The sequence below is a fragment of the Leptolyngbya sp. GGD genome, from assembly GCF_026735145.1.
GTDB classification, from domain to species: Bacteria; Cyanobacteriota; Cyanobacteriia; order Leptolyngbyales; family Leptolyngbyaceae; genus Leptolyngbya; species Leptolyngbya boryana.
In genome coordinates this window covers 173,015-288,357 of record NZ_JAPQKE010000004.1, presented here as the reverse complement: position 1 = coordinate 288,357, position 115,343 = coordinate 173,015, and the positions used below count along the sequence as shown (strand labels likewise).

Sequence of the window (115,343 nt, the reverse complement as noted above, 5' to 3'; positions counted from 1 at the left end):
GCGGGAAAGATTCCAATAGGCAGTCCCTAAATTGTTTTGCAGCATCGCGTAGTGCATCGGCTCACGCTCTGGAGTGTAATAGCGCAGGGCTTCGTTATATGCCAAGACAGCAGATTGCAGGTTAAACATGGGCATACGATGCTGCGCCAAGTTCCAATACGCGGTTCCTAAATTGTTTTGAGTCGCGGCGTAGCGAGCCGGATCAGTGTCAAAGGGGCGATGTTCAATCGAGGCTTTGTATGCCGCGATCGCATGTTGCAGATTTTCTTCGGGCGATCGCAGACCTGCTAAGTCGCTGTAAACCGAACCGAGATTGTTCTGAATCATCGCATAGGTCTGCGGCTGAATCGCCGGATCAGTGCGATCAATCGCGAATTGATAAGCTTTCAAGGCTTTCTCTAAATTCGTTTCGACAGCACCCTCTCCAGAGCGAGCTTTGATCCAATACAAATTGGCGATGTCATTGAGCAAATCGGGCACTTGCTCAGATTTCATGTCGATCAGTTTCAGGGTTTGCTCATAGGCGCGAATCACGATCGTTAAATCCCCAGAACTGGGACGCACCGGATCGAGGCGATCACGATACCAGTCTCCGAGATCGCGATATAACTGAGCGATCGTCGCAGCTGAAGCCCGTTGTTGATGCAGATCTTCAATCTGCTGCAAGAATTGTAGCGGTTTCGCATTAGGATGATTCGTCTGCAAGATATCGCCAATCGATGCTTGATCCTCAAGATGGATCGTCTGCATGACTGAAGCCAGCACGAAATCTGAAAGTTCATTATCCAGCTTAATTTTGCGATGTCCGTTAGTTGGCGCAGTTGCAGGCGGCGGAATTTGTACCGAATTATCTCCGAACGGATCACCTTCAAACTCAAATAAACCCGTATGCCATTGCCAGAAGTTGGGCACAGTTTGCTGAATCGAGCGACACCAAGGACGCGTCAGCCAAAGAACCAGATTGAAGTCGAGTTTGGGCAGTTGCAGCGCGATCGCAGACAGCGAATCGAGAAATGTTCTTTGAATATGAACAGGCTGGCGCGTTAAGCGATCGATGCCCGTGATTTGATAATTGGGCATCCCCGCTTGGACATGCGCCAGAATATCAGGATTTTCTAAATCGAGGTCTAGACTGACGAGCGAGGTGTCAGGCGTCTCTTGAGCAAGCTCAGCCTGAAGCTGTGTAGCCAATTGACTACGTAAGGCAGCATCATCACAAACGACCATCAGAATTTGACGGCGCAAATTTAGACTTAACGCCATCCGTAGGCGCAGATAGATCTGTTGGTTCAGACTGGGAGCAGCCTGAGAGACGATCTCGTTCACAGGAATATCTTGAGCGAGGGGGTGACGATCAATGACAGACATCAGCATTTCAAGAATCGCTTGTCAAGCGCAGTATAGACGAGATGATATTAAATCTCTTCGTCGAATCTGACCGATGTTCAGGATGAAACTGAGGTTTACGTAAATTTATGGATTGTCCCAAGAAAAATCCTACGAAAAAACCAGGTTACCTACTAAGGTAAGCGACCTGGTTCGTTTAAATCTACTGTAGAGCGAATTTTTGTTTAGGAAACGGCAGCGGCGACAGCAACCAATCCACCAATCAAGACTACGGCAGCGATTCCAAGAAAAATGTAATTGCGTTTCTGATTTTGGGTCGGCGGTTCGGCTTCGTACATTTTCGGCTCGATCGCAAAATTATTCAGCAATCCACTCTCTTCTTTGACATATCGCATGGGTCAATTTCCCCTTAGTGTTTTGTTAACTTTAGCAAAGTTATGGTAAATGCCATATACCTTCAGCAGGAAGATTTAATATTCGTTACGAGAGTTAATTCTGACTGCGCGTCAGCCCATTTTGCGGCTGAAACCAGACAGCGCAATGGTTACAATCATTCAGCGCAGTCGCAACGCCGCTTACGATCGTTCAAGCCATGCCCGCATTTTCCCTGGATTTAATAAGCCATATGGATCGACTTGCTCTTTGAATTGCAGTTGTGCGAGATCCACCATTTTCATCCCGCCATCTTCAATTAAATAGGTGTGCGGATTAAAAATAAATGCGCCTTTCGATTCGTGATCTCGAATGATGTCGTTCAGGCGCTCCTCGGTTGTATAGCGAACCAATTGCAACGAAGCGGGGCGGGCTTTGCCTCCATATCTGAGAAATTCCAGATGAAACATGACTTCATCCCCGTAGTGGTGATACATTTCCTCAAGCAAAGACAAGTTCTTGTCGTCGGGGAAGAGGGTTTGTAGATAAGTAATCGTCGGATCGACGCTGCGCGCATGTAGGGTTGTATGGTTCCAAGTATATTCAGCCAGGGCAATCCCTTTTCCTGCTTCTTGAGCCGGTTTTTGATACGTGATTTCGCCGGAAAATTCTTTGACGAATTCGGCAAGTGGCTCTAAACAAGTCTCAGAAACCATTAACAAAGCAGCGTGTTTTCCGGCAGGAATATAACTTTTCAGTGCAGCAAAGTATTGAGGAATCGGATCGGGACAAATGCAGACCAGCTTTTTGATCATGCCGTCTGCATCACTGAGCGCTTGCCCAAACCGCGCCGCACTCATAAAATCGGGAAAATTGACGATAATTTCTGACCAGGGATAAGCCGGAGCCAAGGGAATTTCTAATTCGGTGATAATCCCATTCGTTCCATAAGCATGAGCGACTTTGTAAACGTCATCGCCGCGTAGTTCAAGAATCCGCGGCTCGTCTTCCATCGTGACTACTCGAACGGCAAGGAGATTGCCACGATCGCGTAATTGCCCATACGTAACTGAGCCAATGCCCCCGCTGCCGCCACCAATGAATCCACCGATCGTCGCAGTTCGATACGTCGAGGGAGCCATGCGAATTTCCCAGCCGATTTCGCGGGTTTGCTTATCTAATGCAGCAAGTTTTGCACCCGCTTCGACACGCACCACGCCAGGTTTCATCCACTTGACTGCCGTCATTTTCGTAATATCGAGGATCACCCCGCCTTCAAGTGGAATGCATTGCCCATAGTTACCCGTTCCGGCTCCCCGCACGGTCAAAGGTACTTTGTGACGCACGCAGGCTTGAGCAATTTTGAGTACTTCCGCTTCATTTACCGGACGAACAACCGCATCGCCAAATTTGTCCTGCAATTGCGGTTGTAAGACAGGGCTAAAGTGGTAGTAATCGTGAGAGAGCTTTGCAACTTGGGTTGCGTCGGTAATAATATCAAGTCCAGCTAAATCGCTGAGAACCGATGCGATCGCATTCGGAGTCGTGGTGGTCATCGCCAAATTCCTGAATTATCTGCTGTTTCGACTATAAAGGGATTTTGCAGGGAAATTCGTATGAGACAATCCATTTTGGAGTTTGGATGACGAGAGATTTGCCAGTAGAGCAGTTCAGCCAAATAGGGTAAAAAAGATTTGGTATACAGAAATCATCTGAAGGCAAAGCTTTGAGAGTTCTATATACGCGAAAGCCTAAGCGTCAGAGAAAAGTAGTTGATTGATTAAATCAGGACTGTTTCGGGACAGTTCAAGGGATGTTCTAGTAGCATTGTTCGTTCTGCGTTATGAGATCAACAGCACTGGTCAAGATTACTATCTACCCTTCGCTTCCTCGCCCATTTTTAGCAACAGAGAGAAGCCGTACAACTTTGAGCAGAACTGTTATCGATCGCGATTTGCCAAGCTCCGATGAATTAGACCCAAATGACTGTCATCGAACCAATGAATCGCCGCTGCATCTCCCTCAATTCAGTCAATCCCAAAGCGATTTGGAAGCAACAGGGCTAGCACTACTTCTACCGCATCGCCCCCATTGTATTTTTCCAAGCTAGCTCTCGACAAAGCACAATCAACGCCCGTTCTTCGGCTCCCTTAAAAAGTTGCTTCTCAATCAGCTCCTCTAAAACCTGATGCGTCAACTGAGTCGAAAACGTGCCCCCACAGTTCAGCAAATGGCTGTAGTAACAAAACTGCGATCGACCTTCTTCATTCAGATGAAAGTGATAAATCTCCTCCCAGGTCATCCTCCGCACTGGCGTATTCACCGGAACCACAACGCGCGGAATTCCTTGAACCCCATACGGTTTACCCGAACGCGTATTCAATTCCCCCACTAAAACCGTCCACAACAACGTTCGGACTTCCTGAACTTGGTCAGGCGTAAACATAGGATCAGGCTCACTCGTCAAGCGAATGCCCGTATTGAGAAATAGCGGATTAAAGAGCTGAGAATTGTAGACGATCCCGACTGCCCAATGGCGATCGTCTTCCAATTTGACAAATGTGCCAAAGCCGTAATCATCGGGAGAAGGCGCATCGATAAAATCCAGGCTATCGTCCACCTGCACCACATAATCGCAGTGTGAATTCGATTTAACAATCTTTCCTAATCGCATGATCGACTCCTCAAGCATTCACAGGCATTTTACCGCTATGCGAGTTTTTGTACTACAAACTTGATTGTTTTTAGCTTTCGCCTCCCCAGTCTCCACATCAGTACGATAAGATAAATTCCTGCTTGTATACGCCACCACAAAACCATCATGAGTACTGGAACACTGTTCGATAAAGTTTGGGACTTACATACGGTCGGAATTTTACCGTCGGGTCAAACTCAGCTTTTTATCGGACTCCATCTCATTCATGAAGTGACCAGTCCTCAAGCATTTTCAATGCTGCGAGAACGCGGTTTATCCGTTTTATTCCCCGATCGCACCGTTGCCACCGTTGATCACATCATCCCAACCGACGACTTAGCGCGCCCCTTCGCCGATTCGATGGCAGAAGAAATGTTGCAGGAGCTTGAAAAAAACACCGCTGCGAATAACATTCGCTTCTATCCGGTCGGTTCTGGCAGGCAGGGAATTGTACATGTGATTGCACCGGAGCAGGGACTTACTCAACCTGGAATGACGATCGCATGTGGAGATAGCCATACTTCGACACATGGAGCATTCGGCGCGATCGCATTTGGGATCGGAACCAGTCAAGTCCGCGACGTGCTAGCTTCTCAAACCTTGGCGTTGTCCAAACTGAAAGTCAGAAAAATCGAAGTCAACGGCAAGCTCAATCCTGGCGTGTTTGCCAAAGATGTCATCTTGCACATCATTCGTAAACTTGGGGTGAAAGGCGGCGTGGGCTACGCTTACGAATTTGCTGGCACCACGTTCGAGCAAATGAGTATGGAAGAACGCATGACCGTTTGCAATATGTCGATCGAAGGAGGCGCACGATGCGGATATGTCAATCCGGATCAAGTTACCTATGACTATCTCAACGGTCGAGATTTCGCACCCAAAGGCGAAGCATGGGATCAAGCGATCGCATGGTGGAATAGTCTCCGTAGCGATGCCGATGCTGTTTTCGATGATGTTGTAGTTTTCGACGCGGCTGACATTGCTCCAACTGTAACTTGGGGTATCACACCGGGGCAGGGAATTGGCATTAGCGATCCCGTTCCTACTCCAGATACGATGCCAGAAGATGAACGAGCGATCGCGCTTGAAGCTTATCAATATATGGACTTGAAGCCGGGTGAACCGCTGCAAGGAACCAAAGTTGATGTCTGCTTTATTGGAAGCTGCACAAACGGGCGCATTTCTGACCTGCGAGAAGCGGCAAAAGTTGCTCAAGGGCGACAAGTTGCAGCAGGCGTAAAGGCTTTTGTTGTGCCGGGATCAGAGCGGGTAAAAGTTCAAGCTGAGAAAGAAGGACTCGATCGTATTTTCGTCGAAGCTGGGTTCGAGTGGCGTGAACCGGGTTGCTCAATGTGTCTCGCAATGAATCCTGACAAATTAGAAGGTCGGCAACTCAGCGCATCTTCTTCCAATCGCAACTTCAAAGGGCGGCAAGGTTCAGCATCGGGTCGTACTTTACTCATGAGTCCCGCAATGGTTGTTGCAGCAGCAGTCACAGGAAAAGTGACCGATGTGCGTGAGTTGATGTAATGGAGCGAGGACGAGGTGCAAACCGAAACGATCGTCAAATGGTCGATTCGGTTGCACAGCAAATAGGAATGAACTCGTCGCAGCGTCGAGAATTTGGCAAATACATTGAGGATGTCAAACGATCTGAGGGTCGAGGAGGTGCAGATAATTTTACTTATGAAGAATTGCTCGAATTAGCTGATGAGTTTCTTGAGCTATGATGAGTCATCCCTCAACACTTTGCCGATGAGTACAATTGAAGTCTCCTTAAGATTGTCAGGGATGTTGCCCCCAGCGGAACATCTCACTCAGACGTTTGGGATTGAGCCAACACGAAGTTTGCGGCAGGGCGATCGTGTTTCTAAACGGAGAGTACAACCCGTCGATCTCTGGCAGTTAGATTTAGCAGCGATTCAAGATGGCGAATCTCTCCAGAATGCTGCAACTCAGTTGAAACAACTTGCACCTGCGATCGCAACACTCGATCGTTCAAGCTGCCGCGCGGAGTTATATATCAGCACGATTCGAGAAGAAGATCAGGGCGGATTTTCACTGCCAACTGAATTGGTGATTGCTGCTGCTGAAGCTCAGTTGTCGATCGAGGTTTCAATTCTAATCATGCTTGATGATTACGTTGAACCAAACTCAGTTCAACCCCAGTCTCAACTAGAAGGAGCATCAAGCAAAAGCTAAGATGCTATTTCAAACCTTAACGATGTCAGGCAATACAATGCAAAGTCAATTCATACCTAGCAATGAGAACCTTTCACATCTGCAAATATGAATTATCAAAAGCAAGTTGCCGATTTTTACAATGCTAGGACTGACTATGATAATGAACTCACTTATAGTCGCGCAGTCCGTTTACTAAGCTACACTCCATTGCATCCTGATTATGCGGTCTTAGATGTTGCGACTGGAACAGGTAACATTGCGATCGCTGCTGCCAAACACGTCAAATCTGTTATCGGAATCGACATTGCCGCAGAACTTCTCAAAATTGCCCAACAGAAAATCACCGCAGAACGCCTTACTAACATTCAATTGCTTGAAATTGATGTCGAAGCTTACCAAGCTGAACCAGAGCAATTTGATGCCATCTACTGTTCGTTTGCGATCGTGCTTTTCCCCAACATCTCCAAACTTTTGCAAAACTGGTATTACTTTCTCAAACCTAATGGCTTCATTGCTTTTAGCTGCTCCTCTGAGAACTCCTACCTTGTAGATACGATCGTAGAATCCTGTGCCGCTCATGGTGTCACCCTGCCAAACCTGCATTACTTGCTTGGAACCCCTGAGCGAATTCAGAACTTACTCGGATCGATCGGCTTTCATTCCATCGAAATCCATCCACACCAGCTTGGAAAATATCTAACAGTCGAACAAGCCCAAAGCCGATGGAGCGGAAAATTCTGGCTGCACATTGATAATCCGCTACCTCAAGTAGACCCAGCAATCCTTGAGCAAATTAAAGCAAGTTACGATCGTGAGATCGCATCACTCGCCACCGATCAAGGTATTTGGCACGAAGAACTGATCTACTACGTGATCGCTAACCGCGCTTGAACTCTCAACTTCAGAGCGTTATGTCAAGACATCAGGTTGCAACACTGGAATTTCGATCACAAACTGTGTCCCCGTTCCAAACGTTGAATCATAGTAAAGCCTACCTCTGTGCCGCTCCGCAATGATTTGATAGCTAATTGAAAGTCCTAACCCGGTTCCTTTTCCAACAGGTTTCGTCGTAAAAAACGGATTAAACAAAGAAGACCGTACACTTTCTGGAACGCCTTGCCCATTGTCCGCAATCATAATTTTGACGAAGTTTTTCTCAGTCACCTCCGTCCGGATGCGAATCGTACTCGGATTCTTCTCAATCTCCTCATAGGTTCGATCGTGATTCACCTCTTCTAACGCATCGATCGCATTACTCAACAGATTCATGACGACCTGATTGAGTTGCCCTGCGTAGCATTCAACCAGTGGCAAATCACCGTATTCCCTAGTAATTTGAATCGCTGGATGCTTTGTCGTAGCTTGTAACCGATGGCGTAAAATCAGCAGCGTATTCTCAATCCCTTCATGCACATCGACTGCTTTGTATTCAGCTTCATCTAATCGGGAGAAGTTGCGAAGCGACAAAACAATTTCCCGAATCCGGTTCGTCCCAACTTGCATCGATTGCAAAAGCTTTGTCAGATCTTCAGTCAGAAACGGCAGATCAATCTCATCTAGCTGATCCTGAATCACAGCAGGGGGATTCGGAAAAGTCTGCTGATAAGTTTCAACCAAAGTGAGCAAGTCTTGCGTAGAAGTTTTGACATAGGAGAGATTACCGTGAATGAAATTCACGGGATTGTTGATCTCATGCGCTACTCCTGCCACCATTTGACCCAGTGCAGACATCTTTTCGCTCTGCACCATATGTAACTGAGCATTTTGTAAGTCTTGCAGAGTCGATTCTAACTTCTCAGTTTTGATCGAAAGTTCTGCCTGAGTTTTCTCGGACATTTCTCTTGCTTCATCAATGGCTAAAACCTGCGGTAAGCTGCTCCAACAGGCGATCGCAACTCCCAAGAACGCCACCACGAGTAGCACCAAAATCAGCAGAGAAGACTGAATGCTTGCTGCTACATTATCTAATGTTGATCTCACCCACCAGCTAATACTCGTCGTCATAGCAATGATGACTAGGAGCGAAATCACCTGAGTTGAGAGGAAATCTGTTTGTTCCGAAAGCAATTTGGGTTGATAGAGCCGAAACCACCATTCAGACTGAAATGGAGCAAACTTAACTTGCTGCATTCCCCAACTGAGCAATCGAACGATGAAAGGAAGCGACAGCCCGAGAAGTAAATCTTGCCAACTCCAAGCCATTCCACCGACAATCAGTGCCGTGACTTCAATGCACAAGAAAAAGAGCGATGCTTTTGCCCAAAGAGACTCTGGACTCTTACGCTGATGCCACATTCCCAGATGGAACGCGATCATCGCAATCAGATAGCCCGTGCCTGTGATCATGATGATTCGATCAACATTTCCCCAGACCAGGCATATCAAGCTAAACAGCAGAGTTAGAGAAAGTGCAGGTGCAAATACTCCTCGCTGCGAAACGACCCCAAAAACTGGAGCAATATAGCGATCGCGTGCCAACTGATAGAGAATTCGAGACGTATTAGAAACAGCAGTCGCAGAACTCAGCAAAGCACCGCTTGCAATTAACATCGTCACCAGCAATGGAGCCGCATCTCCCCAGAAAGGTTGCGCCGAATTCACTAAAACCAGAAAGGTCGAGGTGGCATCAGTAGGACTGAGACGATTGATAATCCAAGAGCCAGCGATGTAGACAAGCGGTAATAAAACAGCAGCACCTGCAATAAAATTCAAGGTCGATCGAGGCCGCTGACTATCTGCGACAAATGAAGATCCCGTTTCAGCCCCATAGACGGCATACACTGCCATGAAATACCATTTCATCCAACCTTCCAGCGAAAAGCTTGCACTTTGCATCGGCACGATCGTTGAGTTGTGCGCGAAGAAGGTTAGCCAACTGAATCCAAACACACAAAAAGCAATGATCAGTCCGATCGCAGGCAGCACAAAAAACGAGTGCAGGATACTCAAAGCTCTCGTTCCGCTGAACGCAAGGATGTAGGGCAGTAACGTAAAGAGAACTCTGAAGAAAGTCGTTGGGATGTGAATTGAGATGGGATCGAGATTTGTCTGAATCAAATCCGTCAAAATCATCGCATTCATCGGAGGAATGGAAACCCATCCAAGCCAGTAACCGATCGCGCTATATTGAGCGATCGCTGGATACGCCTTTAATAATCGAGTCGTATAGTTCGGCGTTCCACCTGAAACATCAGGATAGATTTGCCCCAGATGCCGCACTTGCAGATTTAACATCACTCCTGCAATTGTACTGATGATCCAGACTGAGAGAGCTTGTATCCCAAGCGCTCCATGCATCGCTGGCGCAGTTCCTAACCAAAGCAGCACTCCCCCTAAACTGAATCCCAAAGTTTCAAACGAGGTTAACGTTCTTGGCAGAATCGGAGGCAAGATCGAACCAGGATTCGCTGAAATTGGCTCAAACTTCCACCGAGAAAAAGATTCGGAACTGAATATCATAGAGGGCTTTTAGGCTGCAATCTTTCTCCTCCAAGCATTCCCAACTCAACGCTCATAATCGATGGAAAACTTAACATTTCCTCAGAGAAAACTAAAATCAGTCCCCATCAGGTTGAGCGATTTTGGGTTCTGATCAGGTGCATTGATCTGCATGAAGTCTAGACCCTCAAAACAAAACATCTGGCACCGAATCAACTGCACCAGATGTTGATGAATTAGCGGTTAGCCCTAAGCTTCGACAGCTTCCGCTTTCGGTTCTTCTTGTTTCACGGTCAAATAGCGAATCACTTCGTTACTCAAGCGCATTGCTCGTTCCATTTGAGCAATCGGGCTTCCATCTGACTTAAAATTCATTTGGATATAAACACCTTCGCGCTGTCTTTCAATTTCGTAAGCCAAGCGACGCTTACCCCGATGCTGAGTTTCGATGATCTCCGCACCGTTTTCCTTCAAGATCGATTGATACTTCTCGATCGCTTGATCGACTGCTTCATCCCCGATGTCAGGACGCAAAATATACATCGTTTCGTACAACTGGCTCATGAAATCGACTCCTTATGGTCTAAATGGCTCTTTCGAGTGATCAGCATCGCCCAACAATCAGACAAAAATCGCTTGATTTAGGTTGGGAAACCCCAATAATGAAAGGGCAAGGAATTACAATTCTATACCAGTTTCTGAATGATTCGTCGCGCTCTATTCCCCGGTCTAGCAAAATACGATTAATTTCTTATGGCACAGCGTTATGTCCGCGTTCAAACCCCTGACGACAAAATCTATTACGGCTTACTGCAAATCGATCGCACTGTTCAAGTTTTAGACGCTCCCCCTTGGCATCGAGGACAACTGACAGAGCATCGACTAAATGCCGCTGAATATCGGCTGCTTGCCCCCTGTGCGCCCTCGAAAATTATTGCAGTCGGCAAAAACTACGCCAGTCATGCCGCTGAAATGGGAACCCCTGTGCCCCAAGAGCCGCTTTTATTCCTCAAACCCACCACCACCATCATTCCGTTGGACGCTGAGATTTTGTATCCACCGCAATCTGAGCGAGTCGATTATGAAGGAGAATTAGCGCTAGTGATTGGCGATCGCACAAAAGACTGCACCCCTCAACAAGCCCACAGCAAAATTTGGGGATATACGATCGCAAACGATGTCACTGCCCGAGATCTACAAAAAAAAGATGGGCAGTGGACGCGAGCCAAAGGCTTCGATACGTTCTGCCCCTTAGGTCCTTGGATTGTCAGAGAAATTAATCCCGATGCGCGCATCCAAACTTTTTTGAATGAAGCCCCCGTTCAATCTGATTCGATCGGAAATATGGTGTTTTCACCGGATTTCCTAGTCTCCTACATTAGCCAAGTGATGACCCTACTCCCTGGAGATGTGATTTTAACGGGCACTCCTGAAGGTGTGGGAGCCATGCAGATTGGCAATCGAGTTCGGGTTGAAATCGAAGGCATCGGCTTCTTAGAAAACACGGTTGGCGAACGCTTACCCGTTCGCCAAGCCCAATTACAGGATTAGCGCACCTGCATATAGACGGCATCTGAGATCGTGGGAATTTCTGCATAACGTCCCAATGCAGATTGCACGATCGAATACCCGACTGCCACAATCATCCCTAAAAAGACAGCGTTGAATAGCGTTTGCGTCAACAAGCCCATACCAAAAATAGGGGATAGCGCAAACTGCCAGATAATGCTGACCAAACTCAATAAAATTCCAAACAGAATCGCTTGCATGGTATTGAATCGGATAAAGTGCGGCACATTTTCGTTGCGCACCACCAATAGGAACAGCGCAAAGAACACAATTAACGGAATGAATCCGGTGTAAATCGAGAGGAGTGGAGCCAGCGGCAAGGCAACGATCGCAACCAGTGGACTGAGAAACGAGTCCGTCGCCAGCAAGATCCGCCCAACGAAGCCCACTACATCTAATAAGGGTAAGAGATACACTAGACAAGCAAAAATGCGATCAGACACCGTTGTAGAGCCGCGCCACGTCATAACTCAGTTCTCCTCGTTCGTATTCAGATGAATTGGGATACGCCCAGAATAGCGCACTTCCACCTTATTCAATATTTGCCACCCGAAATCCCATCTGGCACTCAAACTGATCTGGGGTCTTTTCCCCCAGTTTCAAAATTGCCTGCCCGCAACGCAGTTGACCCTGCCGCCATCTGGGTTGTCCACTTTGATCTGCCATTAAGCAGTTCTGGCAAACTTGCTGGGGTGAAAGGAGTTGTTCGCCCGCTAGGATGACTAACATCGCGCCTCCAAAAGAATGATTAAATCACACACTTCATGAATCTTCAGATCGCATTCAAAGCGCTCTACACTTGACCCTTGAGCCTATTTTAGAACAAGCTTTTTGAAAAGTAAGGTAATTCTGATACAGCTTAACTGTCAGATACGATTCACTGCTTTGACATATTTTTCAAACCAAATCGGTTCACTCTTGAATTGCAGTTCGATCGCTTGAATAAAATCGCTGAATTCTGCAATCAAATCTGGATTACGCCAGCCTTTTCTTGTTTCTTCTGCAATGATTCTCAACGCTTCTTCAGGTGAAAATGCTTTTTTATAGGGGCGTTCGCTGGTCAGCGCATCATAAATATCAAGGATTTGAAACACTTGTGCCAAAAAAGGAATGTCATCGCCTTTCAAGGCATCCGGATAGCCAGACCCATCCCAACGTTCATGATGATGCCGGATGATCGGGACAACGCCGCGCATGGTTCGCAGCGGTTGACAGATTTTTTCGCCGATCAGTACATGCTGTTTCATAATCTGAAACTCTTCAGGAGTGAGTCGTCCTGTTTTCAGCAGCACAGCATCGGGGATGCCTACTTTGCCGATATCGTGCAAATATCCACCCCACATCAAGTCGCGAATTTGCGATCGCGTTAATCCCAAAAATTCACCGAATGCTTTTCCCAGCATCACCAGTCTTTCACAGTGATCTCCAGTATTTGGATCGCGACTTTCAACGGTTCTCGCAATTGAGAACAACACTTTTTCCGCGTGATCTAAATCTTCATTCAGGCGTTTCTGATGCACGAGCGATTTGACTCGTGCCGAGAGTTCTAATTGATCAAAGGGTTTGGTCAAGAAGTCGTCGCCCCCGGCTTCGATGCCGCGGAGCCGCGATCGGCGATCGTCTAATGCTGTAATAAAGACGACTGGCGTTAAACGAGTGAGTTCATCTTCTTTGAGGCGACGGCACACTTCATACCCATCCATGCCTGGCATCATCACATCGAGCAAAATCAGGTCAGGATTCGTTTGCTGAAGTTGTGCAAGTGCAGTCGCGCCGCTTTCTGCTTCAATGACATCGTAGCCTTCTACAGAAAGCAAAGCTACAGCGGTCATCCGGCTCGAAGGATGATCGTCTACTACCAAGATGGTGGGTCGCTCCAAGTCTAGGTCATTCACACGGGAAACGCCTAAGTCACTGAACAATAGGAGGCAAAACTAAATTGCCTTTTCCAGTATGGTCACGCAACCGAGGAAATTGATCAGCGCGGGGATGGAGAATCACAATCGCTAGCATTCAGCGTGATGATCGTCACTTCAGGAGGACAGAACAATCGACCTGGAAAGTAAGTTCCTAATCCACGATTGACATAAAGTCGATTCTTGCCAATGTGATGCAGTCCTTTGACCCATTCCCAATGTTTCATAACTCGGTAACAGGCAGCGAGAACTGGAATTCTGTACTTGATTTTCTTGGGAAGGATGCGATAGAGATAGGCGCAAAAGGCTGAAATATTGACAATGCCTGGAATGATGATTTGCCCACCGTGGCTATGTCCTGAAAGTTGCAGATCGACTCGCCATTTTTGTAGGGATTCGGCGCAGTCGGGATTGTGAGCGAGCACAATGCGCGGCAAGTCGGCAGGAAGTTGATCCATGACTTCGCTAGATTGTTTGTAGGCAGGCGACCAAAAGTCTGCGAGTCCAACTAGGGCAAGTTCTGATCCAACCGGATAAACGATTTCATTCCAGAGAATTTGGATATGAATGTTGGCTAGAGCATCAATGATAATTTGCTGACTATCGCGGCGATATAAGTCGTGATTGCCCAAAATGCCATAAATTCCTGATCTGGCTTTTAACTGTTTCAAATGATGGACAAGTTCATAAATCGGCTGCGGATCATCAGTCACAAAGTCGCCTGTGATGACGATGAAATCGGCTGCGGCTTGATTGGTAATCTCGATCGCTTGATTCAGAATTTTTTCAGATAATCGCTCTCCGTCAAAGTGCAGGTCAGAGAGTTGAACGAGTGTTGTCCCATGCAGGTGAGGGGGAAGGTTGTCGATCGTGAAATTTAGGGTTTCGACCTTAAGCGACTGGGTGAATAGGGGCTGCATATCATCTGGCTATAGCGCGCTCCTAGCTTAACAATTCTGAACCGATGTCAGCGGTGAAGCCTTCATGAACGCTTTAAGAAAATTTGGTGAGCAGTCCTAAGAGTTTTCGGCTAGTGGGAGTGAGCAGTTTTCGGCGGTAGGCATCTGCGGCTTTTTTGATCATTTCGGCTTGAGTGGGATAAGGATGAATGACAGTAGATAAGGTGTTGAGTCCGCGTTTCCCGACGATCGCGGTTGTGATTTCGCTGATCATTTCTCCGGCATGACGCGCGACGATCGTGGCTCCAAGAATTTCGTCTGATCCTGTTCGATGCAGTAATTTGATGAAGCCGTTGGTTTCTCCATCGGCAATCGCACGATCGACCTTATCTAAGGTGATTTTAATCAGTTCAGCGTCATCGCTTTCGTAGATCCCGACATGCGCAATTTCGGGATCGGTGTAAGTGACCCAAGGCATGGTCAAACTGCTGAGTTTCGATCGACCAAACCCAAACGGTGAAAACAAAGCGTTTTTAATCACAATTCGTGCTGCTGCATCTGCCGCATGTGTGTATTTCCAATCCATACAGATGTCACCTGCTGCATAGATGCGCGGATTGGTCGTTTGCAGATAGTCGTTGACTTTGACACCTTTGCGATCGTAGTTCACCCCCACCGCTTCCAGATTCAATCCTTCTACATTCGGGGCACGACCTGCACCCACAAGAATTTCATCGACGACAAAGCTCTCGCCGTTTGCATCGATCACTTTCCCTTCAGGAGAAGATCTAACTTGATCAATGTTGCAATTCAAGATCACGCGAATGCCTTCTTCGAGAAAAACTTGCTGAAGCAGTTCGGCAGCGTCAGGATCTTCTCGATCGAGTAACCGAGCATGTTTATGAAATAGCATCACTTCACAGCCTAAGCGCTGAAAGGTCTGTGCCAATTCACAGCCAATTGCACCGCCGCCAATCACAGCCAAGCGACGAGGACGATCGGTTAATGAAAAAACTGTTTCATTCGTCAAATATCCTGCTTCTGCTAATCCTGGAATTTCAGGGTCACGCGCCCGTGCTCCAGTCGCAATCACGGCTTTTTTGAAGTTGAGAACGCGATCTCCCACTTGAATGCGATCGCGATCCAAAAAGCTCGCTTCACCCAGAAAGACATCCACGCCTAATTTCTTAAATCGATCGGCTGAATCATTTTCACTGATGCCTGCTCGCAATTGACGCATTCGTTCCATCACAGCCGGAAAATCGACTTCAATCGTATCCGGAGGAATCACACCAAACGATCGAGCATCTCGCATCTCAGCCACGACTCTCGACGATCGAATCATGCATTTAGACGGAACACAGCCGACATTCAAGCAATCTCCGCCCATTAAATGTTTTTCGATCAGCGCCACTTTCAGTCCGATCCCCAGTCCGGCGGCTCCTGCTGCAACGACTAAACCTGCCGTTCCTGCGCCTAGAACCACCAAATCATAGCGATCGCTCGGTTGCGGATTCACCCAATCCGGCGGATGCACCCGCGAAACCAAGAGTTGATTGTGAACATCATCAGGAGAAATCAGGCTCATGAATCTTCGACCCCGCTATCTTGCAACGCTTTTCGCGCAATTCGTGTCACATAGACTGTTACGACTACTGTAGCGATTAGCCCAACTATCCGAAGTCCCCATTGCGCTAGTTGTGCTTCTGAACTCAAGGGTGCTTTGCCTAAAGTTGCTAGATTGCCCGCAAGCGAGCCGATGTAGACATACATGATGATTCCTGGAATCATGCCGAAACAGCCGAGCGCATAATCTTTTAATGAAACTTGGGTCACACCAAACGCATAATTTAATAACGTGAATGGAAATACGGGAGACAATCGGGTAAGGATAACAATTTTCAATCCTTCTTTTGCAACTGCTTGGTCGATCGCTTTCCACTTCGCATTGGCTTCAATGCGTTGAGATACCCAATCTCTCGCAACATATCGTCCGACTAGAAAAGCTGCGATCGCGCCTAAAGTCGCCCCAATTGCTACATAAAGTGAACCAAGAAAAAGTCCATAGACAAGCCCTGCCCCTAGCGTGAGCAGCGTTCCCGGAATCCAGAGAACAGCAGCGCACATATAGAGCAGGATAAACACGATCGCGCCTGTCGCGCCAAGATTTTGAATCCAAGTCAGGGCATCTTGTAGCATTTACTAAAAAGTAGCATTTACTAAAAAATAGAGTGCTGAAATTAAAGTAACGTGAATCTCGTATCGAGGAGCAGCTTGCATCCGATGTAAGAATTTGTAATAAAAACGCTCATCAAAACGGATTACCTTAACAAATAGCGCAACATGATGATTTCTACGGTCACCATTAAGTTCTTGATTCAAAGCCTTACACAGCAATGGATACAAGCCCTTAAGCTAAAACTTGGGATCATCTGTAAAATGACACGTCAGCAGATCACTTAAATTTACAGTGTTGGGAAGTTTAGAATGAGCAGTAATTTAGCAACAAAACTTCGCGAAGGAACCAAGAAAGCTCACACGATGGCGGAAAACACCGGATTCATCGCGTGCTTTTTGAAAGGAACGGTTGAGAAAGAATCTTATCGCAAGCTCGTTGCAAACTTTTACTTTGTCTATTCGGCAATGGAAGAAGAGATGCGCCGACACAAAGATCATCCGATCTTGTCGAAAATCTACTTCCCAGAGCTTGAACGGAAAGAAACGCTAGAACAGGATCTTGCTTACTATTTCGGTAAGAACTGGCGCGATCAAGTCGCTCCGTCGGATGCCACTCAGTCCTATGTCGCTCGAATTCATCAAGTCGGACAAAGCAATCCTGAGTTGCTGATTGCTCACTCTTACACGCGCTATATTGGCGACTTGTCGGGTGGTCAAATTCTCAAGAAAATCGCTCAGAACGGCATGAATCTCACAGAAGGCGAAGGCACGAGCTTCTATGAGTTCAAACATATCTCTGATGAGAAAGCCTTCAAGAAAGAGTATCGGGCGCGTTTGGATTCGATGGACATTGATGAAGCAACTGCTGATCGAATTGTCGAAGAAGCAAACGATGCGTTTGGCATGAACATGCACATGTTCAAAGAGCTAGAAGGCAACCTGATCAAAGCAATTGGACAAGCATTGTTCAATGCGTTGACCCGCAGACGCGCACGCGGCAGCACAGAGTTGGCAACGGCTGAATAGGCTGAATAATTCGAGTCTTGAGATTAAATTCTCATTTTTTGAATCCTGGAGGCTTGGTGAAGAAACCCATCAAGTTTTCAGGATTCGTTGTTGGAATTGGTATGATTAGCGCGATCGTGAAAGATTCCGCGTGATGCGAGAAGTCGGGATTTTGCAAACATCCAACTTCTGAGAATCTAAGCTTTAGACTAAATGGACTGAATTTATGGCTGCGAAGATTCCGGTTACTGTCATTACTGGCTTTTTAGGAAGTGGAAAGACTACGCTGATTCGTCACCTGTTACAAAATAATCAGGGACGGCGAATTGCTGTGTTGGTGAATGAGTTCGGGGAAATGGGAATCGATGGCGAACTTCTGAAATCTTGCCAGGTTTGCCCCGAAGACGAGACGACTAATGAGACGAGTAATATTGTCGAATTGACGAACGGCTGCCTCTGCTGCACAGTGCAAGAAGAGTTTTTGCCCACGATGTTGGAATTGCTCAAGCGCAGAGACAGTTTAGACTCGATCGTGATTGAAACCTCTGGCTTAGCTTTACCAAAACCGTTGATCAAAGCATTTCGCTGGCATGAGATTCGTAATGCAGCTACAGTCGATGGTGTGATCACCGTTGTCGATTGCGAAGCGGTTTCAACCGGAACGCTTGCGGCGGATTTGCAAGCGGTCGAAGCACAGCGACAAGCCGATCCCAATCTTGACCACGAAACGCCGCTGCAAGAATTGTTTGAAGATCAGCTAGCTTGCGCTGATTTAGTGATTTTAAATAAGACGGATCTCGTAGACCGTGAGGCTCAGGAGAATGTGCGATCGCTCGTCGAGCAGGAGCTTCCAAGAGCTGTCAAAATTGTGGAAAATGGGCGGGCAGGAGAGCTTGATCCAAACTTGCTTCTAGGGTTCAATGCGGCGGTAGAAGATCATTTAGAAGCGCGTCCGAGTCATCACGATACAGAAGAAGAACACGACCATGACGATGAGATTAACTCGACTCATTTAATTTTGGATCAAGCCTTTGATCCGGAACAGTTGCGATCGCGTTTAGAAAAACTCGTCCAGGAGCAGGAGATTTATCGAGTCAAAGGGTTCGTGGCAGTGCCAAATAAACCAATGCGGCTCGTCATGCAGGGGGTGGGTTCCAGGTTTGAGCATTTCTACGATCGACCGTGGCGATCTGATGAACTGAGACAAACTCGACTGGTCTTTATTGGTAAAGATCTCGATTCGACTCAATTAATCTCGAAGCTTGCTTAGACGACCATTTCGCCGCATTCATCGACTAAATAGCACAATGCTCGGAATCTTAGACCGACAAATTGGTCATACAGGGGATTCAATTTGCACATGGGGGGGATATGCGCGATCGTGCGTCCAAACAGCTTGATATCGCGTTCAAACGGGCATTGTGCTGGAATCAGCTTGCAGACGAAGTGAGCAGCTCTACGATCGTGGATTTGAATCGAGTCGAACCAGTTGCGGAGTGGTTGTAGGAAATCGAACTTTTGAGGTGGGCGAGCGATCAAGTTGGAGTCGAAATGGGTTTCAGACATAATTGACCTTCCAGACAAACGAGAGAGAGTAGCCATCAACAGAGAGAAGAAGAGAAGAACTTGTGTTTTCTCACTTACAAGATACACAAGCAGTCTTAGATTTCCGTGAACTTCAGAAGAGAGTTAGTTGAAGTGTTGATGAATTAACTCAGTGAATCAATTCTGCTTATTTCAGCTTCAACATACCCATATCTATGTATGAATCTCTCAACCTATGCATTAGATTTCGATCCGATTTTCTATCTCTTTTCTTTCAAGATATTCTTAATTAAAGCGATCCCCGAAAGCAGCGCACAGCATCCAACAGGGTAGTTTTTTCTTCACCCCCAAGCAAAAGTACTCCTGTTGGTATTCATCCTTAGACATAAACATAGGGCTACAGCATCAACTGTGCAAATTCGTATTTTTTATTACTATCTTCAATTCTCATAATCAATAGATTTTCTTAAGATTAAAATGCTCGAATTCTTATCAATCAATTTGATAGATTGAATACATTTCCTAGGGCTGTCTATGACTTCAACCTTATCTGAGCAAATCCAGCAGTTTTACGATGCGTCCTCTGGCTTATGGGAGCAAGTTTGGGGCGAGCACATGCATCACGGCTATTACGGCGCAGACGGCAAGACCCAAAAGGAGCGCAGACAGGCACAGATTGATCTGATCGAAGAATTACTGAAGTGGGCGGGGATCACAACAGCAGAGAAAATCCTGGATGTCGGATGCGGCATCGGAGGAAGTTCGCTCTATTTGGCTGAAAAATTTGGAGCGGAAGCAACGGGAATCACCCTGAGTCCAGTGCAGGCAAATCGGGCAAAAGAACGATCGAGAGTGGCTCAGATTTCCGCCAATTTTCAAGTCGCTGATGCGCTGAATATGCCCTTCGAGGATAATTCCTTTGATTTAGTGTGGTCGCTGGAAAGCGGCGAACACATGCCGGATAAGCAGAAATTCTTAGCCGAATGCTATCGAGTGCTTAAACCGGGTGGGACGTTTATTATGGCAACTTGGTGTCATCGTCCGACGGATCAAGTGCCACTGACGATCGACGATCGCAAACGGTTGGCTGAGATTTATCGCGTGTATTGCTTGCCGTATGTGATCTCATTGCCGGAATACACCGCGATCGCGCAAGAGATCGGACTGCAAGACATCCAAACCGCAGACTGGTCAACGGCTGTGGCTCCATTTTGGAATGTTGTGATCGATTCCGCTTTTACACCTGGTGCAATTTTTGGCTTGCTTACATCGGGCTGGACAACCATTCAAGCCGCGCTCTCGCTGGGATCAATGCAGCAAGGGTACAAACGCGGATTAATTAAATTTGGCTTGCTTTGCGGCAAGAAAGTTTAGAACCACGGTAGGGTTTAGGGGTCAAGATTCCAGAAAGTTATGAGTCGAACTTCTTACAAATCATCCAACAAGTCATCGAATAAATCATCGAATCTCGTTCAACGCTATGCCCCTTGGCTCTATGCTTTCTGGAAATTCTCGCGCCCTCATACAGTGATTGGAACGTCATTAAGTGTGTTGGGGCTATATCTGATCGTGCTTGCTGGCAATCGCGAATTATTGCTGCATCCGACCTTGTTGATCGCGCCTCTGATTGCCTGTCTGTGTGGCAATGTCTACATTGTGGGGTTGAACCAACTTGAAGATATCGAGATCGATCGCATTAATAAGCCGCATCTTCCCTTAGCTTCGGGCGAATTCTCAGTTCAGCAAGGGCGACTGCTGGTGGTACTGACAGGAATCATCGCGATCGCAGTTGCCGCGTCCCAGAGTCCTTATTTGTTCGGAATGGTTGGGCTGAGTTTAGCGATCGGCACACTCTACTCTTTGCCGCCTGTGCGATTGAAGCGATTTCCGTTTTGGGCATCGCTGTGCATCTTTACGGTCAGAGGCATGATCGTGAATTTGGGATTGTTCTTGCATTTCAATCAGGGCTTTCCCATTCCCGCGAAAGTTTGGGCGTTGACCATCTTTATTTTGGTGTTTACGTTTGCGATCGCAATTTTCAAAGACATGCCAGATACAGAAGGCGATCGACGATACAACATTCGCACATTGACCTTGAGACTGGGACAGCGCCCGGTGTTCAATTTATCGCGGGCAGTTTTGACCGGGTGTTATCTATCGATTGTGGCGATCGCGCCTTTTTTACCGGGTGTCAATGCGCCTTTTTTGATGGTGAGCCATCTGATAGTATTAGCAACCTTGTGGTTTCGCAGCTACAAAATCGATCTACACGACAAAGTAGAAGTCGCTCGCTTTTATCAAGTCATTTGGAAGCTGTTTTTCTTAGAATATTTGATTTTTCCGGCTGCTTGTTTTCTGGGTTAAGCGATGTCAGGCAAAGTTTTTTTAGTGGGATCAGGACCCGGAGATATTGGAAATTTGACGATGCGAGCGTATCAGTTGCTCACTCAGGCTGAAGTTCTCGTTTACGATGCGTTGGTCGATTCGCAGTTTTTAGAATTGGTGGCGGACACCTGTTTGAAGCTGAATGTTGGGAAGCGAGGGGGACAACCTAGCATGAAGCAGGAAGATATCGATCGCTTACTCGTTGAGCACTGTCAACAGGGCAAAAAAGTCGTTCGGCTCAAAAGTGGCGATCCGTTCATCTTTGGACGAACCACTTCGGAAATTCAAACGCTCAAAGCGGCAAATTGTGACTATGAAGTTGTTCCCGGTCTTTCCTCAGCTTTAGCCGCTCCGCTGTTCGCCCATATCCCCTTGACTGATCCGGTCTTAAGCCGTGGATTTACGGTGATTACAGCGCATGAACCTGAGCGATTAAACTGGCAAGTCTTGGCTCAAATTGACACGCTCGTGATCTTAATGGGAGGTAAACATTTACCACGAATTGTCGAAGAGCTACGTCGTCAGGGAAAATCAGAACAGACCCCGATCGCAATTATTCGGTGGGCTGGACATCCTGAACAAGAAATCTGGAGTAGTACACTCGATGAAATCCTGTCGCAGGTGACACCCCAGCGATTATCGCCTTGTGTGATCGTGATTGGGGAAGTCGTTCGACTGCGATCGTTTTTATGAATTTGCCTCTTTTTAACAAAACTATCATCGTCACCCGCGCCGCAGGACAGTCGAGTCAGTTCGCTTACTCGCTGCAAAACTATGGCGCAAGTGTGCTGGAAATGCCGACGATCGAGATTGTGCCTCCGTCGAGTTGGGCGGGATTAGATCAAGCGATCGCGAAAATAAACGAATTCGATTGGCTAATTCTGACCTCGACGAATGCAGTCGATTATTTCTTTGAGCGATTGGGTTCTCAACTTCAGGATGTCCGGGGACTGTCGGGCATTAAGATTGCCGTTGTGGGCGAGAAAACGGCTCAGCGATTGAGACAACGCGGATTACAGCCAGATTTTATCCCGCCAGATTTTGTGGCGGATTCGATGGTGATCAATTTTCCAGTCTCGGTCGAAGGAAAGAAAATTTTGTTTCCGCGCGTTGAGACAGGCGGGCGGGATGTGCTCGTGCGTGCATTTAGCGATCGCGGGGCAATTGTCACAGAAGTTGCCGCCTATCAATCCACTTGTCCGAGAATTCCAGATGCAACTGCGATCGCGGCGATTCAAGCTCACAAAGTTGATATCGTTACCTTCGCGAGTTCTAAAACCGTCAAGCATTTCTGCGAATTGTTGCAAAAAGCGATCGGGGATAATTGGAGCCAACATTTAGAGAAAGTGCGGTTCGCGTCGATCGGTCCACAGACTTCTAAAACTTGTCGAGCCTTGTTAGGGCGCGTTGAGATTGAAGCCGAAGAATTTACCTTGGAAGGGTTAATTCAAGCAGTTGTGCGATCGGCAAGTCTGAAAATGGACACTTAAGCAAAGTTGATATCGGGGTATTGCTCCCTATTCAGCTAGTCCTCTTGCTTTAGCGTGGCGGGCGGTATACACTTCCCCGTCTATTCCTGCTAACCATTCCGTTTCGGTTTGATATGAGTCAATTTGACTCCTGACACGGCTCCATCTGCATTAAAAAGAAGTTCAGCTTTGCAGTAGGAGGCAGTGCGTGTAGTGTCATCAGGACAACTTTGCGAATGGGGTTGGTCAGATGTAGATGAAGTGAAGTCAACTGCTTTACCATCATTCAAGATTGCGAGATAACTGAAAGCGACTTCCTCTGTCACAGGTTGCTGGAACATCATTGTGTATTCTTCTGTCGATTCAGTGTCAATAAATTTCGTCGTCAGGCTGCCGTCTTTGAAAGCATAAACGCGAGTAGAGCAGGGAGCAGCCACCATACTGAGTCCACAATCGCGATTGATTTCTAGCACTTGTTGGAAGAAAGAAGAGCTAAAGTCTTGATAGATAAAGCGATCGTCATGGTTGACCAGACTCTCATCTTGCACAGCGACTTCCGAGACTTGATGGGTCATTTGGCTGAGCGGAAATTCGCAAGCTGTATCCCCACTCACGCAGCGATTCTCACTCTGCCCTTCAGGCGTGAGTGGATAGACCTGATTGACTTCGGGCAGAGGCGCTTTGCGATCGTCAAGAGCAGCTGGACTAGAGAAGTTGCCGTGATATTCGACAGCCGAAGTTTTCGGATCTTGAATTTTCAGAATTGCGGTTCCATCTGCAGCGATCGTCATCGTTCCAACTGTTCTCATTCCATCTGAAACCGTGAAGTTTCGCGTTCTAGTGGCTGAACTGGCTTGCGCCACAGAGACTGGTGCAATCTGTGGCTGTCGAGGTGGAGTCGGTCCAGCTTGTACTTGGGGGACACTGGAGAGCGTCGAATTTTCACATCCAGACGTAACTAGTCCAATCGCTCCTGCTAGTGCAAGGGTCGCAACTCGCAAGGAACCCGTCCCGTAGTTTTTTGAGAACATACGATACAAATCTTGTAGAAGTTTATGACAAAGGCGACCACCCCGATAAAAACACCCTCGATTCTCTACCTTGTAATGTACGCGAGTTTTGTCCTTTTGGCTGCAGTTGATCGAGATAAACCCTATTGGCGCTTAGAAACTTCTTTCAATACGTCAATCCTTTAAGATCTGTTTAAAACAGATCGCTAAGCGTCGATGAATGAAGTCTGACACTTTTGCTCGATCGCGTTCAACACATCTGCTTCTGGCTGAGAAATTCCGCCTGTACTCTCTGCAATCCGACGACATTGAGCTAACAGAGGAGCGGCAAAATCGCAGTTCAGTTGATCCAACAAGCTAGCTAAAGGCTGAGGTGACTTTAAGTGAGCTGCGATCGTCTTCAATGAAGACGGTTCTAACTGCAATTGTTTTAACTCAGGCAAAATATCTTCCCAAGTTTTCTCTGGATAGCTCACTAAAAGCATATGTGCAAGGACTTGATCCACAATTGCTTGCTGAGCGATCGCGACATTGAGATAAGCTTCGCTCTGTTGCTGAATCGTCTTTAAGGTTTCGGTCTTGGGAACTTCAGAAGCCTCTTGGATCTGAGCTTCGTAGAATCGACTTGCGGCATAACCGACGGAATAGAGAATCGTTGCATTTGTACTGGCACCGATCGCGGCTCCAGCAAGGGGAACATTGCGTAAAAACTTCAAGCCTGCCTTCAATGCGTTGCCGCCACCGAGTGCGAGTCCAAAAATCGCTAACACTTCACCTTTTCGGGCTGTATCCCGCAGATTCAATCCGTAGGCAGCAGCAATTTCATAGACTAAAGCAGTTTGTAGTGCTGTTGTTGCCGCGATATCAAGTGCGAGAAATGCCACAGCAAATCCAGGCAAAATGCTGGTCACTAAGCCCGTACCACCTGCTTGAATTGCTTTTTTCACCATCAATCGATGCGAGATTTGGCTCGGTGTTTCGTTCGGAAATTGTTGCTGAAGCTTTTTCACTTCTGCTTCCGCTTTTTCTAGGTTCACTTGACCTGTCAGCCCAAGTAACCACTCCAATCTCAACACTCCTGCAAATCGCCTGACGATCGGATTTCTCAGTAAAGGAATGGTATCGACAAAATCTAAGGCATGTCCTAATCTCGGTAAAAAGCTCCGAATCAAACGCAAAGAGTGCTGCGCGATCGTACTTGGAAGCGCGAGCAAGTTTTTACCAGTTTTTTGAGAAGTGGGTTGTGCCATAAATCTAGATTGCAGAAGTCATTTTTAGTTTCTCCCTCCTGCAAAGCTTTTTCATCCTTCTGCATAGGTAAAATTCATTTCTGATACATCCTTCTGCATAGGTAAAATTCATTTGTGAGATGGCACTAGAGAGCTTTCTGAATCGTGGCTTCTGCAAGCGGAGCCATGATCTGGTATCCAGCGTCATTCGGATGTAACCCATCTTCCGAAAGGTGCGATCGCAAATATCCTCGCTCATCCACCATCGAACTGTAGTAGTCCAGATAAATGAGATGATTTGCCTCACAATATTCAATGATCCACTGATTGAGCATTTGGATCTTGGTAAGAGGTCGAGTGATGGATCGTTCCTCGCTGACCGGAAGAATCGAAGCAAAGATGAGTCGGATCTGATGTGCCTTTGCGAGATCTGCGATCGACATAAAATTATTCTGAATTTGCTCGATCGTCATATGTCCCGTATTGCCTGCAATATCATTAGTTCCAGCAAGAAAAACAACAATCTTGGGATGCAGATTAATCACATCAGGACGAAATCGAACTAGCATTTGAGGAGTCGTTTGCCCGGAAATTCCACGATTGACATAAGACTGATCTGGAAAATACAGCGATAAATCCCACTGATCAGTAATGGAATCGCCAAAGAAAATCACTTCAGCCTGTTTGACATCGCAATTCGCTTGCTCATACCGTTGAAGCTGTGCCCAATCGGTCATGCGCTCTTTGATCAGCGACGTTTCCCAAACACTGAGTTCGATTCCAGATTTGATCTGACGATAGAGTTGTTTAATCTGGTTCATTTCAACCTGCGCGACACATCGATCGATAATGCACCTACAGAAAGGGGATTTTGGCTGCCTTTACTCGAATTAAAAATCACGGAGATGGCATTATCACCTGCATTCAGCCAGACATTCTCAACGGTGACCGTTTGCCATTGATCTAATGCACCTGTTTTTGGGAAAAGTTGTCGATCGACCAAACTTTTTCCATTCACATACAAATATCTCACAGCACTTTCAGGCGAGGCGTACCGAAATTGCAAATCATACCGACCTGAGCAAGCGACTGAAACATTGAACTTTGTTGTATCAGCGCTCAATTTGGGTTGAATGCCTGTCCAAGTTGTTCTCAAGGCAATGGCTGCATTCAAAGCATCGATCGCGCTCGTTTGCCGTTTCGCATCGGCTTGATCAACATTTCCTGCCCAATCGAGTCCAAATTGATCGTTCTGATTGCGATTTGCCCAAATCGACTCTGCATTTCGAGTAATAAATTCTCGATAGCTCAGTTTTGGGCTGACTCGATACAACTCTGCTAGATTCCGCATGAAGATGCCCTTAAATTGCGGTCCATCATTGCCACAATCATTGTTATCTTCGCAGGGTTCGCGTAAAATTCCGTTTCGGGCAAGTTTGACGATCGACGCATCGGCGATCGCTTCTGCCTGTTGCAACAATTCAGGGTCATTTGTCCCCCGATATAAATCGACGAGTCCCCCAATCAAAACTCCCTGATTGTAAGTCCAAGTCGTTTTGCCATTATTTCGACAAGTCTCGTAATCTAAACCATCATTCACCAGATTCTCAGCATTGATCATTCCGCTTTGCTGATACCATTTCCAAATCTTTTGCGACCATTCTAAATATCGTTTGTCTTCCGGTTCACGGAGATTCAATTTTGCTGCAACCGATAGCAATAATCCATTTGTGATTGCATTCTTGTAGTTCAATTCGCGCTTATGCCAGTAAAGCCCGCCCCCACAGACGTTATCCCAACCTTTCGTCATATCCCAAAAGATCAACTTAGCTTGATCTAAATACCGCTTTTCACCTGTGAGATCATAGGCTCTGATCCAAGCAATCGCCCACCAACCATCATCATCTCGAAACCAGGGATTAATAAAATTTGCGTAGCGCGGCTTTTGATAAAACGTATTGAAAATGTTGCCTCGATAGGTGAGTGAATCCGTTAATCTTGAATACTCGATCGTGGCTTCGAGTGCATTCGCCGCATTCCACCAATTTGCCGAGTCCCAAAGCCCCGTCCCGGCGTTGTAAAACATCTGCAATGCAGCCATGCCTGCTGCAATTCCTGGAGAGCATGTCGCTGGTACGATCATATACGGATATCCCTCAAACCCTTACGGTGTCTTATTGTGACGCAAATTTGCATAGTACGATTGAACTTTTGAAAATCTTGCACTACAATGCAGCGAACCAATGTAGGAATCATTGTGAGGACACGTAAATGAACAAAGGTGAATTAGTTGATGCGATCGCTCAAAAGGCGAGTGTCACCAAGAAAGAAGCTGATGCAATTCTCAGCGCAATGGTCGATACCATCCTTGAAACCGTGGCAAGCGGCGACAAAGTAACAATCGTCGGATTTGGCAGTTTTGAAGCGCGGGAACGTCAAGCCCGTGAAGGTCGTAACCCTGCAACAGGTGCTGCGATCCAAATTCCTGCAACTCGCGTTCCTGTGTTTGCCGCAGGTAAAGGCTTCAAAGATAAAGTTGCACCGCAATAATTCAATTCATAAAAATGAGCTGCTAGTTGGCTGTTGCTGCGCTGACTAGCAGCTTTTTTGTGACCAACTCTTGACACATATTATTGATTGGCTTATCTTCTTTATTGAGAAGAGGTTTCAATAAACTGCTCAATTCAGATAAAAAGCCCCTTCTTTTGGGGAAGAGGCTGTGGGGTTCTTGCGTTTATTTTGAGAAAAACTTTTACTCTAAGGAGGCTTAGACCACCCAGAAATCTATCGCTTCAAGCTATCCGGTGCTAGGAAGTGAGCAACATGGAATGCTCGATCTTCTGTTGCCAACAAAATCTTTTCTAGCAAAAAGCGCGTTGCGCGATCGCCGAGGCTTTCTGCTTGAGCAGCCTGACGACGCAGTAGGTCAATAATTGCCTGTTCTGCGACTAGATCGTGCTCCAACATCGATCGACAACTGTAGGCTCCATCCGGTTCTGGTGCAAAACAGCATAACTCAGCCAACTTTGAGAAGCTTGCGACTGGAACGCCGCCCAAGCCTTCGAGGCGCTCCCCAATTTCATGAGCATGGTCTTGCACAGCCTCATAGCTTGTTTCAAAAAACTCATGAAGCGAGTAAAACTCTGCACCTTCGACAACAAAATGATGCTTTTGATACTGCAAATACAGTGCTTGAAAACTTGCGAGCAAAGCATTCAAACCTTCGCAAACTGGCTCGGTTGTTGTGTGATCGAGTAAAACTGGGTTTTCAGCGATTTGACCAAATTGACGTATCAAAACTTGCGTGCTGGACATTTTATTCTCCTAATGATCTAGAGAGCTTAGCTGTAAAAACAAGACAGTTCAGAAACGCTGGAATGATATCTGTACAACCACTTTCTTCTACATAATTGGCGCATTTTCTATGAGAAATCAAGTGAAATTCTGTATGTTTTTATTCATTTCAAATCGCAATTGAGAAAAGATTTTATCTAGAAATTTTTCGTTTCATTCATATCAACTTTCTCCTAGAATGCTGCTGCACAAGTAAGTCATGAAATGCCCTAGCTGTGGCTCAACCCAGATTAATAAAAACGGGCACTGCCGAGGGAAACAGAACTACCGCTGTAAAAGTTGTGGTCGTCAATTTATCGCAGCGCGATCGACCAAAGGATATTCCGACGATGCCAAGCAAATTTGTCTGAAAATGTATCGCGATGGCATCGGATTTAGAGCGATCGAGAGAACAACAGGAGTTAGCCACAACACCATTATTAATTGGGTAAAGCAGATGAATGCTCAAGAGCAATCCGAACCTGATCCCCCGGAGGCTGTATCCTTACAAAACTGTGCAAATTCGGAACTCCAGTCTTCGAGTCTTACTGAGAAAGATTTTTTTACGCAAAATTATGAATTTAAATCCTATTGAGATTAAAGGCGGTCATCGCTGGCAAATTTATCACCGGCTTTGCGAATTGGGGATCGCCTGTACCTGTAATGCTTATGAACCTTTGATTGTCAAAGTCGAGACTCCAATCGCGCTCGTGCAACTATGGAGCGTTGCAAAACACATCACAACGCCCCGTCAGACCCAAATCGCATGGCTCGAAACTTGCTGGAACTGTCGTTAACAATTCCGCAATCGCGTTAAAGCCACTACTAGACTGTCAACCGAAGCGCGAACTGTCGAAGCAGAATAGCCAGAATTCACAATCACACTAAATACAACGGGAGAATAGCCTGGAGGCGTAACGTAACCTGAGAGTGACACCACACCAGAGATTGTTCCAGTTTTGGCAAAAACAATGCCGCGAGCGGGGGTATTTCGGAATCGACTACTTAAGGTTCCGCTCACGCCTGCAACAGCGAGCGATCGCCGAAATACATCTGCATTCGCTCCTTCAGCCATCGCTTGCAACGTTTGCACAAATGCCTCTGCACTGGCGCGATTACGATCGGCAAGTCCTGAACCATCGACCATACTATAGCGATTCGGATTGACTCCCAACTCAGACAGGATCGATCTAACAGCAGTGACTCCACTCGCGGTCGAGTCCGATCCATTGGGGTCTTGCAACCGTCCCAACGTTTTTAAAATCGCTTCTGCATACGCATTATCGCTTTCCTGATTGGTTTCAAAAATCAGGCGTGAGAGCGGGGGGGAAATGACCGATGCGAGTTCTACTTCTCCAGGAGGTGCAGGAGTCCGTTTCACCAGCGTTGAACCTTTGACCTGAATCCCGGCATTGGCTAATCGGTTCCGAAACTCACCGACAAAGTAATTGCCAGGATTGGGGACTGCGCCAGTGTAAATATTATTCTGATTCAACATCAAACTGTTGACAGGCGGTGCATAACCTTGTCCTCGATCTTCTTGATCCCAGTAAGGATTAAAATCAGCCCCTCTAAAAACCGTGTCATCTCCAATCAGTAACCCAACTTGTCGAATCCCTTTTTGGCGAAGTTGCTGCGTCAGCGAGTTTAACTGTGCCGAACTGAAACTTGGATCTCCTTGACCGATGACTCGCAAGGTTGCAAGCTCTGAAGTATTGCTATTGCCGAAAACGGGAGTCCGGAGCTGGTACTGCGCACCCAGCCGAGTCAGAGCAGCAGCGGTTGTGAACAGCTTGTTATTAGAAGCGGGAACAAGCTGAGTGAAAGGATTGCGAGAATAAAGATTTTGCCGTGTGCCTCGTGGAGCTTGAGTTTGAACTAAAACGCTCCAACTGGCTGGAAGCTGATTGACAATACGATCGAGCGTTCCTCCCAATTGCGCTGGACAGATGCCTCCATTGGTGGGAGCGGGTGTTGTGGGTCGAGGCGTGATAGGCAGCGGTGTCGTGCGAGGTGGAATAGGGAGCGGTGTCGCGCGCGGCAGCGGGGTGAGCGGCGGCGGAAATAGCGGTGTTTGGGCGCGGACGGGAGCAAAAAGGCTTTCAGACGCGATCGACAATGCCAGTGTTGCACAAACCAGAGGAGCCAGCTTCATAGGAGCGATTTCCGGGTATGAATATTCATCGGCATTGACTACTGTACCGATGGATTTGTTGCCCAATTTTTGATTGTTTGCAATCCGAAATCGAGCAACAAATCGCTGAATATTATACGCTCATCGCCAGCATTTTCTGAATTGGACGCAATGCTGCAATCCGAGTCGATTCGGGCAGGGTGATCTCTGGCGTTTTATTTTTCATTGCCAAATACAATTTTTCCAAAGTATTCAATCGCATGTGGGGGCATTCATTACACGCGCATTGATTCAAGGGAGGAGCCGGAATAAATTGCTTATCGGGTGCAGCTTTCTGCATTTGGTGGATAATGCCGGGTTCAGTTACCACGATGAAAGATTGTCGATCGCTCTTTTGACAATAGTTCAGCAAGGCTGTGGTCGAGCCGATGTAGTCAGCGTGACGCAGCACCACTTCCTCACATTCTGGATGTGCAATCACTTCTGCATCAGTGTGCTGAATTTTTAACTGCACCATTTTCTTTTCAGAAAACGTTTCATGTACCATACAGCTTCCTTGCCAGAGCACCATGTCCCGCCCCGTTTGCTCGATCACGTATTTTCCAAGATTACGATCGGGTGCGAAAATAATCGGCTGATCAGCGGGAATCTGATTCACAATCTTGACCGCGTTGGCACTGGTGCAGATGATGTCACTCATTGCTTTGATGTCTGCGGTGCAATTTATGTAGGAAATTACCAAATGATCAGGATATTTCGCCTTAAATTTAGCAAACTCATCGGGCGGACAGCTATCTGCTAAGGAACATCCTGCATTCAAATCGGGCAGCAAAACGAGCTTATCTGGATTGAGAATTTTCGCGGTTTCTGCCATGAAGTGAACGCCTGCAAATACGATCACATCCGCATCAGTCTGAGCAGCTTGCTGCGATAAACCTAGCGAATCGCCGAGATAATCAGCGATATCCTGAATATCTGGATCTTGATAGTAATGCGCCAAAATTACCGCATTCAATTCACGTTTGAGATCTGCGATCGCGCTAAATAAGTCGCGGGGCAGAGCAGTTTTAACAGGAGCAGCAGTCGTAAACATGCGCGATCGTCGGTTAGAGAGTTTAGTTAATTATAGTCTAAACTACCAAAAATAAAAGTGTCATTTCGGATTAATTTACCAAGAAGTGGGGAACAAGGAATGAAAACTCCCTACTCCCCACTTCACTAGCCCCTACTTCCCACTCAACCGCCGATAAACCGTCGCCAATGCTGTTTCATCTCCCACATTTCCCGGAAACAGCACGACTGGCAAATTCGGAAACTGAGGATGATCTGAATCAGTTCTGACCATCGAAACGCCTGCTAAAACCTGTCCCAAAAGTCTCGCAGTTCTCAAGGCTAATCCCTTACTCAAGGTGTCATTTGAAGTAATGCCACCTTTACTAATCAAAAATCCAATATCTGCAGGCAAATGCTGCAAAATATCCATCAACAATCCAGAAACCGATTCCCCAAAATTCAACCGAGTTTGGGCATCGTCAAACGTCAACTCTGTCCGACTCGTGTAAACTACAGGCGTGTTTCCAGCATTGTGAATCTCATTAATTTTCTCAACTGCATCATTGAGCAAAGCATCGTGAGCATCATTTGATCCGACTAACTGCTCAACTTGAATCTCAACCCCAACTGTCCCCGGAGCTTCCAACAATTTCTGCAATTGCTCAGTCGTTTTCTTCACATGCGACCCAACAATTACCGCACCTGGCTTTCCTTCCCGCACATACTTCGCCATTTCTGCCTGTGCGATCGGTTGCGCTCCCAAATTCGCGAGCGACGTTAACAAACTCGCTGCACTCCGAAATAAAAATCGTTTCCCTTCAGATGCCACAGCCAATACATCTGACGCAAACTGATCCATATCCCATTGCGTTTCAGAGTCTACAACGCAGCATTGATTATTTTGTAACTTATCTAATCGCGCTTGAATTCCCGATCGAATATCCGCGAGCAAAAATCGCTCAACTTGATCGGCTCGAATTCGCCCGTGGGTCTTCTCTTCAACGTAATCAGGCAAATAGCTATGCTTGTATCCAAAAACGGAATCCTTCGCAAATTCAGTTTCATGAACAGGTGTATCCACTCCATTCACTTTCAAATAATGAATACTATCGCGAGTCGTTCTCCCCCCTTCAAAAAAGGCTGGAACTAAGAAATGAGCATCAAATGGACCAAGTTCCTCTGCGATCGCATCAGTTTCAATCGGATAATGTCCTCGCAACGTCGAATCTGATCGACTCACGACTAGGAAATCCTCAATTCCGGTTTGAGCGATCGCTGTCTTTAAATTGCGACAGACTTCCTGCGTAATCGATTGAGCGGCTTCAGGAGTTAGCGATCGCGTGTTCGTCAAAACAAAAAAAATCGGTGCATCGTCTTGCAAACCGAACCGTAGGGTTTCTACATCCCACTGCATCAGAAGCAAACAACTATGCACCGTCTGAGATCCAGTTGGATCATCATCAAGAACAATAATTTTAGGTTGCATATTCCTGACTCCTGGGCATTTACAACGCTCAATCTATCAGGAAAAGCGCCCTATTCTACTTTTTAATGTCCTTCGCCATCTTGAGGAACATGTCCATGTCTGATCCAGCCGTGCGCCGAGAAGTACTCTCAGCGGTCTTGCTCTCGGCAGGACTGCTTTCAACGATCGGAGCCGCATTCGTTTCAGGCTTGCCATTGACGATGCGATCCATTGCCGAAAGCTCTTGAATAAACTCTTTCTCTTCTGGGCTGTCCACAGTTTTTGGGAAAGTCCGTCTGATTTTCTTCGAGGTCTTCATGTATTCCAAGTTGCCAAACGTTTGCGCTTCATTGGAATCTAAAAAGAAAGCACCGCCTTCTTTCTCAGGACGAACAGCCTTCTCTCGCTTCGGGCGCTCTACAGGTGCGGATGCTTCAGCTTCATTCGATGTTTGTTTTGAAAAGAACCCACGGATAAACCCGGTCATGAGATGTCTTCGCCTCTAACTTTTACATTACTTAAAGTTGATTTTACCAAACTTAATATCTGTTTAGTGTTACAAGCATGGCAATTCTCAATCCATCCACTTGCCTTCGAGAAAAACAAGTGAACTAAATTGTCCGAATGTGAGGATAAGTTGAGAAATTCCCCGAAGGACAGGAAAATTTGGCAGAATTAAGGCAGATAGAGCTTCTTAGGCAGTTCAAGAACTTCAATCCAGCCAGTGCAAATTCGCTGCATTGCACTTTAGGCGAACTTCAATGAGACAAGATTCCTATCGATCGAGGGAGACGTTCTGGAATCCGATTTCATAGTCTTGAAGTTATTGATATAACTCTGCACGAACTCAATTTATAAACCTGCTCTTACGGATTCTGGGAGGATATGGCTATGTTTGCAAAAGTTGGCATCGCTTTAGCTTGTGCGACTGCTCTGTCGATCGCGGCTCCAATCCGAGCAGAAAATCCACAACATGTCCAACGACTGATTCAAACGGGTGCATGTTCCGGGTGTGATCTGACAGGTGCAGATTTAAAAGAACTGCATGCCTTAGGCGCTGATCTCCGAGATGCAGACCTCACAGGCGCAAATCTCACAGGTGCAAATCTCGAAGGCGCAGATCTCACAGGTGCGATTCTCAAAGATACAAATCTGAGCGGGATTAACCTGACGAATGCATCGCTCGATCGTGCAAATTTAACCAATGCCAACTTGTCAAGCGCGCGTCTCTACAATGCAGAAACATTCGGCGCAATCCTGACAGGCATCAACATTCAGAACGCTGAAGTCTACGGCAGTGGCATTGCAGCAGGCGGCGAATACTAATCAGTTCACCAGAGTACCCTAATCAGAACTGAGGATTATTTGAGCCAAATCTTCTCAATTCGCTGCGATTCGGCTCAGTTCAACGCTCCAGATGCTGCTAACCGAGCGAACGTTCTATCCTCCCCAAACGCGATCGAGAACCATCTGTGGGGCAATGTCTGCCATCTTTCCAGTCGGCGACTTGATGCCCAAAACGCGATCGCTCTTTGGCAAAATCTTCGCAGGTTCCGTTTCGCCGAGTAATGCCAAGGTAAACGTCTGAGCCGCGATCGCCGCATACATAGGTGCGCCATCAGTAGTAAGAACTAGACTGGCTCCAGCGGTCATGGCGACCAGTTGCCCCATATTTTCAGGTGCAGAAGTTTTGGTTCCAGGACACAGTTTGATCAATTCAGCGACCAGTGCTGCATTCTCTTCATCTGCGATGAGAACAAGCGGGAGATCCGGCTGCTTTTGCTTGAAATCTGCAATGATTTTTTGCCAATTCTCGATCGGATAAGACTTCAAACGTCCCTTCTTCTGTGTATCCGCACCTGAATACATCAGAACATAACCGCCATCTTGCAGTCCTAGCCGCTTGCGCTCTGCATCTGCCCATTCCAAGTCTTTCGTTGGCACACTGACTGCAAGTTCGCCTAACGGTTTATCAATCTTTAATCCCTTCAAAATGTCGTGATAGACTGCGGCTTCATATTGCTCCGGTCTAAACTCGACTGCCTGAGTCAGAAATCTCTCTGTGGCTGAACTTCTACTAAATCCAATTCGGGTTGGAATGCCGCTGAGCCATAAGAGAAATCCAGTGCCCCAACCTGGGCTAAGAGAAAGCGCGATATCGTATTCGCGATCGCGCAACACCCCGAGCAAATTTCCCCAATCTGCCAAACTATTGCTGCCACTAAAATCGAACAAAATTGTGTCGCTGACTGATTTAGAGACGCGATACGCTGCCTTTGCCCTTGGCTCCACGACCACATCGATTTGGGCATCAGGATAAGTCGCCTTCAAATCATCCAGCGTTGGAAAAAATAGGATTTGATCGCCAATGCCGCCAGGCACTAGGGCAAGAATTCTCATAAGACAGTTATTGTAAGGCTGCATTCCGCCCTTAATTCTACGGGAAGAAATCGTTCAAAGAAAGAACGAAATTCAGCTTAATTGTATTTCTGAGCGAAATCGATTGAATGTGTCTCAGGAAACAGGAACTCAATCATAAAAAAGCCTCTAGAAGAACGAGAGTCTCACTAGAGGCTAAAGGGGATGAGAAGGCTAAATCTTAGCCAACTGCGGTCATCGATAATGCAGCTTCTTTCAAGACAGCCGCTTTATCAGTTTGCTCCCAAGGAAGCTCTAAGTCAGGACGACCAAAGTGACCATAAGCTGCGACATCTTGATAGAAACGACCATCGCGATCGCCCGGTGCAGTCCGTAATCCAAAGGTCTGAATGATTCCGGCAGGACGCAACTCAAAATGAGTCTTCACCAATTCCAGCAAGACTTCTTCGCTGACTTTGCCTGTGCCAAAGGTTTCGATCATGATGCTCACCGGACGAGCAACCCCGATCGCATAACTCAATTGCACTTCACATTTCTCAGCCAAGCCTGCTGCCACAATGTTCTTCGCGGCATAGCGAGCTGCATACGCTGCACTCCGGTCAACCTTTGTGGGGTCTTTTCCAGAGAAAGCACCGCCACCGTGACGAGAATAGCCACCGTAAGTATCGACAATGATTTTCCGTCCGGTTAAACCAGAGTCGCCTTGAGGACCACCAATGACAAATTTCCCAGTCGGGTTGACCAAGAAGCGAGTTTCACTATCAGGTTTGATGTCGATATCTGCAAAACAAGGCTCAACTACCAATGCCCAAAGATCGGTTTTGATGCGCTCTTGGATTGCAGCTTCGTCGGTAACGCCATCGATCTCTGCAGTGTGCTGTGTCGAAACGAGGATCGTGTCAATTCCAACCGGGCGATCGTCTTCGTAAGCGATCGTCACTTGCGTCTTACCATCTGGACGCAGATAAGGGAGTTGACCTGTCTTGCGAACCGCTGCGAGCTTCCGGGAAATCCGGTGCGCTAAGCTAATCGGCAATGGCATCAGTTCGGGAGTTTCGTTGCAGGCAAACCCGAACATAATCCCTTGATCACCAGCCCCGATCGCATCGAGTGCTTCTTGGCTGAGTTCTTCACGGCTTTCTTGAGCGGTATCAACGCCTTGAGCAATGTCAGGAGACTGCTCGTCGAGGGCAATCATCACCGCACAGCTATTTGCACTAAAACCGTTTTCTGCGCCAGTGTAACCAATCTCAGCGATTTTCTTGCGGGCAAGGTCAATGTAGTTGACGTTCGCTTTGGTGGTAATTTCACCAGTGATCAATACAAGTCCAGTATTTACAACTACTTCAGCGGCAACTCGGCTACTTGGATCTTGGCTGAGAATTGCATCTAAAATCGTGTCAGAAATCTGGTCACAAATCTTGTCGGGATGTCCTTCAGTTACGGACTCGGAAGTGAAAAAATAACGACGGGTCAAGGGTGGTTTCCTCTCTCGCTTAAGGGTCTAGTACTTTAGAAGTCAGTACAGTTGCGGAAATTACACCACTTAGTTCTCAAACAACAGCCGAAGCAATTGCTTGGAAGAGCCAAGTGGATCGGAACCGTTCTAATCTACGTGCAAGCATCCTAGCAATATCACGTAAAAAGGTCTATCTTCAAACTACATCTTCATGTAGTCTTTGAAATCCTGCACGATTGTTACTCATATTATGGTCTATTTCTGTTTTTCCGGATCCGTAGAGCGATCCCCAGGAAAATGTTGAATTTTGTCCTGACTACGGAACAGCAACAATTACAACTGTGATATTGTCTCGCCCACCGCGATCTTTTGCTGCATTGATTAAAGCGGTTGCTGCTTTTTCACAAGCTCGAATCGTTTTTAAATGGGTTGCGATGAGCTGGTCTGATAATTCTTCCGTCAGTCCATCACTACAAAGCAGTAAGCGATCGCCGGATTGCACCGAAAGCGATTGAATTTCTACAAATTCCAAGTCTGGGCGACCTAAGCATTGCGCTAAAACATGTCGCATCGGATGAACCCTCGCTTGATCAGGCGTGAGTTCGCCGAGCCGCATCGCTCGTGCAACCCAGGTGTGATCTTCAGTAATTTGATCGAGCTTGGCTCCGCGCAGCCTATAAAGGCGCGAATCTCCAATGTGAGTACAGAGCGGTTCTTCATCTCGGAAAATGACAACAACAGCGGTCGTGCCCATATCCGATCGCTCTGGATGCAACCGCTGATCTTTGAGGATGGCTTGATTCGCTTCTAAAACGGCTTGACGGAGAAGAGTTGCAGAATCGAGGTCAGTCTCCCACTGCTGAGCAAGAAATGCTTGCATCGTCTCGATCGCGATTCGACTGGCTTCTTGCCCACCTGCATGTCCACCCATGCCATCCGCCACGATGAAGAATCGCTCTTCTGGATCGACATAGTAAGCATCTTGGTTAACTGATCGGATTAATCCCGTATCAGTCATCCCGGCAGTGAAAAAGCGTTTCATGAGTTCTCAAGCGCGAGGGTAGAAGACAGTTAAAGCGGCAGTCAATCTGCTGCTCTCATTCAATTATTCACATCTCGCCCTAAATCACACCAAAATTTAAGGCATTCGATCAAATCGATCGAGTTTCATCATTAATCGAATCAGGGCAATGCCGCTAACTACAGCTGCAACCGCAACAATTCCGGCAATCCAATAGAGATGATTGACCAATAAAATTGTGGCAGATACGGTGAAAGCGCTAGCGAGCAAGGTATAGTTTGTGCCCATATTCACACCGCTGATCCGCCGTAAGATGCGATCAGTTTCGGTCGATCGCACCCGGACTCGGATATCACCGCGCTCTAATTTATCGAGAGTATCTTCGATGCGACGAGGTAGCCCAAAAGCAGTCGTGCCAACTTGTGCGGCTTGACGGCTCAACTCGTTTAAGAGTCCACCATCGGGAGAATTTCCATTGGTCATAAGCTGCATTGCAAACGGTTTTGCAACCTCCATAAAGTTAAAGTCTGGATCTAAACCTTTTCCGACCCCTTCTAAGGTTGAGAACGCTCGCATGACAAAGGTAAACGTTGCGGGGAATCGGAAGGGTTGATCGTAAGCGATCTCATACAAGTCGTCGCTAATGGCTCCCACGGATTGTTCTTCAAACGGTTTGTCCATGAAATGATCGAGCATGAACTGCACCGATCTCCGAATGGGTCCCATATCGTCTGCTGGAGAAAGCGCGCCCAGTTCGATGAGAGATTTGACCACGCGATCGCCATCTTTTTGAGCGATTCCAAAGAATGTATCGAGCAATTTCTCGCGCGTGACAGGCTTAATTTGCCCCATCATGCCAAAATCATAGAAAATCAGCCCCCCGTCTGGATTGACTGCAATATTTCCAGGATGAGGATCCGCGTGAAAAAAGCCGTCATTCAGCAATTGGTGGAGATACGCTTTAGCTCCTAATTGCGCCAGTTCTTTGCGATCGAGTCCCGCAGCTTCAAGCGCGTCATAATGGCTGATCTTAATGCCTGGCATATATTCCAGGGTTAGAACTCGCGGAGAGGCATATCGCCAGTAGACTCTAGGGACATGCACCCAATCCTCTCCTCGAAAATTCCGACGAAATGAGTCTGCGTTGCGTCCTTCGTTGAGATAATCGACTTCTTCCCACAGGATCTTGCAGCACTCTTCGTAAATTCCTAACCAATCGCGCCCTTTTCCCCATTCTGGATGGTTTTGAAAATAACGTGTAATTCCTTTGAGAATTTGCAAATCAATTTCAAACAGCTTCCGCAAGCCTGGACGCTGCACTTTGACGACCACTTCTTCACCTGAATGAAGCTGCGCGCGGTGAACTTGTCCCAGACTTGCAGCAGCGAGGGGAATGGGGTCAAAACTCCGATACAGTTCTTCGATCGATTTGCCCAAATCCTGCTGAATAATCGTGGCAACCTGCTCGTAACTAAAAGCAGGCACACGATCCTGAAGTTTAGAAAGCTCCTCGACAAATTCGGCGGCAAACAAGTCTGCACGCGTTGAGAATAACTGCCCAATTTTGATAAACGTTGGACCTAAATCGAGCAGCGTTTCTCGAATCCAGATCGCCAAAGCTTGCCGCCGCGCCGCTTTCTTGGCATCACTAACCCCGCCTCGGTAGCTCCAAGACTTGGTGTAGAGCCATCTTGCTCCCATCAGTTTCAGCACAAATGCCCAGATGTCGATAAAGCGCCGTTGTCGCGAATATTTTTCGCGATTCCAACGGTAGGCTTTGCCGGAATACGAGACTTCTGGGGGTTTGCGACGACGGGGAAGCGACTCAGGAATGCGGTGATCGGCAGAAGACAAGGCTTTTAGCTCAGTAACGTCAGACAGATTAGGGCGATCGCGCTGCTCGGATTGCTCAGGCGTGACTGGCTCTACCGAAGGCGAACTGGAGTCATTTGAAGAAACAGACACGCAATTTCTCAACTAAAACGAAATCTTTAAAGAATTATTGACTAGAACGAGTCCGATACCGCTGAAGTTCAGACCGCAATTCGGCGATTTCTGCTCGCAGATCATCGATCGTTGCTTGCAGATCTCCACCCGTTTGTAAATCCGTGGGAACGATGGTGGTGGTTGTGCTGGCTTGAGTCGCGATCGCTTCTTCGCGCTGTGCCCGTTCCACTACTTCATCGACAAATTGCCGCAGGTTTTCCCGCTGCTCGGCATCAAATTTACCGAGTTCGCTCAAGGCTTCGGTCACGCCTGTTTCGAGACGTTCGTAGACAACTTCCGCGATCGCTCGACCGACAAAGAAAGCATGAACTAATGGAGTACTCATAAACCCTTTACTTTACTAGCGCGCTGCCTGAATTATAGCGTGCGACGTTGAGAGAGCAAGGCGCAACCGATTATTCTCCACGATCAGATCGTGGAAGTGGGGGAGCCGGTTCGATATCACGAGTGCTAGGTTTGACCGGGACAGGTTCGATAGGTGCAGGAGGTGTAACTGGCGGGGTGACAGGTTCGACAGGCAGGGAATCGCTCGGTTCTGGAGCGGTTTCTACGGGTTCTGGAGCAGGTTTGACAGGCGCAGGTTGAATCGGCGCTGGGGAGATCGGGTTGCTCTGCGATCGCGGATAGCGAGGCTGGATGGGTGAAGGATATTCTGGTTCTTTTCGCAGGTTGGGGGATGGGCTAGCGGAACGTTGATCAACTTCAGGATCGATATAGTTTTGAGAAGGGCTAGAAGATTTGGCGCTTCCTGCTGTCTCGGTGAAGATATCAGCGCGGTCGTTGGGGGTTAATGTGCCTTTCCAGTCTTTTTCTGCAAAGGGTTGAACTGGATTCAGAATGCTGCTTCCCGGAGCTTTAGCGGCACTGAGCCGGAGGGTGACTCCAAACCCTAAGCCGATTGCGCCTGCCGTGACGATCGCGAACATTAAGAATTTTGGCAAGCGATTTGGAGCCACAATTGCTGCCTTTACCGGAACGGCAAGCTTTGCTGCACCTGCTCTAGAATTCGCCGCTGAAGAATTCACGGTTGGAGAGTTCACGGTTGAAGAGTTCACTATTGCAGGATGAGTGGGAGGTTCAGGGAGTGAAACTTTGACCGGAGCAGGAGGAACGGTTACATTTGCGGCAGGAATGGGTGGGAGAGCATGACCGCTGGACAGGCTGCCATTTTTGCCATTGGATGATTTGGAGGGGACGGATAGAGGTTGTGCTTGCAACGTGTTTACTGACATTAAAGGCAGCGTTGTATTGGGGAGGAGCCGCAGCCATTCGTCAACGGTCTGGACTTGCCATTGGGGATCATGCGTTAGTCCCCGGAAGATGGCTTGTTTAGTCGCAGGACTCCACGAGTGTTGTTCGAGGGAAAGCGTACCGTTTGTAAACTGTCCTGAGAGGAGATAGTAGAGGGTTGACGCGAGTGAGTACAGATCGATCGCGAATGGATTGTCTCGGCTCCAGTTGCGTTCAGGTGGGGCGAATGGATTGTCTGGCAGTAGGTCTGGAATGGCAACATCGTGAGCCAGTCCGAATCCGACTAAAATACCGAGATTTGTGCCTTGCCGACGCACGATCGCTTCGGGGCGAATATTGCGGTGAACTAATCCGACATGATGCGCAACGCTCAACGCTGAAGCGATTTGCCGCATGTAATGAATGGCTTCAGCTTCCGTTAGGGGTGGCGCGCTGGTCGTGGAAACGCGATCGTGTAAGGTCTGACCCGGAATATAATCCATGACCAGAAACGGCAGGTGATCTTCTTCGAAGAAGTCAAGAATGCGGACTAAGCTCGGATGCTGACAGCGAGCGAGAAGACGAGTTTCTTCGATGAAGCGTGCTTTGAGGTGCGGGAAGCTTTGAGTGACTTGCAGGCTGGGATCGAGGGTTTTGATAACAACGGGTTGTTGCAGCAGAGTTTGAGTCGCGATATAGGTTGCGCCTAAACTTTCACGCCCTAAAAATTGATTTAGCTGATATTTCCCATTCTGAAGGGTTGCACCCATCTGCAATTTCATCCTGACGGCTCCTGCACGCAATCCAAATCATGCTAACCCCTTCGAGTACAATTCCCAACATTCCGGACAGGTCTTTGCGATAGAAAAAATTAAGGCAGCTTTTTTTGTCGTCAGATGGATTCCAATAGAAAGAGAAATCACAATCTGCGATTTCTTCTTCACAAGCGATGATTCAATAACCGCCACTCCCTCCAAAAAATTCATCGCTCTGTTCCAAAGTCAAAGTGAGCACGATCGCTGATCCGAATCGAAAATTCGTGAATGGAATGATTTATCCCGAAGGGCAAAGCGACATCAAAAAATCCCGAACGATCGCACTTAACGATGCATCCGGGATTTTCTAATCAATATCGAGTGAGTTTGCACTCCTCGCCAGCGATTGATGGAGTTCCCTTGAGCCAGGAACGGCAGCTAGAAGACTTTTCTAAGCCTTGTCTTCTGCTAACTTCACCTTAGTTGCAAGACCGAGCACTTCCAGCAAGCGAATTGTCATCCAGGTGATATCAATCTCCCACCATTTCAGACCATGCCGTGCCGAATACTGAAACGCATGATGATTGTTGTGCCAGCCTTCGCCGTACACCAAAAGTGCAACCCACCAGCAATTGGTTGACTGATCGCCCGAATCATACGTCCGATAACCAAACTTGTGCGTTGCGCTATTTACGAGCCAAGTGCAGTGATAAACCAGCACCAAGCGCACAAAAATGCCCCAAGTTACAAAAGACCAACCTCCGATCGCGTAAAGCAACACGCCCAACGCAACCTGCAACAGCGCAAAATAATTCTCTAAAAACTGATAGAACTTATCATCTGCAATGTCTTTCGTGAATTTAGGAATTTCGTTTTCGGCTGGAACGTCGCGCAGCATCCATTCCATGTGACTCCACCAGAAGCCTTTGGTCGAATCGTGGTGATCGTTGGGTTGATCAGAATAAAGATGATGATGACGGTGTAACCCAATCCACCAGATCGGTCCCCCTTGCATTGCGAGGGAGCCAAAGAATACCAGCGTATACTCCAACCATTTAGGAACCTGGAAACTGCGGTGGCTCATCAAGCGATGCCATCCCAGCGTAATTCCGAGTCCTCCGGTCAGCCAATGCAAGAAAATGGCTAATCCAACTGCACTCCAGCTAAAGTTTCCTGGCAAAAAGGCAAACAAAGCGCCGATGTGAATCGCCACCATGAAACCTGTGGTGAGATAGTCTATTTTCAGTTTTTCGGAAGTTGCAATAGTCATGAAAGAGTCTCTAAACGGAACTATGATGCTCAATTTGCGCGACAATGTAAGACCCGGTTTGCCAAAACCCGGATCAGTTCGGGAAAGCGCAATCTCTAACTGTAACTTTTAATCAATTGTAACTTTTAATCAATGAGGCGGACATGAACGGCTCGATCCTGCTAAAAGAAGCGGAACAAGCACTAACTAGAATTTTTTCTGGTATTGACTCTCAGGTCAAGAAAAATTTACAAAGAGTGCTGACCGCCTATCGTGATCATCGGGTGGGCGTTCACCATTTTGCAAGTGTTTCAGGATACGGTCATGATGATTTGGGTCGAGAAGTCCTCGATCGCGTTTTTGCCCAAATCGTCCAAGCCGAAGCGGCGATCGTTCGAGTCCAATTTGTTTCAGGCACACACGCGATCGCGGCGGCACTCTATGGAGTGCTTCGCCCCGGTGATGAAATGCTCTGTGTCGCAGGCGCGCCCTACGACACCTTAGAGGAAGTCATCGGTTTAAGAGGCGAAAATCAAGGCTCACTCAAAGATTTAGGCGTTTCCTATCGACAGTTGGAACTGACTCCGGATGGGTTAATCGATTGGCACGCGCTGCAACAGGCAATTCGACCCGAGACGAAATTAGTGTCGATTCAGCGATCGTGTGGGTATTCCTGGCGGCCCAGTTTGTCGATCGTCGAAATTGAGAAAATTATTGCGATCGTCAAAGAACAAAATCCCAATACGGTCTGCTTCGTCGATAACTGTTATGGCGAATTTGTCGCTGATCAAGAGCCGACCGCTGTTGGAGCCGACTTGATGGCAGGATCGTTGATCAAAAATATGGGCGGCACGATCGTCACAACGGGTGGGTATGTGGCAGGACGAGCCGATTTAGTCGAGATGGCAGCCTGTCGGTTAACGGCTCCAGGAATTGGTAGCTCAGGCGGAGCAACTTTAGAGCAAAATCGCCTGCTCTTCCAGGGATTATTTCTCGCGCCTCAGATGGTTGGGGAAGCGATGAAGGGAAATCACCTCACAGCCTATGTGTTTGACAAATTAGGGTATCCCGTCAATCCGGCTCCTATGGCTCCTCGACGCGATGTGATTCAAGCGATCAAATTAGGTTCACCTGAAAAGATCATTGCCTTTTGTCGTGCGATTCAAAAAAACTCTCCGATCGGGTCTTATCTCGATCCGGTTCCCTCTGGAATGCCGGGATATGAGAGCGAACTCGTCATGGCTGGCGGAACGTTTATCGATGGCAGCACTTCGGAATTTTCTGCCGATGGCCCATTACGCGAACCGTATGTCGTGTTCTGCCAGGGTGGGACGCATTGGACGCATGTGGCGATCGCGCTAGAAGATGCGATCGCTGCCATACAAAAAACCCCCGACCGAAGTCAGGGGTAATTAATCAGGGTGCATCTACCAATTCCCTATACCGAAGGTTCCATGTAAATCAGGACACTTTTTCAGAATTCCCTAAAATTGCCACAGCTACACCGACTAATAAGACGATCGCGCCAAAAATCACCTGTATTCCAGGAAGTTCTCGGAAAAATGCGATCGCCAAAATCGTCGATCCCACTGGCTCTAGCAAAATTATCAACGTGACGATCGTGGGTGGCAGATGCCGCATTGCCCAGTTAAAGCTGGTATGTCCAATCAGTTGCGGAAAGATCGCCAGAAGGAGAATGCAGAGATAGGTGGCACTGGGATAGCCGAGATAAGATGCCCCAAATAAAAAGGGCAAAGGAAACAGCGCGATCGCAGCGACGCTGTAAGCGATCGCAATATAGCTTTTCACGCTCAATCCTTGTCGTTGCGCTTCTGTTCCTAGCAATAAATAGAAACTTGCTGCCCAAGCTCCAACGATCGCCAGTCCATTTCCTAACAGGGGATTGGTTCCTCCTTGGCTTGTACTGTTGAACCCGATTAGCATTCCGCCGATCATGGCGATTGCAATGCCCCAGAATGTCGCTCGACTCGGCTTCTCTTTGAACCAAATCCAACTGGCGATCGCGACCCAAATGGGATTGGTCGTGACTAATGTCGTTGAAGCGGTGATCGACGTAAACGACAAAGACGAAATCCAAGCTGCAAAATGCACCGCTAAGGCAATCCCTGCTCCAATTGCGAATTTCACAGCAGTTGGTGAACTCGGTTGAAACGATCGCCAGGTGGGAATTAGGGTGAAAGCCGCGATCGATAATCGAGATGCTGCTAAAACCAGGCTAAATCCAACTGTGGAAGTTCCAGCAGTGTTTGTTGCCAGTCGAATCAGAATTGCAGCGGTTGAGACGGAGAGAATCCCGATCGCTAAAACAATCGTCAGTTGAGTGTGCAGTCGTTTCGCTTCCTGACGGGTTCGCATTCTAAATCAGTTCCATGCCGGGCAGCCAACAGATTAAAAGGCAGCGTTGCTCAAGCCACGAAAAGGCTAGATTTTAATGAAAGACCTTTCCGAAATCTTTCCAAGCCGAATCGATCGCACGAGACTCGCTGCTTCCAAAATTATGAGGATTGGCGATCGCTGACGTGATCATATTTTAGGCACACTGGGCTTTCGTTAAATTAGCAGCTATGCCAAAGCGGGACTGCGCAGAAATTGCAGCAATTCTCGATTCACAGTCTGAGGAGCTTCCTGTTGAATCCAGTGCCCACAGTGTGGAATCAGCTTGAACTGAAATGGAGCCGAAATCCACTGCTCAATTCCATCCATCAATTTTGGACTGAGAATTGAATCCTCGTCGCCCCACAGTACAAGAGTCGGTACAGAAATCGGATCCGGCGATCGCATCCAATCGATCCAATTCCCCGACAAAAATAATTGCCGATAAGAATTCACAGCCGCCGCCAGTGCTCCTGGTTTTTGCAACGCCGCTTGATATTGCTGAATCTGCTCCTGAGTAAACGCGCCTTTCCGCACCGCTTGCTCCTGGAACATATTGCGCACAAATTCTCTCAGATTTAACTGAATGAGCCATTCCGGCAGATTGGGAACCTGAAACGCCAACACATACCAACTCCGCCGCAACTGATCCAAATTGCTGAGCAAATCTTTGGCAAATCGCTGCGGATGGGGAGCGCTTAATAATGCCAATCGATCGATAAAATTCGGGAACTGCTGAGCCAATCGCCACGCGATCGCGCCACCCCAATCATGCCCAACAATGTGAGCACGCGAGTAGCCCAATCGCTCAATTAAACTCCGAACATCGGTACTCAATGTATCAAGATCGTATCCACTCTTTGGCTTTTCTGAATCGTTGTAGCCTCTAAGATCTGGAACAACCACCTTGAAATGCTTTGCTAAAGCTGGAATTTGGTAGCGCCACGAATACCAAAACTCAGGAAATCCATGCAGCAGAAGGACTAACTCTCCTTCTCCCTGCGTCACGTAGTGCAAGCGAATCGCATTCGCTTCAATGAATTGATGCTGCCAAGCTGAATCAGAAACCATAGTACCCTTACACAACAGCCACAAAGCGCTGTAAAACGATGCACGATGAGGAGCACCAGGTTTTGTGCAAGGATGCGCCTCACTTTCTGTTGAATTATCTCACTGAAAGCGCACCAACAGAAATGAGGGGATCACGACTAGGCAACCGATCCCAGTCTAAATTACGCTTTCTACCGCTGCGGTAGGACGATACTCAGAGGGCTTGATCTGATATTTCACCAGATTCGCTAATTCTTGAAGCTGGCTGATTGCCTCGGCTCCTTCAAGTTTCATCAATTCGCGATCGTCTCTCATTTCCGTCCAGGTAATGCCGTAATCGGACACCAAAAATCGAATCAGATGGTTGTTGCCGAGGCTCACCATAAACGATGCGCTATTCATTTGACCGCCACAGGTATAACAGGAGGCCAGATATCCCCGGTTCTCCAATACGGTTGCCAAAGCCTGGAGATTCATAACCAAGTCTTTGACGAATTGACGGTGCTGTTCTGCAAGTCTTAAGAACACAATTGTCCTCCAATCACCACATATGATTCTAAACCTTTTCTTAATCTTTCACCGCTAATTTTGCTGCTAATATCTCCACCTCACGGAGATCAGCATTCCAGACAATGTTAAATCCGATACTTATACTCAGTCTTTGCCATGTTAACTGACTGAATTGAACCCCAAAGTAGCGAACGCAACAAGTCTAAGAAACGATGCAATTCTTAATCTTTTTTACCAATTGCCTTGGGAGCAAGGTTGAAAGGTGTTGTGTCGCAAAATGTGGAGAAACCGAGCCTTCAGTGCTAATTAACTATGTGCACATTCTAATGACTGAATCAGGAAATGCATGACTCTCAATCGGTAGATTTTGTTTCTACCAAACTCAAGCCTTCAGAATCTCAGTCCTGAAGGCTTGGCAAACCTGATTAAGCTTCTAACAAACTCCGCAGCATCCAAGCGGTTTTTTCATGTACCTGCATTCTTTGTGTTAACAAATCCGCAGTCGGTTCATCATTCGCTTCATCGACTAAAGGAAAGAGCGATCGAGCGGTTCTCACGACGGCTTCTTGACCTTCGACCAACAATTTGATCATGTCATGAGCTTTGGGAACGCCAGGAGTTTCAGCGATCGAGCTTAGCTTAGCATATTCGCTGTAGGTTCCGGGAGCAGGATATCCCAGTGCCCGAATTCGCTCAGCAATCAAATCGACTGCTAACGCCAGTTCGGTATATTGCGTCTCAAACATCAAATGCAAGGTTTGGAACATTGGACCCGTGACGTTCCAATGAAAGTTATGAGTTTTCAAATACAACGTATAGGTATCCGCCAACAATCGCGATAGACCTTCTGCAATCTCTTGACGCTTGGTGTCTTCAATTCCAATCGACACTTGACTTACCATAGTTTTCTCCTGATCTGTCTAACTTAAATTATCTCGCAGCAAACTTGATCTCTAGGCTAAATGTTGCTTAAGAACCGCTCTTGGCGCACGTCGGATGCGACACAAAATTGTTTCATGTCCGAGGCGGCTACAAGCTTCGTAGCGATGACAGCCTGAAAATCCGTAAAATTGTCCGTCTACTTCTAAAACATCGATCGGTTCTTGAAGTCCAATTTCAGCGATCGAGGTCATCAGATCTCTGACTTTCTCTTGGTCATTTTGTCGAAATAAAGGACGGCGAATCTGATGGATGGGGATTTCTTCAATTCTCATAAATGTCTGTCCTCACCTGACCTCTATATCATACTCATAATGACTACGACTTGCAATCTATTGTGTGAAGTTGCTCAAATCTGGACAAGTGTTTCAGCTCATGTAGCTTTTGCATGGATCTCCGGAGCAGAAGAACACGATGACGAAAATTGATGACACACAACTGATCTTGGGAAATCCCACTACAATCGATTACAGATTTTCACCTATGCCACCTCGCGAATCGGAGGCTTGACCCCCTTGGCTCTGACATTCATTTCTCTTAAACCCCTGACCCGGATCGCTCTTGGTTTAACTTGTTTGATTGGGTTTGCTACCCCGGCTGCTGCACAACAGGACGTTGGAATCCAGGTTGGAATTGTGCAACGATTCGGCGATCGCGCCAAAGATACTCTGATGCTCAAAGCGAATCCGGGAGATCGCTTAACGGTTCGATTTGATACGAATGGCAAGCCTGAAACGTTAACGGCTCAGGAGTTGAAGCTGGAGATTGCAACACAGTCTCTGCCTGAACCTGTGACCGATGAGCGCGTTGTGTTTAGTACCCATCGCAGCTTTGAATCTGCTGAAGATCAGGCTCAGGAATGGCGAAAACAAGGGATTGAAGTCGAAATTGCTCAACCGGAACGTTGGCAAGTTTGGGCAAAACGAGAGGTCTATAACACGCCGTTACTCCGGCGGTTGCTGCTGCAAAGCTTGCAAGCCAAAGGCATTCAAACCGCACGGATTGAAAGTCGAACGATGAAAGAAGTGCCTCGCCCAACTTGGGTGATCAATGGGTTTCGATATACCCGAGATGTCCTGGATATCTCATCGGGATCAAATGTGATTCAAGTCGATCGAGAAAAAGATGACAATCCTAACCGTCCCTACGGTGGCGCACTCAGAATTCAACCCAATGCCTATGGCAATTACACCTTAGTGAATTTTGTTGGGATTGAGACTTATCTAAGAGGGGTTGTCCCGCATGAAATTGGAACATGGGCACCGCAACCTGTTCTAGAAGCGCAAGCGGTCTTAGCGCGAACCTATGCTCTGAGAAATATACGGCGATTTGCGATCGACAATTATCAACTCTGTGCCACCACTCAATGCCAGGTTTACCGGGGCTTAGATGGGGCAGCAGCTTCAACCGATAAAGCGATCTCCGCAACGCGCGGGTTGGTGTTGACTTACCAAAATGAACTGGTGGATGCTGTGTACTCGTCAACGAGTGGCGGGGTCACTTCTGGCTTTAACGATATCTGGCACGGCTGGGATCGTCCCTATCTTAGAACAGTCGTAGATTCGGTCAAACCGATGTGGGATATACAAAATCGCACCCTTGCCGATGAGCGCAATTTCCGCGAGTTTCTCAAGCAGAAGAAGGGATTTAACGAAGATGGAACGGATATGTTCCGCTGGCGCTATGAAGTGCCAATGGCGCAATTGAATCAAGAGCTTCGCGAGTACCTTACTGCAATTCGTCACCCCTTGACAAACTTCAAGACGATTCAAAACATCAAAGTTTTAGCGCGATCGAATGGAGGACGCATTCTCAAATCCGCTATTATCACTGATGCAGGCACGATCGAGCTTGAAAAAGATGATATTCAAACGGTATTTGAAGCGCCTGCGAGTACTCTATTTCATGTCGATGCTTGGATGGATAAAAACAGAGTCAAGGGCTTTATCTTTACCGGGGGTGGATTTGGACATGGAGTTGGGATGAGTCAAGTTGGGTCGTACAACTTGGGTCGATTGGGATGGTCGAGCGATCGCATTCTCAGCTTCTATTTCCCTGGAACCCAGTTACAGCCAATCAATAATTCGATCACGATCTGGCGTGATCATTCCACTGAGCAAACCTCTGCTCGTTAGATGCTGAGATCGTGCCAAAACAAAACAGAACTCTCATATCGAGAGTTCTGCTTAAAACACTAGAAATCACTAAGACGGGGAGAACGAACGTGAGAAGCGGAACGTGGCTCCCTGTTTTGCTGAGAACTAGTAGAGATCTTCTTCTTGGTGAGTCAAGATCGTGCAGTCCGATGTGGGGTAAGCCACACAGGTCAACACATAACCTGCTTGAATTTGATCATCATCCAAGAACGACTGATCAGATTGGTCAACAGTTCCAGCAGTGATCTTACCTGCACAGGTTGAGCAAGCACCTGCACGGCAGGAGTAAGGCAAGTCAATGCCTTGCTCTTCAGCCGCATCTAAGATGTACTCATCATCAGGTACTTCGATCGTGGTGTTCAGCCCTTCAGTTTCGTTGATTAATGTGACCTTAAAACTAGGCATTCGGTGATCCTCTCTATTGTAGAAGCGGCAAATTTGCCAAAAATTCCGAGACTTAAGTTTTCCCAATCAATAGTTGAGTAACCAAGTTCGTTCCAATTCTGATACTACGGGAAAACTTGCGAGTTAAACCCGCTATTTGGCGCGATCGCTGAACGTGATTCCTAATAAATCACCATGATTGAATCTACTTATACTTATAGGACGATCAATCGGGCGCAATCGAGAGTTACAATCCTCTACCCCTATATTTTTCCATTGGTTTTCTGCGCTACAAATCTATCCGTAGCATCGATTAATGCACTCAGAATTCCAGCTTCCATCATGGAGTGTCCTGCATCGGGCACAACAATCAATTCCGACTCTGGCAAAGCTTTATGAAGTGCCCATGCCGAAGTCATGGGGCAGACGACATCATACCGCCCTTGCACAATCACTGTGGGAATGTGAGCAATGCGATCGCAGTTCTGCAAAAGCTGATCGTCGGTTTCAAAAAATCCTCGATTGATAAAGTAGTGACACTCAATCCGAGCGAATGCGTCGGCAAATTCATCGTCTGCAAATTTACTCTGCAAACTTGGATCAACAATTAATCGGCTGGTTGTGCCTTCCCAGACTGACCAAGCTTTCGCCGCAGTTGAGCGAATCTCCGCATCTTCGCTGGTCAACCGACGATAGTAAGCCGAAATCATATCGTCTCGTTCTTCGGGCGGGATCGGCTCTAAATAGTGCTCCCAGGCATCAGGAAAAATCCAGCTTGCGCCGTCTTGATAGAACCAAAGAATCTCTTTACGGCGCAGCAGAAAGATCCCACGCAGAATCAGTCCTAAGCAGCGATCGGGATGCGTCTGACTGTAAGCGAGTGAGAGAGTACTGCCCCAACTCCCGCCAAACACAAACCAGCGATCGATATTCAAATGCGATCGCAGTTTCTCGATATCGCTGACCAAATCCCAGGTTGTATTTTCTCTGAGTTCAGCATGAGGCGTACTTTTTCCGGCTCCTCGCTGATCAAACAGGATAATTCTCCACTTCGACGGATCAAAGTACTGGCGGTAGGTCGGAATTGTGCCGCCACCGGGTCCGCCATGCAAAAACACGACTGGCTTTCCATTGGGGTTACCGCTCTGCTCGTAGTAGATCGTATGCAGATCAGAGACAGGGAGCATTCCGGATTGATACGGTGCGATCGCAGGATAAAGTTGGCGCATGGGGTGTTCCTTGGTTCAGCGGGGAGTGGGAAGTGGAAGCATTTTTTCCATCTCTTCTTTTCCATCTCTTCTTTTTTACAAAGTGTGCATTCGCTACTCCCCACTCCCTACTTCCTACTTTTGCAAGCCAATCAACTAAACACCCGATGCTGCAACGACGGCATCTGTCGCCGCACTTGCTCCAATCGACCTGGCGCAATTTCTGCGATCGCGACTCCAGTCATTTCTCCGGCATCTGCTAAGATCACGCCCCACGGGTCAATAATCATGGCATGTCCATGCGATTGTCGCAGAGAATTATGTCGTCCGGTTTGGGCAGGGGCAATCACATAACAGGTATTCTCGATCGCTCTTGCTTGCAACAATACTTGCCAGTGGTCTTTTCCGGTATGCGCCGTAAAGGCTGCCGGAACAAACAGAACTTCTGCGCCAAGCTGAGTCATTTGACGGTAAAGCTCGGGAAATCTCACGTCATAGCAAACAGACAAACCGATATTTCCGAGATCCTTGGAAGGATGAATCGGTGGGACTCTTGTTCCTGCAACGACAGTTGCCGATTCCCGATACGTATTACCATCGGGCAAATTCACGTCAAACAGGTGAACCTTTTCGTAACGGGCAAGTTCTTCTCCATTCGGAGCAACGAGCAACGCCGTATTGTAGACCTTCCCAGGCTCAACAGGGACAGGATAACCGCCACCTAGAATTGTCACTTGGAAACGTTGCGCCATTGTTTTGAGAAACTTTTCGCTTTCAACGGCGATCGCGTCTGCTTGCGCAATTTTTCCTTCTTCATCTCCGAGAAACGAAAAATTCTCAGGCAAGCCGATTAATTCTGCACCTCGTCGAACTGCAATCTCGATCAATTCTTCTGCTTGCGCCAAATTCTTTTGCAGATCGGGCAAGCTGTTCATTTGCACAGCAGCAGCTAAATAAGACTTCATGGGATCAACTCACGGGTTTTGCGCTCAAAATGGCTCTAAATCGTACCGGGCTTTTAAAACAGCTTTAAGTGGGCAATCTCAGGATTTGAAATTGCTCACTTAATACTTTAGACCGCGTTGATCCCGATCGCTGTAAGTTTTCTATGAATCTGATCGCTCTTGAGGATTATGGTGCAAAACAATTTGAACGATTGAAGAAATAATTCCAACGATCGCACCGACCACCAAAAACATCATTAACATTGCCAACGCAGAGAATGGCGAAATCACGAACACTAACAGCAAGGTCATCAATAGCAGCGAAGTTAAAGCCCGACTCATTTCTTTCCCCAACTCAAAAATTGATATCTTCACTCTAAAATTGAGCGCGGATTCTGCCCTCTAACAAAAGCTACATTTCAATTTATCTGCTCATCAGAAGCGTAAGATTCCTTCACAGTCAAGGGTTTGAGTTCAAGTTATGATCGGTTTCTTAAGTAAATGATTTCCCTTGTAACAAACCCGGACTGGATCTGTCATGAATGACTGGCAAAAGGACTTAACTGAGATGTTAGAAACGTTCGTCAATCAAGTGGAAGAATTCTTTTTAGATGTTGCTCAAGATATGACTGAGGCGATGTCTGAATTTGTTGAATTCTCTGAAGAAGTTTCAGTTCAAATCAATACAACCTTTGTCGATGAAGTTGAGGAATATCTCACACACTTAGTCAGTCCGGTTCTGGAAGCTTACTTCGGGATAGGAGGCGCGATCGATGAAGTGACTCAGCCAATTACTCGCACCGTTGAACCGATGCTGACGCAACACTCTGCTTGTGTCGGTTGCCGTCATTTTCACGGTCAGTATTATGGGGAAAGCTTTTTAGTCTGCGGAATGCACCCCTATGGCATGGGAGAAGGCGTTGAAACCTGTCCTGATAAAGAAGCGGTCGATTGGGGATTATTTCGCTTCGATGATCGTGAAGAATGGTAGCGGATGAATGCCCTCGTAGAGGATATCCAGAACTTGAAGAAGAATCTGATCAATAAAAAGGCGGGTTAACTTCCCGCCTTTTTTCGTTCACATTAAACCAGCTTTAGATTGGGATATTCTGCCAGAAGATCGTCTCGGGTGAGAACATCACCATCAGCTTGAGGTGTCCATAATACTTCCAGTGCCAACAATTGATCACTCGAAACACTTCCCAATTGACTCAGCGATCGTCGCAAATCCTCAGCGCTGTTAATTTCTGGAAGCTGCAACTTTCCTTGAGTTCCAACCAGCAGCGTCACGACGATATACTCTCCTGGAGCCTCTGCTAACGCTGAATCCTTGTCTGCCAAGGTGAGTGCACTTGACGAAGCCTGTTTCAACTGGTTATTCACATTCGAGAGCGTCTCAGCACTGAATTTACTCCGTTCCGACAACGCCAACCGATTAAATTCACCACTTGCTGCTTCTAATCGCGTTTGCTTCGCTTCTGTTGTGCCGTAGACCCAGTATTGGGGATTGCGAAGCAGTGCCAGTGAAGCTTCTTGCAAGACTTGCGCCAAGCCTTCCGAAGAACTGGTATCTGCTTTTTCACCAATGCGATCGAGATCTGCTTTGAGTTCCCGCGCTTCGGCTAACAGACCAACTTGCACTTTCGCAACGGAAATCGTCGGTGTGCTGCTATATCCTAATTCGTTATCGTCACCTGCCCGGCGGAAGCTATTGACGAGGAAGCTAGCGATCGAGATAAAAATCAACAGCGTAAACAATCCGCCAAATCCGCCACCGACTCCAAAGAAGGGGAAGTAAACAAACGGAAAGAATCCGCCGCCCCCACCCGGATAATAGCCCCCGCCTCCAGGAGGCGCATAGGTACGACCCGGTGAGGAATACCCACGAGACGGCATTCTGAACGATCCGCCGCCAATCCGTCCGCCGCTCGCTGCCATTGCATTATCTGCTTGGCTAAAAACCAGCGTAAAGACGAGCGCGATCGCAAGCACAGGTCGGATCAACGTTTTAAATAGGTTTGAAAGTTTCATGAGTTTATCCTCATCTCTTACCCGGACAAGGATCTGTCTCAGTCCGGTTGGGTGGCACTCTGCTTTAACATTTCGTTACAGAGTTTTAAGCTAACAGATCTACTGTATCGCGTTCCCGATGGGTTGAGAATGTCCCAAGAGAAGGGTTTCAGGGGAGATAACCGTACTTAAACGCACGCTCTAAAAAAGCGGATCCTATTGGACTCGAACCAATGACCGACCGCTTAGAAGGCGGTTGCTCTATCCACTGAGCTAAGGATCCAAAAAATCAAGTCATTTACCAATATAACGGCGGAAGGCAATTTTAAGACAGCCAAACGACATCAAAATAAATTTTTAACCTTGTACTGTTGACGATCGCAACAAGATTTTATCAAGCAGATGTGAAGTCGAGGCACAAAACGGGGAATTCAAGAAAGTGAACCGATTCGATGCGGTTTGTCCCAAATCCGATCTTATCTTGAGTGTCGATCGACACAATCCCAGGCATAATGACGAACAACGTCAGTGCCCTACCCCCTAGCCCTGAGCCGCTTTATGTTCATTCTGAAACGGCAGGATGTTGAGATCAGCAGCATTCAGCACCCCAAACGCGATCAAAAAGTTCCTATCTTGTCCTACCAAGGGCAAACGTTTCGCCTGATCCAGGTCTTTAGTGCTGGACAGGAAGAAGATGCACGCGCCTTCTGGCGAGACTTAACTGACAACCAAGGAAAAGCCTGCGTTCTCCTTGAAGAACCAGAGCGATACAGTATCTGGGGCAAAGTCCGCCTCGATCAATTGGGCAATGAGCCAAGTGGTCACGACGCTGGGGGAGCGGTTTCAGCGATGTTTACTCAAGCCTGTTTGTTGATGCTCCAAGCGATGTACATCGATATTGAAGATCTCATGGGCACAAAGCAAGCGGCTTCGTTTGAAAAAGATGTCACTCATGTATTTCAGCAGTGGCGATTTCCGCAAACTGAGTCTCCTAGTGCAGTCAAGCAACTTTTGACTGTGAATCCCCTCAACAGTTTGCAGACTCCAACTTGGCAAGAGAATCTCCTCAACGTGTTGCTACAAGAACTGCACCGTCTTGGAAAAGCCTATTTCGGTAAATCATCTTTCTCCAATCGTATTCTAGATGCCCTGCAAGATCTCCCGCAAGGCGAACGCAGCCGATTTATGGAATGGCTGAGTCATTCCCCCACGGGCAAACTCTGGTCTTAACCCCCTTGCACACCGTCCCCTTGTTGAAAATTCCTTATGAGTAGTTCAGCTAGTAAATCTTCCTCGAAAACTCTCTCTGTTCAAGCGATCGTCTTTTCAGAGATCCTCTTAGCAGTCCTTGCCCTGCTGTTTTCCTTACTGTTTAGTGTGCCAGATCCAGGTCAAAGTCGCCCGGATTGGTATTCCTATGGCACTTCAATGTTTGAAGCTGTGGCATTTTTCACAGCGGCGATGTTGTGTTTTAGGAACTGGAACAGCCCTCAAATCGTGAGTGGTCGCCGCGTTTGGTTGGGGATTGGTTTAGGAATGCTGTTTTACGGCATCGGAACGATTCTATTTACCTTCTGGGAGACTTATTTGGGACGAGAGGCAGCGGTTTCTCCTGGAGATTTCTTTTTTGTTCCCACTTATATCTTTTTGTCGTGGGGCATGATTATGGCGTTTGCCGATCGCCGATTGAATTTGGATCTCTGGCAATGGGCAATTGTTGGATTAATTGCAGCAATCAGTATCGCTTTTGCAACTTGGCTGACTCTAGCAACGAATGCAAAATTGCCAACGCAGTCTTTCTTGGGTGAACCTGCAATTGCACAAACGGCTCCGGCACAAACGGCTCCGGCACAAATCGCTCCGGCACAAATCGCTCCTACAAAACCTGCTCCAAGAGCCACGATTGCTCCTGCTCCGAAGCCTTCTCCTGTGGTCAATGCGACTCCGGCTGCTCCGAAACCAACGGCTGCGCCCACTGAATCTAAGCAAGAACAACCCGCAGAAGAGTCTGCTCCAGCTTGGGTTGTCCTGATTGAAACCCAGCTCGAACCGCTCAAACCTTTTCTCGATTACTTCTACGTTTTAGCGGATGTGTTCATTCTGATCATTGCGACAACGTTGCTGCTTGCTTTCTGGGGTGGACGGTTCTCGCAGTCGTGGCGAATGATTGCAGCAGCGGCATTTTCGCTTTATATCGCAGATATGTGGTTTAAGTACGCAACCACTCAACTCGAAAACTATCAGAGTGGAGCGTTAGTCGAAATCTTCTGGACATTTAGCGGCGTGCTCTTTGGAATTGGCGCAGCGCTAGAGTTTGATCTGAGTCGATCGAGGCGGAGTAGCTCCCGGAGAAGAGCTTAGAGCAAAAAAAGGAGAAGCAACTTGCTTCTCCTTTTTTTTTGCCCTACCCTTCGGGGAATACAGATACATAGAATCTTTGTGAGCGAAGTCGCAACCCGATCAATGCCATTGGTTTCCCAATGCAAAATTCGGATTTGCCCGTCCTTCTCGATCGCTTCAGCATAGAATAGATGAGTAATTGCCGCGCCGCAAGTGCGCTAAGTTTCGCATGAGCAGACTGTCTGATTCTGATAAGAGCCATATTATTGAACTGTATCGCCAATCCGGGGAAACGACGCTTACGTTGGCAGAGCGTTACGGAGTCAGCAATACAACGATCAGCCGTATTCTGAAAAGCACGTTGTCGCCTGAGGAGTACGACAGTCTAATTCAGCAAAAACGGTCAGCATCTCGTGGAGGATCGAAACCAGCGACTCCCCCCGATGAGACTCCTGTGCAAGGCAGTTTGCTCGAACCCGAAGAAACGGTCGAGCCAGAACTGATTGAAGAAAAGCCGTCGAAACCGGCTGCGCCTGTTCGTCGCTCGCGTCGTCGCTCTTCCGAGCCTGAAGAAGTAGAATCAACTCCGGTTGCAGCAGAGCCAGAATTAACGGAAGCGAGCACCGTTGAAGCGATTGTCGGTGAAGATCTCACGTCCACCCCAGACGGAATGCTGGATGACGATGATTTAGAAGACGATCTCGATGATCTCGATGGTCTCGATGATGACCTTGATGACGAGGATGACGAGCCAGCAATTTTGCCTTCGATTCAACTGAGTGCGTCAGACTTTATTCGGGTTTTGCCGATCGCAGAAGCTGCCATTCCAAAGACGTGTTATTTGGTGGTCGATCGCTCTGCGGAACTCGTCGCGCGTCCATTGAGCGAATTTGCGGAATTGGGACAAATTCCGAAGGACGAGATCGAAGAAAAAACGCTACCCGTCTTTGATAATCACCGAGTCGCGAAACGATTTTCTAATATTCGGACGCAACGGGTGATCAAAGTGCCGGATAGCCGAGTGCTGCAAAAAACGGCCCCTCACTTGCAAGCGAAGGGAATTACTCGGCTTCTGATTGACGGGCAAGTGTATGCGCTCTAATCTTCGTCACTGGGTGTGAGAGAAAATCCGAGAAGCGGTTGAGCGATCGCACTGCCGATGATCCCAATCATGACGCTGAACGCAATCACTAATCCAAACGGGATTTCGATCGTTTGCAAGGTGAGAAATCTCAAGGTGACAGGGGTTGCGTTTTGAATAGCAATCAGCGCGATCGCGCCAATCCAAACGGCAACAATGCATGCAGTCAGTAAAGTGGCAAAACTTCTCATAAGTTTCAGGAATCAAGGACTGATCGAGTGTAGGAAATATCATCAGCCGCGAACTGATAGAAATTAAATCCTTGTGAGACATTTCCTCTCCGTGGGCAGTTTAGATGCTGCCCACTTTCATTTTAAAAAACAAAACCGCCGATATCGGCGGTTTTTGCAAACTAATTAGCGAAACAAACTACTGACAGAACTATCTTCGTGAATCCGCCAAATCGTCTCACCAATCACATTCGCAACAGAGAGAATGGTTAACTGGGGAAAACGATTTTCTTCTGCGATCGGGATTGTATTCGTCACAATGACTTCTTCGAGCAAGCCGCTCGAGAGCCGCTCGATCGCAGGAGGCGAGAAAACGGCATGAGTTGCACATGCATAAACTTGACGGGCACCTTCTTTCCGAAGAATTTTTGCGCCTTCTAAGATTGTGCCTGCTGTATCAATCATGTCATCGACGAGAACCGCAGTCTTGCCGCGGACATCTCCAATCACATTCATCACTTCTGCGATGTTATGAGCTTGCCGACGCTTATCAATAATTGCGAGTGGTGCATCATTGAGTCGTTTTGCCAACGCCCGTGCTCGTGCAACGCCTCCCACGTCTGGAGAAACAACGACTAGATCTTCAAGCTGCTTACTCGCGATGTAATCAACGAGAGTCGGCGAACCGTAGACATGATCCATTGGGATATCGAAATATCCTTGAATCTGCGCGGCATGTAAATCCATCGCGAGAATTCGGTTTGCACCTGCTTGCGTAATCAAGTTCGCGGCAAGTTTTGCCGTAATTGATTCTCGTCCGGCAGTTTTACGATCGGCTCGAGCATAACCGTAATAGGGTAGAACGGCTGTGATTTGCCGTGCCGACGCGCGCCGACAGGCATCAATCATAATCAGCAGTTCCATCAAGTTGTCATTGACTGGGCGACAGGTCGGCTGAATCAGATAAACATCACATCCTCGGATTGACTCTTGAATCTGGACGTAAAGTTCGCCGTCAGCGAAGCATTTACGCACCATTGGGCTGAGATCCATTCCCAAGTAGCGGGCAATCTCTAGGGATAGCGGAGTGTTAGATGATCCCGCAAGCAGCCGCAGACGATGGTTATCAGGAATCGTAGGCAGAGCAGAGGGAGGAGTCAATGTTGCAGAATGGATCACGTCAAGTCCTCGAACGCATTCAACGCAATAGTATCACTGAGACTTCTAGCTGTTGTCTCAGATTTCGTGGTTCTAAAGTATTCGTAAATGGCAGATGAATTTGCGAAATATTTGTTTAAAACCGAACCACTGATAGCGTACCGACAGTTGCTGCTATCGAACTTCATCCAATTAGGTGAAAAAGTTACCACAAGTAAGAATCGATCCAAATCAGTGAGTCAGTAAAAGGGTATTTATCGCACCTTATTCTGCCAAATTTGTTTGCAATTCGCAATGTGTATTTACGAGGATCGCGATCGCGGACGGGCACCATCATTTTGTGCGGAGTGACATTGTTCTAAATTCACAAATATGCTTCAGCAGTCAACTGCATTCATTTTACGGCGTGGGGAGATGGGTGAGAACCCAAGTTCAGATTGCTGTCTATCTCCCTATTCGATTTCTTGCGGTGAACGACTAGGTTGAAGTAAAGGGACTAAGCTATCCTTAGAGCTTTAGTTATGCAAGGATTAGCCAGTTATGAGCCTAAAAGATCGCATCACCGATGAGATTAAAACCGCGATGAAAGCTCAAGATAAATTGCGCTTGGAGACGTTGCGGAGTATTAAAAAGGTGCTGCTTGAAAAAGAGGTGAGTGTTCGTCCTTCGGGTCAGACGGAGTTGACTGAGGAGCAGGAGATCGAGTCGTTGTCTCAGATTGCAAAACAGCGGCGCGATTCGATCGAGCAATATACAAACGCGAATCGCCCGGATCTTGCTCAGAAAGAAGCGGAGGAGTTGGCGATTATTGAGACATTTCTCCCGGCGCAGATGTCGGATGAGGAAGTTGAAAATGCGATCGCGAAAATTATTGCGGATGTCGGAGCGTCTTCACCGAAAGATATGGGCAAAGTGATGGGTCCAGTAATGCAGCAGTTGAAAGGTAAGGCGGATGGGAAGAAGGTGCAAGCGATCGTGAAGGCAAAGTTGGGCGCGTAGAGGTGGGGAGTGGGGAGTAGGTGAATGATCCAAGATCCAAACAGTTGAGTCGAGATTAAATTCACTCCCACTCCCCACTCCCTACCCCCTACTCCCGCCTTTCTGCCACCGCCACAGGAGCTGTACTCACAGCTTGGGAACTGGAAACCAACTCTTTCTTGCTAAATTTCAACTTGCCTTCGACGAGATCGATCATGATCGTATCTCCTTCGCCGAATGCGTTTTCGAGCAGTTTGGTTGCAATCGGGTTTTGTAATTCGCGTTGAATGGCTCGCTTCAGGGGACGTGCGCCGTAAGTTGGGTCGTATCCAACATCGGCAACATATTTCTGGGCTGCAGCCGAAAGTTCCAACGTAATTTTCTGATCGCTCAACATGCTTTGAATTCGGAGCAATTGCAGTCTGACGATCTCGCCTAATTCTGCTCGGCTCAATGGATGGAACAGGATAGTATCGTCGATCCGATTGAGAAATTCAGGGCGGAAATGTTTCCGGAGAGCCGTCATGACTCGTTTCTGCATTTCCTCGTACTTGGCTTCATCGCCTGCGATATCGAGAATGTGTTCGCTACCAATGTTGCTCGTCATGACGATGACTGCGTTGCGAAAATCGACGGTGCGACCTTGAGAATCGGTAATTCGCCCATCGTCGAGAACTTGCAGCAGAATGTTGAACACATCCGGGTGGGCTTTCTCTACTTCATCCAGCAAGACAACCGAGTAAGGCTTGCGACGAATCGCTTCTGAAAGTTGTCCGCCTTCGTCATAGCCGACATATCCAGGAGGCGCACCGACCAGACGCGAGACGGAATGCTTTTCCATGTATTCCGACATATCGAGGCGCACGATCGCATCGTCAGAGTCAAACAAAAATTGCGCCAATGCCCGCGCGAGTTCTGTTTTACCGACTCCGGTTGGTCCCATGAATAGGAATGATCCAATCGGACGGCTGGGATCTTTCATTCCCGATCGCGCTCGACGAATTGCGGCGGCAACGGCTTCGACTGCATCATGCTGTCCGATCACTCGTTCATGCAGATGCCCTTCCAAGTTGAGAAGTTTTTGCCGTTCAGATTCAAGCAGTCGAGTAATGGGGATGCCTGTCCATCGCGCTACGATTTCAGCAATGTCTGCTTCGGTGACTTGTTCGCGGAGCAGTGTACTTCCTCCGGCTTGGAGTTCGATGAGTTGCGCTTCTTGTTTTTCTCGATCGTGCTGTAAGGCTTCTAGGCGACCGTATTTTAACTGTGCTGCGGTATTGAGATCATAGGCGCGTTCAGCTTGCTCGATTTGTACGCGCAGTTGATCTTCTTCTTGTTTGAGCGATTTAATCGTTTCAAGAATTTGTTTTTCGCTTTGCCATTGCGAATCGAGCGCGTCTTTTTTGGGCTGAAGCTCCGCAATTTCTTGTTCCAGCCGTTCTAAACGGTCTTTAGAATTTCGGCTAAGTCCAGTTAAACCCGTGATTTTGTCTTCGCTCTTGATCGAGAGCTTTTCCATTTCAAGCTGTCTCAAACGACGCTCGATTTGCTCTAGCTCGGTCGGCTTGGAGGTGATTTCCATCCGCAGTTTTGCAGCAGCTTCGTCAACGAGATCGATCGCTTTATCGGGAAGAAAGCGATCGCTAATATATCGGCTCGATAAGGTTGCCGCTGCCACTAACGCTGAATCGGTAATATTGACCCCGTGATGGACTTCGTAGCGCTCCTTTAAGCCGCGCAAGATCGAAATCGTATCTTCGACGGTCGGCTGGTCAATCATCACCTGCTGAAATCGCCGTTCTAGCGCCGCATCTTTCTCGATATATTTGCGATATTCATCTAAAGTGGTTGCTCCAATACAGCGCAACTCGCCTCTTGCTAGCATCGGCTTCAGCAAGTTTCCGGCATCCATATTGCCTTGCCCTGCTGCTCCTGCTCCGACCACGGTATGAAGTTCATCGATGAAGAGAACGATTTGCCCATCGGACTGAATGACTTCTTTCAGGACGGCTCGCAGTCGATCTTCAAATTCGCCTCGATACTTCGCACCAGCAATCAGCGATCCCATGTCGAGCGAGATTAATTTCCGATTTTTAAGCGATTCGGGAACGTCACCATTGATAATTCGTTGGGCAAGACCTTCAGCGATCGCGGTTTTCCCAACGCCTGGTTCTCCGATTAAGACCGGATTATTTTTCGTTCTGCGAGACAGAACTTGCACAACCCGACGAATTTCTTCATCCCGCCCAATCACTGGATCGATTTTTCCGGCTTTGGCGCGCTCGGTCAGATCCATCCCGAATTTCTCTAAAGCGGAATAACGGGATTCAGGGGCTTGATCGGTCACTTTTTGGCTACCACGAACGTCTCGAATTGCCGTATCTAGCCTTGCGGTATCGACATTGAGGCTGCGAAATAGCTTCATGCCGAGGCGAGGATCATCTGCAAAGGATTTGAGGAGATGCTCGATCGAAATAAAATCGTCTTGCATCGCGACACGGGCGGTTTCAGCCCGATCGAGCATGACATCCAGATTACGACCCAGGTAGAGCTGTTCAGAACTCCCGACTTTGGGCTGGCGACGGGCATACTCGTCGATCTGCTGCCACAAGCGGGTTGCTTCCACTCCAACTTTAGTTAAAATTTTTGCTGCTAGCCCATCTTCTTGCTCTAGCAGGCTAATCATTAAATGTTCAACTTCTAAATTCTGGTGTCGATAGCGGCGTACGACATCTTGTGCCTGTACGATCGCTTCCCAGGCTTTATCTGTAAATTTGCTTGGGTCTGTGGGTTGCATGTATTCCGATAGGTCTATTCATCATTCTTCTTGAGCCTTCATTGTAGCGACTTAGGGTCAAGAGTTTGTATTGAGTTGAGCAGTCTCATGGTTGAAGCAGGGTTTGCGGCTTCATGATGATTTTTGCCCGGCAGTAAATTTTTGATTTCCAAAATATTGGCTTGAGCTTTTGCATCAGAGAATTTTGGAAAAAACCTTGCGGCGCTTAATTTATTCCGTTAAAAGCAAAAGGCACGATCGATATCGATCGTGCCTTTTTACTCATTTGAGTGCGAGATTATTCAACGCCTTCGATGCGGTCTTCGACTTCTTGATACAGTTCGCGGAGTCGATCGAGGTTTTCTTCGCTCGTTTCCCAATAGCCGCGACCATTGGCTTCGAGCAAGGTCGTCACCATCTTACGGAACGAGTTGGGATTGAGATCCAACAATCGCTTACACATTTCCTCATCTTTGAAGAACGTGGTGTTGGTATCTTCGTAAACCCAGTTATCTACAGCGTTTGCCGTTGCTGACCAGCCCATTGTATTGACCAATCGCTTCGACAATTCCCGCACGCCTTCATACCCGTGGCTCAACATGCCCTCGTACCATTTCGGATTGAGCATCTTGGTACGAGCATCGAGACGAACAGTTTCAGAAAGCGTCCGAATCTGAGCATTCGCCGTAGTCGTGTCTGCCATGTAGGAAGAAGGCATCTTACCGTCATCGCGTAAGCTCGACACGATCTTGGTCGGATCGGAGTCGTAGTAGTGCGAAACGTCGGTGAGCGAAATCTCAGAAGAATCGAGGTTTTGGAAGGTAACATCGGCAGTCTTCAGCGAGGCGCGGAAAACGGCTTCGTTTTGTTCCATCATGCCGGGATTGTCTGAGGAGAAAGCAAACCCTTTCCGAGAGAGGTACATGTTTTGCAGTTCCTCTTCGTTCTCCCACGTACCATTCTCAACGGCTAAGTTGATATTCGACGAGTAAGAACCAGAAGCATTCGAGAACACACGAGTCGCAGCTTGGCGCAGGTTAATGCCTAACTCATCGGCTTGCTTCATCGCGTGCTTGCGAACAAAGTTCATTTCCAAAGGTTCTTCTGCTTCGGCAGCCATTTTCACAGCTCGATCGAGTAATGCCATTTGGTTAATAAACAAGTCGCGGAATACACCGGAACAGTTGACGACGACATCGATCCGAGGTCTGCCTAACTCTTCTAAAGGAATCAAATCCAGCTTATTAATCCGTCCCAAGGAGTCGGGTAACGGACGAACTCCAACCATCCAGAGAATCTGAGCCAGCGATTCGCCGTATGTTTTGATGTTGTCAGTTCCCCAGAGCACGCAGGCGATCGTTTCTGGGTAAGCTCCGTTATTCTCTGCACATTGCCGGGCAATTAAGCGATCGACGACGATCTTCGCAGATTTCACCGCAGCAGCAGTCGGAATCGATTGTGGATCAAGTGCGTGAATGTTCTTTCCAGTCGGCAATACATCGGGGTTCCGAATCGGATCACCACCGGGGCCTGGCAGAATGTATTCCCCTTCTAGTGCCGTCAGCAATGCACCCAATTCATTGTCTGCAACGACTTGCTTCAAGCAGAATTGCAGGAACTCGATCAGCGGCTTGATCGCTTCTTGATCCACATTCGGATAGCCTGCTTCATGCAGAGCTTCGATCCAAGGTGCTTTCTTGTTGCCTCCAAAGTTAAACAAATTGCCTAACATTGAGGTTTTAGAAACGCGTCCTTCTTGGTCGATCTGAGCATTGACCATTGCTGCGACAGCATTGCGAGTGGCTTGGTTGATGTCATTCAACAGTTGAACATCATTGAGCACGCCCAAATCACTGTTTTGGAAGACTTCGTCAATGTCACGGTTCACGCTATTCGCAATGATCCGAGGCAAGCTCAGCATTTCTTCTTCAGGACGATCGAGACTCGCAATATTCACTAAAGTTGCGATCGCTTCTTCTGCCGTAGGTGGCTTACCAATCACGTGCAATCCGCAAGGTAACAACCGCGATTCGATCTCCATCAGTTTGATGTAGACCTTTCCAACGATCGTATCTCGCTCTTCTTGGCTCAATTCGCTGGCATTGTCAGGAAACGCAATATCTTTATCGAGATTGCAAATCCGAGCTTTATCCATGATCGTATCGACGATCTGAACCCCACGACCGGAGTCTTTCAGGGTTTGATAAGAGCCAACTAATTCGCTCAGTTCTTTCAGCCCTTTGTATAGTCCAGCATTCTCAGCCGGAGGTGTTAAGTAACTGATCGTTTCAGCGTAAGAGCGGCGTTTTGCGATCGTTGCCTCAGATGGATTATTGGCAGCGTAGTAGTAAAGGTTCGGAATGGTGCCGATCAAGCTATCTGGGAAGCATTCATCGGACATCCCAATTTGCTTACCAGGCATAAATTCCAACGATCCATGCGTTCCAAAGTGCAGGACTGCGTCTGCTTTCCAGATTTTCTCTAGATAGGTGTAGTACGCTGCGAATCCGTGGTGTGGACTTGCCGATCGCGAGAACAACAGCCGCATCGGATCACCTTCATATCCGAAAGTCGGCTGAACTCCGATAAAGACATTTCCAAACGATTTCCCATACACCAAAAGATTTTGTCCATCGGTGTTGAGATGTCCAGGAGCTGGTCCCCATGACGGGATTAAGCGCTCATGATAGGGAGTCAATTCCTCGTATTCAGGAACTGACATCTTGTAAGCAATGTTCAGTTCGGGGCTGTTGTACTGGGCGCGAGCATCATGCAGCACTTCTAGCATCAACGCTTCACCTGATTCAGGCAAATCTTGAACGTCATAGCCGTTTTGCTTCAAAGCTTCCATGGCTTTGTAAATCGAGCCAAAGACATCCAGGTAAGCTGCGGTTCCCACGTTACCTTTATCCGGCGGGAAGCTGAAGACTGTAATTGCAACACGCTTATGCAGCTTAGGTTTGCGACGCAGATTTGCCCATTTCAAGGCGCGTTGTGCGATCGCTTCGACTCGATCCTGAAGCGCGATCGCTTTACCCGTTGCACCATCTCGACCCGACACGATGATCGGCTCGATCGCACCATCTAGCTCAGGCAATGCGATTTGTAATGCAACTTGGATCGGGTGCAATCCGAGTTCGCTATCTTGCCACTCTTCGGTTGTTTGGAAGACCAGCGGCAATGCCACCATGTAAGGACGATTCAAGCGACGCAAAGATTCGATCGCTTTGGGATGATCTTGACGAGCGGGGCCACCTACTAGCGCAAATCCAGTCAAAGAGACAACCACGTCAACGATCGCATTCTCAGGATTAATCGGATCATAGAAAAACGCATCAACTGGTTTCGAGAAATCCAAGCCACCCGCAAAGACTGGAATCACCCGTGCGCCCATCGCTTCAAATTCTTGAACCATTGCGACATAGTGAGCGTCATCCCCTGTGACCAGGTGAGTTCTTTGCAACACTAGCCCAACCGTTGGAGCGAGAGGGTCGCGCAGATCTTCGGGAATATCTTTGCGAGAGCTAAACCAGTTGAGATACTCTTTGAGATCCTCGAACATGTGAGGAGCCATCGGATGCCAAATTCCTAGATCCGGATAAACCTGCGGGTCTTGGTATTCGACGTTATGACCGATTTCGCCTTTGAAAACATACTTATCTGCCAACATCAGCAGAAAGTTTTCTAAGTTGTCTGAATTGCCGCCGAGCCAATATTGGAAGCTCAACATAAAGTTGCGAGCATCCTGGGCTTTATCCATCGGCAAGTACTTCAACACTTTGGGCAAAGTATTGAGTAACTTCAGCATCGCGTCTTGGAAGCCTGCGCCGGAATTTTCCTTGCGCTTCTTCATGAAGTTCGCGATCGCGCTTTTTGACTGTCCCAACTGAGCCATTGAGAAGCTACCCAATTTGTTTAGGCGCATCACTTGCGGCATCGACGGGAAGACGACTGCTGCGTCTAAACGATCGCGATGCGGCTCAACGGCAGCAACCACTTTCTCCGCTAAATCTTCGAGGAAAATGAGCGAGGCAATGAAAATGTTTGCTTCTGAAACATCGCGTTGAAAGGCTTCGTAGTTCTCCGGGTTGCGGAGTTCTTCAATCAGATAGCCACTAATTTCAACAGCGACCTTGGGATGATTTGCATTAATTGATCGAACGGCGGCGGAGAGCGCACTTTGATACTGTGGCTCTAACACGACATAGACCACCTTGAGCAATGACCGTCCTGCCAAGTTCTCTGGCGTAATGTGTCGAACGGTGGGCTTGACGTGGGTGAACATGCAGTCAGACTCCTTTTAGCGTGTTCTCTTCTTAAATCGACAAGCGAACGTGAGCGTCCTAATCCAGATCAACCCCAGATTCAGGCAGAGATGTAACGGTTTGTAAAGTTACATGCTCGGCTTTGCGATCGCAAACTGTATTTAATCTACATTTGTGTTTTTACCAGAAAACGTATACATAAAGCGCATTTCGGGACATATATGACACAAATTGATAAGAAATCGGTAATTTTTTGTTACTAACCGTTACAGAGTTATGAGCTAGTGCTCTAGTTTTCTTTACATTTCTTAATTAAGAAATGTAAAGAAGGACCTTTCAAGCTAGGTATAAGGACTTATTAACCCGATAAATTCGCAATGTTTTGTAATATTTAATTTTTCAGATCGGTATTTTTCAAAATCGTCTGCTGCACCCAATTGGGAAGTTTCTGTGCACCAGGCTGACTCAGAACTGCGATCGAGAATCCTGCAACAATCAAGCTGCTTAAAATTGTGATCAAGGGAGAATGTTTGGCAAGCCCTGAATCTCTCATGATTCTTGCAATCGGGCGGCTCTGCTTCCTCAACTGCCGACTACTTGGCTTTAATTTTTTGACGCTGAAGGGATCGCGAACATAATGACCGCTAATACTTACAACAAGGCGCGATCGACAATGCGGACAGGTCAGTAATCCATTCACAGAGTTGACTGAGACAAAGTTGCCTGTACGATGGCAAACCGGGCAAGCATGAGAACCGCGATCAAAGGTATCAGCATTCATTGGCAGCAGAAAACCAGCAAAATGACAACATTCGGAAGGCGCGTTTTTAAAGTCGAGTCAATCCAAGCGAAAAATAGCTTCAAGACTTAAATAGCTAAGAAATAATATTTGTAATAGGTTGAGACTTGATCCTTTGATACCAGTTTACCCGCGATCTTCCGTGCAAAGTGCGATCGTTCAGCAAAATTGCGGAAAAATGAGAGCGATTTTTTTCGCAGTTTCGTCTTCTCGGAAGGGCAAAATTTGCCCTGTGTCGAAATCTTTCGGAATTTCGCAAAATACTTGTCTACTCTGGCTTTGATCAATCACAATGAGAATGAGAAATAAAAATTAATCATTATTGATAACCCCTGCCGTGCCCTCGACTCCGCCGCCCAAAATTCTGCTGCCTGATTCTTCGATCGCTCCTCAATCTCGCTTCAATGGTCTGCTAAATCGCCTTCAACCTCATCCGGATACGATCGTGCTGCTCTTAGCCGTTGTGATCGGTGGTGGGGCGGGGTTAGGCGTATTGATGTTCCGCTATTTGATTGAATTATTTCACCGACTGACGCTAGAAGACCTGATGGGAACGATCGGGCATTTTGGGGCTTGGACATTAGCTTGTGTTCCAACGCTCGGTGGACTTCTAGTTGGGCTGATGCGCTGGCTCACGAAAGAATTTAGTCCAGGAATTTCAGGATTAATTGCGGCGGTGCAAGCGGGCAAGGAAATGTCGCCAACTCGCCCCATTATCAAAACAGTAGCGGCAGCCGTTTCGTTGGGGACTGGAGCATCTCTCGGACCCGAAGGTCCAAGTGTAGAAGTCGGCGCAAATTTTGGGTTGTTAGTGGGGCAGAGTTTGAAAGTATCGCGCGATCGCCAACGATTACTGTTAGGTGCAGGCGCAGCAGCCGGATTAGCAGCCGGATTTAATGCGCCGATCGCTGGCGTATTCTTCGCGCTAGAGGTGGTCTTGGGGACGACGTTTGAAACGTCTGCGGCAAGTATTGTCTTACTTTCGGCGGTCGTTTCAGCGCTGATTGCTCAGATTGGACTTGGAGGACAGCCTGCATTTGCGCTGCCGGCTTATGAAGTTCGCAGTCCGCTAGAATTGCCACTCTATCTAGGGTTAGGGCTATTTGCTTGTGTTGTGTCGATCGCTTACACCACTTCTTTAAAGTGGGCAAGTGATGTCTTTCAGGGCAAAATTCCTGGAACCGTTTGGATGGCAAAAATTCCGCGGGAAGCGCAGCCGATTTTAGGCGGTCTATGCGTCGGATTAGTAGCCCTAAAATTGCCGCAAATCTTAGGGGTAGGCTATGACACCGTTGAAGCGATGCTGCGAGATGTGCAATTCTCGTTACTCCTGCTCATGACATTATTAGTTGTGAAATTGCTCATGACAGCGGTCAGTTTAGGGAGCGGGCTAATCGGGGGGATGTTTGCGCCTGCGATGTTTTTGGGTGCGACATTGGGTGCGGCATATGGCAAAGTTTTGCCTTTCGTCTTCCCTATGTTTGCAGGAAGCATTGCTGCACCACCTGCTTATGCAATGGTCGGGATGGCGGCAGTTTTAGCGGCGAGTGTGAATGCGCCTTTAACTTCGATTTTGTTGCTGTTTGAGATGACCCGCGACTATCGAATTGTCTTACCGTTGATGGCAGCGGTGGGATTGAGCGTCTGGCTTGCGAATCTGTTGAAATCGAATCCCGAACAGCCTTCTAACTTGCAGCAAATCGAAGCAAAAGGTGATCCTGCCCCAACTTCAACGAGCTTACAGAAGCAGGAAATGCTCAGAAATGTTTCTGTTGCAGAGGCAATGCATCCGAACTTTCTACAGGTTGAAGAGTCAATGCCACTTTTAGAGGCAGGTTTGCAATTGATTCAAAATCATTGTCATAGTGCATTAGTGGTTAATCTCGATCGCCAATTGATCGGCATTATCACCTTGCAAGATATCAATCGTGCGATCGCACGTTGGGAAACCGAACTGAATCATTTTGATCAAGCCCTCGATCGCACGATCGCGGATGTGTGTACAACCGACATTCTTTATGCCTATAAAGATGAGCCATTAACCGATGCATTAGATAGAATGGCGACTCGTGGATTGCATCAACTTCCTGTCATCGATCGCGAAAATCCGCATCAAATTCTGGGACTTTTAGAGCAAGAAGGCATCACATTGGCATGTAATTTGGCGCTGACGAGAGTTCGGTTAACGCCTTATCTGTCTTACGCCAAAAAAACAAGTCCAACCGAAGCTGAACTTGCCAATGTAGGCGTATTGAATTAACTCTAGATGAGACTTTATAAAAGTAGAGTCTCATCGGTTTCGGCTGGTCCAAACTCCTGTAAACATCATTAGCATCCCGCCTAGAAAAATCGCGATCGCTAGACCCACCGGAATAGCAGTTTGCCAATCAATGTTTTCCATAGAATTACACGTTGAGTTCTTCTCGATCGAGTTGTTTCAGATGAATATGCTTTCGTCCCAAAGAGATTTCAAATTCATCTCCTGGCTGCAATTCCATTTGTTTTGTATACGCTGCACCAATTAACAAATTACCATTAGACTGCACACTAATTCGGTAACTTGCACTGCGACCTCCTCGTCCATTGGTTGCCTGCTTCCCATCTAATTGAATTCCTTCTGCATCGATTAATGCATTCAGGAATTTCATCATATTCACACGTTCGACTCCATTTTTCGTCACCGTGTAATAGCCGCATTCTTTCGCTTTTTCTTCTTTATTGAGATGGTCGAGTTCCTTCACCTTCTTCAGCAGAGATTCCCCCGTCAGTGGCTCAATCTTTTTCTTCTTAGTCATCAACCCGAAATCCGAATCAGTGGACATCAATTCGATCTGATCAGCGCTCCCAAATCCACTAAATTGAGATTATTTAGTGCCCGGTGAGTTTGCCCAATTCATATTACACTGGCATCGCTGATTTTTGACACAAATTCGTCTCAGATTGCCGACAAAAATGACGTGCGAATTCGCTTAGAATTTGCAACGATTTTCGCCCTTCTTTCTCGTGATCGTAGTCTTTAGAAGTTTGGGAAGGGAAATTTAAAAATAAAAAGGAGCAGACTTACTGCGTTGAGCGAACTACGGCGGCAATCCTGACGGCATCGTCAAACATCGACACCTTAGAGATCAAAAACCTTTTGTCGCTCAAGTTGTAAGCTGCTCTTACCATTCATTCACCTGTGATTCATAAGTTATCAACCTCACTTGTCAACGCTGTGTGTTCGTCATGAAGTTGAAATGACAAAATCAAAGATAGAGAGAGCATCCTGCATGCAGCGATAAAGATATGGCACAGTTGCAACTAAATTGCCGCGCTAACGTCATATTTGATGACTATAGTCGAAGTATCTATCATTTGGATGAAGAGCAATTTGCATCTTTGCTTACGGAAATGATTGAAATTTTTGGAGATGCAACATTAAGGAGAGTACACACCCGATGACAACGCCTCGCAAATCGTTTAAACAGTCTGCTGTCTATTTCATGCTGCCATTGGTCGGAGCGGGGACAGCCCTCGCTGGAAATCGTCTACTCTCCAGCAATGCTGTCAATAATATTGTTTCACCTCCTGCGATCGCGCAAGCGACGAATCGTACCGCTGGACTCGCTGACCCGAATTTTATCGCATCTGCTGTGGAGCGAGTCGGACCTGCGGTGGTGCGGATTAACGCTTCGCGAACCGTGCAATCGCGCGTTCCCGAAGTATTTAACGATCCTTTCTTCCGCCAATTCTTCGGCAATCAAATTCCCAATCAACCTTCGCAACGCGTTGAGCGCGGAACAGGTTCAGGCTTCATCATTAGCGGCGATGGATTGATTTTAACGAATGCTCACGTGGTCAGTGGTGCAGACACCGTGACTGTCACGATGAAAGATGGACGTGAGATCAGTGGAAAAGTGGTGGGTCAAGATTCTCTGACCGATGTTGCTGTGGTGCGAGTTCAGGCGAATAATTTACCGACGGTTCCACTGGGCAACTCGGATGGGTTGAAGCCAGGAGAATGGGCGATTGCAATCGGAAATCCGCTCGGGTTAGATAATACCGTCACGGCTGGCATCATCAGTGCGACCGGGCGATCCAGTGCGGAAGTGCGAGTAGCAGACAAGCGGGTGAGCTTTATTCAAACGGATGCCGCGATTAATCCGGGGAATTCGGGTGGTCCTTTGCTCAACCAACGCGGGGAAGTGATTGGCATGAATACCGCGATCATTGGTGGGGCGCAGGGGTTAGGCTTTGCAATTCCTATCAATACGGCTCAGCGGATCTCGCAGCAGTTGATTTCTAAAGGTCGGGTGGATCACCCCTATTTAGGAATTCAGATGCGGGGATTGACAGCGGACTTGAGAGATCAGATTAACCGCGATCGAGAAGTTGGTTTCCGAGTCCAAGATGATCAAGGCGTGGTCATTTTTCGCGTGATGCCGAATTCTCCGGCTGCAAGAGCGGGCTTGCGGAATGGAGATGTGATCAAGAAAGTAAATGGTCAAACCGTGACAAAAGCGGATCAAGTTCAGCAAGCAGTGGAGAACGCTTCGGTGGGCGGAAATCTTCGGCTTGATGTGAGTCGCGGAGGGAATACGACGACTGTGAGTGTACAGCCTGGGGTGTTCCCGACTCAAACGGCGCAGAATTAATGACAGTTCATCGTTGATGTTGTCTCTACTCGTCAATCCCATGAATTTTGCGGAGTGGCGAGTGGAGAATAGTAACCCTGATTTCAGATCCTCACGCTATCTCCCTATCAGATTGATATTGAACCATAGTGAATTGATACAAAAAGCCGATGGATATATCCATCGGCTTTTTAGTTAATCTTGAAGTCTCAGGCTAATCGCGCTGACCGAGCGCAATTAAGATGTACTGAACCAACTGGAGCAACGCATACAGCGCAGTTGCAACGTAAGTAAATGCTGCTGCATTCAAGACTTTTCGCGCACCTTGATTCTCTTCACCCTGCAAAATGCCGAGTTCATCGATCAAGCGTAAGGCTCGGCTTGACGCATCAAATTCAACGGGCAGAGTAACCAGATGGAACACAATCACAGCCGCAAACAGCGCAATTCCAATTTTGATGAATACGCCACCCAGTGCTCCTAGGAACAAACCACCCATAATCAAGAGTGGTCCAAAATTTGCGCCTAGGTTCACGGCTGGAACTAATGCCGCCCGAACATTCATCGGCACATATCCTTTCACATCTTGTAGAACGTGACCACATTCATGTGCTGCTACCGCTGCTGCAGCTAATGAACTCGAACCGTAAACGACTTCTGAGAGTCGAACCGCTTTTGCACTTGGATCGTAATGATCCGTCAGTTCCCCCGCGACAGGCTCGATGCTCACGTCATAAACGCCCATGCGATCGAGAATCATTTTCGCAACTTCTGCCCCCGTCATTCCCATCCGTGAGGGAATCTCAGAGTATTTGCGGTACGTGTTTTGAACCCGCTGCTGCGCCCAGAATACCAGGATCATGCCGGGAATCAGCAGGAGATAAGACCAATGGAAAAACATGCCGTTTACCTTTTCTTAAATTCTATGCGAGGCTTAATTGACTGCTTTTATCCGCTATGCTATCACCTCTAAATCTAGGATGCCTGGAGCGAAAACCGAACTCGACCCGGTTGAGTTTTAGCTGCGGAATTTTCGATGAATTTGTCACAAATCGCATCCGATGAGAGGGGATCGAGACTCAGAGACTTACGTTAGAATAAAGACAGCACTGAAAGGAAGGAATGGATCGCTCGATGTCAATTTTTATCCCCGCACAAGGTACTGGCAGGAGATAGCAGTACTGATGCGTGAATTGCCCAAAGCACTACAGACTGAAGGGACTTCGCCACAGGTGGATAAATCGATCGCGCTTTCACGTTTACTTCCGCCTCCTGATCGATCGCGTGCAAGAGTTTTATTCTGGCTGAAAGGTCAAGTCCCCGAAACTCGAATTCGACATATCCTGCGGGTCGAACAATTCGCGATCGAGCTTGCTCAACGGCATCATCTCGATCGTGAGAAAGCGGCGCAAGCTGCACTCATGCACGATTTGGCAAAGTTCTTTAAGCCAAAGCGACTGTTGAGTATGGCGATCGCAGAAGGCTTGGAGATCGATCCGATTGAAGAGATGAATCCTCATTTACTTCATGCAGATGCAGGTGCGATCGTGGCACGGGATGAATTCGGTGTAACGGATTCTGAGGTATTAAATGCAATTCGGCATCATACGCTTGGCAGTCCGGAGATGAGTTTACTCGGCTGTGTGGTGTATCTAGCTGATGGGCTAGAACCAGGACGGGGAGCCACACCTGAGTTAGAAGAATTGCGAGACTTGAGTCGGCAGGACTTGATTCAGGCAACTTGGCGAGTGGCAGATGCATCGCTCAGACACTTGATTCAAGCGGGTCACCTGATCCATCCGCGCACGGTACAAACTCGTAATGCCTTTTTACAACGGTTCAAACAAACGGTTGTAAAAGACCCGATCGCTAAAATCCAACTCGTAAAAGGAATTCAAACCTGAATGACAGAACTTTCTAACCAGCAAACTCTTTCGCTCAATACGACGCTAGACGATCGCTCAGATCGAATGGCACAGTTAGTCGCTACGGCAGCTGATGAGCGCAAAGGGAGCGATATTGTGTTGTTGAAAGTCGGCGATGTGTCGGTTCTGGCAGATTATTTTGTCGTCGTGACAGGGTACTCAAAGGTGCAAGTCCGGGCAATTGCTCGATCGATTGAAGACAAACTGGAAGAAGAGATGGGACGGAAGCCCATTCGATCCGAAGGCTTCTCGGATGGGACTTGGATTATTGAGGATTACGGTGATGTGATCGTGCATGTGATGATGCCTCAAGAACGCGAATTCTATGGCTTAGAATCGTTCTGGGGACATGCACCGCGCGTTCCGTTTGGCACCTTGTAAATTGATTTAGAACATAAAGTGAATCGAGAGATTAGAATTCTAATCTCTCGATTTTTTATGAGGTTTGGGGTTCGGCTCAATTTTTAGAGGAGACGAGCTTCAGAACGGTTCAGAATGTCGGAAATTGCGATCGTTGAACCAAGCCGAGACGCAGCGAAATAGCTCGAAATGTACCTTTTACGCAGCAGCAGGCTCAGGCTGCATTTCAACAGGTGCGCCTTCTTCTACCATTTGAGCCATCTTGCCGCCTTTACGAATGTAGTTTTGCACGGCTGCAAACATTGCATTCACTTTGCGAGTCCGCCATTCATCAATTAACGCTTGCGTTTTGGCAATTCCAAAGTCACGTTCCATGACTTCATAAAGATAAGCAGCGTGTCGTGTCTCATCTTCAGCGATACTCAAAACGCCCTTTTTCAAGTTTGTACTCGTCGCATCTTCTGGTAGGGCTTCTGCAAGTCTGAAAAAGTCTTTACTCGCATCCAGTTCAAGAATATAAGTGCTGGCAAGAAAGACTTCCCAAGGAATATTTGCAGGTTTCAACTGTTCTTGAGAGTAGCCTACAAAATAGGCATCAAAAAAGGGACTCCGCTTCGATTCCTCCGGTTTCCTGTCCGTTTGACGATCGCGCAGTTGACTAAAATCGATGACCTTTTTATTGAGCTGCTTTAAGCCATGCGCAAAGATCTGACCATGCCGTTTCTCATCGCTGGCGTGGAGATCGAGCTTTTCTGCAAACCAGGTTTTGCCTTCTGCAAGTGCACGATCGCGCAAAGCCTGCAAAAATGGCACAGAACCCGATTCTGCCATTTGAAAGCCAGCGAGGAGATTCGGACGAGTTTGACGATCGCGAATTCCACTCGACAAAATGTAAGCGCTCGCACCTGAACCGACAATGTGGAGAAATTGCGTCAGAAGATTCATCGCTCTAAAAGGTGAGGACTGCACCCGCTATGGTAACGCGCTGAAGCGGTAGGGAGTAGGAGACAGCTTTGATCTCTATCTCCCGACCTATTTCGCGGCAGCCGCATCCGCTGCTTTTGGATCGGGCTTGACTGCACCTAAGCGAACTTCAGAACAGAACGATGCCAGACTGAAGCCGCCTGCCTGCTTCAAAACACTGTGCCGGAAGCGCACATTTGGGCTTTCAAACCAGATTCGCTCTTTCGAGTAAAGGGTGTCTGATTCGGTAATCAGAGTTAATCCCATCGCGTCTGAGACTTCGTAGTGTCCCACAATCGGGGTCTGCTGGGTAGTTCCCATTTCGCCAAGTAGCTTGCCCGAATTTTGGGTATCGCCTGCGATCGGCACAAGCACAGTCGAGCCAGTTTGCTTCCTCGTTTCGCCATCGAGAAAGCCTTCCCACGTCAGCCGTGCGCCGAGCAATGCAGTAGTTGGGTCAACCTGATACTTTTCACATAGCTGAATCACAGCAGGATCGGATTTGTCGAGTAGGTCGATCTCGATCGTAGATTTTCCGCTCCCTTGCTGAGCGGCAGGATGATGGCTGGTTCGCATCGACGACCATCTGCCTGCACTAAGTTCAAAAAACTCGACAATATCCATAACGATCCTATAGCGGGTTGTGATTCCTCTCCATTGTAAAAGGTTCAGTTACCCGAAAAAATCAGCCGTCGAGAAAGAATTGACGGCTGATCGCGCTCAGATTTGTTCGATCGACGCTTGTAATCCCTGATTTAGGAGGATTTGCAGCAATTCATCTGCTTCTGCTCGATCGCGAAATGCACCGGCTTGCATCACTCTCCGTCCTCTTAAGGCAAACGCATCGGCAACCACCGATCGCACTTGAGTCTGCTCAGACGCTGTACTCGCTTGGACAATGACCCGAAATCGGAATCCAAGACTGGAAGCTTGACTCACTGCACCCGATCCGCCGCGCCAAATTCGGACTGAGGTTCCAGCTGTATTGCCAATTGGTGGGGTCGCTCGTGGAACAGGCAGAATACCGGAAGCAGAAGCGACACGACGGGATTGTTGAACAAGTTGCGGTTTAGGTTGTGCGATTTGGGGTTGAACTTGGGGAATGCGGATTGGAATTCCTTCAGTTGGACGAATTTCAGTTGGGCGAATTTCAGTTGGACGAATCGCAGCGTTGATTCGCAGGGTGGGAAGTGGGCGATTTGAGCGGGCGATCGGTAAAGGAGCACTTCTCGAAGTTGCGGCTGGAACCGGAATCTCGATCGCACCATTATTCCGGGCTTGAGGCAGAGGGCGACTGCGAATGGCGAGCGGAGGCAAAGGTCGAGGCTGCCCAAATCCGGTCGAGGAAGCTACATTCGTCGTCATTTCAGGAGCCGCAATGCCAGAGAAATCAAGCCGCCCGATCGTTTTGGCTGAGACTTGATTACCAAAGGCGGGCACAGTTTGAGTGGTGCGCTGAGTATTAATATCAAATTGCTGATTGTTTAAGAACGTGTTGTTGCCGGGATCAGCAGAATTCCCTAAATTAGGACGGGATTGCGCGATCGACACCATCCCGTCTCGCGCGTTGTTATCGATCACATTGTTGCGAAGAATGGGCTGAGCACTGCCCTGCACCACGACCCCATCTTTGTTCTGTGTAATCCGATTTCCGAGTAGCTTGGGAGCAGAATTCTGAGCAATATTCACTCCGAATCCGGTGCGCTCAAAAATATTGTCTTGAATCTCTGGGCGAGACGTTCCGTAGACGGTGACACCGTTTGCGCCGTTTTGGTAGAAATAATTGTTTTTCAGCACGGGAGCGCTATTGCCCACGATCGAGGCTCCGTCATGGGTATTGCCCGTAAACGTATTCGCGAAAATCACTGGACTGGTCGATTCTGTCCAGAGTCCATAGCCTTGGGGGTTAGGATTCGTCACGGTGACTCCAGCGAGCATTGAGCGATCTGCGCCTAGAATCGTGACATTTTGCCGAGCGAAGGTTCGACTGAGAAAAAAGTCGCCTCCCCGAATCAGCACGTTCTGCCCCCGATTGCGGGGATCGCCTTGTAAGGTGATCGTCGGCTTAAGCTGAATCGGAAACACTTCGCCAGTCGCGATACTGTACGTTCCAGGAGCTAGAAGAATGACAGTATTCGGTGCTGCTCGGTCGAGGGCTACTGTAATCGTTTTGAGCGGAGAATTCGCTTGACCAGAGCTATTGTCGTTGCCGATCGCTGGATTGACGTAAATCACCGATGGAGTGATTTGAGCAACCGAGTCGGGCAGTGGGTTCGCGATCGCAGGTTTTTCTGTAATGGCGAATAAGGCAGATACACTTAATACAGCGAATACGGAGGAATACACAGAGCATCGATTCACGATTGTTCTCCAACACACGGCTTGTTCGGATAACATGACTGATTTTCTCGGATCGGTTACAGAAGGTTCAGTCTACACAGAGAATCTGAGTAAACCTCTGTAAAATCACTGGAACGCTGATCACGCGCGGGTTTCCACGGAAATGATCGGATTGAACTTATTGTCTCTGTAAGTCTACGGTGGTCAAGTAAATTAAAAAATCTTTATGAAGTAGCCTCATCCTCTGCCCCTGATACGATAAGAGATTAATATCTGGGAAATTTGCGCCCTTGCACTTCTTTATGCAGTCAGCCCTCTATCGAATTTTAGATGCGAACCTCGATCGCGCCCGTGAAGGTCTCAGGGTGATCGAAGAATGGTGTCGCTTTGGCTTAAACGATGTTGCATTGACAGAACGGTGCAAATACTGGCGACAAGAACTCGCGCATTGGCATCAAGCAGAATTACGGGCTGCCCGCAATACCCCGGATGATCCGGGTACGGATCTGACTCATCCGAACGAGGCAACCCGAGGCAGCATTGAACAAGTGTTGCAGGTGAATTTTTGCCGCGTAGAAGAAGCGCTGAGAGTCTTAGAAGAATACGGCAAAGTTTATCGTGCTGATATGGCAAGCGCAGTGAAGCAAATGCGCTATCAGGTTTACACCTTAGAAAGTCATTTAATGACGGTTCATCGTCGTCAAGTGCTGGATTCTGCTGCGCTTTATCTCGTCACCTCTCCTTCTGAGAATTTGTTCTCAACGGTTGAAGCTGCATTGAAGGGCGGATTGGGACTGGTGCAGTATCGAGACAAAGAGGCAGATGATGCGACTCGGTTTCAGAATGCTCAGAAGCTGCGTGAGCTTTGCCGAGACTATGGAGCATTGTTTATTGTCAACGATCGTGTAGATTTGGCTCTAGCTGTCGATGCCGATGGCGTGCATTTAGGTCAAGACGATATGCCGTTTGCCTGGGCGCGACAAATGTTGGGTCAGCATAAGCTGATTGGTCGATCGACGCATAGCCCGGAACAACTGAAAGCCGCGATCGCAGAAGGAGCCGATTATGTTGGAGTCGGGCCAGTGTATGAAACGCCAACCAAAGCAGGCAGACCTGCCGCTGGACTTGAGTATGTGAAATATGCGGCGGAACATTGTTCGATTCCTTGGTATGCGATCGGGGGAATTGACACGCAAAATATTCATGAGGTGCTCGGCGCAGGAGCGCAGCGAGTCTCGGTTGTGAGAGCAATTATGCAAGCTGAACAGCCGACCTTTGTAACGCAATTTTTTATCGCGCAATTAGAACAAAAGCGGCGATTTCAACCTCAATCTACTCCTGATCCTTGGGAAGCGTGAATGATTACATTGCAAGTGAATGGCGAGACAAAAACTTGTGCAGCCGCATTGAACATGCCGGAATTTTTGGAGTCTTTAGGTATGAATCCGCGCTTAGTTGCAGTGGAGTACAACGGAGAGATTTTGCATCGGCAGCTTTGGGAAACGACTGAGGTGAAGGATGGCGATCGCTTAGAGATTGTCACGATCGTCGGAGGCGGCTAATGTTGATTAGTGCCACTTCGGATGAATTGCGTTTATGTTGCCTTTACTCGCTGAATTTACTTCGCCAGGAATTGGATTTCAAATTGGGCCGCTTTCGATTCGCTGGTACGGGGTGCTCATCGCATCAGCAGTGCTGATTGGGGTGAATTTGTCTCAATACTTGGCATCGCGACGGCAGGTGAATCCAGAATTACTGAGTGATTTAGCGATTTGGCTAGTGCTTGCTGCGATTCCGAGTGCTCGCTTGTATTACGTGATTTTTCAGTGGCGCGATTATGTCGGGAATCCGGCTTCGATGATTGCGATTTGGCAAGGCGGGATTGCGATTCATGGCGCGATCTTGGGTGGCACAATCGCGGCTTTGATTTTCGCGCGCGTGAAAAAGATTTCGTTTTGGCAATTGGCGGATTTAGTTGCACCGTCACTGATTTTGGGACAAGCGATCGGGCGTTGGGGAAATTTCTTTAATTCGGAAGCCTTTGGTAGTCCGACGGATTTACCTTGGAAGCTATTCATCCCGCTCGATCGCCGTCCGCCGGGATTAGAGAATGTTGCGTACTATCATCCGACCTTTTTGTATGAGTCCCTTTGGAATTTAGGCGTTTTTGCGTTGCTGATGTTCCTGTTTTTCAAAGGGTCTCGGTTAAAGGTTGGAACGCTTTTTTTAACGTATATGGTTGCGTATAGTTCGGGGCGGTTTTGGATTGAGGGACTGCGAACTGATAGCTTGATGTTGGGCTTTTTGAGAATGGCTCAAGTGGTCAGTTTGACAGGAATTGCGATCGGGGCGATTGGATTGTTCTGGCTGTATGGGATGAAGCGATCGCTCCCCGATGTGGTGGATGATCCAAATCCGGATTCGCAACCGACTCGATAATGCTCATAAAAAACCCTAGAGGGCTTGCCTCTAGGGAATTAAGTCAGGGTGCATCTACCATTGCTGTTTCCTCCAGCGAACAAAGCCAATCCGGAAAACTCAATTTGTTGCTCATTCATGTCCCTTACTGAACAAATTCTTGCGAAAACTCCAGGCAATCCATTAGAAGGATTACGTCGGGTCGATGCACTATGGAAGGCTTTGCGTGAAGATGCGATCGCAGTTCCGAACGTGGTACAGACGAGTGCCGACGGGTATAGCCCGACTGAGCGCACTTTAGAAATTGAATACGATGTGCTCATCGCGGGCGGAACGCTTGGAATTTTATTAGGCTCGGCTCTGGTTCTGAAAGGCTGGCGAGTTGCCCTAATCGAACGCGGAATCTTAAAAGGACGCGAGCAAGAATGGAATATTTCGCGTAAAGAATTAGCAGCATTTCTGGAATTGGGATTGTTAAGCGAGACCGAGATAGAAACCGCGATCGCGACTCAATTTAATCCTGTTCGAGTCAGCTTTGCAGAAGGCTCGAATATCTTTGTGCAGGATGTGCTGAATATCGGCGTTGATCCGGTCTACTTGCTAGAAACGTTGAAGCAAGTTTTTCTGCGGCATGGCGGAACTTTATTGGAGAACACGCCTTTTGAGAGCGTAGAAATTTGTGCGAATGGGGTTTGTGTCAATCGATCGCTCAATGCCCGACTGATGCTAGATGCAATGGGGCATTTTTCCCCGATCGTTCAGCAAGCGAGACAGGGACAAAAACCAGATGGAGTTTGCTTAGTTGTTGGGACTTGTGCAAAAGGATTTGAGCAGAATGAATCAGGCGATCTGATTGCGTCTTTTACGCCGATTCAGAAGCAATGTCAGTACTTTTGGGAAGCTTTTCCCGCACGAGATGGCAGAACAACGTATCTATTCACTTATCTAGATGCAAATCGCGATCGCTTTTCTTTAGAAGATTTATTCGAGGACTATCTGAATCTGCTGCCTGACTATCAAAACATTCAGCTTGAACAATTAGAATTTGTGCGCGCGCTATTTGGATTTTTTCCTTGCTATCAGAACAGTCCCTTGCACTTGAAATGGGATCGAATTTTGCCTGTTGGAGATAGTAGTGGAAGTCAGTCTCCTCTAAGTTTTGGCGGATTTGGGGCAATGGTGCGGCATCTGGTGCGCTTAACCAATGGTATCGATGAAGCGCTACGATATGAAATGCTAAATCATTCGGCTCTGTCTTTGCTGCAACCGTATCAGCCTAATTTGTCGGTCACTTGGTTATTTCAACGATCGATGAGTGTCGGAGTGAATCAGAACATTGATCCAGATCAGATCAATCAATTGTTGAACACTGTCTTTGGAGAAATGCAGCGATCGGGAGAGCTAGTTTTGAAGCCCTTTTTACAAGATGTGGTTCAGTTTGTCCCACTTTCTCAAACGTTACTGAAGACCGGAATTCTCCATCCTGGCTTAGTGTTAAAAATCATTCCCCATGTTGGAATTTTCGCTTTGCTAGATTGGATGTTGCACTATTTCAATTTGGCAACTTATACCGTTCTCTATTCGATTTCCCAATCTTTTCACCCCTGGATTGCCAAACTCCCGCCAGCGCAGCACTATACCTGGCATCGACGAGTTGAAGCGTGGCAATTTGGCTCAGGAAAAGATTACGTAACTGATTAAGGATCTTAGTGATGGAATTCTCGTTAGCTCGGCAGCGGTTTTATCAAGAGGTACGTCAAGATGACGAGAAAATTAACCTTGAGAAAGCAGCTTTATACATCGCTCAAGAGGAATATCCAAATTTAGAAATTGAGAAGTATTTAACTGAGATCGATCTCATGGCTGCGGAAGTTCATGCCCGCCTGCCAGAAGAACCCTATCCGCTCAAAATCATTCAGACGATTAATCGATATTTATATGAGGATTTAGGATTTTCAGGTAATTCTGAAGACTACTACGATCCTTGTAATAGCTTCTTAAACGATGTCATCGATCGTCGAACCGGAATCCCGATTTCGCTGGCATTGTTGTATTTAGCGATCGCGGAGCGGATCGAATTTCCGATGGTCGGGATCGGGATGCCAGGGCATTTTCTGATTCGTCCGGCTGTGAATGAGGAGATGGAGATCTTTGTCGATGCGTTCCACAACGGAGAAATTCTATTCCCTCAAGATTGCCAGGAACGATTAAATCAATTGGCAGGACAGCCGGTTGAAATGCGTCCTCAATTTCTAGAAGCAGTCTCCCCTAGGCAATTTCTCGCGCGAATGTTGACGAATTTGAAAGGCATTTATCTCAATCAGGGCAAGATTGAGAAATGTCTGGCGATGATTGAGCGGATTCTAATTCTGTTTCCAGATGCGGCGTATGAATTGCGCGATCGCGGCATCATTTATTTTCAAACGCATCGCTGGATTGAGGCGCGGCAGGATTTAGAGGGTTATCTCGATCAAGTGCCAGCGGCGAACGATCGCGATTTGATTCAGCAATTGCTTGATCAAATTGAGAGCGATTGAAGTCGAGCGAACTGGCAGATGGAGCAGGCTGACCTGCAAACGCCCAAGTTAATTCAATGACTCTGCGACCTGCTTCAATCGCCTCAATTGAGCTTCCATATCCTCCTGTGTCCACTTTGCTGCAAACTGATTAAACCCAAAGCGCACGATCGGATTCGGAATCTCAAACTCAAACTGATTCAACAATCTTGTTCCCTTCGCTTCCGGCTGACACTCCCAGCGATCGCGACCCTTAAAAAATCCCTCAAACTGCCATACAACCAGTCCCGGCTGCCGCTCAACTACCACATTCTTCAGCGTCGGGCGCAACAGCGGTATCTGCACAACAAAACGGCTCTGACTGCCCAAGTCCGTAGACCAAGCTTCGATCGGTTCACAGCGCAGAGCTGGATTTAACCAGCGATGCATCAGATTCAAATCCGTAAAACAACGCTCCACATCCGTTGCGCTCGCCTGAATCAAAATCGACTGCTCAAAAACCTGCGGCACTCCCATTTTTCGCTCCCCCAACAGTCCATGAAATTGATCATGGCAAACGAATTGTGCCTTGAGATTAATTCTTAACTAAACCTAAAAAAATGCTGACCTGCATTATCTCTTTCCAGAGAGGGAAGATCCCCCGATTTCTAGAATGGGATACTCTGCCGTGAGGATGCGAGTCAGCATTCGTAGGATACATACGGACTTATCAATTCAAGCTTATTTGTTCATACAAGGCTTGAAGACTTTATGGAAAATTCAAAAAAGTGTTTCTGAGAGCTTTTCTCCAGTGAGAGATACGAGTAATCTTAGGAGTGCAACTGTAAATTTTTGGATGAAATGATAAGTTGTGCGAGATATTTCAGTAATTTTACGATTGACTTCGCAAGGTTGTTTTGAACGGTCAAGCCACTTACTCTTATCTAAATTTCACAGTTGTAAGCATCATACAAAAGCGCTCAAACAACGCTTTTTTGTAAGCGAAAGGGGTTTATCAAAAGACCATGAATGAAACTTATCAGTTTGGGGGAGCGCAGCTACTCATGGGCGACCAAATCCTAGCTCAACTTCCTCCGCCTGGAGAGGCTCCATATTTAGTAGTCTTTGGGGTCAATATTGGCGATATTCTCGTGAAATGGGGCGGGGCATTAATCATCTTCCTGCTCGGTATTATTATTGCCGCCTTTGTTTCGAGTATTGTTCGTGGACTCTTGAAACGGACGACTCTAGACGATCAGCTTGCAAATTGGATGTCTGGCGGTCGCACTAGAGCCGATTTTAAAGTTGAAAAACTCATTGCATCGATCGTGTTTTGGATTATCACGATCCTGGCATTGGTGGCTGCATTAAATGTGCTCGGTCTGAATACCGTTTCACAACCACTCAACAATTTCCTCAATCAGATTTTTGCGTTTCTGCCTCAGTTAGGTGCGGCTGCACTTTTAGCAGGTGTCGCCTGGGTGGTGGCAACTTTGGCAAAAACGATCGTGGTGCGTACCTCAGAATCATTTGGGCTAGATGAGAAAATCTCTGATCCAGAGGATTCCACTTTAGAAGCCAGTCCTTTTCGGCTCAGCGATACCTTAGGAAATGCAGTTTATTGGTTTGTTTTCCTATTTTTCTTACCGCTGATTTTGGGCGTTTTGAATCTCCAAGGCCCGCTTCAGCCTGTCCAGAACTTGCTGAATGACATCTTAGGCGCGCTTCCCAACATTATTAAGGCGGCTGTCATTGGGGTCGTTGGCTGGTTCTTGGCGCGAACTGTTCGCGGCATTGTCACGAACTTACTGGCAGCAACCGGAACAGATCAAATTGGCGCAAGAATGGGACTCAATCGAGCGCGAGGCGGGCAATCTTTGTCCTGGTTGCTCGGAACGATCGTGTATGTTTTGATCTTGATTCCCACGATCACCGCAGCCTTAGATGCCCTGAGTATTCCGGCAATTTCGGCACCTGCAACTGCAATGCTGAATCAAGTATTGAATGCGTTGCCATTAGTCTTTACAGCGGCGGCAATTTTGGCAGTAGCTTATGTGGTGGGTAAATTCATCAGCGATTTGGCTTCAGGCATTCTCGCCAGTATTGGATTTGATAATCTCTTTTACTGGCTTGGGTTGCAAGCGGCTCCAACGACTCCGACCGTTGCCCCCGATCGCTTTGACACCGAATTTCAAACGGGCGAAACCATGCTTCAGCCCGATCAGCCAACCGGGTTGCGTAGCCCCTCTGAGATTGCAGGGGTAGTGATCTTAGTCGGTATCATGCTGCTAGCGACCGTTGCCGCAGTTGATGTGGTGAATATTCCAGCATTGACCGCGATCTTGTCCGGAATTTTGGTGATTTTCGGACGGATTCTAGCAGGGTTGGCAGTCTTTGCTGTAGGGCTATACCTTGCGAATTTGGCTTATAGCTTGATTACCAGTTCGGGAAGTCGGCAAGCGAAATTATTAGGTCAAACGGCTCGAATTGCGATTATTGGCTTAGTTGCCGCGATGGCGCTTCAGCAAATGGGGATCGCATCGAACATTGTCAATTTGGCGTTTGGACTGCTGCTGGGCGCGATCGCGGTTGCAATTGCGATCGCATTTGGGCTTGGCGGTCGGGATGTTGCAAGCGAGCAACTCCGGGACTGGCTGAGAAGCTTTAAAAATTAAAACTTGAGCCAAAGCGAAATAGAACTGCGTCGGGGATCTAACCCGGCGTTTTTTTTGGGCGATCCCGAGATTTCACGGAGGGATCACATCGGCTTCAGGTGTACAAGAATGGAGTTGATTTCCCGTGCCAAATTCTATGGCTCCTGTCCTGAATTCGCCTCAATCCCCTACCCGTGAAATCGATGCTTCTCAATCGACCGAAGCGCTGATTCAATTGCGTCAAGTGAGTAAAACTTACGCGAATGGCAGTCCAGCGCTGACTGGAATCTCTTTGTCTGTCAACAAAGGTGATTTTTTATTTATTACAGGACCGTCTGGCTCTGGGAAATCGACGCTTCTTAAGTTGCTCTACGGGGCTGAGCGTCCTTCAGACGGGGAAGTTTTAATCGATCGCGAGAATCCTGCCCGCTTAAAAGGCAACAAACTTGCGTTCTTGCGGCGACGCATTGGCGTTGTGTTTCAGGATTACAAATTGATTCCGCGCCGAACCGTGGCAGAGAATATTTCGTTTGTGCTGTGGGCGCAAGGCTATTCGCGAGGTGAAATTCAACGCCGTTTACAGCCTGCTTTGAAGATGGTGGGACTCGTTCACAAAGCCGATTGTTTTCCTGAAGAACTGTCCGGTGGAGAGCAGCAACGGGTAAGCATTGCCCGTGCGATCGTGGGTACACCTCCGATTCTCTTAGCCGATGAGCCAACTGGAAATCTTGACCCGGATAATTCGTGGCAGGTGATTAAAATTTTGAAGAAGCTAAATCAGATTGGCATTACTGTGCTGGTGACGACTCACGATGAAAATCTGATTCGGATGGCAAACCATCCAGTCGTGCAAATCCGTGGTGGCAGATTATATCGAGAGCGTTAAGCCTTTTCTAGCCAATCAAAAATCTGATCTAACTGGTTTAAGGTGACTAAGCCATATTGCCAGAGAATCATCGGCAAGGGTTCGGTGTCGATTTGGCTATGACGTACCGCCAAATCGATCGCTGAATTGGGCAGAGCCAGTTCAGTTTTGAGAAATTCAATTAATTTTGATCGTTTCGCTTCCATCGTGCAGCTACCCATTTATGAAAATCAATTTAACTTATGTAAACAGTTTCTTACAATCCATAGATCATCCTAAAGGTGAGGATTTTTGGAATTGAACAGAGAGAAACCTCTATCCCTGAAATTACGGAGATGTATTGAGAGAGGTAGGGGAGTTGCCCGAAATTACCGACTTTTCAAATCTAATCTTTGTCCAATCTGAGTAAACCAAATAGTTTCAGCAAGATTATTAGAACTTGTTGAAACTTAACCATTGATTTTCTCAGGGACTTTAAGCATGTCATCACCTCAACTGATCATTTGGAGAAAACAAGCTGCTGATCGCTTGCAGCAAGTCTTATTTAGCATGACGAGCCAAGATTTACAGCCGATCGATGCTCATGTGGATACGCTGCTACGCCAGTTGAGTAACCTTCCGGCACGTCCAAGCGATCGTGCGCCTTATCAAGGTAGTTTTCCGAATGAATCGGTCAGTGGGGCACGGGTGAAGACAGTGAACCGCTTAAGACAGTTGATTGTGAATATTAAGGGTGCAGAGTTTCAACCGCAAGATCAAATGGTGGATGCAGCTTTGCGATCGATTCTCAATCTGCCTGCGCGCACGACTCAGAATCCTTATGCTGAGATTTTTCCTGAAACGCCGCTGCCTGCGATTACGCTCAATCATTTATTAAAGATTGCACCGTATGCGGATACTCATCAACTGACTTCGCTCTTTCCTCATTTACTGCTGACGATGGCGGAATATGAGATTTCGACTCCCATGCGGCAGGCACATTTTCTCGCGCAGTTGATTCATGAATCGGGTTCGTTCAATTACTTGGAAGAGATCGATCTCGGTGATTATCTAGAAGGTCGCGAAGATTTGGGGAATGTTCATCCTGGAGATGGTCGTCGGTTCAAAGGGAGAGGGCTGATTCAGATTACGGGTCGTGCCAATTATGAGGCGTGCGGGTTAGCGCTAGGTGTGAATTTGATTGAGACTCCGACTCGCTTAGCTGAGCATGATTTAGCTTGTTTGAGTGCAGGCTGGTTTTGGTCGAAACATGAAATCAACAAGTTTGCTGATCGCGATGATGTGGAGACTGTGACTCGGACGATCAATGGTGGATTGAATGGGTTTGCCGATCGACAATATTATTTGGAAATTGCGAAGAAAGTGTTGAACGTGTAAGGCAAAAGGTCAAATCGGACGGATACCTGAGTCGAAACGCCCGATTTGAGGTCTTTTGTGATCTGAGCGGATGCGATGGCACGATAGAATGTCTGCGTCTCAAGCGCATCCTTATGTTTTTATTTCTCTCCAAACTGCTGCCAATCTTCCTTTATCCGTTGGGTTTGAGTTGCATTCTCCTGTTGATTACGCTGGTTCTACTTTGGAAAAAGCGATCGCGACTTGCCCTCATTCCGGTTACGCTTACCGGATTAATTTTGTTTCTCAGCTCGAATGCCTCGGTCAGCAACGCGATCGTTCAATCCTTAGAATTTCAATACTTGCCGCAACAAATTCCGACGGCTGACGCGATCGTGGTTCTCGGTGGTGCAACTGAATCAGCAATTCCGCCGCGCCCGTGGATTGAACTGAAAGAAGAAAGCGATCGTGTGCTGTACGGCGCAAAACTGTATCGAGATCAAAAAGCTTCTCGAATTATCCTCAGCGGCGGACGCATCGATTGGCGACCGAGTAGTTCGTCTGAAGCAGAAGATATGGCAGTGTTAATGGAAACGATGGGCGTTCCGCGATCGGCAATGCTACTCGAACCGAATTCACTCAACACTAGAGAGAACGCCGTAAATTCATTAGAGATCATGAAAGCGCAAAAGATTCAAAAAATCCTGCTCGTGACTTCTGCCATGCACATGCCCCGCGCCATGATGATTTTCAGAAAACTAGGAATTGATGCGATCGCTGCTCCAACCGATTACATAGCACTCCAGATGGATCAAGCATCTCAATCGAAGATAGAAGCGACCATTCTCGATTTCTTCCCAGATGCAGATCAGATGCGGCGAACAACGCGGGCGCTGAAAGAATATCTGGGGATTTTTGTCTATCGATTGCGGGGATGGGCTTAAAGAGGTGGGGAAATCCACTCCCCACCTCCCTACCCCTTAACCAATGTTCCAAATTGTAAAGACTCGTTGCAACTCTTAATAAAACTGTGGAGAAGCATTGCGGGAAGCTTGGTAGACTAGGAGACGTAAAAAAGTCGTGGAATGCTGATGGTAAAACCGTTTATCAGATCCACGCACCGCACATGAACCACACTGCGCGATCGTAAAACTCATGGTAGATTCTCTTAAAAAACCAGGCTTTGAAGAACTGCGCCCCGGAATCAAAGTTCCAGCGAAAGAAACCATTCTCACGCCGCGCTTCTACACCACCGACTTTGACGAAATGGCGCAGATGGATCTGTCTGTCAATGAGGAAGAATTTGAAGCACTCGTGGCAGAATTGCGCAATGACTACAATCGTCACCACTTCGTGCGCGATCAAGAATTTGAGCAATCCTGGGATCACATTGATGGTGAAACCCGCAAAGTCTTTGTCGAATTCCTAGAGCGCTCTTGCACGGCTGAATTCTCCGGCTTCTTGCTGTACAAAGAACTCTCGCGCAAACTCAAAGACCGCAATCCTCTCCTGGCAGAAGGATTTGAGCTGATGTCCCGTGATGAAGCGCGTCACGCCGGATTTCTGAACAAAGCTTTATCCGACTTCAATCTCTCGCTTGACTTGGGCTTTTTGACCAAGAGCCGCAAGTACACCTTCTTCAAGCCGAAGTTCATCTTCTACGCCACCTACTTGTCTGAGAAGATCGGCTACTGGCGGTACATCACAATCTTCCATCATCTGAATGCTCACCCTGAAGATCGGCTCTATCCGATTTTCAAGTTCTTCGACAACTGGTGTCAGGACGAGAACCGTCATGGTGACTTCTTTGATGCTTTGATGCGGACTCAGCCCCAGTTCTTGAACGATTGGAAAGCGAAACTGTGGTGTCGGTTCTTCTTGCTGTCGGTGTTTGCAACCATGTACTTGAATGATATTCAGCGTACCGACTTCTATGAAGCAATCGGGCTAAATACGCGCGAATTTGAGTACACCGTGATTGAGAAAACCAACGAAACCGCAGGTCGCGTGTTCCCGATTATTCTCAACGTTCAGCATCCGGAGTTCTACCCACGCTTAGAAACTTGCGTGAAGAACAACGAGAACTTAAGAGCGATCGACAGCACGAATGCTCCGAAATTTGTGAAGACCCTGAAGAAATTGCCTTACTACATCTCAAACGGTGTGCAACTTGCGAAGTTGTACTTCATTAAGCCGATTGATATGACGACAACCCACGGTCAAGTTCGCTAGACATCTAAAACCCCTTGGTCAGGAGCGGTTCCATCATGGAGCCGCTTTTTCTATGGAAACCTACCCAGAATTTTCGCTTCAATGTTAGGAGTGAGACATGAGCATTGACGATGAAAGCCTCAATTATTGGGTTGATGATTCTGATCGGATCGCCTGGATTTGCAGCAGAACTTGACCTCGATCCGACCGTGATTCAAAACAGCCCGGTGCTACAGCGTTGGCAAAAACAAGTGCCAAATTTAGCAGACAAAATTCGCAATGATCCGAGTTTTCGGACACGATATCGAGTTGGTTATGCGTCTGAGCTATACATTGGTGTAGAAGATTTGCGACTCGATCGCACAAATTTCACTACCAGCGCGAACTATCGAGCCTCAAATTGGGGAGCCGATCTCCACTACTATGTGCGTCCACTCGGCAGTTATATCAATGTCGCGCCGACAGTTGGATATCGACATTTAGAGACAGCGGAAGGCGCAAATTTAGGAGTCAGAGCGTTATTTGTGCTGTCGCGTGGAGGAGGAGCAGATATCAGTTTGACTCAAAGTTGGGTGGCTCCCTTTAGCGTAGAAGAAACAGGACTCACCACTTTATCGATTGGCTATGCGTTGACGCATAATTTGAGGCTTTCAACAGACATCCAAAAACAGAATTCGCGCGATCGTAAAGAGAGCCGATTTGGAATTGGACTCGAATGGATGCCTTAAGATAAAGAAGTTCTGATTTGAATTGTGCGACTCGTGACTACTACTCCGCTTCCTCCTAATCGCTCTGTTTCGATTGAAAACCGTCCGGACAAACTCGGCAGATTTGGTAAATTCGGCGGCAAGTATGTGCCGGAAACCTTGATGCCCGCCTTGGCAGAACTCGAAGCTGCGTACCAGCAGTACAGTCAAGATCCGCAGTTCCAAGCTGAACTTCAAGGGTTACTCAAAGATTATGTCGGTCGCCCTAGTCCGCTTTATTTTGCAGAACGCTTGACCCAGCATTATGCCCGTCCCGATGGCACAGGCGCACAGATTTATCTCAAGCGCGAAGATTTGAATCACACAGGCGCACATAAGATCAACAACGCGATCGCTCAAGCGCTCCTCGCAAAACGGATGGGCAAACAGCGCATTATTGCTGAAACCGGAGCAGGTCAGCATGGTGTGGCAACGGCAACCGTTTGTGCGCGGTTTGGGTTGAAGTGCATTATTTACATGGGCGTTCACGATATGGAACGTCAATCGCTAAATGTGTTTAGAATGCGCTTGATGGGTGCGGAAGTTTGCCCGGTTGCATCAGGAACAGGAACACTGAAAGATGCAACTTCAGAAGCGATTCGCGACTGGGTGACGAATGTCGAGACGACCCATTACATTTTGGGATCAGTCGCAGGGCCACATCCCTATCCGATGATCGTTCGAGATTTCCATGCGATGATCGGACAAGAAACGCGATCGCAATGCCAAGAAAAATGGGGTGGGCTGCCTGATATTCTCATGGCTTGTGTCGGCGGCGGCTCGAATGCGATGGGACTGTTCCATGAATTTATTCCTGATTTGAGTGTGCGGATGATTGGCATCGAAGCCGCAGGTCATGGTGTCCCGAGCGGCAAACATGCAGCGACCTTAACGGCGGGTAGAGTTGGGGTCTTGCATGGTGCGATGAGCTATTTGCTGCAAGATGAGGATGGTCAGGTGATTGAACCGCATTCGATTAGTGCGGGCTTAGACTATCCGGGTGTTGGTCCTGAGCATAGCTTTTTGATGGAAGCAGGTCGGGCTGAGTACTATGGCGTGACGGATCAGCAAGCATTGGATGCGTTTCAAAGATTGTCGCAGTTAGAAGGAATTATTCCGGCACTGGAAACCTCTCATGCGATCGCATATCTCGAAACCCTTTGTCCTCAGCTTTCGGGCAGTCCTCGGATTGTCATTAACTGCTCGGGACGGGGCGACAAGGATGTTTTGACCGTCTCGAAGATGCTCAATCCTTAGAGCTTTCTGTGCTCGTTATAAATTACCCGAAAGGGTAATATCCGCTCTCCGTAGCGATGCTCTGTAGAGGTGATGTAATCACTACCATCTACAGAGCATCATTATGCAAATGAATCACTCTTCTAGCGCTCCCCAAAAGAGCATCTTTCAAAGCACCACGTTTTGGGGGGCGGTTTTGACTGCGATCGCTGCTATCTCACCCGTAGTTGCTAAAAACATCGAAACCTATCAAAACACTGGAAAAATTGATCCGAATGGTATTTCTCAGATTGTTGTTGTTCTAGCAACTTCTGGAGTAACGATTTTGGGACGAATCAATGCTACTGATGTTGTTTACACTCCGTCTGGATTACCTGGAGCGGATAAGCCCAAGGAATAATAGAGTTGGGGAAATGTTAGAACGGAGTATCATCATCGTCCTCTTCTTCGACCTCTTCTAAGGGTGCAGCGTCCGCAGCGAGGGATTGCTCTGCTGTTTCAAGTATCTCGATTTCTGGCTCTTCGGCATCGATCAATTCACCATTAAATGCTTCTGCTAGGATTCTTGCTGCACGAGTCACTTCGTCTTCATCCCAATCTGCCCTAGACAGAGGAACATCTTGAGGAGGCTCTTCTATCGGGGCTTCAACAATGGGCTGCGGTGGAGCAGGGCTAGGTGAAGTCGATTTAGATACAGTCGGTTTAGGCGGTTCCTCAACTTTTGATTCAGGAAGTGGAGCAGTCGGTGTATCCAAAGTAGGGGCAATGACTAAGCTGAGCTTGATCTCTTTTTCAAAGGTCTTCGTTAATGCAGCTAAGATGCTCTTTGATCGGCTCTGTGCCATCGGTAACAGCTTTTCAGGAATGCCGATTTGAATTGCATCGCCATTGTATGAGAGAAGCGTGCCATGCTGCTTGAAGAGTGCCTGGGTTCCAAAGGGTTGAACTTTGCTGATGATCGTTTGCCATAAGCGATCGAGATCCCCATCAGCACTTTCAGGTTCACGAGGTTGCACTGCCTGTACAGGCTCTGGCTCTGGTTCTACAACAGGTTGAACAGGTTCAATCGGTTCTGCAATCGGTTCTGCGATCGGCTTGGAAATGCTAGGGTTTGCAATCGGTTTGGAAACGCTTGCTTTTATAGGTGGAGTAATCGGTTGGCTTGAAACGGTGCTGGTCGATGAAGACAAGAGTCCCATTAGAGTTACTTCTAACCAAAGACGCGGCTGAGTTGAGTTTCTCAGTTGAACTTCGCTTTCTTTAAGGCGTTGTTGTCCAGCAAGAATCGTTGTGATCGACATCGATTTAGCAAATTCGCACAATTGCGCCCAAGTTGGTGCAGTCATTGCGACTAAATCTCCACGACTCGGAGCCGTTTTTGCAATGAGAAGATCGCGATAAAAGCCTGCTAGGTTTTGTAGCACGATTAGTGGTTCTCGTCCGCGATCCATTAATCTCCGGGTCGTATCCAGCACAGTTTCAGGCTGATTTTGCGCGATCGCTGCAATCAGTGCCATCAAATCGCGCTCTGGCACAGCACCGACGAGATCCCACACTCGCTCAACAGTAATATCGCCCGATAAGAGACTCAATTGATCGAGCAAACTTTCGGCATCGCGTAAGCCCCCTTGCGAGATTTGTGAGATTAGATAAATTGCATCCTCTGCGATCGCGATTTGTTCTTTTTGCGCAATGGTTTTGAGATGTTTAACCATGCTGTCGAGCGGAATCCGCCGAAAGTCGAATCGCTGACAGCGAGAGATGATTGTTGGTAACACGCGTTGTGGATCAGTGGTCGCTAGAACAAAAACAACCTGTTCTGGCGGCTCCTCTAAAGTCTTCAGCAGTGCGTTAAAGGAAGCTGAAGTCAGCATGTGGCAATTATGGACTAATAGCCCGTTTGCTACAAAGTTGTGATTATCTTCGACTTCGATATCGTAGACGGGTGCAAGCTCTCCTAACTCGATCGACTCAATTGGCTCTAAACTTGTATGCCATTGCTGGGATTGAGAAAGCTTTGAGGTCAGAGATCCATTGACGAGTGGCTCTTGCACCCATGTAAATGTATGGGTAGCGTTTTTCGGCTTTGCGGGCATAGTGAAGCTTTGCAGCATATCCCCAATCGTTGAGCCATGCAACCAAGAGTTGGTTTTCTTCGATCGAGAATCCTTGCGTGTGGAGTCTAATCGACGGGCTGTTGGTACTGGTAATACTAAGCGATCCATCATCCATGTACCACCAAGCCAATCCTTCTGAAGTAACTTGATTGAGCCAGTCTTGTGTAACTGTTTTCTTTCCTGAAGGTTCAGGCTTAACCACTGCACACACTTCTCGAAGTTGAGGATGGCAAGCTGTACGGCAGTAGAATGCTGTCTTTCCGCTGGAATATCCCATATTGGGAGCAGACCAGGTTGTAGGGTGCAATTGTGCCAGTCGCTGTGCTTTGTGTTCCAGCCATTCTTTTTGTTGCTCTGAATGGATGAAGGTAAGCCTGGGAAAGCGACTATGGGAGTTGGGGTAAGTAATTGAACTATCTCCCAGTAAAGTTCCATAAATAAGTCCCAAGCATTCTGCATCCAATGTCTCAAATGCTTCCAAATAGCTTTCGGTGCGGGTGTTCCAGATTCCGTGCCCTTGTCGGTAAGGATGCTTCTGCCAATGCTTTTGAACAGTCTGGGCGTTAACTGGATGGGAGCGGGTGAAAAAGTGGGTTGGAATGTCCAAGAGTTTGCCACATCCGCAGGCACAGAGAGGTCGCGAAGCTTCCAACTCAGCAATCCGCTCAGGAATGGATTGAACAATTCGATGATTCTGTTTAGTCGGGTGTTTTTGCCAGTACTTTTGGATATAGGTAACGCTGAGATGTTCTGCGATCGTTGGAATGTCCAAGCGCTCGCCACATCTGCAGGCGCATAGAGGGCGCATTGACTCCAACTGTTCCAACTTGGCTTGATAGGGTGTGGGCTTGAGTCGATGATGCCGTTTGTAGGGGTACTGTTTCCAATATTTTTGGTAAGTAGAGAGACTGGCAGCGTTTTTGAGAAAGCTGGTTGGGATGATGAGAAGCTCACCGCAGCCGCAGGCACAGAGAGGTCTGAATGCGTCGATTTCTGACTGTGTAGCTGCTTTGGTGCGTTTTTTGGGGATAGAATCTGCATCCCAGGCTTCAGGTTGCTTGCTGAGATCCATCCTTGGGTTGTCCGGATTAAATGATTACCAGTACATTTGATTGTACTGCTTTTTGTTTTAATCACGAACACTTGGCGGCTGCCTTGGTCAAACCAGTTCAGAACTTTCTTGTATTCCCAGGTTCCGGTTTTATCGTTGTAGCTTAAAACTTGCTTGCCAACTAATGTTGGATCATCAATTCGAGTCAGCCCTTGATCTGTTTTAACCAGTGTGTCCCCTGTTAGACATTCATCAATGACATAGACTTTGTAGCGACATTGCACTGGGGCAAATTGAGCACGTTCTATTAATTCACGAATGTTATCAACGCCAGTATTACTGGCAGCATCGATTTCAATGACATCTAAAGCATTTCCCCTCGTAATTTCTTGGCAGGTTTGACAAACGCCACAAGGATTGTCAGTTGGAGCATTCGCTGCAATGCAATTGAGAGATTTTGCAAAGATTCGGGCGCTAGAAGTTTTGCCCGTGCCGCGTGCGCCCGTGAAGAGATAGGCGGGGGCGATTCGATTTTGGAGCAACGCATTTGAGAGCGTTGTCGCGATCGCTTCTTGACCCACAAGTTGCGAGAACGTTTGGGGACGGTATTTATGATGCAGGGGAATATAGGTCACAGATCAATCAGCAAATCGACTGATTGATCCTACCAAGCGATCGTGAATTTGAGTTTATTCGGCTTTGGGTTTCGTCACACCGAAGAACGCTTTATAGATTTCATGGGCAATGGGAACTGCAGCAGTCGCACCATACCCCCCATTTTCAACCACTACGGCAACGGCGATCTGCGGATTATTCGCTGGACCATAGCCGACATACATCGAGTTATCTTCTTGCCCCTGCACTTCTGCCGTTCCAGTCTTCCCTGCCGTGAGTGGAATCGAACCATCATTCAAGCTCTGAGCCGTTCCAGCTTGCACAACCGCAATTAATCCCTCTTGCAGCACTTTCAAAGCAGCAGGGTCAAATGCGAGCGATTCAGGTTGCATATTCGGCTGATAAGTCTGATGGGCAAATAAGTGCGGCTTGATGCGCTTGCCCCCATTTGCCACCGTTGACACCATGACTGCCATCTCGAGTGGGGTCATCTGCACCATGCCTTGCCCGATCGAGGTACTGACTGTATCCCCGACATACCACTGCTCGTTAAAAACCTTTTCCTTCTCCTTTGGGGTCGGAATCATGCCATGACTTGCCCCATCTAAGCCCATCGTCGAAGTCGTGCCCACGCCAAATTTACCACCCCACTGCGCGATCGCTTCAGGTCCAATTGACATGCCGAGTTGATAGAAGAATGAATTACTACTGACTGCTAGGGCATCCTTAAACCCGATTGTGCCATAGCTTGCATCGCCGTGCTCGTGGAACAGTGTGCCGCCAATGTTCATAGCGCTGTAGGTCGGCAGCATTGAAGTTGCATTGAACTTACCGGATTTCATGGCTGCCATTGCCGTGACAATTTTGAAGGTACTACCGGGTGGATAGCCTTGCAAGGCACGATTTAAGAAAGGATGCTCTTTCTTTTGCAATTCATCCCAAGCTTTCTGGCTAATCTTGCGCGTAAACATGTTGGGGTCAAACGTTGGTCCGCTTGCCATTGTCAACACGCTTCCTGTTTTGACATCGAGAGCCACGACCGCGCCGCGCCGACCGCCTAATGCTCGTTCTGCGGCTTGTTGAAGTTTTACATCTAACGTGAGTTGTAACGGCTGTCCTGCCACAGGCTGCTGAGTTCCTAGCATTTTTAGCTCTCTGCCAGTCGAATCGACTTCGATGAGGCGATTTCCCCAGGTTCCACGGAGTACTGCATCCTGAATGCGCTCAATTCCCATTTGTCCGACTAACATGCCATTGGGAAATTCAGGATGCGCTTTGAGATCTTCTGCGGTTGCTTCACCGATGTACCCTAAAACATGGGCTGCTAGGCTGCCAAACGGATATTGTCGAGTTGATTCAGCTTGCACTTCTAAGCCGCGAATCTGCCCGATTTCGTTAATTGCGGTGTATTTCTTCTCGTCAATGCCGCGCAAAATTCTGACCGGAGCCACTGATTTATATTGAACCGCTTCTAGTTTTTTAAGAATTTCTTCTTTGGGAATCTCTAAAAGTTGGCTAATTTTCTCAGCCGAAACCTGCCATTGCTCTTTGGTTTGCTCGCGTGGATAGAGATAGACCGATCGTGAAAGTCGATTCACGACGATCGGCGTACCTTTGCGATCGATTAAATTTCCCCGATCTGCCACGATCGAAATGGATCGAATTCGGTTCTGGTCAGCCAGTTGACGGTTGCGGCTGCCTTCGACCAGTTGTAAATATGCTAACCGGAAGCCACAGATACTCATCAAACCACTGGCAAGCATAAACAAGATCACCGCTCGGAAAGACCGTTGCGATCGCGCTTTATTTACCCAAGAACTGGCAGAGACGGAAAGGTTTGCCATAAGGTCAAGACGAATTCAATGGATCGAAATTACTGTAACAGAAACTTTGCGACTACGGAGTTCTCCGACAAGTCTCCTTCAGAGATTTCAAGTGCGATTTGATACGCTCCGGAGATTTAAGCGAACAATCAACGATAATAGTGGGCTGAACCTGATTTAACTTAATCGACATGGCCACCGTTAACGACAATTATTTGAAGCTGAAAGCAGGCTATCTGTTCCCCGAAATTGCCCGCCGGGTCAATGCTTTCGCTCAGGCGAATCCGGATGCTCCAATTATTCGCTTAGGCATTGGAGATGTGACTGAGCCTTTACCGGAAGCCTGTCGAACCGCCATGATTCAAGCGGTGGAAGATATGGGCGATCGTGGTCTCTTCAAAGGCTATGGACCTGAGCAGGGATATGAATGGCTCAGAGAGAAAATTGCGAAACACGATTTTCAGGCGCGGGGCTGTGAGATTGATGCGTCTGAGATTTTCGTATCGGATGGATCGAAGTGCGATACGGGCAATATTCTGGAAATTTTTGGAAAAGGCAATACGATCGCGGTCACTGATCCGGTTTACCCTGTGTACGTCGATACGAATGTGATGGCAGGGAATACCGGAGACGCGAATGAGAAAGGCGAGTATGCTGGACTCGTTTATTTGCCGATTTCGGCTGAGAATAACTTCACGGCTGAGATTCCGTCTCAGAAAGTGGATTTAGTCTATCTCTGCTTTCCGAACAATCCAACGGGTGCAACAGCGACAAAAGAGTATCTGAAAGCTTGGGTGGATTATGCGAAGGCAAATGGCACGATCATTTTCTTTGATGCAGCTTATGAAGCCTTTGTGACCGATGAGAGTCTGCCGCGATCGATTTATGAAATTGAAGGCGCACGTGATTGTGCGATCGAATTTCGCTCGTTCTCGAAAAATGCAGGCTTTACCGGAACCCGATGCGCGTTTACCGTGGTGCCCAAAACTTTGACGGCAAAAGCAGCTGATGGCTCAGATGTCGAATTGTGGAAACTGTGGAATCGTCGGCAATCGACTAAATTCAACGGCGTGTCTTACATTGTTCAGCGCGGTGCAGAAGCGGTTTACTCGGAAGCTGGTCAAGCCCAGACGAAGACCTTAGTCAACTTCTACTTAGAAAATGCCAAGATCATTCGGGAACAACTCACGGCAGCAGGTCTGTCTGTGTATGGTGGAGTGAATGCGCCTTATGTGTGGGTGAAGACTCCGAATGGATTATCGAGTTGGGATTTCTTCGATAAGTTGCTGGATGTATGTAATGTGGTTGGAACTCCCGGTTCAGGTTTTGGGGCGGCAGGTGAAGGCTATTTCCGCATCTCAGCGTTTAACAGTCGCGAGAATGTGATTGAGGCAATGAAGCGGATTACGGCGAAGTTTTAGCACAAGTTGTCGATCGTACTGAATTTGTGGTTGCGAGAGATCTCACTCTTCCTTAATTCCTCTTTGTTTGAGAGGAAAGCGGAATGTAGGGGGATCTCTTGCTACTTTTGAACAAGGAGTTGGGAAAACAGCTTGACCAACCGAAGGCGGTGGAAATTTGTCTCCTCAAATCAATTTATCAATTTGGGAGTGCATTGGTGCTGCTCGATTGTTTAGTGGAGGAATCAGCTCGTGATCATTAACATTCGCAATCGCTTCTCCAGGTTTAGAAAGAAAAAAGGACATCCGAATCGGATTCAGCAAGTGCAGACAGAATTGCTCGACGAATCAACACTCAGTCTGCATTACCTCATTCTGATCATGGGTTCCTGCGCGATCGCGACTTTTGGGTTGCTTTCAAACAGTGCGGCTGTGATTATTGGCGCGATGATTATTGCTCCCTTGATGTTACCGATTCGCGGAATTGCTTTTGGTGCTTTGTCAGGAGACTTAGAGCTATTTCGCAAGGGTGCGATCGCAGTGATTGTCGGGACGCTTTTAGCCTTGCTGATGTCTTTGCTGCTAGGACTGATGGTTGGATTACCGAGCTATGGAAGTGAAGTGCTTGCTCGATCGCGACCGACCCTTTTAGATTTGGGGGTCGCCGTGGTCGCCGGGGCAATTAGTGCCTACGCTAAGGCAGAACCGAGAATTTCTGGAACTCTGGCAGGAACCGCGATCGCCGTTGCACTAATGCCTCCGGTATGTACGATTGGGTTAGGACTTGCGCAGACGAATAGTTCTCTCAGTCTCGGCGCAACTCTGCTCTATTTGACTAATCTACTGGGCATTGCGCTCTCTTGTGCGCTAACGTTCTTGCTGATTGGATATGCTCCATTCAAACGTGCTCGGAAAGCTCTGATTTGGATGCTGGTGCTGACCTCTGTTTTGCTGCTTCCTTTGGGAGTCAGCTTTGCACGATTGGTACGTCAAGCACAGCTCGAAATGAGTCTTGAACGGGCGTTACTCAATCGCACGGTCACGTTTCAACGCATGGAACTGCTCAATATTCAAACGAATTGGTTGACGACACCGCCCGAAGTGTATTTGAGTGTGCGCTCAAGAGGAGAAATCACACCGAATCAGGTGCAGTTATTGGAACAGTTTATTCAGCGAGAAATGGGACGGCAATTCACGCTGATTTTTTCGGCGAGTCAAATTGAAGAAGTTCGAGGGCAACCAAACCCCTCTAACTCTACGCCTCAGAAGAGACGGTGATTTCTTGGCTTGAATGGGTTCGCACGGATTCGATCGCCCATAAGACTGTTTCAGGGGTCGCAGGTGACGGTAAGGAAACCGTATCGGTCTGACCAAAGGCAGCGATCGCGGCTCGAATGCCTTCTCTCACCGACATGGCTAACATAAACGGCGGCTCACCTACAGCTTTACTGCCATAGATCACTCCATCTTGAGCAGCACGTTTGAGCAAGTGAACATTAAATGCTTCTGGAATCTCACAAATCGTTGGAATTTTATAAGTACTTGGCGCATCGGTGCGAAGTCGTCCTTGCTCATCCCAGACTAACTCTTCCATCGTTAGCCAACCCATTCCCTGAACGAATCCGCCTTCAACTTGACCACGATCGACAAGTGGGTTTAGCGATTCACCCACATCATGCACAATATCAACTTGACGCAGCTTGTAAGTCCCAGTAAAGCCATCGACTTCTACTTCGCTGACCGCAGCACCGTAAGCAAAATAGTAAAACGGTCTGCCTGTACAGGTTTCGGGATTCCAATGAATGTTGGGAGTGCGATAGTATCCTGTTGCAGAAAGAGAAACGCGAGCGTTATAAGCTCGATCGACCACTTCTGCAAAGCTGACTCTCGCACTTGGATAGCTCCGACAGTAAATCCAATCATCTTCAAAGACGAGATCTTCTGGCGTATCTAGGTCGAGCAGTTGGATTGCCACATTAGCAAGGCGAGATTTTAAAGTTTCACAGGCATTTTTAATCGCTTGACCATTGAGATCAGAACCACTAGAAGCGGCTGTGGCAGAGGAGTTTGGAACTTTATCTGTACTGGTATTCATCATGCGAAAGCGATCGAGCTTCACCCCGAGCGAAGATGCGGCAACTTGGAGCATTTTCGTGTGTAAACCTTGCCCCATTTCGGTGCCGCCATGATTCAGTTGAATACTGCCATCGGTATAGATGTGAATGAGTGCGCCTGCTTGGTTGTATTGGGTCTTGTTAAATGAAATTCCGAACTTGACGGGAGTGATAGCAATGCCACGTTTTTTGTAGCGATGAGCTTGGTTGAATTCAGCGATCGCGATTTTTCGCTCTGCAAAATTCGCATTGGCTTGCACTTCGCTCCAAACGCGATCGAGGCGATTATCAAAGAGTTCTTGCCCGTAATGCGTCGTATTTGTCTCATCCGAACCATAGTAAAAATTCCGTTCACGAACAAGCTCAGGTGGCAGATTCAGAGTTCGAGCAATACGATCGACAATATCCTCAATCACAATCATACCTTGAGGCCCACCAAAGCCTCGATAGGCAGTGTTTGAGACTTTATTCGTTTTAGCAATTGCACCTCGAACTTCAACATCTGGAATGTAGTAAGCATTATCAACGTGCAGCATTGCTCGAAGTAACACAGGCGGAGAGAGATCTAAACTCCAGCCTCCATCTGCATAGAGATCAACGTCTAGTGCCATAATTTTTCCAGTTTCACTAAACCCGACTTGATAGATTCCGAGAAAGCCGTGACGCTTTCCAGTTAAAGTCATATCGTGCGATCGCTTTAGTTTCACGCGCACTGGACGATCTGTTTTATGAGCGGCAATTGCCGCGATCGCAGCGTAAGGATTCGCCTGAGATTCTTTCCCACCAAAGGCTCCACCCATACGAATACAAGTCACAGTAATTTGATTCGAGGGGAGATTCAAGACTCGACCGATAATCACTTGAGTTTCTGTCGGATGCTGAGTCGAAGAATAAACTTGATAGTTCCCTTCCCCATCAGGAATCACCCAACTAGTTTGAGTTTCCAGATAAAAGTGATCTTGTCCATTCATGGACACTTCGCCGCTCAAAGTAAAAGCAGAGTTTTCGAGTGCGGTTTGAACATTGCCGCGTTTGACGGGATTTGCTTTTGAGTGAAAGCTTTGATGAGCGATCGCATCTTTGATGCTCAAAATGGGTTCAAGTGGCTCATAGTCGATCGTGACTTTCGAGGCTGCTAGGCGTGCTGCTTCCTCAGTTTCGCCCACTGCCCAAACCACTGCTTGTCCCCAATAGCTAATTTCCTCGGTTGGAAATAGCACTTCATCTTGAACAATCACGCCTGTATTGTTCCGACCTGGAACATCTTCAGCCGTGAGCACTGTGACAAAGCCTTCGACTTCAGCAGCTTTAGACGTATCAATGCTGAGAATTTTTGCTTTTGCGTGAGGAGCAATGACTGGATAAACCGAAAGCATTCCCAGTGGAGGACGTTGCTCATCGGTGTAAATGGCTTTTCCGGTCACATGCAGTTCTGCACTCTCATGAGGCTTATGTTTACCGACGCTCATGATAGTTCCTCCATTTCTACAAAGAATTTTTCTAATAAGTTCGCGACCAACAGCTTGCGATATGCAGCGCTTCCTCGGAAGTCAGTTAAAGGGGTAAAGCTTTCTCGTAAAGCGGGTTTGACCTGTTGAATCGTTTCGATTGTCCAAGGCTGACCGATCAGCAGATTTTCAACCTCGATCGCTCGAATTGGAGTGGCTGCTACACCCCCATATCCTAGTCGGGTATGAACAATGGTGTTGTTTTGATCTACATCAATTACGAAAGCAGCAGCAACAATGCTAATGTCATCGGTTCCGCGTTTGCCAATCTTGTAGGATTGGCTGAGGCGTTTGACTCCGTGAATTGATTTCGGAATGCTAATAGAAACAATGATTTCACCGGGTTTGAGATCCGTTTGACGATAGCCTTTGAAGAAGTCAGATAAAGGAATCGTTCGAGTTTCGGCTAAATTCGCGATCGTCAATTCTGCATCTAAAGCGAGTAAAACCGGAGGTAAGTCTCCAATCGGTGAAGCAGTGCCAATATTTCCGCCGATTGTGGCTCGATTCCGAACTTGCCTTGCCGCAAACCAATGCAGCATTTCATCAAGGCTAGGAAAAACTCCTTTCAGAGTTGTTTCAATTGTATGTAGGGGAACGGCTGCACCGATAGTCAGTCGGTTACTATCTTGCTCAATGTGCTGTAATTCTTGAATACCTTCTAGCGAAATCAGAATCGGAAACGATCGCCGATGATGGCTCATTTCCAAGCCTAAGTCTGTACCGCCTGCAACTAAAGTTGCTTCTGGATACTGTTGTAGTAGTTCTAATGCTTCTGAGAGTTGAGTGGGACGATAGAACTGTTGCGTTTGATTGGAATAGGCAACTGAACTGAGATCTAATGCAGATTGTCCTAATCGCTCTGAGAATTGATCCGCAGGCTGAGCATTCGTCACATTCTGAGCCGCTTTGCGAATCGGAATATAACCTGTACAGCGACAAAGATTTCCTTCTACTGAGAAATCATCCACTCGACCGTCATAGTAAGCAGAAAACAGACTCATGATGAATCCGGGTGTACAGTACCCGCATTGAGATCCCCCGGCTTCTACCATTGCCGCTTGAACGGGGTGAAGCTTTCCGTTGGCGATTCCTTCAACCGTGACAATTTCCCGACCTGCGATCGCTCCTATCGGAATCAAGCAGCTATTGACCGCTTGATAACATGCCTGACCGTCAGGATTGCGACCCACGATCGCAACTGTACAAGCCCCACAATCACCGTCCCCACAGCCTTCTTTCGTCCCCGTCCGCCGCGACTGTTGCAGATATTGCAGCAAAGTCATCGATGGCGAAACACCCTTGAGGCAAACTCGTTCTCCGTTGAGGGTGAGAAATAATTGGTTCTCTAAAGCCTGATGGGTCATGGGTTTTTTCGATAGAGGGTGGGGAGTGGGGAGTAGGGGAATTGAGAGATAGGGGGATTGGAGAATGCAGAGTGGAGATTTGAGAATTGAATCCACAATTTTGCTTCATCTCCCCACTCCCCACTCCCCACCTCCCTACACCTTCACCTCTCTCGCCTTATAAGCCGCCCAACCCCCATACGTATTAGAAATGTCCGGCAAATTGTGCTCATCGATCAGTGCTTTCGGATACAAGAAAGCCGTCGCGACTTCCCCATTCTCCAAATACACATCCGTTGCATACATATTCGGCGGTTCATTCGCCTCTAAATACTCAAATTGGGCTTGCGTCATCTCATAAATTTCTCCTGGAATCGAAATGCCGCCTGATTCGACCTCATGAATGGCAGGATGCCAATCGTCGCCCGCGACATGCAGCCGATAGCGCGGCTGAGTGGCAGTCGCACCGATAAAGACTGCATCTTGTAGGTTTTGATGGTCTGGCTGTCCCCGCAAGGCAGAACCACAAATGAACACACGTCGATTGTTTGAGGTCATATTGCTCGTCACGATACTAACTACTCCTTGTGTATGTTGTAGAACTCTAAGGCGGGATCAGAGTGCAGAATAGACAGGTTTGTTACCTTTCTTCATGCTGTCAAGATTCCCTTATCATCTGGGTGAGAGCCGATTGATGGCTCAGCCTATCAGTGTCGGAGGTGACTCGACTAAATTGATAATTTTGCTTCAAGCATGTGGTCATTCACACAATGAGATCACAAGCTATTCTTAAGCAAGCTTGATTGTATACAGTATTCTGAAATTCTGTAACAATCAAGGTACGGGATAATCATTTCGCGAGGAAGTTCGGTATGGATGGGCTAAAGGTGGTGATTATCGGGGCGGGAATCGGTGGGCTGACTGCCGCGATCGCGCTTTCGCAGTCAGGTCACACCGTCGAAGTGTACGAGCGGGCACAAGAACTGCGTCCCCGTGGAGCAGGCATCTCACTCTGGTCGAATGGGGTGAAAGTCCTGAACCGATTTGGCATGGGGAAAGACATTGCCGAAATCGGCGGGCAAATGGATTTTATGCAGTACCTCAGCACTTCGGGAGAGGTACTGAATCATGTTAATTTGCATCCTTTGATTGAAGAGGTTGGGCAGCGCCCTTATCCGGTCGCCAGAGCCGATTTACAGGCAATGCTGTTAGAGAAATTTCCGGGAACTGTGAATTTGGGATATCGCTGTCTCTCAGTTGAGGAACATGGAGAGCAAGTGACGGCGCAGTTTGAGAATGGGCATAAAGCGACCGGAGATTTGTTGATTGCGGCAGATGGCGTGCGATCGAGCTTGCGGCAATATGTTCTCGATCGAGAAGTGCATCCCACTTATCGCGACTATGTGAATTGGAATGGATTAGTCGCAGCCGACGAAGCGTTAACTCCGGCGAATACTTGGACAATCTATGTGGGCAATCATCAACGCGCTTCCCTGATGCCTGTGGGCGGAGATCGCTTGTATTTCTTTTTTGATGTGCCCTTACCCCTCGGAACGAGTGCGCCGCCTGAATTAATTCGCTCTGAACTGGCTGAGCATTTCAAAGGTTGGGCTGAACCCGTTCAAACGTTGATCGAGCGAATCAATCCAGAGCAGACCAATCGCTTAGAAATTTCAGATGTTGGTCCAGTCGATCGTATGGTGCGCGGACGAGTAGCTTTACTGGGTGATGCGGCTCATGCGACTTGTCCCGATTTGGGACAAGGCGGCTGTCAGGCACTCGAAGATGTCTACATGCTGAACCATTTCTTACTGACAACGAATATCAGCGTTGAGGATGCGTTGAAACGCTATGAAGCAGCGAGAGAAGATCGAACTCGCTCGATCGTCAAAAAAGCGCGCAATCGTGCAGAAGTCATTCACGGAAAAGATCCTGAAGTGACGGCTCAATGGTATGACCAACTGCGACAAGAATCGCCCAGTGATGTCACCGATGCGATCGCAAAAACGATTCTCACAGGTCCCTTGCAATGACCTATTCACTCTCAGCCCTCAATCAAATGGAACAATCTGCCTTCACCGATGCATTGGGCGAGATTTTTGAACAGACTCCGACGATCGCGGCCCAAGCTTGGCAGCAGCGACCGTTCGAGAGTGTGGAGGATCTGCATCAAGCCATGATCTCGATCGTGCAATCGATGACCTCTGAACAACAGCTAGCTTTAATCTGTGCCCATCCAGATTTAGGCAGTAAAGCAAAAATGGCAGATGCTTCTGTGAAAGAACAGGCAGGAGTGGGATTAGATCGGCTTAGCCCTGAAGAATACGATCGCTTTCATCAGTTAAATGAACGCTATAAAGCTCAGTTTGGTTTTCCTTTCATCGTTGCGGTGAAGAATCATACAAAGGACAGCATTCTCGAAGCGTTTGTGACGCGCTTAGAGCATTCTCAGAGTGCAGAAATGCAAACTGCGATCGCTGAAATTGCCCAGATTGCTTATTTTCGTCTTATCCAACAGGTAACCTCATGACTTTGACCCTTTTATCGATTAATTGTGCTCGTTTAAATCAAAGTATTACTGACCTTGCTAATATTGGCAGACTCGCAAATGGTGGGGTCTGTCGGCTTGCTTTTACAGATGCGGATTTACTAGCTCGTCAAACTGTTCAATCCTGGATGGAAGCAGCAGGGATGACGACTCGGATTGATGCTGCGGGAAATGTGATTGGTCGATATGCAGGTAAGATTGCTGATGCGCCTGCTTTAGCAACGGGTTCACACATTGATACTGTCCCGGTCGGCGGTAAGTTCGATGGGTGTTTGGGTGTGTTAGCAGGCATTGAAGTGGTTCGGACATTGCAAGAGAACAAGATTCGGCTGGATCATCCGATCGAGGTAATTGTTTTTAGTGATGAAGAGCGATCGGTGATTGGTAGTAAAGCGATGTCTGGCGAAGTTCATGAAGATCCAGGCTACTATGTGCGATTGGATGGTACGCCGATTCAAGACTGTTTAGCAAAAGTGGGTGGAGATTGGGAACGGATTGAAACGGCTCAACGCAATGATATTGCTGCATTTGTAGAGTTGCATGTCGAGCAGGGTGGCGTGCTGGAACATGCACAGGTTCCGATTGGTGTGGTTAGTGGTGTCGTCGGACAGTACCGTTTTGCGGTCAACATCAAAGGTCGCCCAAATCATGCGGGCACAACTCCAATGCATCTCCGCAAAGATGCTTTAGTTGCTGCCGCGCAGATTGTTTTACTCGTGAATCAAATTGCTTCAGAGACTCCGGGTGATCAGGTGGCAACGGTTGGCTATTTGACCGTTTCCCCGAATGCGACGAATACAGTTCCAGGAGAAGTAGATTTAAGAATTGATTTGCGAGACTTGTCGCAATCACATTTAGAGATGCTAGTAGAACAATTAAAGTCTGGGATTGCAGCGATCGCGAATTCGACCGCGACAGAAATCGAGATGCGGCAGACGTTGCACATTCTTCCGACGTTGGCAGCCCCGAGGATTATGAGCGCGATCGAGGAAATCTGCGAGGATCTTAAACTACCCAATATCCAGCTTCCAAGCCGCGCGGGGCATGATGCTCAAGAAGTCGGACGGATGACTGATATGGGCATGATTTTTGTGCCGAGTCGGGCGGGAATCAGCCATTCGGAAGAAGAATATACGTCACCCGAAGAGTGCGCGCAGGGAACGAATGTTTTGTTACAGACGTTTTTGAAGCTCGATCGTCTGTATCGGTAACCTTGGTGTTACTTATCAGAAGTCGAATTTCAGGTTTGCCATAAGGTGTCTTTTCAATGTGAAGTGGAAAATATGCTGAAGTTTTCCGTATGCTCAGCTATGTGGGCGTAACATTCAGCGTAATAAATTGTTCTGCCGGTGCGCGCGGTTTAGCTTCGTGCATCATCTTAGATTTGATAAACAGGATCTTATGAAGTGCCCGCACTGTAACACAGGAATTAATCTGGAAATCGAATATTCAAATGTTTGGGAATTCAATGAACCTGAACAGGAGGGAATGGGGTACTGTGTTAACTGCGGTCACTGTCCTGAATGCGAAGAACTAATCGTGTTGTTAGAGCATGGGAAGTACACTTTAAGTTCTGGTGGCTATACTTCCATTGATCTAGTGCACTTTCAAGAACTAATTTATCCTAAATATTCAGTTCGTCATGCTGAGCCTGAAGTCCCGGAGCGGTACCGTAAAGATTTCGCTGAGGCGTGCTCAGTGTTATCTCTCAGCCCAAAGGCGAGCGCCGCTCTTAGTCGTAGGATACTACAAGATATTCTACGAGAGAATTTCAAAATCAAACATGCTAACTTAGCAAACGAAATTGACGAGTTCATTAGTTTAAAGGACGTTCCTTCATATCTAAGTCAAGCTGTAGATGCTATCCGAAACGTTGGTAACTTTGCGGCTCATCCACTTAAGGACACCAACACAGGAGAAGTAGTTGATGTGGAGCCAGGCGAGGCAGAATGGCTACTTGATGTACTTGAGGCTTTATTCGATTTCGCCTTCGTGCAGCCGCAACGTCTTGCCGAAAAAACAAAAAATCTTAATGAGAAATTAAAGGCACTGGGCAAGCCGCCGATGAAATCCAAAACGTAAAGCGCCTCAACACCGGCAGAATAAGGCGCTGCACCCGACCGCTGGCAGCCCTCAGTGGGGATCTTAGAGATTATCTGTCAGTATTTAGTATCAAGCCGCTGTAATTCTGCCGGTGAGGTAAGGTACTTTAACCCTTTTGACAAGGAACAGCAGAGTTGATAGATGGATAGGCATTAAGCAGTATTAGGAAAATCTATCAGACAGTTCCAGTTGAAGCCTTAAACTCTTATAACTTTGAAGCCTTCCACCAAAAGCGATCGAGATCGAAACAACTGCTAGAAATTGCTAAAACAGGCGTAAAACGAGCGATCGAAATGAATCGACAGCAATGATTTGGATTAATGAGCAGTTAGAAGCCTTGAATATCAAACTCACCTAAAGAATCTGCACCATAAATATTGCCAAACTTAGCACCGATGGCACTCCTCAAATTGTGCTCCTCCCCAAAGACTGCAAAATGACGGGTAGAGAGGTCTATATTAAATAAAAAAGTTGGAAGTGCGATCGTTCTGATTGCCAAAGATCATCTCTAGCGATCGCTCTTCGATAGCCTAGAGCTATTCTCTGAAGACTTCATGACCACCAGAGAGCAGCCCTCAACGTTCGTGAGACTCTCTAGCCGGATAACATATGCTCTGAGGCCAACCGCAGAATCAAACCTATAATAGAGAAGCGTATTCTTTGGAGCAAGCGATATGTCACTCAGCGAACTGTTGCCGACCGTTGAGCAGTTATCTCATCAAGATAAGCTACGACTTATCCATTTTCTCCTTCTAGCAGTTGCTAAGGAAGAAGGATGCAACCTAGAACCAACAGAAGTTTCTAATTCGGAGAATATGCTGCTCCAGCAACTCGCATCTACTGAAGCCGTGGTATGGTCGCCTCAAACTGATAGTGCATCTGTCCAAGCACTGTCAGACCTTTTGGTCGCAGCAAAGGAAGCCCCCAATGCTTAGTGGGCAGCGCTATTCATTTACTGAACGAAGAGACAAGCTAGGGCGATCAGTGATCATGCCGTATATCCCTTTAACCCTTACACTGGGCGATCGCTCTCTAGAAGTGACAGCATTGCTGGATACAGGTGCGAGTGTTAACGTTCTGCCCTACGAGATTGGTCTACAGCTAGGGGCAGTCTGGGAAAATCAAACGGTATCCATTCCATTAAGTGGAAATTTAGCGCGGAGTGATTCACGCGGTATAGTCGTGTTAGGCACGATCGCACGGTTCCCTCCTGTCCTGCTTGGATTTGCTTGGACTGAGATGAGAGACACACCTGTAATTCTTGGGCACATGAACTTCTTCGCAGAGTTCAACGTGTGTTTTTACCGACATGAGTTGGCTTTTGAGGTTTGCCCGAAGGACGAATGAAGTTGATAGCCATAGCCAGCAGCCCAACAACACAGTGGAGCGGACGGTACAGAGTCTTCGCGCTTCGTTCCAGTGCTCACGCCGCTGCTCACTCTAGCCGTTATGCCGCAAGCCTTCGGTGGAGGGATCTTAAAGCTTGAAGTCTTCTACCAAAAGCGATCGCGATCGAAACAACGGCTAGAAATTGCTAAAACAGCAGTAGAACGAGCGATCGAAACCGATGAAGCGACAAGCAGCTAGAAGCCTTGGAGGTAGAACTGACATGAAGATTAGGGCGATCGATAATAAGGAATAGTTAAGTGTAGGTATAACTGTAGTGGGAAAGATGGATTCAGAAATTGAAACCCAAATTCGTGAGTGTGAAGCGCGGCTTTACACCGCCATGTTAGCCTCCAACGTATCTGAGTTAGATGTGCTCATCGCTGATGATCTACTTTTCGCTGGACCAACCGGTGAACTGGTCACTAAAGCTATGGATTTAGACTTGCACCGTACTGGTGGTACTCAGTTTCACGAACTTGTGCCTAAAGAGCTAGCAATACGGGTTTGCAGCGACCACTTCGTTCTTGCGTCAGCTAAAATTTTCTTGAGCGGCACGTATTTAGGAAATGCCTTTGCAGGCGATTACCGCTACATGAGAGTTTGGCATAGAGGCACAAGTGGCTGGCAAATCGTTGGTGGTAGCGTTATTGCGATCGTCTAAAGTTCTAAACTTGCTCAATCTTGCATCGTGGCAAATGGCAATACTTTGAAGTAATCAGTTCGTTGCTGAGAATTGACTTGCAGCAATGATTTAGAGTGAATACGGAATAATACTTGAGGGCTACTGGGGTTGTGCATTGGTAACATCTCAAAATCATCGAGCTTGCCAAACAAATTGCATCAGGTCATAAGCCATCAACAGCGATCGCAAAAGCACGCTTCGAAAATGAGATTGCATAACCTCTCTAGACTCGAAACTTAAACCTATACAAAGCGACCTAAATCAAAGTTGCTTCTATTCACAACTGAGCTTTTTTCATTGCCACAAGGTATCGATGAATCTTGCCAGAAGTTTTTCTCGATCGACAAAACTAGCTTTATCGCTTGCTGTCATCCGTGCAATCATTTCCCACTTGCCAACTGCACCCTCTACTTAGAACATCAACCAAAACCATGCCCAAACGTGAACCTCCAGAAAGCCAGGCTCCCTTACCACGATCGTCGCGGTGGTCTTACTGGGTGTTTGTCCCACTCTGCGCGCTTGCATACACTTTGTTTTGCTTTGCGTTTATTATGGCTGCTTGGGGCTGGCGCGGTGCACTAAAGCCGTGGTGGTATGCAGTAGCCCATGTGCTGACAATACCGGGCGTGTGGTTCCCCCCTTACATCGGCGCTCCATTGTGGGGTGGAATCATGGGTTTCGGACTCATCCGACTGACTCGGCGGATTCGGAGCCGTCGTCCTCCTATTCCACCGCGCTTATGAACCCAACACCTGCCATCCTCTGCACCGACCGAATCGCACGCTTATGCTTCGTTGCGCTTTGTCTATTAGCCTGTGATGCTGAATATGGAGTTTCCTACTTTCCCTGCCAAAAATAGCGCCTAGAATGTTGTTGGTGAGGGCAATGGCGATCGAGATCGAAACAACTACTAGAAATTGCTAAAACAGGAGTAAAACAAGCGATCGCAACCGATGAAGCGACAGCAATAATTTGGATGAATGAGCAGTTAGAAGCCTTGAACATCAAATACACCTAGAGGATCTGCACCATGAATATTGCCAAACTTAGCACCGATGGCACCCATCAAATTGTCATACTCCCCGAAGACTGCAAAATGACGGGTACGGAGGTCTACATTAAAAAAGTTGGAAGTGCGATCGTTCTAATTGCCAAAGATCATCCTTGGCAATCGCTCTTCGATAGCTTAGAGCAATTCTCTGAAGACTTCATGACCACGAGAGAGCAGCCCCCTCTCGACGTTCGTGAGGCTTTCTAAATGCAATATCTGTTGGACACGAACATCTGCATCTATTTGATTAAGCAAAGACCTCCAAAGGTATTGGAGCGATTTTCAAATCTTGCTTTGTCAGATATCGGCATATCCTCTATCACTGTGGCGGAACTAGAATATGGCGTTTGCAAAAGCCAGCAACAAGAGAAAAACCGTAATGCTTTGATGCAATTTTTAATCCCGCTAGAAATCGTTGCGTTTGATCAAGCGGCTGCGACCCTCTATGGCGCAATCAGAAGCGATCTAGAAAGTAGAGGACTGGTTATCGGAGCAATGGACATGCTGATTGCTGCCCACGCATTGAGCCTTAGCGTTACGTTAGTCAGCAACAATGTGCGAGAGTTTTCACGCATTGCCAATCTATCTCTGCAAAACTGGGCAGAATGAATCGCGACAAAGGGAGTAAATCTGACATGAGCATTGCAGCGATCGAATTACCAATGGAGAACATTGCTGAGTTTTGTCACAAATGGCAAGTGACAGAATTCGCTCTATTTGGCTCTATCCTGCGCGATGACTTTCGCCCCGACAGTGACATTGATGTAATGGTGCAATTTCACCTTACTAATTCAAAAAATCTATGCAAGGCGGGAAGTCGTTCTAGGGATCTCAGTTTCCCGCTAGGATGATAGAAACCTCACCGATCCAAGTTGATGACCGAATTTGTGAACCCACTCTTAGCACTCAACTACGAGCCTGCCTTTGAGCGCTTAGGAGATGATTTTTCCGATCGCGTTTCTGCCGCGTCTTTTCCGCAACATATTCTCAGATTTCGCAACGACGATATCTTGGCACAGTTGGGCTTAGATGCCGTAACGGATGAGCATTTCATCGAAGCGTTTGGCAAATTTCAGGGGCGCGATCCCCTCCTGGCGATGCGCTATCACGGGTATCAGTTTGGAACTTATAATCCAGCCTTGGGCGATGGGCGCGGCTTTCTCTATGGGCAAGTTCGTGCAAATGATGGAGAACTGTATGACTTTGGCACAAAAGGCTCTGGGACAACGCCTTATTCGCGTGGGGGTGATGGTCGATTGACGCTCAAGGGTGGCGTGCGAGAAGTTTTAGCAGCAGAAATGCTGCATCGATTGAAGGTGAGAACTTCGCGCTGTTTGAGCCTGATTGAAACAGGAGAAGGGCTTTGGCGAGGCGATGAACCTTCTCCCACTCGATCGTCAGTGATGATTCGCTTTAGTCGATCGCATATTCGCTTCGGAACATTTGAACGCCTGGATGCACTGAACCGCAAAGATTTGATCGCGATTCTGCTTGATCATGTGATTGAAATTTACTATCCGCATTTGATCAATGAGCGCGATCGCTATGCTTTGTTTTATGCAGAATTAGTTGAAAAAGTTGCTGATCTCGTCGCGCAATGGATGGCGGCAGGCTTCTGTCACGCCGTTTTGAATACCGATAATATGTCGATTACTGGAGAAAGCTTTGATTATGGTCCTTATGCTTTCATTCCAGCGTATCAGCCGGGATTTACTGCGGCTTATTTTGATTACTACGGGCGCTATGCCTATGCAAGCCAGCCTGAAATTTGCTACTGGAACTTGGAAATGTTGCAGGCTCCATTAAAGCGAGTGATTTCGGCTGGAGATCTGAAATCTGGATTGTCGAAATTTGTCGATCGCTATGAGTCATCTTATCGGCAGAGAATACTGTATCGATTGGGATTTGATCAGCTAGAGCAATCGATAGCGGCAAATTTGGTCTATCGAACTGTGCAATTTCTGCAAGCGTCTCAAATCGACTATCACGATTTTTTTGCTCAGATTACGCAACAGTTCGATCGCAGTTGGAGCGAGGATGCAGGCAATATTTTCTCTCAACGTGAGACTTCTAACACGGAGTTAGCAACCCTATTTGAAAACTGGCGACAGAGTTATTGCCAGGCTTTAAATACCTTGAGCCATCCTGAGCTTGAAGCAGTTCCGGCGCGGTTGAAAGCTTACAATCCTGACTTTGGTTTAGTTCGATCGGAGATTGAGGCAGTTTGGAATCCGATTGCAGATGACGACAACTGGCAACCGTTTTATGATTTACTCACTCGAATTCGCCATTGAAAGTCTATGCTGCAAACACCAGTTCTTTTAACGTCCCGCTTAATTGTTCGGATGCTTCAGCAGAATGACACAACTGCGATCGTCAATTACTATACTGAGAATCGAGATTTTCTAGAGCCATTTGAACCCTTTCGTCCTAAAAATTTCTACACGCGTGATTTTTGGGCACAGCAGATCGAAAAAAGCCTGATCGAATTTGGCTATGATCGATCGCTCAGGCTCTTTCTGTTTAAGAAAGATGATCCTAAAAAAGTTATTGGTGCTGTCAATTTCACGAACATTACTCAAGGCATTAGCTATTCGTGTAGTTTGGGCTATAGCCTCGCTGAGAATGAACAACGCAATGGCTATATGAGTGAGGCATTAGAAACAGCGATTCGCTATGTTTTTAATGACTTGAATATGCACCGAATTACTGCCAACTATATGCCCCACAATCGCCGCAGTGCAGGCGTTTTAAGACGATTAGGTTTTACGATCGAAGGATATTCCAGAGATTACCTGCTAATCAATGGCAAATGGGAAGATCATATTCGCACAAGCTTAATTAATCCAAATTGGAGAGTGGGATGAGTGACACTATTGCGGCGATC

112 protein-coding genes and 1 tRNA gene (2 of these 113 running past the window's edge) are annotated in these 115,343 nt (G+C 47.5%); 56 read left to right on the top strand and 57 right to left on the bottom strand.

What is annotated here, in order from left to right:
- The 4 genes from OU814_RS20550 to OU814_RS20535 all read right to left on the bottom strand — a co-directional run.
- A protein-coding gene (locus OU814_RS20550) for a tetratricopeptide repeat protein (RefSeq protein ID WP_268241947.1) crosses the window boundary here: on the bottom strand, positions 1–1,368 show its 5' portion. It extends 579 nt beyond the left edge of the window; the window shows 1,368 of its 1,947 coding nt (coding positions 1–1,368); the start codon lies at positions 1,366–1,368; its stop codon lies beyond the left edge, outside the window.
- A gap of 203 nt (positions 1,369–1,571) precedes the next feature.
- Complete coding sequence (psb34, locus tag OU814_RS20545) at positions 1,572–1,742, bottom strand: photosystem II assembly protein Psb34 (protein WP_017287107.1); 171 nt, start codon at positions 1,740–1,742, stop codon at positions 1,572–1,574.
- A gap of 180 nt (positions 1,743–1,922) precedes the next feature.
- Positions 1,923–3,275, bottom strand: coding sequence for an FAD-binding oxidoreductase (locus OU814_RS20540; RefSeq protein ID WP_268241946.1), 1,353 nt, complete (start codon positions 3,273–3,275; stop codon positions 1,923–1,925).
- 518 nt (positions 3,276–3,793) lie between these two features.
- On the bottom strand, positions 3,794–4,393 hold the full coding sequence (locus tag OU814_RS20535) for a hypothetical protein (protein ID WP_026148500.1): 600 nt from the start codon (positions 4,391–4,393) through the stop codon (positions 3,794–3,796).
- Between the two features lie 147 nt (positions 4,394–4,540).
- On the opposite strand from OU814_RS20535, the gene leuC reads away from it, so the two are divergent.
- The 4 genes from leuC (at position 4,541) to OU814_RS20515 (ending at position 7,489) form a co-directional block, all read left to right on the top strand.
- Positions 4,541–5,944: a 3-isopropylmalate dehydratase large subunit gene (gene leuC, locus OU814_RS20530; RefSeq protein WP_268241945.1), complete on the top strand. Its 1,404-nt coding sequence runs from the start codon at positions 4,541–4,543 to the stop codon at positions 5,942–5,944.
- Entirely contained in the window at positions 5,944–6,144 is a 201-nt protein-coding gene (locus tag OU814_RS20525; protein WP_268241944.1) for a hypothetical protein, read from the top strand. The genes leuC and OU814_RS20525 overlap by 1 nt, the downstream gene beginning before the upstream one ends.
- A 61-nt stretch (positions 6,145–6,205) precedes the next feature.
- On the top strand, positions 6,206–6,616 hold the full coding sequence (locus OU814_RS20520) for a DUF4279 domain-containing protein (protein WP_268241943.1): 411 nt from the start codon (positions 6,206–6,208) through the stop codon (positions 6,614–6,616).
- A gap of 87 nt (positions 6,617–6,703) precedes the next feature.
- Complete coding sequence (locus OU814_RS20515; RefSeq protein WP_268241942.1) at positions 6,704–7,489, top strand: class I SAM-dependent methyltransferase; 786 nt, start codon at positions 6,704–6,706, stop codon at positions 7,487–7,489.
- A gap of 18 nt (positions 7,490–7,507) precedes the next feature.
- Here OU814_RS20515 and OU814_RS20510 read toward each other — a convergent pair whose 3' ends face one another.
- Positions 7,508–10,057 (bottom strand): amino acid permease, encoded by a 2,550-nt coding sequence (locus OU814_RS20510; RefSeq protein ID WP_017287099.1) that lies wholly within the window; start codon positions 10,055–10,057, stop codon positions 7,508–7,510.
- Between the two features lie 228 nt (positions 10,058–10,285).
- The gene (gene rpsF, locus OU814_RS20505; protein WP_017287098.1) at positions 10,286–10,600 is read right to left on the bottom strand and encodes a 30S ribosomal protein S6; all 315 of its coding nucleotides are present in this window, start codon (positions 10,598–10,600) and stop codon (positions 10,286–10,288) included.
- A 189-nt stretch (positions 10,601–10,789) separates the two neighbouring features.
- Here rpsF and OU814_RS20500 point away from each other — a divergent pair, with 189 nt between their 5' ends.
- The gene (locus OU814_RS20500; protein WP_017287097.1) at positions 10,790–11,587 is read left to right on the top strand and encodes a fumarylacetoacetate hydrolase family protein; all 798 of its coding nucleotides are present in this window, start codon (positions 10,790–10,792) and stop codon (positions 11,585–11,587) included.
- On the opposite strand, the gene OU814_RS20495 is transcribed toward OU814_RS20500, so the two are convergent.
- The 6 genes from OU814_RS20495 to OU814_RS20470 all read right to left on the bottom strand — a co-directional run bounded on the left by OU814_RS20495 (position 11,584) and on the right by OU814_RS20470 (position 16,619).
- Positions 11,584–12,072: a Tic20 family protein gene (locus tag OU814_RS20495; protein WP_017287096.1), complete on the bottom strand. Its 489-nt coding sequence runs from the start codon at positions 12,070–12,072 to the stop codon at positions 11,584–11,586. The two genes, OU814_RS20500 and OU814_RS20495, sit on opposite strands and share 4 nt — an antisense overlap.
- Positions 12,073–12,136: 64 nt before the next feature.
- Positions 12,137–12,334: a hypothetical protein gene (locus OU814_RS20490; RefSeq protein WP_017287095.1), complete on the bottom strand. Its 198-nt coding sequence runs from the start codon at positions 12,332–12,334 to the stop codon at positions 12,137–12,139.
- A gap of 137 nt (positions 12,335–12,471) precedes the next feature.
- Positions 12,472–13,500, bottom strand: a complete 1,029-nt coding sequence (locus OU814_RS20485) for a response regulator (RefSeq protein WP_051077780.1) — start codon at positions 13,498–13,500, stop codon at positions 12,472–12,474.
- 83 nt (positions 13,501–13,583) lie between these two features.
- On the bottom strand, positions 13,584–14,441 hold the full coding sequence (locus OU814_RS20480; protein ID WP_017287093.1) for a metallophosphoesterase: 858 nt from the start codon (positions 14,439–14,441) through the stop codon (positions 13,584–13,586).
- A gap of 73 nt (positions 14,442–14,514) precedes the next feature.
- Positions 14,515–16,008 carry a mercuric reductase gene (locus tag OU814_RS20475; RefSeq protein WP_268241941.1) on the bottom strand — a complete coding sequence of 498 codons (1,494 nt, stop codon included), beginning with the start codon at positions 16,006–16,008 and terminating at the stop codon, positions 14,515–14,517.
- On the bottom strand, positions 16,005–16,619 hold the full coding sequence (locus tag OU814_RS20470; protein ID WP_017287091.1) for a TVP38/TMEM64 family protein: 615 nt from the start codon (positions 16,617–16,619) through the stop codon (positions 16,005–16,007). The genes OU814_RS20475 and OU814_RS20470 overlap by 4 nt, the downstream gene beginning before the upstream one ends.
- A 288-nt stretch (positions 16,620–16,907) precedes the next feature.
- On the opposite strand from OU814_RS20470, the gene OU814_RS20465 reads away from it, so the two are divergent.
- Positions 16,908–17,624 carry a biliverdin-producing heme oxygenase gene (locus OU814_RS20465; RefSeq protein ID WP_190647320.1) on the top strand — a complete coding sequence of 239 codons (717 nt, stop codon included), beginning with the start codon at positions 16,908–16,910 and terminating at the stop codon, positions 17,622–17,624.
- Between the two features lie 205 nt (positions 17,625–17,829).
- Positions 17,830–18,873 (top strand): cobalamin biosynthesis protein CobW, encoded by a 1,044-nt coding sequence (gene cobW, locus OU814_RS20460; protein ID WP_268241940.1) that lies wholly within the window; start codon positions 17,830–17,832, stop codon positions 18,871–18,873.
- Here cobW and OU814_RS20455 read toward each other — a convergent pair.
- Positions 18,870–19,169, bottom strand: coding sequence for a Mo-dependent nitrogenase C-terminal domain-containing protein (locus OU814_RS20455; RefSeq protein WP_017287086.1), 300 nt, complete (start codon positions 19,167–19,169; stop codon positions 18,870–18,872). The two genes, cobW and OU814_RS20455, sit on opposite strands and share 4 nt — an antisense overlap.
- A 513-nt stretch (positions 19,170–19,682) precedes the next feature.
- Here OU814_RS20455 and OU814_RS20450 point away from each other — a divergent pair.
- Genes OU814_RS20450 through OU814_RS20435 form a run of 4 tightly spaced genes read left to right on the top strand, consistent with a single transcriptional unit; the run spans position 19,683 to position 23,023 of the window.
- Entirely contained in the window at positions 19,683–20,522 is an 840-nt protein-coding gene (locus tag OU814_RS20450; RefSeq protein WP_268241939.1) for a methyltransferase domain-containing protein, read from the top strand.
- A gap of 39 nt (positions 20,523–20,561) precedes the next feature.
- Entirely contained in the window at positions 20,562–21,512 is a 951-nt protein-coding gene (locus tag OU814_RS20445; RefSeq protein ID WP_190647326.1) for a homogentisate phytyltransferase, read from the top strand.
- A gap of 3 nt (positions 21,513–21,515) precedes the next feature.
- Complete coding sequence (cobA, locus tag OU814_RS20440; protein ID WP_026148498.1) at positions 21,516–22,226, top strand: uroporphyrinogen-III C-methyltransferase; 711 nt, start codon at positions 21,516–21,518, stop codon at positions 22,224–22,226.
- Complete coding sequence (locus OU814_RS20435; protein ID WP_051077779.1) at positions 22,223–23,023, top strand: uroporphyrinogen-III synthase; 801 nt, start codon at positions 22,223–22,225, stop codon at positions 23,021–23,023. Before cobA ends, OU814_RS20435 begins: the two co-directional genes overlap by 4 nt.
- Positions 23,024–23,112: 89 nt before the next feature.
- Here the strand turns inward: OU814_RS20435 and OU814_RS20430 are convergent, their stop codons facing one another.
- From OU814_RS20430 to OU814_RS20415, 4 genes are all read right to left on the bottom strand, one after another.
- The gene (locus OU814_RS20430; protein WP_268241938.1) at positions 23,113–24,033 is read right to left on the bottom strand and encodes a hypothetical protein; all 921 of its coding nucleotides are present in this window, start codon (positions 24,031–24,033) and stop codon (positions 23,113–23,115) included.
- A gap of 185 nt (positions 24,034–24,218) precedes the next feature.
- The gene (locus tag OU814_RS20425; RefSeq protein WP_017287082.1) at positions 24,219–25,262 is read right to left on the bottom strand and encodes a hypothetical protein; all 1,044 of its coding nucleotides are present in this window, start codon (positions 25,260–25,262) and stop codon (positions 24,219–24,221) included.
- A gap of 125 nt (positions 25,263–25,387) precedes the next feature.
- Positions 25,388–26,062, bottom strand: coding sequence for an SGNH/GDSL hydrolase family protein (locus tag OU814_RS20420; protein ID WP_268241937.1), 675 nt, complete (start codon positions 26,060–26,062; stop codon positions 25,388–25,390).
- Positions 26,059–27,384 carry a glycoside hydrolase family 76 protein gene (locus OU814_RS20415; protein WP_268241936.1) on the bottom strand — a complete coding sequence of 442 codons (1,326 nt, stop codon included), beginning with the start codon at positions 27,382–27,384 and terminating at the stop codon, positions 26,059–26,061. The genes OU814_RS20420 and OU814_RS20415 overlap by 4 nt, the downstream gene beginning before the upstream one ends.
- Positions 27,385–27,512: 128 nt before the next feature.
- On the opposite strand from OU814_RS20415, the gene OU814_RS20410 reads away from it, so the two are divergent.
- Positions 27,513–27,791 carry an HU family DNA-binding protein gene (locus OU814_RS20410; protein WP_017287079.1) on the top strand — a complete coding sequence of 93 codons (279 nt, stop codon included), beginning with the start codon at positions 27,513–27,515 and terminating at the stop codon, positions 27,789–27,791.
- Positions 27,792–28,025: 234 nt separating this feature from the next.
- Here OU814_RS20410 and OU814_RS20405 read toward each other — a convergent pair whose 3' ends face one another.
- Positions 28,026–28,556: a Dps family protein gene (locus OU814_RS20405; RefSeq protein WP_190647336.1), complete on the bottom strand. Its 531-nt coding sequence runs from the start codon at positions 28,554–28,556 to the stop codon at positions 28,026–28,028.
- A 238-nt stretch (positions 28,557–28,794) separates the two neighbouring features.
- Here OU814_RS20405 and OU814_RS20400 point away from each other — a divergent pair, with 238 nt between their 5' ends.
- Positions 28,795–29,169: an IS1 family transposase gene (locus OU814_RS20400; RefSeq protein WP_268241935.1), complete on the top strand. Its 375-nt coding sequence runs from the start codon at positions 28,795–28,797 to the stop codon at positions 29,167–29,169.
- Positions 29,150–29,371, top strand: a complete 222-nt coding sequence (locus OU814_RS20395; RefSeq protein ID WP_017287076.1) for an Asr1405/Asl0597 family protein — start codon at positions 29,150–29,152, stop codon at positions 29,369–29,371. The genes OU814_RS20400 and OU814_RS20395 overlap by 20 nt, the downstream gene beginning before the upstream one ends.
- On the opposite strand, the gene dacB is transcribed toward OU814_RS20395, so the two are convergent.
- From dacB to OU814_RS20375, 4 genes are all read right to left on the bottom strand, one after another.
- Positions 29,368–30,729 carry a D-alanyl-D-alanine carboxypeptidase/D-alanyl-D-alanine endopeptidase gene (dacB, locus tag OU814_RS20390; RefSeq protein WP_268241934.1) on the bottom strand — a complete coding sequence of 454 codons (1,362 nt, stop codon included), beginning with the start codon at positions 30,727–30,729 and terminating at the stop codon, positions 29,368–29,370. The genes OU814_RS20395 and dacB overlap by 4 nt on opposite strands.
- A gap of 112 nt (positions 30,730–30,841) precedes the next feature.
- Positions 30,842–31,801, bottom strand: coding sequence for a quinolinate synthase NadA (nadA, locus tag OU814_RS20385; protein WP_268241933.1), 960 nt, complete (start codon positions 31,799–31,801; stop codon positions 30,842–30,844).
- Positions 31,802–31,933: 132 nt separating this feature from the next.
- Complete coding sequence (locus OU814_RS20380; protein WP_268241932.1) at positions 31,934–33,247, bottom strand: four-carbon acid sugar kinase family protein; 1,314 nt, start codon at positions 33,245–33,247, stop codon at positions 31,934–31,936.
- Between the two features lie 55 nt (positions 33,248–33,302).
- On the bottom strand, positions 33,303–33,713 hold the full coding sequence (locus OU814_RS20375) for a hypothetical protein (RefSeq protein ID WP_268241931.1): 411 nt from the start codon (positions 33,711–33,713) through the stop codon (positions 33,303–33,305).
- A 404-nt stretch (positions 33,714–34,117) separates the two neighbouring features.
- Here OU814_RS20375 and OU814_RS20370 point away from each other — a divergent pair, with 404 nt between their 5' ends.
- The gene (locus tag OU814_RS20370) at positions 34,118–34,552 is read left to right on the top strand and encodes a pentapeptide repeat-containing protein (protein WP_017287071.1); all 435 of its coding nucleotides are present in this window, start codon (positions 34,118–34,120) and stop codon (positions 34,550–34,552) included.
- Positions 34,553–34,666: 114 nt separating this feature from the next.
- On the opposite strand, the gene OU814_RS20365 is transcribed toward OU814_RS20370, so the two are convergent.
- The 7 genes from OU814_RS20365 to OU814_RS20335 form a co-directional block, all read right to left on the bottom strand.
- On the bottom strand, positions 34,667–35,626 hold the full coding sequence (locus tag OU814_RS20365) for a glycosyltransferase family 9 protein (RefSeq protein WP_268241930.1): 960 nt from the start codon (positions 35,624–35,626) through the stop codon (positions 34,667–34,669).
- 199 nt (positions 35,627–35,825) lie between these two features.
- Positions 35,826–37,082, bottom strand: a complete 1,257-nt coding sequence (gene metK, locus OU814_RS20360; RefSeq protein ID WP_017287069.1) for a methionine adenosyltransferase — start codon at positions 37,080–37,082, stop codon at positions 35,826–35,828.
- A 298-nt stretch (positions 37,083–37,380) separates the two neighbouring features.
- A complete protein-coding gene (locus OU814_RS20355) occupies positions 37,381–38,106 on the bottom strand; it encodes a PP2C family protein-serine/threonine phosphatase (protein WP_017287068.1) in 726 nt (241 codons plus the stop codon).
- Between the two features lie 96 nt (positions 38,107–38,202).
- A complete protein-coding gene (locus OU814_RS20350) occupies positions 38,203–40,050 on the bottom strand; it encodes an ABC1 kinase family protein (RefSeq protein ID WP_017287067.1) in 1,848 nt (615 codons plus the stop codon).
- A gap of 34 nt (positions 40,051–40,084) precedes the next feature.
- Positions 40,085–40,417, bottom strand: coding sequence for a DUF6825 family protein (locus OU814_RS20345; RefSeq protein WP_017287066.1), 333 nt, complete (start codon positions 40,415–40,417; stop codon positions 40,085–40,087).
- A 70-nt stretch (positions 40,418–40,487) separates the two neighbouring features.
- Complete coding sequence (locus tag OU814_RS20340; protein ID WP_268241929.1) at positions 40,488–42,104, bottom strand: serine/threonine protein kinase; 1,617 nt, start codon at positions 42,102–42,104, stop codon at positions 40,488–40,490.
- A gap of 424 nt (positions 42,105–42,528) precedes the next feature.
- A complete protein-coding gene (locus OU814_RS20335; protein WP_268241928.1) occupies positions 42,529–43,347 on the bottom strand; it encodes an acyl-CoA desaturase in 819 nt (272 codons plus the stop codon).
- Between the two features lie 143 nt (positions 43,348–43,490).
- Between OU814_RS20335 and OU814_RS20330 the strand changes: the two genes are divergently transcribed.
- On the top strand, positions 43,491–44,738 hold the full coding sequence (locus OU814_RS20330; protein WP_268241927.1) for a methionine gamma-lyase family protein: 1,248 nt from the start codon (positions 43,491–43,493) through the stop codon (positions 44,736–44,738).
- Positions 44,739–44,787: 49 nt separating this feature from the next.
- On the opposite strand, the gene OU814_RS20325 is transcribed toward OU814_RS20330, so the two are convergent.
- The 5 genes from OU814_RS20325 to OU814_RS20305 all read right to left on the bottom strand — a co-directional run bounded on the left by OU814_RS20325 (position 44,788) and on the right by OU814_RS20305 (position 48,494).
- Complete coding sequence (locus OU814_RS20325; RefSeq protein ID WP_268241926.1) at positions 44,788–45,702, bottom strand: DMT family transporter; 915 nt, start codon at positions 45,700–45,702, stop codon at positions 44,788–44,790.
- Between the two features lie 207 nt (positions 45,703–45,909).
- Positions 45,910–46,791: an alpha/beta fold hydrolase gene (locus OU814_RS20320; RefSeq protein WP_017287058.1), complete on the bottom strand. Its 882-nt coding sequence runs from the start codon at positions 46,789–46,791 to the stop codon at positions 45,910–45,912.
- A gap of 156 nt (positions 46,792–46,947) precedes the next feature.
- The gene (locus OU814_RS20315) at positions 46,948–47,298 is read right to left on the bottom strand and encodes a DUF1815 family protein (RefSeq protein ID WP_026148496.1); all 351 of its coding nucleotides are present in this window, start codon (positions 47,296–47,298) and stop codon (positions 46,948–46,950) included.
- 407 nt (positions 47,299–47,705) lie between these two features.
- Positions 47,706–48,182 (bottom strand): Dps family protein, encoded by a 477-nt coding sequence (locus OU814_RS20310; protein WP_017287056.1) that lies wholly within the window; start codon positions 48,180–48,182, stop codon positions 47,706–47,708.
- A 51-nt stretch (positions 48,183–48,233) separates the two neighbouring features.
- Positions 48,234–48,494: a sulfiredoxin gene (locus OU814_RS20305; protein WP_017287055.1), complete on the bottom strand. Its 261-nt coding sequence runs from the start codon at positions 48,492–48,494 to the stop codon at positions 48,234–48,236.
- 240 nt (positions 48,495–48,734) lie between these two features.
- On the opposite strand from OU814_RS20305, the gene OU814_RS20300 reads away from it, so the two are divergent.
- The gene (locus tag OU814_RS20300) at positions 48,735–50,354 is read left to right on the top strand and encodes a SpoIID/LytB domain-containing protein (protein ID WP_268241925.1); all 1,620 of its coding nucleotides are present in this window, start codon (positions 48,735–48,737) and stop codon (positions 50,352–50,354) included.
- 126 nt (positions 50,355–50,480) lie between these two features.
- Here the strand turns inward: OU814_RS20300 and OU814_RS20295 are convergent, their stop codons facing one another.
- The 4 genes from OU814_RS20295 to OU814_RS20280 form a co-directional block, all read right to left on the bottom strand.
- Complete coding sequence (locus OU814_RS20295) at positions 50,481–50,780, bottom strand: ferredoxin (protein WP_017287053.1); 300 nt, start codon at positions 50,778–50,780, stop codon at positions 50,481–50,483.
- A 242-nt stretch (positions 50,781–51,022) separates the two neighbouring features.
- The gene (pip, locus tag OU814_RS20290) at positions 51,023–51,988 is read right to left on the bottom strand and encodes a prolyl aminopeptidase (RefSeq protein WP_268241924.1); all 966 of its coding nucleotides are present in this window, start codon (positions 51,986–51,988) and stop codon (positions 51,023–51,025) included.
- Between the two features lie 131 nt (positions 51,989–52,119).
- Entirely contained in the window at positions 52,120–52,932 is an 813-nt protein-coding gene (locus OU814_RS20285; protein ID WP_190647358.1) for a carbon-nitrogen hydrolase family protein, read from the bottom strand.
- Between the two features lie 141 nt (positions 52,933–53,073).
- A complete protein-coding gene (locus tag OU814_RS20280; protein ID WP_026148494.1) occupies positions 53,074–53,253 on the bottom strand; it encodes a hypothetical protein in 180 nt (59 codons plus the stop codon).
- Positions 53,254–53,449: 196 nt separating this feature from the next.
- On the opposite strand from OU814_RS20280, the gene OU814_RS20275 reads away from it, so the two are divergent.
- Positions 53,450–53,902, top strand: a complete 453-nt coding sequence (locus OU814_RS20275) for a hypothetical protein (RefSeq protein WP_268241923.1) — start codon at positions 53,450–53,452, stop codon at positions 53,900–53,902.
- Positions 53,903–53,994: 92 nt separating this feature from the next.
- Here the strand turns inward: OU814_RS20275 and OU814_RS20270 are convergent, their stop codons facing one another.
- Positions 53,995–54,942 carry a DUF1517 domain-containing protein gene (locus tag OU814_RS20270; RefSeq protein WP_017287048.1) on the bottom strand — a complete coding sequence of 316 codons (948 nt, stop codon included), beginning with the start codon at positions 54,940–54,942 and terminating at the stop codon, positions 53,995–53,997.
- A 189-nt stretch (positions 54,943–55,131) separates the two neighbouring features.
- A tRNA-Arg gene (locus OU814_RS20265) sits at positions 55,132–55,204 on the bottom strand.
- A gap of 275 nt (positions 55,205–55,479) precedes the next feature.
- Between OU814_RS20265 and OU814_RS20260 the strand changes: the two genes are divergently transcribed.
- The 3 genes from OU814_RS20260 to OU814_RS20250 all read left to right on the top strand — a co-directional run bounded on the left by OU814_RS20260 (position 55,480) and on the right by OU814_RS20250 (position 58,363).
- The gene (locus OU814_RS20260) at positions 55,480–56,151 is read left to right on the top strand and encodes an Npun_F0813 family protein (RefSeq protein WP_017287047.1); all 672 of its coding nucleotides are present in this window, start codon (positions 55,480–55,482) and stop codon (positions 56,149–56,151) included.
- Between the two features lie 36 nt (positions 56,152–56,187).
- Entirely contained in the window at positions 56,188–57,282 is a 1,095-nt protein-coding gene (locus tag OU814_RS20255) for a hypothetical protein (protein ID WP_268241922.1), read from the top strand.
- A 208-nt stretch (positions 57,283–57,490) separates the two neighbouring features.
- Positions 57,491–58,363 (top strand): hypothetical protein, encoded by an 873-nt coding sequence (locus tag OU814_RS20250; RefSeq protein ID WP_268241921.1) that lies wholly within the window; start codon positions 57,491–57,493, stop codon positions 58,361–58,363.
- Here the strand turns inward: OU814_RS20250 and OU814_RS20245 are convergent.
- Both OU814_RS20245 and OU814_RS20240 read right to left on the bottom strand, forming a co-directional pair.
- Positions 58,360–58,593: a lipopolysaccharide assembly protein LapA domain-containing protein gene (locus OU814_RS20245; protein WP_017287044.1), complete on the bottom strand. Its 234-nt coding sequence runs from the start codon at positions 58,591–58,593 to the stop codon at positions 58,360–58,362. The genes OU814_RS20250 and OU814_RS20245 overlap by 4 nt on opposite strands.
- A 165-nt stretch (positions 58,594–58,758) precedes the next feature.
- Positions 58,759–59,751: a ribose-phosphate pyrophosphokinase gene (locus OU814_RS20240; RefSeq protein WP_017287043.1), complete on the bottom strand. Its 993-nt coding sequence runs from the start codon at positions 59,749–59,751 to the stop codon at positions 58,759–58,761.
- A 519-nt stretch (positions 59,752–60,270) separates the two neighbouring features.
- On the opposite strand from OU814_RS20240, the gene OU814_RS20235 reads away from it, so the two are divergent.
- Positions 60,271–60,729, top strand: a complete 459-nt coding sequence (locus tag OU814_RS20235; protein WP_017287041.1) for a GatB/YqeY domain-containing protein — start codon at positions 60,271–60,273, stop codon at positions 60,727–60,729.
- A gap of 88 nt (positions 60,730–60,817) precedes the next feature.
- Here OU814_RS20235 and clpB read toward each other — a convergent pair whose 3' ends face one another.
- The 3 genes from clpB to OU814_RS20220 all read right to left on the bottom strand — a co-directional run bounded on the left by clpB (position 60,818) and on the right by OU814_RS20220 (position 68,530).
- Entirely contained in the window at positions 60,818–63,505 is a 2,688-nt protein-coding gene (clpB, locus tag OU814_RS20230; protein ID WP_268241920.1) for an ATP-dependent chaperone ClpB, read from the bottom strand.
- Positions 63,506–63,782: 277 nt separating this feature from the next.
- Positions 63,783–67,769 carry a magnesium chelatase subunit H gene (locus OU814_RS20225; RefSeq protein WP_268241919.1) on the bottom strand — a complete coding sequence of 1,329 codons (3,987 nt, stop codon included), beginning with the start codon at positions 67,767–67,769 and terminating at the stop codon, positions 63,783–63,785.
- A gap of 371 nt (positions 67,770–68,140) precedes the next feature.
- Positions 68,141–68,530 carry a hypothetical protein gene (locus OU814_RS20220; RefSeq protein WP_017287038.1) on the bottom strand — a complete coding sequence of 130 codons (390 nt, stop codon included), beginning with the start codon at positions 68,528–68,530 and terminating at the stop codon, positions 68,141–68,143.
- Positions 68,531–68,885: 355 nt separating this feature from the next.
- Between OU814_RS20220 and OU814_RS20215 the strand changes: the two genes are divergently transcribed.
- Entirely contained in the window at positions 68,886–70,808 is a 1,923-nt protein-coding gene (locus tag OU814_RS20215; protein ID WP_268241918.1) for a chloride channel protein, read from the top strand.
- 145 nt (positions 70,809–70,953) lie between these two features.
- On the opposite strand, the gene OU814_RS20210 is transcribed toward OU814_RS20215, so the two are convergent.
- Entirely contained in the window at positions 70,954–71,343 is a 390-nt protein-coding gene (locus OU814_RS20210) for an AbrB family transcriptional regulator (RefSeq protein ID WP_026148493.1), read from the bottom strand.
- Between the two features lie 642 nt (positions 71,344–71,985).
- On the opposite strand from OU814_RS20210, the gene OU814_RS20205 reads away from it, so the two are divergent.
- On the top strand, positions 71,986–73,182 hold the full coding sequence (locus OU814_RS20205; protein ID WP_190647376.1) for an HhoA/HhoB/HtrA family serine endopeptidase: 1,197 nt from the start codon (positions 71,986–71,988) through the stop codon (positions 73,180–73,182).
- Positions 73,183–73,375: 193 nt separating this feature from the next.
- On the opposite strand, the gene OU814_RS20200 is transcribed toward OU814_RS20205, so the two are convergent.
- A complete protein-coding gene (locus tag OU814_RS20200; RefSeq protein WP_268241917.1) occupies positions 73,376–74,062 on the bottom strand; it encodes a zinc metallopeptidase in 687 nt (228 codons plus the stop codon).
- Between the two features lie 283 nt (positions 74,063–74,345).
- On the opposite strand from OU814_RS20200, the gene yqeK reads away from it, so the two are divergent.
- Positions 74,346–75,065, top strand: a complete 720-nt coding sequence (gene yqeK, locus OU814_RS20195) for a bis(5'-nucleosyl)-tetraphosphatase (symmetrical) YqeK (protein WP_017287031.1) — start codon at positions 74,346–74,348, stop codon at positions 75,063–75,065.
- Positions 75,066–75,467 (top strand): ribosome silencing factor, encoded by a 402-nt coding sequence (rsfS, locus tag OU814_RS20190; RefSeq protein WP_017287030.1) that lies wholly within the window; start codon positions 75,066–75,068, stop codon positions 75,465–75,467.
- Between the two features lie 177 nt (positions 75,468–75,644).
- Here the strand turns inward: rsfS and OU814_RS20185 are convergent, their stop codons facing one another.
- The 3 genes from OU814_RS20185 to OU814_RS20175 form a co-directional block, all read right to left on the bottom strand.
- Entirely contained in the window at positions 75,645–76,391 is a 747-nt protein-coding gene (locus OU814_RS20185; protein WP_268241916.1) for a ferritin-like domain-containing protein, read from the bottom strand.
- A gap of 87 nt (positions 76,392–76,478) precedes the next feature.
- Positions 76,479–77,033, bottom strand: coding sequence for a phycobiliprotein lyase (locus tag OU814_RS20180; protein ID WP_017287028.1), 555 nt, complete (start codon positions 77,031–77,033; stop codon positions 76,479–76,481).
- 96 nt (positions 77,034–77,129) lie between these two features.
- Positions 77,130–78,770: a DUF1565 domain-containing protein gene (locus OU814_RS20175; RefSeq protein WP_268241915.1), complete on the bottom strand. Its 1,641-nt coding sequence runs from the start codon at positions 78,768–78,770 to the stop codon at positions 77,130–77,132.
- A 281-nt stretch (positions 78,771–79,051) separates the two neighbouring features.
- On the opposite strand from OU814_RS20175, the gene OU814_RS20170 reads away from it, so the two are divergent.
- The 5 genes from OU814_RS20170 (at position 79,052) to OU814_RS20150 (ending at position 83,704) form a co-directional block, all read left to right on the top strand.
- Entirely contained in the window at positions 79,052–80,107 is a 1,056-nt protein-coding gene (locus tag OU814_RS20170; protein WP_017287026.1) for a thiamine phosphate synthase, read from the top strand.
- Entirely contained in the window at positions 80,108–80,311 is a 204-nt protein-coding gene (thiS, locus tag OU814_RS20165) for a sulfur carrier protein ThiS (RefSeq protein WP_017287025.1), read from the top strand.
- A gap of 34 nt (positions 80,312–80,345) precedes the next feature.
- Positions 80,346–81,188 carry a prolipoprotein diacylglyceryl transferase gene (gene lgt, locus OU814_RS20160; RefSeq protein ID WP_268241914.1) on the top strand — a complete coding sequence of 281 codons (843 nt, stop codon included), beginning with the start codon at positions 80,346–80,348 and terminating at the stop codon, positions 81,186–81,188.
- Between the two features lie 117 nt (positions 81,189–81,305).
- A complete protein-coding gene (locus tag OU814_RS20155) occupies positions 81,306–82,868 on the top strand; it encodes an FAD-dependent oxidoreductase (RefSeq protein WP_268241913.1) in 1,563 nt (520 codons plus the stop codon).
- 11 nt (positions 82,869–82,879) lie between these two features.
- A complete protein-coding gene (locus OU814_RS20150) occupies positions 82,880–83,704 on the top strand; it encodes a SirB1 family protein (RefSeq protein ID WP_268241912.1) in 825 nt (274 codons plus the stop codon).
- Positions 83,705–83,752: 48 nt separating this feature from the next.
- Here the strand turns inward: OU814_RS20150 and OU814_RS20145 are convergent, their stop codons facing one another.
- Positions 83,753–84,199 carry an SRPBCC family protein gene (locus OU814_RS20145; protein ID WP_017287021.1) on the bottom strand — a complete coding sequence of 149 codons (447 nt, stop codon included), beginning with the start codon at positions 84,197–84,199 and terminating at the stop codon, positions 83,753–83,755.
- Positions 84,200–84,687: 488 nt separating this feature from the next.
- Here OU814_RS20145 and OU814_RS20140 point away from each other — a divergent pair, with 488 nt between their 5' ends.
- Both OU814_RS20140 and ftsE read left to right on the top strand, forming a co-directional pair.
- Positions 84,688–86,337 (top strand): mechanosensitive ion channel, encoded by a 1,650-nt coding sequence (locus OU814_RS20140; protein WP_268241911.1) that lies wholly within the window; start codon positions 84,688–84,690, stop codon positions 86,335–86,337.
- 124 nt (positions 86,338–86,461) lie between these two features.
- A complete protein-coding gene (ftsE, locus tag OU814_RS20135; RefSeq protein ID WP_239741304.1) occupies positions 86,462–87,202 on the top strand; it encodes a cell division ATP-binding protein FtsE in 741 nt (246 codons plus the stop codon).
- Here the strand turns inward: ftsE and OU814_RS20130 are convergent.
- Positions 87,199–87,387 carry a DUF2949 domain-containing protein gene (locus tag OU814_RS20130; protein WP_017287018.1) on the bottom strand — a complete coding sequence of 63 codons (189 nt, stop codon included), beginning with the start codon at positions 87,385–87,387 and terminating at the stop codon, positions 87,199–87,201. The two genes, ftsE and OU814_RS20130, sit on opposite strands and share 4 nt — an antisense overlap.
- A gap of 274 nt (positions 87,388–87,661) precedes the next feature.
- Here OU814_RS20130 and OU814_RS20125 point away from each other — a divergent pair, with 274 nt between their 5' ends.
- The 6 genes from OU814_RS20125 to OU814_RS20100 all read left to right on the top strand — a co-directional run bounded on the left by OU814_RS20125 (position 87,662) and on the right by OU814_RS20100 (position 93,109).
- Positions 87,662–88,558, top strand: coding sequence for a glycoside hydrolase family 19 protein (locus tag OU814_RS20125; RefSeq protein WP_017287017.1), 897 nt, complete (start codon positions 87,662–87,664; stop codon positions 88,556–88,558).
- A 113-nt stretch (positions 88,559–88,671) separates the two neighbouring features.
- Positions 88,672–89,460: a YdcF family protein gene (locus OU814_RS20120; protein ID WP_017287016.1), complete on the top strand. Its 789-nt coding sequence runs from the start codon at positions 88,672–88,674 to the stop codon at positions 89,458–89,460.
- Positions 89,461–89,671: 211 nt separating this feature from the next.
- The gene (gene acsF, locus OU814_RS20115; protein ID WP_017287015.1) at positions 89,672–90,748 is read left to right on the top strand and encodes a magnesium-protoporphyrin IX monomethyl ester (oxidative) cyclase; all 1,077 of its coding nucleotides are present in this window, start codon (positions 89,672–89,674) and stop codon (positions 90,746–90,748) included.
- A 110-nt stretch (positions 90,749–90,858) separates the two neighbouring features.
- Complete coding sequence (locus OU814_RS20110) at positions 90,859–91,455, top strand: hypothetical protein (RefSeq protein WP_268241910.1); 597 nt, start codon at positions 90,859–90,861, stop codon at positions 91,453–91,455.
- Positions 91,456–91,488: 33 nt separating this feature from the next.
- A complete protein-coding gene (gene trpB / locus OU814_RS20105) occupies positions 91,489–92,730 on the top strand; it encodes a tryptophan synthase subunit beta (protein WP_190647391.1) in 1,242 nt (413 codons plus the stop codon).
- A 103-nt stretch (positions 92,731–92,833) separates the two neighbouring features.
- The gene (locus tag OU814_RS20100) at positions 92,834–93,109 is read left to right on the top strand and encodes a hypothetical protein (RefSeq protein ID WP_268241908.1); all 276 of its coding nucleotides are present in this window, start codon (positions 92,834–92,836) and stop codon (positions 93,107–93,109) included.
- Positions 93,110–93,125: 16 nt separating this feature from the next.
- Here OU814_RS20100 and dnaX read toward each other — a convergent pair whose 3' ends face one another.
- Positions 93,126–96,512, bottom strand: coding sequence for a DNA polymerase III subunit gamma/tau (gene dnaX, locus OU814_RS20095; protein ID WP_326498322.1), 3,387 nt, complete (start codon positions 96,510–96,512; stop codon positions 93,126–93,128).
- Positions 96,513–96,566: 54 nt separating this feature from the next.
- Complete coding sequence (gene mrdA, locus OU814_RS20085; protein WP_268241907.1) at positions 96,567–98,336, bottom strand: penicillin-binding protein 2; 1,770 nt, start codon at positions 98,334–98,336, stop codon at positions 96,567–96,569.
- A gap of 170 nt (positions 98,337–98,506) precedes the next feature.
- Here mrdA and OU814_RS20080 point away from each other — a divergent pair, with 170 nt between their 5' ends.
- Both OU814_RS20080 and OU814_RS20075 read left to right on the top strand, forming a co-directional pair.
- A complete protein-coding gene (locus tag OU814_RS20080) occupies positions 98,507–99,736 on the top strand; it encodes an LL-diaminopimelate aminotransferase (protein ID WP_017287009.1) in 1,230 nt (409 codons plus the stop codon).
- A 231-nt stretch (positions 99,737–99,967) separates the two neighbouring features.
- The gene (locus OU814_RS20075) at positions 99,968–100,993 is read left to right on the top strand and encodes a DUF389 domain-containing protein (RefSeq protein ID WP_017287007.1); all 1,026 of its coding nucleotides are present in this window, start codon (positions 99,968–99,970) and stop codon (positions 100,991–100,993) included.
- On the opposite strand, the gene xdhB is transcribed toward OU814_RS20075, so the two are convergent.
- The 3 genes from xdhB to OU814_RS20060 form a co-directional block, all read right to left on the bottom strand.
- Positions 100,971–103,298: a xanthine dehydrogenase molybdopterin binding subunit gene (gene xdhB, locus OU814_RS20070; protein ID WP_268241906.1), complete on the bottom strand. Its 2,328-nt coding sequence runs from the start codon at positions 103,296–103,298 to the stop codon at positions 100,971–100,973. The genes OU814_RS20075 and xdhB overlap by 23 nt on opposite strands.
- Positions 103,295–104,704 (bottom strand): xanthine dehydrogenase small subunit, encoded by a 1,410-nt coding sequence (gene xdhA, locus OU814_RS20065; RefSeq protein WP_268241905.1) that lies wholly within the window; start codon positions 104,702–104,704, stop codon positions 103,295–103,297. The genes xdhB and xdhA overlap by 4 nt, the downstream gene beginning before the upstream one ends.
- Positions 104,705–104,839: 135 nt before the next feature.
- Positions 104,840–105,241 carry a gamma-glutamylcyclotransferase family protein gene (locus OU814_RS20060; protein WP_017287004.1) on the bottom strand — a complete coding sequence of 134 codons (402 nt, stop codon included), beginning with the start codon at positions 105,239–105,241 and terminating at the stop codon, positions 104,840–104,842.
- Positions 105,242–105,555: 314 nt separating this feature from the next.
- Here OU814_RS20060 and hpxO point away from each other — a divergent pair, with 314 nt between their 5' ends.
- From hpxO to mnmE, 15 genes are all read left to right on the top strand, one after another.
- Positions 105,556–106,716, top strand: coding sequence for an FAD-dependent urate hydroxylase HpxO (hpxO, locus tag OU814_RS20055; RefSeq protein ID WP_268241904.1), 1,161 nt, complete (start codon positions 105,556–105,558; stop codon positions 106,714–106,716).
- Positions 106,713–107,213, top strand: coding sequence for a 2-oxo-4-hydroxy-4-carboxy-5-ureidoimidazoline decarboxylase (gene uraD / locus OU814_RS20050; RefSeq protein WP_268241903.1), 501 nt, complete (start codon positions 106,713–106,715; stop codon positions 107,211–107,213). The genes hpxO and uraD overlap by 4 nt, the downstream gene beginning before the upstream one ends.
- On the top strand, positions 107,210–108,442 hold the full coding sequence (locus OU814_RS20045) for a Zn-dependent hydrolase (protein ID WP_268241902.1): 1,233 nt from the start codon (positions 107,210–107,212) through the stop codon (positions 108,440–108,442). Before uraD ends, OU814_RS20045 begins: the two co-directional genes overlap by 4 nt.
- Positions 108,443–108,632: 190 nt before the next feature.
- On the top strand, positions 108,633–109,313 hold the full coding sequence (locus tag OU814_RS20040) for a DUF4145 domain-containing protein (protein ID WP_268241901.1): 681 nt from the start codon (positions 108,633–108,635) through the stop codon (positions 109,311–109,313).
- 695 nt (positions 109,314–110,008) lie between these two features.
- Positions 110,009–110,269, top strand: coding sequence for a hypothetical protein (locus OU814_RS20035; protein WP_268241900.1), 261 nt, complete (start codon positions 110,009–110,011; stop codon positions 110,267–110,269).
- Between the two features lie 55 nt (positions 110,270–110,324).
- A complete protein-coding gene (locus OU814_RS20030) occupies positions 110,325–110,681 on the top strand; it encodes a hypothetical protein (protein ID WP_268241899.1) in 357 nt (118 codons plus the stop codon).
- Positions 110,682–110,753: 72 nt separating this feature from the next.
- Positions 110,754–110,921 carry a hypothetical protein gene (locus OU814_RS20025; protein WP_268241898.1) on the top strand — a complete coding sequence of 56 codons (168 nt, stop codon included), beginning with the start codon at positions 110,754–110,756 and terminating at the stop codon, positions 110,919–110,921.
- Positions 110,922–111,006: 85 nt separating this feature from the next.
- Positions 111,007–111,384 (top strand): nuclear transport factor 2 family protein, encoded by a 378-nt coding sequence (locus OU814_RS20020; RefSeq protein WP_268241897.1) that lies wholly within the window; start codon positions 111,007–111,009, stop codon positions 111,382–111,384.
- Between the two features lie 452 nt (positions 111,385–111,836).
- Entirely contained in the window at positions 111,837–112,148 is a 312-nt protein-coding gene (locus tag OU814_RS20015; protein WP_268241896.1) for a hypothetical protein, read from the top strand.
- A gap of 287 nt (positions 112,149–112,435) precedes the next feature.
- On the top strand, positions 112,436–112,663 hold the full coding sequence (locus OU814_RS20010) for an antitoxin (protein ID WP_017286994.1): 228 nt from the start codon (positions 112,436–112,438) through the stop codon (positions 112,661–112,663).
- Positions 112,664–113,065, top strand: coding sequence for a type II toxin-antitoxin system tRNA(fMet)-specific endonuclease VapC (gene vapC / locus OU814_RS20005; RefSeq protein WP_268241895.1), 402 nt, complete (start codon positions 112,664–112,666; stop codon positions 113,063–113,065).
- Entirely contained in the window at positions 113,062–113,307 is a 246-nt protein-coding gene (locus tag OU814_RS20000) for a nucleotidyltransferase family protein (protein WP_268241894.1), read from the top strand. Before vapC ends, OU814_RS20000 begins: the two co-directional genes overlap by 4 nt.
- Before the next feature lie 36 nt (positions 113,308–113,343).
- A complete protein-coding gene (locus OU814_RS19995; RefSeq protein ID WP_326498321.1) occupies positions 113,344–114,750 on the top strand; it encodes a protein adenylyltransferase SelO in 1,407 nt (468 codons plus the stop codon).
- 6 nt (positions 114,751–114,756) lie between these two features.
- Complete coding sequence (locus OU814_RS19990; protein WP_017286990.1) at positions 114,757–115,323, top strand: GNAT family N-acetyltransferase; 567 nt, start codon at positions 114,757–114,759, stop codon at positions 115,321–115,323.
- On the top strand, positions 115,320–115,343 hold the beginning of the coding sequence (gene mnmE, locus OU814_RS19985; RefSeq protein ID WP_268241892.1) for a tRNA uridine-5-carboxymethylaminomethyl(34) synthesis GTPase MnmE. The gene runs 1,335 nt beyond the window's last position; only the first 24 of its 1,359 coding nucleotides appear in the window; its start codon is at positions 115,320–115,322; the stop codon falls past the right edge of the window. Before OU814_RS19990 ends, mnmE begins: the two co-directional genes overlap by 4 nt.

Excerpts from the sequence above, each read along its gene's own strand:
- psb34 (WP_017287107.1), bottom strand. The coding sequence starts at position 1,742 with ATGCGATATGTCAAAGAAGAGAGTGGATTGCTGAATAATTTTGCGATC.
- OU814_RS20540 (WP_268241946.1), bottom strand. The coding sequence starts at position 3,275 with ATGACCACCACGACTCCGAATGCGATCGCATCGGTTCTCAGCGATTTA.
- OU814_RS20535 (WP_026148500.1), bottom strand. The coding sequence starts at position 4,393 with ATGCGATTAGGAAAGATTGTTAAATCGAATTCACACTGCGATTATGTG.
- leuC (WP_268241945.1), top strand. The coding sequence starts at position 4,541 with ATGAGTACTGGAACACTGTTCGATAAAGTTTGGGACTTACATACGGTC.
- OU814_RS20525 (WP_268241944.1), top strand. The coding sequence starts at position 5,944 with ATGGAGCGAGGACGAGGTGCAAACCGAAACGATCGTCAAATGGTCGAT.
- OU814_RS20520 (WP_268241943.1), top strand. The coding sequence starts at position 6,206 with ATGTTGCCCCCAGCGGAACATCTCACTCAGACGTTTGGGATTGAGCCA.
- OU814_RS20515 (WP_268241942.1), top strand. The coding sequence starts at position 6,704 with ATGAATTATCAAAAGCAAGTTGCCGATTTTTACAATGCTAGGACTGAC.
- OU814_RS20510 (WP_017287099.1), bottom strand. The coding sequence starts at position 10,057 with ATGATATTCAGTTCCGAATCTTTTTCTCGGTGGAAGTTTGAGCCAATT.
- rpsF (WP_017287098.1), bottom strand. The coding sequence starts at position 10,600 with ATGAGCCAGTTGTACGAAACGATGTATATTTTGCGTCCTGACATCGGG.
- OU814_RS20500 (WP_017287097.1), top strand. The coding sequence starts at position 10,790 with ATGGCACAGCGTTATGTCCGCGTTCAAACCCCTGACGACAAAATCTAT.
- OU814_RS20495 (WP_017287096.1), bottom strand. The coding sequence starts at position 12,072 with ATGACGTGGCGCGGCTCTACAACGGTGTCTGATCGCATTTTTGCTTGT.
- OU814_RS20490 (WP_017287095.1), bottom strand. The coding sequence starts at position 12,334 with ATGTTAGTCATCCTAGCGGGCGAACAACTCCTTTCACCCCAGCAAGTT.
- OU814_RS20480 (WP_017287093.1), bottom strand. The coding sequence starts at position 14,441 with ATGCAGCCCCTATTCACCCAGTCGCTTAAGGTCGAAACCCTAAATTTC.
- OU814_RS20475 (WP_268241941.1), bottom strand. The coding sequence starts at position 16,008 with ATGAGCCTGATTTCTCCTGATGATGTTCACAATCAACTCTTGGTTTCG.
- OU814_RS20470 (WP_017287091.1), bottom strand. The coding sequence starts at position 16,619 with ATGCTACAAGATGCCCTGACTTGGATTCAAAATCTTGGCGCGACAGGC.
- OU814_RS20465 (WP_190647320.1), top strand. The coding sequence starts at position 16,908 with ATGAGCAGTAATTTAGCAACAAAACTTCGCGAAGGAACCAAGAAAGCT.
- cobW (WP_268241940.1), top strand. The coding sequence starts at position 17,830 with ATGGCTGCGAAGATTCCGGTTACTGTCATTACTGGCTTTTTAGGAAGT.
- OU814_RS20455 (WP_017287086.1), bottom strand. The coding sequence starts at position 19,169 with ATGTCTGAAACCCATTTCGACTCCAACTTGATCGCTCGCCCACCTCAA.
- OU814_RS20450 (WP_268241939.1), top strand. The coding sequence starts at position 19,683 with ATGACTTCAACCTTATCTGAGCAAATCCAGCAGTTTTACGATGCGTCC.
- OU814_RS20445 (WP_190647326.1), top strand. The coding sequence starts at position 20,562 with ATGAGTCGAACTTCTTACAAATCATCCAACAAGTCATCGAATAAATCA.
- cobA (WP_026148498.1), top strand. The coding sequence starts at position 21,516 with ATGTCAGGCAAAGTTTTTTTAGTGGGATCAGGACCCGGAGATATTGGA.
- OU814_RS20435 (WP_051077779.1), top strand. The coding sequence starts at position 22,223 with ATGAATTTGCCTCTTTTTAACAAAACTATCATCGTCACCCGCGCCGCA.
- OU814_RS20430 (WP_268241938.1), bottom strand. The coding sequence starts at position 24,033 with ATGTTCTCAAAAAACTACGGGACGGGTTCCTTGCGAGTTGCGACCCTT.
- OU814_RS20425 (WP_017287082.1), bottom strand. The coding sequence starts at position 25,262 with ATGGCACAACCCACTTCTCAAAAAACTGGTAAAAACTTGCTCGCGCTT.
- OU814_RS20420 (WP_268241937.1), bottom strand. The coding sequence starts at position 26,062 with ATGAACCAGATTAAACAACTCTATCGTCAGATCAAATCTGGAATCGAA.
- OU814_RS20415 (WP_268241936.1), bottom strand. The coding sequence starts at position 27,384 with ATGATCGTACCAGCGACATGCTCTCCAGGAATTGCAGCAGGCATGGCT.
- OU814_RS20410 (WP_017287079.1), top strand. The coding sequence starts at position 27,513 with ATGAACAAAGGTGAATTAGTTGATGCGATCGCTCAAAAGGCGAGTGTC.
- OU814_RS20405 (WP_190647336.1), bottom strand. The coding sequence starts at position 28,556 with ATGTCCAGCACGCAAGTTTTGATACGTCAATTTGGTCAAATCGCTGAA.
- OU814_RS20400 (WP_268241935.1), top strand. The coding sequence starts at position 28,795 with ATGAAATGCCCTAGCTGTGGCTCAACCCAGATTAATAAAAACGGGCAC.
- OU814_RS20395 (WP_017287076.1), top strand. The coding sequence starts at position 29,150 with ATGAATTTAAATCCTATTGAGATTAAAGGCGGTCATCGCTGGCAAATT.
- dacB (WP_268241934.1), bottom strand. The coding sequence starts at position 30,729 with ATGAAGCTGGCTCCTCTGGTTTGTGCAACACTGGCATTGTCGATCGCG.
- nadA (WP_268241933.1), bottom strand. The coding sequence starts at position 31,801 with ATGTTTACGACTGCTGCTCCTGTTAAAACTGCTCTGCCCCGCGACTTA.
- OU814_RS20380 (WP_268241932.1), bottom strand. The coding sequence starts at position 33,247 with ATGCAACCTAAAATTATTGTTCTTGATGATGATCCAACTGGATCTCAG.
- OU814_RS20375 (WP_268241931.1), bottom strand. The coding sequence starts at position 33,713 with ATGACCGGGTTTATCCGTGGGTTCTTTTCAAAACAAACATCGAATGAA.
- OU814_RS20370 (WP_017287071.1), top strand. The coding sequence starts at position 34,118 with ATGTTTGCAAAAGTTGGCATCGCTTTAGCTTGTGCGACTGCTCTGTCG.
- OU814_RS20365 (WP_268241930.1), bottom strand. The coding sequence starts at position 35,626 with ATGAGAATTCTTGCCCTAGTGCCTGGCGGCATTGGCGATCAAATCCTA.
- OU814_RS20355 (WP_017287068.1), bottom strand. The coding sequence starts at position 38,106 with ATGAAACGCTTTTTCACTGCCGGGATGACTGATACGGGATTAATCCGA.
- OU814_RS20345 (WP_017287066.1), bottom strand. The coding sequence starts at position 40,417 with ATGAGTACTCCATTAGTTCATGCTTTCTTTGTCGGTCGAGCGATCGCG.
- OU814_RS20340 (WP_268241929.1), bottom strand. The coding sequence starts at position 42,104 with ATGAAATTGCAGATGGGTGCAACCCTTCAGAATGGGAAATATCAGCTA.
- OU814_RS20335 (WP_268241928.1), bottom strand. The coding sequence starts at position 43,347 with ATGACTATTGCAACTTCCGAAAAACTGAAAATAGACTATCTCACCACA.
- OU814_RS20330 (WP_268241927.1), top strand. The coding sequence starts at position 43,491 with ATGAACGGCTCGATCCTGCTAAAAGAAGCGGAACAAGCACTAACTAGA.
- OU814_RS20325 (WP_268241926.1), bottom strand. The coding sequence starts at position 45,702 with ATGCGAACCCGTCAGGAAGCGAAACGACTGCACACTCAACTGACGATT.
- OU814_RS20320 (WP_017287058.1), bottom strand. The coding sequence starts at position 46,791 with ATGGTTTCTGATTCAGCTTGGCAGCATCAATTCATTGAAGCGAATGCG.
- OU814_RS20310 (WP_017287056.1), bottom strand. The coding sequence starts at position 48,182 with ATGGTAAGTCAAGTGTCGATTGGAATTGAAGACACCAAGCGTCAAGAG.
- OU814_RS20305 (WP_017287055.1), bottom strand. The coding sequence starts at position 48,494 with ATGAGAATTGAAGAAATCCCCATCCATCAGATTCGCCGTCCTTTATTT.
- OU814_RS20295 (WP_017287053.1), bottom strand. The coding sequence starts at position 50,780 with ATGCCTAGTTTTAAGGTCACATTAATCAACGAAACTGAAGGGCTGAAC.
- pip (WP_268241924.1), bottom strand. The coding sequence starts at position 51,988 with ATGCGCCAACTTTATCCTGCGATCGCACCGTATCAATCCGGAATGCTC.
- OU814_RS20285 (WP_190647358.1), bottom strand. The coding sequence starts at position 52,932 with ATGAAGTCTTATTTAGCTGCTGCTGTGCAAATGAACAGCTTGCCCGAT.
- OU814_RS20280 (WP_026148494.1), bottom strand. The coding sequence starts at position 53,253 with ATGAGTCGGGCTTTAACTTCGCTGCTATTGATGACCTTGCTGTTAGTG.
- OU814_RS20275 (WP_268241923.1), top strand. The coding sequence starts at position 53,450 with ATGAATGACTGGCAAAAGGACTTAACTGAGATGTTAGAAACGTTCGTC.
- OU814_RS20270 (WP_017287048.1), bottom strand. The coding sequence starts at position 54,942 with ATGAAACTTTCAAACCTATTTAAAACGTTGATCCGACCTGTGCTTGCG.
- OU814_RS20260 (WP_017287047.1), top strand. The coding sequence starts at position 55,480 with ATGTTCATTCTGAAACGGCAGGATGTTGAGATCAGCAGCATTCAGCAC.
- OU814_RS20255 (WP_268241922.1), top strand. The coding sequence starts at position 56,188 with ATGAGTAGTTCAGCTAGTAAATCTTCCTCGAAAACTCTCTCTGTTCAA.
- OU814_RS20250 (WP_268241921.1), top strand. The coding sequence starts at position 57,491 with ATGAGCAGACTGTCTGATTCTGATAAGAGCCATATTATTGAACTGTAT.
- OU814_RS20245 (WP_017287044.1), bottom strand. The coding sequence starts at position 58,593 with ATGAGAAGTTTTGCCACTTTACTGACTGCATGCATTGTTGCCGTTTGG.
- OU814_RS20235 (WP_017287041.1), top strand. The coding sequence starts at position 60,271 with ATGAGCCTAAAAGATCGCATCACCGATGAGATTAAAACCGCGATGAAA.
- clpB (WP_268241920.1), bottom strand. The coding sequence starts at position 63,505 with ATGCAACCCACAGACCCAAGCAAATTTACAGATAAAGCCTGGGAAGCG.
- OU814_RS20225 (WP_268241919.1), bottom strand. The coding sequence starts at position 67,769 with ATGTTCACCCACGTCAAGCCCACCGTTCGACACATTACGCCAGAGAAC.
- OU814_RS20220 (WP_017287038.1), bottom strand. The coding sequence starts at position 68,530 with ATGAATGCTGATACCTTTGATCGCGGTTCTCATGCTTGCCCGGTTTGC.
- OU814_RS20210 (WP_026148493.1), bottom strand. The coding sequence starts at position 71,343 with ATGACTAAGAAGAAAAAGATTGAGCCACTGACGGGGGAATCTCTGCTG.
- OU814_RS20205 (WP_190647376.1), top strand. The coding sequence starts at position 71,986 with ATGACAACGCCTCGCAAATCGTTTAAACAGTCTGCTGTCTATTTCATG.
- OU814_RS20200 (WP_268241917.1), bottom strand. The coding sequence starts at position 74,062 with ATGTTTTTCCATTGGTCTTATCTCCTGCTGATTCCCGGCATGATCCTG.
- yqeK (WP_017287031.1), top strand. The coding sequence starts at position 74,346 with ATGCGTGAATTGCCCAAAGCACTACAGACTGAAGGGACTTCGCCACAG.
- rsfS (WP_017287030.1), top strand. The coding sequence starts at position 75,066 with ATGACAGAACTTTCTAACCAGCAAACTCTTTCGCTCAATACGACGCTA.
- OU814_RS20185 (WP_268241916.1), bottom strand. The coding sequence starts at position 76,391 with ATGAATCTTCTGACGCAATTTCTCCACATTGTCGGTTCAGGTGCGAGC.
- OU814_RS20180 (WP_017287028.1), bottom strand. The coding sequence starts at position 77,033 with ATGGATATTGTCGAGTTTTTTGAACTTAGTGCAGGCAGATGGTCGTCG.
- OU814_RS20170 (WP_017287026.1), top strand. The coding sequence starts at position 79,052 with ATGCAGTCAGCCCTCTATCGAATTTTAGATGCGAACCTCGATCGCGCC.
- thiS (WP_017287025.1), top strand. The coding sequence starts at position 80,108 with ATGATTACATTGCAAGTGAATGGCGAGACAAAAACTTGTGCAGCCGCA.
- lgt (WP_268241914.1), top strand. The coding sequence starts at position 80,346 with ATGTTGCCTTTACTCGCTGAATTTACTTCGCCAGGAATTGGATTTCAA.
- OU814_RS20155 (WP_268241913.1), top strand. The coding sequence starts at position 81,306 with ATGTCCCTTACTGAACAAATTCTTGCGAAAACTCCAGGCAATCCATTA.
- OU814_RS20150 (WP_268241912.1), top strand. The coding sequence starts at position 82,880 with ATGGAATTCTCGTTAGCTCGGCAGCGGTTTTATCAAGAGGTACGTCAA.
- OU814_RS20145 (WP_017287021.1), bottom strand. The coding sequence starts at position 84,199 with ATGGGAGTGCCGCAGGTTTTTGAGCAGTCGATTTTGATTCAGGCGAGC.
- OU814_RS20140 (WP_268241911.1), top strand. The coding sequence starts at position 84,688 with ATGAATGAAACTTATCAGTTTGGGGGAGCGCAGCTACTCATGGGCGAC.
- OU814_RS20130 (WP_017287018.1), bottom strand. The coding sequence starts at position 87,387 with ATGGAAGCGAAACGATCAAAATTAATTGAATTTCTCAAAACTGAACTG.
- OU814_RS20125 (WP_017287017.1), top strand. The coding sequence starts at position 87,662 with ATGTCATCACCTCAACTGATCATTTGGAGAAAACAAGCTGCTGATCGC.
- OU814_RS20120 (WP_017287016.1), top strand. The coding sequence starts at position 88,672 with ATGTTTTTATTTCTCTCCAAACTGCTGCCAATCTTCCTTTATCCGTTG.
- acsF (WP_017287015.1), top strand. The coding sequence starts at position 89,672 with ATGGTAGATTCTCTTAAAAAACCAGGCTTTGAAGAACTGCGCCCCGGA.
- OU814_RS20110 (WP_268241910.1), top strand. The coding sequence starts at position 90,859 with ATGAAAGCCTCAATTATTGGGTTGATGATTCTGATCGGATCGCCTGGA.
- OU814_RS20100 (WP_268241908.1), top strand. The coding sequence starts at position 92,834 with ATGCAAATGAATCACTCTTCTAGCGCTCCCCAAAAGAGCATCTTTCAA.
- mrdA (WP_268241907.1), bottom strand. The coding sequence starts at position 98,336 with ATGGCAAACCTTTCCGTCTCTGCCAGTTCTTGGGTAAATAAAGCGCGA.
- OU814_RS20080 (WP_017287009.1), top strand. The coding sequence starts at position 98,507 with ATGGCCACCGTTAACGACAATTATTTGAAGCTGAAAGCAGGCTATCTG.
- xdhB (WP_268241906.1), bottom strand. The coding sequence starts at position 103,298 with ATGAGCGTCGGTAAACATAAGCCTCATGAGAGTGCAGAACTGCATGTG.
- xdhA (WP_268241905.1), bottom strand. The coding sequence starts at position 104,704 with ATGACCCATCAGGCTTTAGAGAACCAATTATTTCTCACCCTCAACGGA.
- OU814_RS20060 (WP_017287004.1), bottom strand. The coding sequence starts at position 105,241 with ATGACCTCAAACAATCGACGTGTGTTCATTTGTGGTTCTGCCTTGCGG.
- hpxO (WP_268241904.1), top strand. The coding sequence starts at position 105,556 with ATGGATGGGCTAAAGGTGGTGATTATCGGGGCGGGAATCGGTGGGCTG.
- uraD (WP_268241903.1), top strand. The coding sequence starts at position 106,713 with ATGACCTATTCACTCTCAGCCCTCAATCAAATGGAACAATCTGCCTTC.
- OU814_RS20045 (WP_268241902.1), top strand. The coding sequence starts at position 107,210 with ATGACTTTGACCCTTTTATCGATTAATTGTGCTCGTTTAAATCAAAGT.
- OU814_RS20040 (WP_268241901.1), top strand. The coding sequence starts at position 108,633 with ATGAAGTGCCCGCACTGTAACACAGGAATTAATCTGGAAATCGAATAT.
- OU814_RS20035 (WP_268241900.1), top strand. The coding sequence starts at position 110,009 with ATGTCACTCAGCGAACTGTTGCCGACCGTTGAGCAGTTATCTCATCAA.
- OU814_RS20030 (WP_268241899.1), top strand. The coding sequence starts at position 110,325 with ATGCCGTATATCCCTTTAACCCTTACACTGGGCGATCGCTCTCTAGAA.
- OU814_RS20020 (WP_268241897.1), top strand. The coding sequence starts at position 111,007 with ATGGATTCAGAAATTGAAACCCAAATTCGTGAGTGTGAAGCGCGGCTT.
- OU814_RS20015 (WP_268241896.1), top strand. The coding sequence starts at position 111,837 with ATGCCCAAACGTGAACCTCCAGAAAGCCAGGCTCCCTTACCACGATCG.
- OU814_RS20010 (WP_017286994.1), top strand. The coding sequence starts at position 112,436 with ATGAATATTGCCAAACTTAGCACCGATGGCACCCATCAAATTGTCATA.
- vapC (WP_268241895.1), top strand. The coding sequence starts at position 112,664 with ATGCAATATCTGTTGGACACGAACATCTGCATCTATTTGATTAAGCAA.
- OU814_RS20000 (WP_268241894.1), top strand. The coding sequence starts at position 113,062 with ATGAATCGCGACAAAGGGAGTAAATCTGACATGAGCATTGCAGCGATC.
- OU814_RS19990 (WP_017286990.1), top strand. The coding sequence starts at position 114,757 with ATGCTGCAAACACCAGTTCTTTTAACGTCCCGCTTAATTGTTCGGATG.